This window comes from Actinosynnema sp. NPDC050801 (assembly GCF_040673975.1).
Classification (GTDB): Bacteria; Actinomycetota; Actinomycetes; order Mycobacteriales; family Pseudonocardiaceae; genus Actinosynnema.
Map to the genome: position 1 here is coordinate 1 of NZ_JBFAQZ010000027.1, position 86,257 is coordinate 86,257.

General features: G+C 72.2%; 76 protein-coding genes and 2 pseudogenes. 31 read left to right on the forward strand and 47 right to left on the reverse strand.

Annotated features, from left to right (window positions below):
• A pseudogene (locus tag AB0K14_RS35630) lies at positions 1–189 on the reverse strand (1,4-beta-xylanase); the annotation flags it as partial.
• A gap of 1,172 nt (positions 190–1,361) precedes the next feature.
• Between AB0K14_RS35630 and AB0K14_RS35635 the strand changes: the two are divergent.
• The 5 genes from AB0K14_RS35635 to AB0K14_RS35655 all read left to right on the forward strand — a co-directional run bounded on the left by AB0K14_RS35635 (position 1,362) and on the right by AB0K14_RS35655 (position 11,845).
• Positions 1,362–2,411, forward strand: coding sequence for a LacI family DNA-binding transcriptional regulator (locus AB0K14_RS35635; protein WP_360466537.1), 1,050 nt, complete (start codon positions 1,362–1,364; stop codon positions 2,409–2,411).
• Between the two features lie 119 nt (positions 2,412–2,530).
• Positions 2,531–5,428, forward strand: coding sequence for a family 43 glycosylhydrolase (locus tag AB0K14_RS35640; protein WP_360466540.1), 2,898 nt, complete (start codon positions 2,531–2,533; stop codon positions 5,426–5,428).
• 113 nt (positions 5,429–5,541) lie between these two features.
• Complete coding sequence (locus tag AB0K14_RS35645; protein ID WP_360466542.1) at positions 5,542–7,902, forward strand: family 43 glycosylhydrolase; 2,361 nt, start codon at positions 5,542–5,544, stop codon at positions 7,900–7,902.
• A gap of 136 nt (positions 7,903–8,038) precedes the next feature.
• The gene (locus AB0K14_RS35650; protein ID WP_364340013.1) at positions 8,039–10,360 is read left to right on the forward strand and encodes a beta-L-arabinofuranosidase domain-containing protein; all 2,322 of its coding nucleotides are present in this window, start codon (positions 8,039–8,041) and stop codon (positions 10,358–10,360) included.
• Positions 10,361–10,516: 156 nt separating this feature from the next.
• Positions 10,517–11,845, forward strand: coding sequence for a glycoside hydrolase family 43 protein (locus AB0K14_RS35655; protein ID WP_360457155.1), 1,329 nt, complete (start codon positions 10,517–10,519; stop codon positions 11,843–11,845).
• Between the two features lie 131 nt (positions 11,846–11,976).
• Here the strand turns inward: AB0K14_RS35655 and AB0K14_RS35660 are convergent, their stop codons facing one another.
• Positions 11,977–12,822, reverse strand: a complete 846-nt coding sequence (locus AB0K14_RS35660; RefSeq protein WP_360457179.1) for a helix-turn-helix transcriptional regulator — start codon at positions 12,820–12,822, stop codon at positions 11,977–11,979.
• A gap of 93 nt (positions 12,823–12,915) precedes the next feature.
• Here AB0K14_RS35660 and AB0K14_RS35665 point away from each other — a divergent pair, with 93 nt between their 5' ends.
• The 4 genes from AB0K14_RS35665 (at position 12,916) to AB0K14_RS35680 (ending at position 17,407) form a co-directional block, all read left to right on the forward strand.
• The gene (locus tag AB0K14_RS35665) at positions 12,916–13,632 is read left to right on the forward strand and encodes an SDR family oxidoreductase (RefSeq protein ID WP_360457152.1); all 717 of its coding nucleotides are present in this window, start codon (positions 12,916–12,918) and stop codon (positions 13,630–13,632) included.
• Positions 13,629–14,009 (forward strand): hypothetical protein, encoded by a 381-nt coding sequence (locus AB0K14_RS35670; RefSeq protein ID WP_360457149.1) that lies wholly within the window; start codon positions 13,629–13,631, stop codon positions 14,007–14,009. Before AB0K14_RS35665 ends, AB0K14_RS35670 begins: the two co-directional genes overlap by 4 nt.
• Positions 14,010–14,143: 134 nt before the next feature.
• A complete protein-coding gene (locus AB0K14_RS35675) occupies positions 14,144–16,705 on the forward strand; it encodes a DUF4118 domain-containing protein (RefSeq protein ID WP_360457145.1) in 2,562 nt (853 codons plus the stop codon).
• A gap of 189 nt (positions 16,706–16,894) precedes the next feature.
• On the forward strand, positions 16,895–17,407 hold the full coding sequence (locus tag AB0K14_RS35680; protein ID WP_360457142.1) for a hypothetical protein: 513 nt from the start codon (positions 16,895–16,897) through the stop codon (positions 17,405–17,407).
• A 30-nt stretch (positions 17,408–17,437) separates the two neighbouring features.
• Here the strand turns inward: AB0K14_RS35680 and AB0K14_RS35685 are convergent, their stop codons facing one another.
• Both AB0K14_RS35685 and AB0K14_RS35690 read right to left on the reverse strand, forming a co-directional pair.
• Complete coding sequence (locus AB0K14_RS35685; RefSeq protein WP_360457139.1) at positions 17,438–19,204, reverse strand: ABC transporter ATP-binding protein; 1,767 nt, start codon at positions 19,202–19,204, stop codon at positions 17,438–17,440.
• A 229-nt stretch (positions 19,205–19,433) separates the two neighbouring features.
• On the reverse strand, positions 19,434–19,721 hold the full coding sequence (locus AB0K14_RS35690) for a DUF3040 domain-containing protein (RefSeq protein WP_360457136.1): 288 nt from the start codon (positions 19,719–19,721) through the stop codon (positions 19,434–19,436).
• A 408-nt stretch (positions 19,722–20,129) separates the two neighbouring features.
• Here AB0K14_RS35690 and AB0K14_RS35695 point away from each other — a divergent pair, with 408 nt between their 5' ends.
• Entirely contained in the window at positions 20,130–21,572 is a 1,443-nt protein-coding gene (locus tag AB0K14_RS35695; protein WP_360457133.1) for an FAD-dependent oxidoreductase, read from the forward strand.
• A gap of 3 nt (positions 21,573–21,575) precedes the next feature.
• Here AB0K14_RS35695 and AB0K14_RS35700 read toward each other — a convergent pair whose 3' ends face one another.
• Together AB0K14_RS35700 and AB0K14_RS35705 are read right to left on the reverse strand one after the other, a co-directional pair.
• Positions 21,576–22,238: a hypothetical protein gene (locus AB0K14_RS35700; protein ID WP_360457130.1), complete on the reverse strand. Its 663-nt coding sequence runs from the start codon at positions 22,236–22,238 to the stop codon at positions 21,576–21,578.
• Entirely contained in the window at positions 22,229–23,107 is an 879-nt protein-coding gene (locus tag AB0K14_RS35705) for a helix-turn-helix domain-containing protein (RefSeq protein WP_360457127.1), read from the reverse strand. The genes AB0K14_RS35700 and AB0K14_RS35705 overlap by 10 nt, the downstream gene beginning before the upstream one ends.
• A 197-nt stretch (positions 23,108–23,304) precedes the next feature.
• On the opposite strand from AB0K14_RS35705, the gene AB0K14_RS35710 reads away from it, so the two are divergent.
• From AB0K14_RS35710 to AB0K14_RS35720, 3 genes are all read left to right on the forward strand, one after another.
• A complete protein-coding gene (locus AB0K14_RS35710; RefSeq protein ID WP_360457125.1) occupies positions 23,305–24,201 on the forward strand; it encodes an ABC transporter ATP-binding protein in 897 nt (298 codons plus the stop codon).
• On the forward strand, positions 24,198–25,046 hold the full coding sequence (locus AB0K14_RS35715) for an ABC transporter permease (RefSeq protein ID WP_360457122.1): 849 nt from the start codon (positions 24,198–24,200) through the stop codon (positions 25,044–25,046). Before AB0K14_RS35710 ends, AB0K14_RS35715 begins: the two co-directional genes overlap by 4 nt.
• 82 nt (positions 25,047–25,128) lie before the next feature.
• Complete coding sequence (locus tag AB0K14_RS35720) at positions 25,129–26,397, forward strand: TIR domain-containing protein (protein ID WP_360457119.1); 1,269 nt, start codon at positions 25,129–25,131, stop codon at positions 26,395–26,397.
• 61 nt (positions 26,398–26,458) lie between these two features.
• Here the strand turns inward: AB0K14_RS35720 and AB0K14_RS35725 are convergent, their stop codons facing one another.
• The 4 genes from AB0K14_RS35725 to AB0K14_RS35740 all read right to left on the reverse strand — a co-directional run bounded on the left by AB0K14_RS35725 (position 26,459) and on the right by AB0K14_RS35740 (position 30,936).
• Positions 26,459–27,094, reverse strand: coding sequence for a hypothetical protein (locus tag AB0K14_RS35725; RefSeq protein ID WP_360457116.1), 636 nt, complete (start codon positions 27,092–27,094; stop codon positions 26,459–26,461).
• Between the two features lie 207 nt (positions 27,095–27,301).
• On the reverse strand, positions 27,302–29,470 hold the full coding sequence (locus AB0K14_RS35730; RefSeq protein ID WP_360457113.1) for a hypothetical protein: 2,169 nt from the start codon (positions 29,468–29,470) through the stop codon (positions 27,302–27,304).
• Between the two features lie 12 nt (positions 29,471–29,482).
• Positions 29,483–29,884 (reverse strand): GtrA family protein, encoded by a 402-nt coding sequence (locus AB0K14_RS35735; protein WP_360457110.1) that lies wholly within the window; start codon positions 29,882–29,884, stop codon positions 29,483–29,485.
• Positions 29,881–30,936 carry a glycosyltransferase family 2 protein gene (locus AB0K14_RS35740; protein ID WP_360457107.1) on the reverse strand — a complete coding sequence of 352 codons (1,056 nt, stop codon included), beginning with the start codon at positions 30,934–30,936 and terminating at the stop codon, positions 29,881–29,883. The genes AB0K14_RS35735 and AB0K14_RS35740 overlap by 4 nt, the downstream gene beginning before the upstream one ends.
• Before the next feature lie 186 nt (positions 30,937–31,122).
• On the opposite strand from AB0K14_RS35740, the gene AB0K14_RS35745 reads away from it, so the two are divergent.
• Positions 31,123–32,952 (forward strand): PIG-L family deacetylase, encoded by a 1,830-nt coding sequence (locus AB0K14_RS35745; protein ID WP_364340024.1) that lies wholly within the window; start codon positions 31,123–31,125, stop codon positions 32,950–32,952.
• A 19-nt stretch (positions 32,953–32,971) separates the two neighbouring features.
• On the opposite strand, the gene AB0K14_RS35750 is transcribed toward AB0K14_RS35745, so the two are convergent.
• From AB0K14_RS35750 to AB0K14_RS35790, 9 genes are all read right to left on the reverse strand, one after another.
• Entirely contained in the window at positions 32,972–34,210 is a 1,239-nt protein-coding gene (locus AB0K14_RS35750; RefSeq protein WP_360461213.1) for a hypothetical protein, read from the reverse strand.
• A complete protein-coding gene (locus AB0K14_RS35755) occupies positions 34,207–35,004 on the reverse strand; it encodes a hypothetical protein (RefSeq protein ID WP_360461210.1) in 798 nt (265 codons plus the stop codon). The genes AB0K14_RS35750 and AB0K14_RS35755 overlap by 4 nt, the downstream gene beginning before the upstream one ends.
• Before the next feature lie 9 nt (positions 35,005–35,013).
• Positions 35,014–35,874 (reverse strand): hypothetical protein, encoded by an 861-nt coding sequence (locus tag AB0K14_RS35760; RefSeq protein ID WP_360461207.1) that lies wholly within the window; start codon positions 35,872–35,874, stop codon positions 35,014–35,016.
• 30 nt (positions 35,875–35,904) lie between these two features.
• On the reverse strand, positions 35,905–36,498 hold the full coding sequence (locus AB0K14_RS35765) for a hypothetical protein (protein ID WP_360461204.1): 594 nt from the start codon (positions 36,496–36,498) through the stop codon (positions 35,905–35,907).
• Positions 36,495–36,977 carry a hypothetical protein gene (locus AB0K14_RS35770; protein ID WP_360461201.1) on the reverse strand — a complete coding sequence of 161 codons (483 nt, stop codon included), beginning with the start codon at positions 36,975–36,977 and terminating at the stop codon, positions 36,495–36,497. Before AB0K14_RS35770 ends, AB0K14_RS35765 begins: the two co-directional genes overlap by 4 nt.
• Before the next feature lie 104 nt (positions 36,978–37,081).
• Entirely contained in the window at positions 37,082–37,870 is a 789-nt protein-coding gene (locus AB0K14_RS35775) for a CPBP family intramembrane glutamic endopeptidase (RefSeq protein ID WP_364340031.1), read from the reverse strand.
• A 71-nt stretch (positions 37,871–37,941) separates the two neighbouring features.
• Entirely contained in the window at positions 37,942–38,502 is a 561-nt protein-coding gene (locus tag AB0K14_RS35780; RefSeq protein ID WP_360461195.1) for a GNAT family N-acetyltransferase, read from the reverse strand.
• Between the two features lie 110 nt (positions 38,503–38,612).
• Positions 38,613–39,464 (reverse strand): maleylpyruvate isomerase N-terminal domain-containing protein, encoded by an 852-nt coding sequence (locus AB0K14_RS35785; protein WP_360461192.1) that lies wholly within the window; start codon positions 39,462–39,464, stop codon positions 38,613–38,615.
• Positions 39,465–39,588: 124 nt separating this feature from the next.
• Positions 39,589–40,329, reverse strand: coding sequence for a GAF and ANTAR domain-containing protein (locus tag AB0K14_RS35790; protein ID WP_364340034.1), 741 nt, complete (start codon positions 40,327–40,329; stop codon positions 39,589–39,591).
• Between the two features lie 219 nt (positions 40,330–40,548).
• On the opposite strand from AB0K14_RS35790, the gene AB0K14_RS35795 reads away from it, so the two are divergent.
• Both AB0K14_RS35795 and AB0K14_RS35800 read left to right on the forward strand, forming a co-directional pair.
• A complete protein-coding gene (locus AB0K14_RS35795) occupies positions 40,549–41,544 on the forward strand; it encodes a sigma-70 family RNA polymerase sigma factor (RefSeq protein ID WP_360461187.1) in 996 nt (331 codons plus the stop codon).
• Positions 41,545–41,634: 90 nt separating this feature from the next.
• The gene (locus AB0K14_RS35800; RefSeq protein WP_360461184.1) at positions 41,635–42,003 is read left to right on the forward strand and encodes an STAS domain-containing protein; all 369 of its coding nucleotides are present in this window, start codon (positions 41,635–41,637) and stop codon (positions 42,001–42,003) included.
• On the opposite strand, the gene AB0K14_RS35805 is transcribed toward AB0K14_RS35800, so the two are convergent.
• From AB0K14_RS35805 to AB0K14_RS35820, 4 genes are all read right to left on the reverse strand, one after another.
• On the reverse strand, positions 41,952–43,349 hold the full coding sequence (locus AB0K14_RS35805) for a DJ-1/PfpI family protein (RefSeq protein WP_360461182.1): 1,398 nt from the start codon (positions 43,347–43,349) through the stop codon (positions 41,952–41,954). The genes AB0K14_RS35800 and AB0K14_RS35805 overlap by 52 nt on opposite strands.
• Positions 43,350–43,355: 6 nt before the next feature.
• Positions 43,356–43,772, reverse strand: coding sequence for a hypothetical protein (locus AB0K14_RS35810; RefSeq protein ID WP_360461179.1), 417 nt, complete (start codon positions 43,770–43,772; stop codon positions 43,356–43,358).
• 116 nt (positions 43,773–43,888) lie between these two features.
• Positions 43,889–44,554 (reverse strand): response regulator transcription factor, encoded by a 666-nt coding sequence (locus AB0K14_RS35815; RefSeq protein ID WP_360461177.1) that lies wholly within the window; start codon positions 44,552–44,554, stop codon positions 43,889–43,891.
• Positions 44,551–45,648, reverse strand: a complete 1,098-nt coding sequence (locus AB0K14_RS35820; RefSeq protein ID WP_360461174.1) for a sensor histidine kinase — start codon at positions 45,646–45,648, stop codon at positions 44,551–44,553. Before AB0K14_RS35820 ends, AB0K14_RS35815 begins: the two co-directional genes overlap by 4 nt.
• A gap of 391 nt (positions 45,649–46,039) precedes the next feature.
• Between AB0K14_RS35820 and AB0K14_RS35825 the strand changes: the two genes are divergently transcribed.
• The 7 genes from AB0K14_RS35825 to AB0K14_RS35855 all read left to right on the forward strand — a co-directional run bounded on the left by AB0K14_RS35825 (position 46,040) and on the right by AB0K14_RS35855 (position 54,419).
• Positions 46,040–47,479 (forward strand): FG-GAP-like repeat-containing protein, encoded by a 1,440-nt coding sequence (locus tag AB0K14_RS35825; protein WP_360461171.1) that lies wholly within the window; start codon positions 46,040–46,042, stop codon positions 47,477–47,479.
• Positions 47,480–47,601: 122 nt separating this feature from the next.
• A complete protein-coding gene (locus tag AB0K14_RS35830; protein ID WP_360461168.1) occupies positions 47,602–48,039 on the forward strand; it encodes a DUF6292 family protein in 438 nt (145 codons plus the stop codon).
• Positions 48,036–48,335, forward strand: coding sequence for a hypothetical protein (locus AB0K14_RS35835; RefSeq protein WP_360461165.1), 300 nt, complete (start codon positions 48,036–48,038; stop codon positions 48,333–48,335). Before AB0K14_RS35830 ends, AB0K14_RS35835 begins: the two co-directional genes overlap by 4 nt.
• A gap of 185 nt (positions 48,336–48,520) precedes the next feature.
• Complete coding sequence (locus AB0K14_RS35840) at positions 48,521–49,615, forward strand: fatty acid desaturase (protein ID WP_360461162.1); 1,095 nt, start codon at positions 48,521–48,523, stop codon at positions 49,613–49,615.
• Positions 49,616–49,628: 13 nt separating this feature from the next.
• Positions 49,629–50,831 (forward strand): hypothetical protein, encoded by a 1,203-nt coding sequence (locus AB0K14_RS35845; RefSeq protein ID WP_360461159.1) that lies wholly within the window; start codon positions 49,629–49,631, stop codon positions 50,829–50,831.
• A gap of 71 nt (positions 50,832–50,902) precedes the next feature.
• Positions 50,903–51,826 (forward strand): patatin-like phospholipase family protein, encoded by a 924-nt coding sequence (locus tag AB0K14_RS35850; RefSeq protein WP_360461156.1) that lies wholly within the window; start codon positions 50,903–50,905, stop codon positions 51,824–51,826.
• A gap of 271 nt (positions 51,827–52,097) precedes the next feature.
• Entirely contained in the window at positions 52,098–54,419 is a 2,322-nt protein-coding gene (locus tag AB0K14_RS35855; RefSeq protein WP_360461153.1) for an Orn/Lys/Arg decarboxylase N-terminal domain-containing protein, read from the forward strand.
• A gap of 136 nt (positions 54,420–54,555) precedes the next feature.
• Here the strand turns inward: AB0K14_RS35855 and AB0K14_RS35860 are convergent, their stop codons facing one another.
• The 5 genes from AB0K14_RS35860 to AB0K14_RS35880 form a co-directional block, all read right to left on the reverse strand.
• Entirely contained in the window at positions 54,556–55,530 is a 975-nt protein-coding gene (locus AB0K14_RS35860; RefSeq protein ID WP_360461150.1) for a methanogen output domain 1-containing protein, read from the reverse strand.
• 100 nt (positions 55,531–55,630) lie between these two features.
• Positions 55,631–56,587 (reverse strand): anti-sigma factor RsbA family regulatory protein, encoded by a 957-nt coding sequence (locus tag AB0K14_RS35865; RefSeq protein WP_360461147.1) that lies wholly within the window; start codon positions 56,585–56,587, stop codon positions 55,631–55,633.
• On the reverse strand, positions 56,584–57,411 hold the full coding sequence (locus AB0K14_RS35870; protein ID WP_360461145.1) for an MEDS domain-containing protein: 828 nt from the start codon (positions 57,409–57,411) through the stop codon (positions 56,584–56,586). The genes AB0K14_RS35865 and AB0K14_RS35870 overlap by 4 nt, the downstream gene beginning before the upstream one ends.
• A 151-nt stretch (positions 57,412–57,562) precedes the next feature.
• Positions 57,563–58,192 (reverse strand): GTP cyclohydrolase I FolE, encoded by a 630-nt coding sequence (folE, locus tag AB0K14_RS35875; RefSeq protein WP_360461142.1) that lies wholly within the window; start codon positions 58,190–58,192, stop codon positions 57,563–57,565.
• Positions 58,189–58,626, reverse strand: a complete 438-nt coding sequence (locus AB0K14_RS35880; RefSeq protein ID WP_360461140.1) for a hypothetical protein — start codon at positions 58,624–58,626, stop codon at positions 58,189–58,191. The genes folE and AB0K14_RS35880 overlap by 4 nt, the downstream gene beginning before the upstream one ends.
• Before the next feature lie 78 nt (positions 58,627–58,704).
• On the opposite strand from AB0K14_RS35880, the gene AB0K14_RS35885 reads away from it, so the two are divergent.
• From AB0K14_RS35885 to AB0K14_RS35895, 3 genes are all read left to right on the forward strand, one after another.
• Entirely contained in the window at positions 58,705–59,415 is a 711-nt protein-coding gene (locus tag AB0K14_RS35885) for a helix-turn-helix domain-containing protein (RefSeq protein WP_360461138.1), read from the forward strand.
• A 312-nt stretch (positions 59,416–59,727) separates the two neighbouring features.
• The gene (locus AB0K14_RS35890) at positions 59,728–61,080 is read left to right on the forward strand and encodes a pectate lyase (protein WP_360461135.1); all 1,353 of its coding nucleotides are present in this window, start codon (positions 59,728–59,730) and stop codon (positions 61,078–61,080) included.
• Between the two features lie 117 nt (positions 61,081–61,197).
• The gene (locus AB0K14_RS35895) at positions 61,198–61,590 is read left to right on the forward strand and encodes a hypothetical protein (RefSeq protein ID WP_360461132.1); all 393 of its coding nucleotides are present in this window, start codon (positions 61,198–61,200) and stop codon (positions 61,588–61,590) included.
• Positions 61,591–61,593: 3 nt separating this feature from the next.
• Here AB0K14_RS35895 and AB0K14_RS35900 read toward each other — a convergent pair whose 3' ends face one another.
• Both AB0K14_RS35900 and AB0K14_RS35905 read right to left on the reverse strand, forming a co-directional pair.
• Positions 61,594–62,136 (reverse strand): nuclear transport factor 2 family protein, encoded by a 543-nt coding sequence (locus tag AB0K14_RS35900; protein WP_360461130.1) that lies wholly within the window; start codon positions 62,134–62,136, stop codon positions 61,594–61,596.
• Positions 62,137–62,218: 82 nt separating this feature from the next.
• Positions 62,219–62,623 carry an ATP-binding protein gene (locus AB0K14_RS35905; protein WP_360461127.1) on the reverse strand — a complete coding sequence of 135 codons (405 nt, stop codon included), beginning with the start codon at positions 62,621–62,623 and terminating at the stop codon, positions 62,219–62,221.
• Positions 62,624–62,772: 149 nt separating this feature from the next.
• Here AB0K14_RS35905 and AB0K14_RS35910 point away from each other — a divergent pair, with 149 nt between their 5' ends.
• Positions 62,773–63,117, forward strand: a complete 345-nt coding sequence (locus AB0K14_RS35910; protein ID WP_360461124.1) for a hypothetical protein — start codon at positions 62,773–62,775, stop codon at positions 63,115–63,117.
• A gap of 99 nt (positions 63,118–63,216) precedes the next feature.
• Here AB0K14_RS35910 and AB0K14_RS35915 read toward each other — a convergent pair whose 3' ends face one another.
• The 3 genes from AB0K14_RS35915 to AB0K14_RS35925 form a co-directional block, all read right to left on the reverse strand.
• A complete protein-coding gene (locus AB0K14_RS35915; RefSeq protein WP_360461121.1) occupies positions 63,217–64,365 on the reverse strand; it encodes a glutamate--cysteine ligase in 1,149 nt (382 codons plus the stop codon).
• A gap of 279 nt (positions 64,366–64,644) precedes the next feature.
• Complete coding sequence (locus AB0K14_RS35920; protein WP_360461118.1) at positions 64,645–64,908, reverse strand: hypothetical protein; 264 nt, start codon at positions 64,906–64,908, stop codon at positions 64,645–64,647.
• Positions 64,909–65,076: 168 nt separating this feature from the next.
• Positions 65,077–66,129 (reverse strand): magnesium and cobalt transport protein CorA, encoded by a 1,053-nt coding sequence (locus AB0K14_RS35925; RefSeq protein ID WP_360461115.1) that lies wholly within the window; start codon positions 66,127–66,129, stop codon positions 65,077–65,079.
• Positions 66,130–66,366: 237 nt separating this feature from the next.
• Here AB0K14_RS35925 and AB0K14_RS35930 point away from each other — a divergent pair, with 237 nt between their 5' ends.
• Positions 66,367–67,098: a hypothetical protein gene (locus tag AB0K14_RS35930; RefSeq protein WP_360461113.1), complete on the forward strand. Its 732-nt coding sequence runs from the start codon at positions 66,367–66,369 to the stop codon at positions 67,096–67,098.
• A 90-nt stretch (positions 67,099–67,188) separates the two neighbouring features.
• Here the strand turns inward: AB0K14_RS35930 and AB0K14_RS35935 are convergent, their stop codons facing one another.
• Positions 67,189–68,076 carry a DUF2268 domain-containing putative Zn-dependent protease gene (locus tag AB0K14_RS35935; protein WP_360461111.1) on the reverse strand — a complete coding sequence of 296 codons (888 nt, stop codon included), beginning with the start codon at positions 68,074–68,076 and terminating at the stop codon, positions 67,189–67,191.
• 167 nt (positions 68,077–68,243) lie between these two features.
• Entirely contained in the window at positions 68,244–69,101 is an 858-nt protein-coding gene (locus tag AB0K14_RS35940; RefSeq protein WP_360461109.1) for a LysR family transcriptional regulator, read from the reverse strand.
• Positions 69,102–69,170: 69 nt separating this feature from the next.
• On the opposite strand from AB0K14_RS35940, the gene AB0K14_RS35945 reads away from it, so the two are divergent.
• A complete protein-coding gene (locus tag AB0K14_RS35945; RefSeq protein ID WP_360461106.1) occupies positions 69,171–69,767 on the forward strand; it encodes a short chain dehydrogenase in 597 nt (198 codons plus the stop codon).
• Between the two features lie 175 nt (positions 69,768–69,942).
• On the opposite strand, the gene AB0K14_RS35950 is transcribed toward AB0K14_RS35945, so the two are convergent.
• The 8 genes from AB0K14_RS35950 to AB0K14_RS35985 form a co-directional block, all read right to left on the reverse strand.
• Entirely contained in the window at positions 69,943–71,295 is a 1,353-nt protein-coding gene (locus tag AB0K14_RS35950; RefSeq protein WP_360461103.1) for a mannitol dehydrogenase family protein, read from the reverse strand.
• The gene (locus AB0K14_RS35955; protein WP_360461100.1) at positions 71,292–72,647 is read right to left on the reverse strand and encodes an MFS transporter; all 1,356 of its coding nucleotides are present in this window, start codon (positions 72,645–72,647) and stop codon (positions 71,292–71,294) included. The genes AB0K14_RS35950 and AB0K14_RS35955 overlap by 4 nt, the downstream gene beginning before the upstream one ends.
• Positions 72,644–73,663 (reverse strand): Ldh family oxidoreductase, encoded by a 1,020-nt coding sequence (locus AB0K14_RS35960; RefSeq protein WP_360461097.1) that lies wholly within the window; start codon positions 73,661–73,663, stop codon positions 72,644–72,646. Before AB0K14_RS35960 ends, AB0K14_RS35955 begins: the two co-directional genes overlap by 4 nt.
• 91 nt (positions 73,664–73,754) lie before the next feature.
• A complete protein-coding gene (locus tag AB0K14_RS35965) occupies positions 73,755–74,501 on the reverse strand; it encodes an IclR family transcriptional regulator (RefSeq protein ID WP_360461094.1) in 747 nt (248 codons plus the stop codon).
• Positions 74,502–74,604: 103 nt separating this feature from the next.
• Complete coding sequence (locus tag AB0K14_RS35970) at positions 74,605–75,906, reverse strand: cation:proton antiporter (RefSeq protein ID WP_360461091.1); 1,302 nt, start codon at positions 75,904–75,906, stop codon at positions 74,605–74,607.
• 107 nt (positions 75,907–76,013) lie between these two features.
• Positions 76,014–76,601, reverse strand: coding sequence for a hypothetical protein (locus AB0K14_RS35975; protein WP_360461088.1), 588 nt, complete (start codon positions 76,599–76,601; stop codon positions 76,014–76,016).
• Between the two features lie 149 nt (positions 76,602–76,750).
• A complete protein-coding gene (locus tag AB0K14_RS35980) occupies positions 76,751–77,644 on the reverse strand; it encodes a peptidase (protein ID WP_360461085.1) in 894 nt (297 codons plus the stop codon).
• 117 nt (positions 77,645–77,761) lie between these two features.
• Entirely contained in the window at positions 77,762–79,690 is a 1,929-nt protein-coding gene (locus tag AB0K14_RS35985) for a DUF4062 domain-containing protein (RefSeq protein WP_360461083.1), read from the reverse strand.
• A 223-nt stretch (positions 79,691–79,913) separates the two neighbouring features.
• Here AB0K14_RS35985 and AB0K14_RS35990 point away from each other — a divergent pair, with 223 nt between their 5' ends.
• Positions 79,914–81,062 carry a serine/threonine-protein kinase gene (locus tag AB0K14_RS35990; RefSeq protein WP_360461080.1) on the forward strand — a complete coding sequence of 383 codons (1,149 nt, stop codon included), beginning with the start codon at positions 79,914–79,916 and terminating at the stop codon, positions 81,060–81,062.
• Between the two features lie 90 nt (positions 81,063–81,152).
• Positions 81,153–83,000: a protein kinase gene (locus AB0K14_RS35995; protein WP_360461077.1), complete on the forward strand. Its 1,848-nt coding sequence runs from the start codon at positions 81,153–81,155 to the stop codon at positions 82,998–83,000.
• On the opposite strand, the gene AB0K14_RS36000 is transcribed toward AB0K14_RS35995, so the two are convergent.
• The 4 genes and pseudogenes from AB0K14_RS36000 to AB0K14_RS36015 form a co-directional block, all read right to left on the reverse strand.
• Positions 82,984–84,294, reverse strand: a complete 1,311-nt coding sequence (locus tag AB0K14_RS36000) for a DUF6596 domain-containing protein (protein WP_360461220.1) — start codon at positions 84,292–84,294, stop codon at positions 82,984–82,986. The genes AB0K14_RS35995 and AB0K14_RS36000 overlap by 17 nt on opposite strands.
• Positions 84,291–84,710 carry a YciI family protein gene (locus AB0K14_RS36005; RefSeq protein ID WP_360461074.1) on the reverse strand — a complete coding sequence of 140 codons (420 nt, stop codon included), beginning with the start codon at positions 84,708–84,710 and terminating at the stop codon, positions 84,291–84,293. Before AB0K14_RS36005 ends, AB0K14_RS36000 begins: the two co-directional genes overlap by 4 nt.
• Positions 84,711–85,054: 344 nt before the next feature.
• A complete protein-coding gene (locus tag AB0K14_RS36010) occupies positions 85,055–85,978 on the reverse strand; it encodes a polysaccharide deacetylase family protein (protein ID WP_360461217.1) in 924 nt (307 codons plus the stop codon).
• Positions 85,979–86,044: 66 nt separating this feature from the next.
• Positions 86,045–86,257, reverse strand: a pseudogene (locus AB0K14_RS36015) (endo-1,4-beta-xylanase); the annotation flags it as partial.

Consider the following 86,257-nt stretch of genomic DNA (forward strand, 5'->3'; position numbering starts at 1 on the left):
CGTGACCATGTCGAACTCACGGTTGAGAATCCCGACGTAGGTGGAATCGCCGAGCTTGTTCGCGGCGACCGCGGTCCCGAAGTACCGCCCGCTCTGCTGTGCCGCGGCGGCGAGCGTGGAGGCGGCGCCACTGGCGGGTGACGCCACGAGCACCGCGGCGCCCGCGGCGGCGGCGACCAACGTCGACACGAGCGCGACTCGTGCAACTGACTTCGCTGTCAGCGTCATGTTCGGCGCTTTCTGGTTGCACCCGCGGGAGTGCGGGTGGGGGACGGGTGGGCGTCGGACCGGTCGACGGTCCGCTCGGCGCGGGTGGCCGCGAGACCTCCGTAGCCACACGCTGTTCGGTTCGAAACGTTAAGCAGTATTAACCGAAACAGTTAGGCCAATCAAGGCTCATCTCCGCCCGTCCTCACCCCTTCCATACCGGGGTTTACATGCGTGAACTGCGACGAACCGGTTAAGTGCGATCTTGAGGTTCTGCCGAAACGCCAGGTGACCGACCTGTTCCGCCGGGTCGGCTCCGGCACGATCCCCGGCCGGCGAACAGGGGTGTGTCGGGACATTGTTTCGCAAAAATTCGAAATTATATTCGCAAATTTCGGTGCCGCGATCCGGTTCTCGCGCCTGGCTGCTGATCTTTTCGGCGGTATGCACCTTGCTCTTTTCGGCGGTGACCGTCCGTGGGCGGGCTCGTCCCGGTGTCGAGGCCGAGGCGGCGGCCGAATGGTCGGCGAACCCCGTTGTGGACGAGCTCCGCGACCTCCGATGTTTACGTTCACATCCAAGGTGGCCGGTATGTGCCGAACGTTGCGCCAAACGGCCTACATCGGCAACGGAAGACCTGTTCAGTGGCCCAAAGTGGGCGGCGCAATCATGTGCAGCCCTGTTCCAGGGCTGAGTGAGCGTTCACAAAAGTCGATCTGCGATGCGTTGACGGGCCGACGAGGCCGGGGCTACATTGGCCCGAAAGTTCAGGCTCCACGACCAAAACATTCGGCCCGGGAACGGGTCGAGTCGTTCGCCGCCGCAGGCCACCCCGCCGTCGACGATGGGGACTCCGATGCGACGACCGCCGGGGCTCGGCCCCGGATGGCCGGTCGCGCGGTCCGTCCTGGCCGGACGTTGACGAACACCGAGCACCACGCCGGGACAACGCAGTCCAGGAGGTAGCCCATGTCCTCGTCGTCCAGAGCGCTTGTGGGTGCGTCGACCGCACACCGAGCCGCTCGGTGCTGCCGTGACGTCACCGCGCCGTGAACGGCCCACTTCCTGAGACACCGGCACCGGCCACGTCCTCGGTGAACCGGCGGGGCGGTGTCGGCACGGGCCGATCCGAGTCCGGTGCGCGGCAGACCCCGGTGAACCGACGACGGGTCACGATGGCCGACGTGGCCAAGGCGGCCGGCGTCTCGATCACCACAGTCTCGGTCGTCCTGTCCGGGCGGGGTCGCGACCTGCGGATCTCCGCGGACGCCGAACAACGCGTGCGCCAGGCCGTGCAGACGGTGGGCTACCGCCGCAAGGTGCTGCCCGCCGGGTCACGCACCGGCTGCACTCACACGATCGGCTTCATCGCCGACACGGTGGCGACGTCCGTGATGGCCGGGGACATGATCCGGGGTGCCGTCGACGCGGCCCGAGCGCACGGCGCCCTGCTGCTCGTCGCCGAGGCGGACGGCGACCCGGCGTCGGAGCAGGACCTGATCGACGCCATGCTCGACCGCCAGGTCGACGGGATCGTCTACGCCGCCACGCACACCAGGCGGGTTTCCGTGCCCGACCGCATCGACGCCGGTCACGCCGTGCTGCTCAACGTCCTGCCCGACGGACCGTCCCGGCTGCCCGTCGTCGTGCCCGACGAGGTCGAGGCGGGCCGGACCGCGGCACGCGCGCTGCTGGAGGCCGGCCACCGCGACGGCATCCACCTCATCGGCGCGGGCGTCGGCCCGCACGGCGCGCCACCCGGCTCCGTCGCCACCAGCGAGCGCCTCATCGGCATCCACGAGGTCCTCGACGCGGCAGGCGTGGAGATCGCCGACGGTCGCGCGTGCCGGCGGTGGTCGCCGGAGCACGGCTTCGCCGCCACCAGGGACCTGCTGGGAACCGCCCGCCCCCGCGCCCTGATCTGCTTCGACGACCGGCTCGCGTTCGGCGCCTACCACGCCCTGTCCGACGCCGGCCTCACCGTGCCGTCCGACGTCTCGGTCGTCTCGTTCGGCGACCACCCCCTGGCCGGCTGGATGCGCCCCGAACTGACCACCATCGCCCTCCCGCACCACGACCTCGGCGCGAAGGCCGTCGAAGTCCTGCTCTCCGAACACCGATTAGGGACTCCCGCGGTGCACCGCGTCCCCATGCCCCGACGCGACCGCTCCTCCATCGCGCCGCCCCGAGCGGCGGGCCGGTGATCGGCGGTATCCCCCGCCGATCACCGCCACCAGCGCCGACAAGACCGCGATCTCGTACAACCGCCTCTGGAGCTGCGATGCCCCCGACCGCCCACTCCCGCCGTCGTCCCCGGCGGCCGATGCGCGCACTGACGGCCGCCACCGTGACGGTCGTGCTGGCCACCGGCGCCGGTCTCGGTCCCACCGGTGCCACGGCCCACGCGGCCGACGAGTGGGTGCCGCGGTCGTCCCCCACGTCGACGGACAAGGGCGACGGCACCTACTCCGTTCCCCTGCTCAACTCCGACGTGCCGGACGTGAGCGTGGAGCGCGTGCCGGCGGCGGAGAACGACGAGGGCCGCGACGTCTACTACATGATCAGCACGACGATGCACCTGAGCCCGGGCGCGCCGATCATGAAGTCGTACGACCTGGTCAACTGGGAGATCGTGAACTACGTCTTCGACCGCCTGGGCGTCGGGGACGCGTTCTCGCTGCGCAACGGCCAGAACTCCTACGGCCAGGGCCAGTGGGCATCGTCGCTGCGCTACCGCGGCGGGAAGTTCTACGTCGCCTTCAACACCAACAACCTCGGCGGCTCCTACCTCTACCAGACCGACGACATCGAGAACGGCGCGTGGACGCGGCTGCCGTTGGGGCGGGCGTTCCACGACCCGTCGCTGTACTTCGACGAGCGGGACGGCGGCACGCCCTACATCTTCTACGGGTCCGGTTCGACCAGCGCGGTCAAGCTGGACGCCGGCCTGACCCGGGTGGTGGCGGAGTACCCGAACGTCCTGCGGCCGGCCGACTACCCCGGGTCCCCGTTCCTCGGCGGGCTGTTCGAGGGCGCGCAGGTGCAGTACATCGACGGGTACTACTACATCGTGATCATCACCTGGCCGCCCGGCCAGGGACGTCAGGTGGTGCTGTTCCGCTCGCCCCAGCTGCTCGGGCGCTACGCGACGGCCGACGGCGCCAACCCCTACCAGGCCCGCGGCGCGCTGAACTCCAACGGCTTCGCCCAGGGCAGCCTCGTGCCGATCGCCCGTGACGGCGGGACGGCCTGGTACGGCATGTTCTTCCGCGACTCGTTCCCGGTCGGCCGCATCCCGGCGCTCATCCCGGCCACCTGGCAGGACGGCTGGCCCACGTTCGGCGACAACGGTGTGGTGCCGGTGAACGGGGTGTTCGCCAAGCCGATCCGGCTGAGCCCGGCGCAGGAAGCGCTGGAGCGCCAGAAGGGCGTCGTCGCCTCCGACGACTTCGCCAACGACGCGCCGCACAAGGCGTACATGGACGAGCGGTGGACGATCCCGTCCCCGCCCGAGGTCGACGAGTCGCTGCTCGGCGTGGAGCTCGTGCGCAACCCCGGCTTCGAATCCGGGTCGGCGCAGCCGTGGGCGGGTCAGTACGGCGCGCGGCTGACCCTCGACGCGACCGATCCGGCCGCCGGTTCCACCGCCCTGAGGGTGGGCGACCGGACGGTCAACGGCTCGGGACCCAACCAGTCCCTGGACGGGGTGTTGCAGCGCGGCGTCACGTACGAGGTGTCGGCGAAGGTCAAGTACACCGCCGGCCCGGCCAGCGTGCGGTTCAACCTCGCCGCGGACTGGGGTGCGGGCGTCCAGGTCATGGCCTCGGGCGACGTCCCGGTCGGCCGGTGGACGACGGTCTCCGGCCGGTACACCGTCCCGAGCACGGCCGAGACCGGCAAGGTGAAGTTCGCGGTCGAGACGCCGTGGGCCGACCCGCAGCCACCGTCGTCGAGCGTCGAGTACCTGATCGACGACGTCTCGATCGTCGGGCAGCCGGTGACCACCGAGCACCCGACCGAGAAGGAGGTCACGCCCAACGGTTCCCGCCTGGGCCTGGTCTGGCAGTGGAACCACGCCCCGGACAACCGCCACTGGTCCCTGACCGACCGGGACGGCTGGCTGCGGCTCACCACCGGCAAGGTCGTCACCGGCGACTACGTCTACACCAAGCTGTCGAACCGGGCCGAGCTGACGTGGTTCGAGGAGGCCCGCAACACGCTGTCGCAGCGGACGTCCGGCCCGAAGGGCTCCGCGGAGACCAGGCTCGACTTCTCCGGGATGGAGGACGGTGACGTCGCGGGCCTCGCGATGTACAACCGCGGCTTCTCCTACGTGGCCGTGAAGCGGGTGAGCGGTCGGAACACCCTCGGGGTGGTCAACCGCGTGCAGCCCTTCCCGGCCACCTTCGACCAGGCGACGGCGGAGAGCTTCGTGCCCGGCACCGAGGTTCCGCTCGGCGACGCCACCGAGGTCCACCTCAAGGGCGACGTGGAGTTCGACGCCCCGACCGGCCAGGGCTGGACCACGTTCTACTACAGCCTGGACGGGCGCTCCTGGCACAAGCTCGGCAACCGCGTCGGCCCGCAGGCCCTCGACGGCAGCCTGGCCCACTTCATGGGTCACCGGTGGGGGTTGTTCAACTACGCCACTGAGCAGGCCGGCGGGACCGTCGACTTCGACCACTTCCTGCTCAGCGACACCCTGACCGCGGAGGGCAAGCCGCTGCGCACCGGCGACCTGGACGCCGCGATCGCCCACGCGGCCACCCTCGACGAACACCACTACCCGGCCGAGGCGTGGGCGGCGATGCGGGATGCGCTGCGCAAGGCGGAGGCCGCACGGGCGTCCGCGCCCGGTACGCAGAACCAGGTCGACGCGCCGGAGCGGGCGTTGAGCCTGGCGCTGGCCCGGCTCGGTGTGGCGAGGTTCCCGGTGGCGGTGCAGGTGTCCGCGCACACCAGGTGCACGGGGCACGGAGTGAAGCTGACCGTCGAGCTGACCAACCACGAAGCGGTGCCGGTGGACGTCTCGATCGAGACGCCGTACGGCACGAAGTCGTTCCACGACGTCAAACCGGGCAAGACCCGTTCGCACCCGTTCACGACCCGCGAACGCGCCGTGCCCGCGGGCTCGGCGACGGTCACCGCGTCGGCAACGATCGACGGCCGTCCCCGTTCCGCCGTGCTCAGAGCACCGTACGCAGCCCGGACCTGTCGCTGATCGCCGAGCGGGCCGCACGCCGCCCGGCGCGCGGCCGACCCGGCGACCCGGTACCTCGCCGCCCGTATCGCGGCGGGCGAGTGAGCTCACGCACCAAGCACAAGGAGAACCTCGTGGATCGACAACGTCCGCAGCGGTCGAGGCGGCGGAGAACGGCCGTCCTCGTCGCCGTCGGCGCCCTGGTCGCCGCCGGCCTCGCGGCCACCCCGACGGCGATGGCCGCCGGACCGAACCTCATCACCAACCCCGGCTTCGAGGACGGCCTGACCGGCTGGGCGGTCAACAGCGGGAACGCCACCGACGGCGCCACGCTGTCGCCCACGGGAGACGCCCACTCGGGCACCGGCGCGGTGCAGGTGACCAACCGCAAGACCACCGGTTCGGGCCCGGCCCAGGACCTCGCCGGCAAGGTGCAGGCCGGGAAGACCTACACCGTCACCGCCCGGGTGAAGTACGAGAACCCGGAGAGCCCGGCCACCAAGCAGTTCTTCGTGACCATGCACTACGGCGGCTCGACCTACACCAACCTGGGCACCGGGACGGTGCCGCGCGGCCAGTGGGGGCTGCTCCAGGGCACCTTCACCATCCCGGCCGGGCAGGCCGTCACCACGCCGAAGGTCTTCGTCGAGACCCCGTGGACGGCCGACCCGGCAGCCGCACCGGCGACCCACCTGATGGACTTCAAGGTCGACGACGTCACCCTGACCGAGTTCACCCCGTCGACCACCATCGAGGTCCTCGGCAAGAACCCCGGCGAGGGCAACCCGCTGATCTCCCACAAGTTCGGCGCCGACGGCAACGCCTTCGCGCACGACGGCCGGGTCTACGTCTACCTGACCAACGACACGCAGGTGTACAACCCCGGCCCCGACGGGACCTCGCCGACCAACACCTACGGCGGGATCAACACGATCACCGTGATCTCGTCCGACGACCTGGTCAACTGGACCGACCACGGCGAGATCCCGGTGGCCGGGCCGAACGGCCTGGCGAAGTACGCCACGCAGTCCTGGGCGCCCGCGGTCGAGAGCCGGGTCGTCGACGGCAAGGAGCAGTTCTTCCTCTACTTCGCCAACAACGGCGCGGCGACCGGCGTCCTGGTGGGCGACTCGCCGCTGGGCCCCTGGCGTGACGAGCGGGGCAGCCTGCTCATCACCGGCCAGACCCCCGGCGCGTCGGACGGCCGCAACTGGCTGTTCGACCCGGGCGTGTTCATCGACGACGACGGCCAGGGCTACCTCTACTTCGGCGGTGGCGGCAACGACGGCTCCAACTCCTACGAGAACACCAACCACCCGAAGTCGACCCGCGTCATCAAGCTCGGCGACGACATGATCAGCACCGAGGGCGCGGCCGAGACCATCGACGCCCCGCTGATGTTCGAGGCGGGCCACGTCTTCAAGCGCGGGGACAAGTACTACTACTCCTACTCGTCCAACTTCGGCTTCGGCGGCCCGATCGACCCGAACGGCCCGCCGACCGGCGCCATCGCCTACCTCGTGGCCGACAACCCGATGGGTCCGTGGACGCCCGAGAAGTACGCGGGGGTCATCTTCAAGAACCCGGGCGTCTACTTCGGCGCCGGTGGCAACAACCACCAGTCGGTGTTCGAGCTGAACGGCGAGCACTACTTCACCTACCACGCGCAGACGCTGAACCGCCGCATCACCGGCGGCGCGACGCAGGGGTTCCGCAGCCCGCACATCGCGAAGCTGGAGTTCAACCCCGACGGCACCATCAAGGAGGTCCTCGGCACCTTCGACGGCGTCGAGCAGATCCGCCACCTCGACCCCTACCGGGTGATCGAGGCGGAGACCATCGCCTGGCAGCAGGGACTCGCCACCAAGCGGCTCACCGCGCCGAACGACGTGCCGAACCTGGCGCTGCACGACGTCGACGACGGCGACTGGACGTCGTTGTCGTCGGTCGACTTCGGCACCGGCGCCACCGGTGTGGCGGCCCGGGTCAAGCCGCTCACGGCGGGCACGAGCGTCCAGGTGCGCCTGGACGACCGCACCGGACCGGTCGCGGCCACCATCCCGGTCGCCGGGTCGGCGGGGGAGTGGACCGAGGTCGGCGCGGAGCTCGACGGTGTCTCCGGCGTGCACGACGTGTACCTCACGTTCGTCGGACCCGACGGCCGCGACCTCCTGGAGGTCGACAGCTGGCGGTTCAGCAAGCCGTCCCTGAAGGTCGCGGGCACCGCCGACACGCGGTGCGCCGGGCCGAACGTCAAGCTCACCGTGCACGTGACCAACAACGAGTCCGTGCCGGTCGACTTCGTGGTCGAAACGCCGTACGGCACCAAGTCGTTCGACGACGTGAAGGCGGGCAAGACCCGCTTCCACCCGTTCACGACGCGGCAGTCGAGCGTCACCGCCGGCACGGTGACGGTCACCGCCACGGCGACGGTCGACGGGCACGAGGTGTCGACCCGGATCCCTGTCCCGCACGAGGCGCGCAGCTGTCGTTGACCTCCGGGTCGGGGCGGCCCCGGACCTCCGGGCCGCCCCGACCTCCGGCACGACGGCCGCTGTGCCCGCCCCCGAACCGCCCGTCCGCCGCCGGGTCCGTCCTGAGAATGACTCCGACAACGCACAGGAGCACTTCATGTCCTCTCCACTGAGTCGGCGCAGACTGTTCCAGGCCGCCGGCGTCGCCGCCGTCGCGACCGGCGCCCCGTCGCTGTTCACCGGAACCGCCTCGGCCGCGGCCGTACCCCCGGTCCGCGGCGACATCGGCGTCTCGGCCCACCCGTTCGACCTGAGCCAGGTCCGCCTCACCACGGGCCGTTGGCTGGACAACCAGAACCGGACGCTGTCCTACCTGCGGTTCGTCGACGTCAACCGGCTGCTCTACAACTTCCGCGCGAACCACCGCCTGTCCACGCAGGGTGCGGCCGCGCTGGGTGGCTGGGAGGCGCCGAACTTCCCGTTCCGCACCCACAGCCAGGGGCACTTCCTGACCGCGTGGGCGCAGGCCTGGGCGATGCTGGGCGACACCACGTCCCGTGACCGGGCGAACTACATGGTCGCGGAGTTGGCCAAGTGCCAGGCGAACAACGCGGCGGCGGGGTTCAACACCGGTTACCTGGCGGGGTTCCCGGAGTCGGACTTCGACGCGATGGAGGCGGGTTCGCCCAAGGCGGTGTCGTACTACTCGCTGCACAAGACGTTGGCGGGCCTGCTGGACGTCTGGCGGTACTTGGGCAGCACCCAGGCGCGTGACGTGCTGCTGCGGTTGGCGGGCTGGGTGGACTGGCGGACGTCGCGGTTGTCCTACAGCCAGATGCAGCGGGTGCTGGGCACGGAGTTCGGCGGCATGAACGCCGTGCTCGCCGACCTCTACCAGCAGACCGGCGACCAGCGCTGGCTCACCACCGCGCAGCGGTTCGACCACGCCTCCGTGTTCGACCCGCTGGCGGCCAACCAGGACCGGCTCAGCGGGTTGCACGCCAACACCCAGGTGCCGAAGTGGATCGGCGCGGCCCGCGAGTACAAGGCGACCGGCACCACCCGCTACCGCGACATCGCCCGCAACGCGTGGAGCATCACCGTGGGCGCGCACACGTACGTGATCGGCGGCAACAGCCAGGCCGAGCACTTCCGCGCGCCCAACGCCATCGCCGCCTACCTCAACACCGACACGGCCGAGGCGTGCAACACCTTCAACATGCTCAAGCTGACCCGCGAGCTGTGGTTGCTCGACCCGAACAACGCGGCGTACTTCGACTACTACGAGGGCGGCCTGCTCAACCACCTCATCGGTCAGCAGAACCCCGCCGACCCGCACGGCCACATCTGCTACTTCACCGGCCTGAACCCCGGCCACCGCCGCGGCAACACCGGGCCCGCCTGGGGTGGCGGCAACTGGAGCACCGACTACACCACGTTCTGGTGCTGCCAGGGCACGGGCCTGGAGACCAACACCAAGCTCGCCGACTCCATCTACTTCCACAACGGCACCACGCTCACGGTGAACCTCTACGCGCCGTCGACGCTGAACTGGTCGGAACGCGGCATCACCGTCACCCAGGCCACGACCTACCCGGCGTCGGACACCACCACCCTCACCGTGACCGGCAACGCGGGCGGGTCGTGGACCATGCGCCTGCGCATCCCCGCCTGGACGAGCGGTGCGACGATCAGCGTCAACGGCGCCGCCCAGAACGTCGCCACGACACCCGGCAGCTACGCGAGCGTCACCCGGTCCTGGACCTCGGGCGACGTGGTGACGCTGCGCCTGCCCATGCGGGTGATCACCCGGCCCGCCAACGACAACCCGAACGTCGCCGCCATCACCTACGGCCCGGTCGTCCTGGCGGGCAACTACGGCAACACGGCGCTGTCCGGGCTCCCGTCGCTCAACGTCAACTCCATCACCCGGACGAGTACCTCGGCGTTGGCGTTCACCGCGACCGCCAACGGCGCGACGGTCAACCTCGGCCCGTTCCACGACGCCCACGGCTTCAACTACACCGTCTACTGGAACACCGGCGGCGGCGGTTCGGGCAGCCACCGGTTGGTCAACGTCGGCACCGGCATGGTCCTCGGCATCAGGGACATGTCCACCTCGGACGGGGGACTGGCCGTGCAGTGGCACGACAACGGCACCGCCGACCACAACTGGCAGATGATCGCCGACGGCGCCAACGTGCGGCTGCGCAACGTGCACAGCGGCAAGGTCCTCGGCGTGGAGAACATGTCCACCGCCGACAACGCCCGCGTCCTGCAGTGGTCCGACACCGGCACCGCGGACCACAAGTGGACGCTCGTCGCCAACGGGGACGGCACGCACAAGATCCGCAACGTCAACAGCGGCAAGCTACTCGGCATCCTCAACGGCTCCACGGCCGCGGGTGCGCAGGTGGTGCAGGACTCCGACAACGGTTCGGCGGACAACCGCTGGCGCCTGGTGCCCAACGGTGCGTAGCACCGACGGCGGCACGTTCATCGACCCACGGGTACGCGGCCCGCAACGGCCGGGCCGCCGACCCGTCGTCCGTGACCAGCGCTCCTCCCGGAGGCAATCCTGATGAAATCGACGTCATCGTCCCGAAGCGCACCACGACGTGCGAGCGCCCTGCTGGTGAGCATCCTGTGCGCCCTGGCGCTCCTGCCCGCGGTCGCGAGGGCGGACAACCCGATCGTGCAACACATCTACACCGCCGACCCGGCGCCTCTCGTGCACAACGGTCGGGTGTACCTCTACACCGGGCACGACGAGGACGGCTCGACCTACTTCACGATGAAGGAGTGGCGGGTCTGGTCCTCTGACGACATGGTGAACTGGACCGACCACGGCTCCCCGATGAACCTGGCCACGTTCAGCTGGGCCAGTGCCGACGCGTGGGCCGGGCACACCATCGCCCGCAACGGCAAGTTCTACTGGTACGTGCCGGTCAAGAACCGGGCCACCGGTCGCATGGCCATCGGCGTGGCGGTGGCCGACAGCCCCACCGGACCGTTCCGGGACGCGATCGGCCGCCCGCTGGTCGAGAACGGCGAGATCGACCCCCACGCCTTCCTCGACGACAACGGCCAGGCCTACCTGTACTGGGGCAACCCGAACCTGTGGTACGTGCGGCTCAACGCCGACATGATCTCGTTCTCCGGCGGCGCCACCCAGATCCCGCTCACGACCGCCGGGTTCGGCACCCGCACCGGTCACGCCACCCGCACCACCCTCTACGAGGAAGGGCCCTGGGTCTACAAGCGCAACGGCCTGTACTACAACGTGTACGCGGCCAAGTGCTGCTCGGAGTACATCGCCTACTCCACCGCGCCCAGCCCCACGGGGCCGTGGACCTTCCGCGGCACCGTCATGCCCACCCAGGGTTCCAGCTTCACCAACCACGCCGGGATCATCGACTTCAAGGGCAGCTCCTACTTCTTCTACCACAACGGCGCCCTGCCCGGCGGCGGCGGTTACACCCGCTCGGTGGCCGTGGAGAGGTTCAGCTACAACGCCGACGGCACGATCCCGATCATCAACATGACCACGTCCGGCGCACCGCAGGCGGGCACGCTCAACCCGTACGTCCGCCAGGAGGCCGAGACCATCGCCTGGGGTTCGGGCATCGAAACCGAACGTGCGTCCGAGGGCGGGATGAACGTCGGCTGGATCGAGAACGGCGACTACATCAAGGTCAAGGGCGTGGCGTTCGGCGCGGGCGCGCGGTCGTTGAACGCGCGGGTCGCCTCCGGCACCTCCGGTGGCACGATCGAGGCCCGGCTGGACGGCCCGACCGGCACGGTGGTGGGACGCTGCGGCGTCACCGGCACCGGCGGCTGGCAGAACTGGGCCACGGTCTCCTGCCCGATCACCGGCGCGACGGGCACGCGGGACCTCTACCTCCGGTTCACCGGCGGTAGCGGCTACCTGTTCAACGTGAACTGGTGGCAGTTCGTCGCCTGACCGAGGCGGCCCGCCGCAACGGCGATGCCCTGGAAGACGCCGTCATCGTCCAGGGCATCGCCGCTCGTGGCGACCACACCGCCCGCAGTCGGCTGCCGGTCGTGCCGGCCGGGGCTGCGGCGCGGTGGAGGTCAGTAGGTGAACTGCTCCAGGCCGGTGACCCGGAGCAGGGCCAGTGCCGACGCCGAGGGCGTGCGGGGCTCGGCCGAGTAGACCAGGACGGTCTGGTCGGCCTCCGGCACCAGCAGGACGTCGCAGTCGAGCGTGAGCGGACCGAGTTCCGGGTGGTCGACGGTGGTGCTGCCGGACCGCAACCGGCCGGAGCGCGCGGCTTGCCACAGGTCGGCGAACCGCTCGCTGCCGGTGCACAGGTCGGCGACGAGACGGGCCAGGTCGGGGTCGTCCGGGTAGCGGGCCTGCGCGGTCCGCAGGCAGCCGACGCAGTCCGCGGCCGAGTCCGAGTCGGGTGACAGCGCGACGCGGCCGACGCCGGTGCCGAGGAACCGCTGCCGGATGAGGTTGCGCCGGGCGGGAGGCAGTTCGGAGAAGTCGCCGAACAGGGCGGTGGCGAGCGGGTTCCAGGCGAGCACGTCGGACTTCGCCGACAGCACGAGGGTGGGCAGGTCGGACATCCGGTCCAGCAGCCGCAGCACACCCGGCCGGACCAGGGTCGGGACGCGGCCCGCTTGCGGTGGGGCCGCGCCGGCGAGCCGGAACAGCGTGTCGCGGTCGTCATCGTCGAGCCGCAGCGCCCTGGCCAGCGCGCCGAGCACCTGGGTCGACGGCCTGGGCCCCCGGCCCTGTTCGAGCCGGATCACGTAGTCGACGCCCAGGCCCGCGAGGTGGGCGACCTCCTCGCGGCGCAACCCCGGCACCTGCCGGCGCGGACCGGCGGGCAGACCGACGTCCGCGGGTCGGACGCGTGACCGCGCGGTGCGCAGCACGGCGGCGAGTTCGGCTCTGTCCACTCCCGCCATCCTGCCGGACGGGCGGCCGTCCGGGGTGGTACCGGTGATCCCATGCGTCACCGGTCCTGGCACCCGGGTGTCGCGGGCGGCGAGGCTGTGACCATGACGATGACGATCGCCCTGGTCACCGGGGCGAACAAAGGGCTGGGACGGGAGACCGTGCGCCGGTTCGCGGCCATGGGCTGGGACGTGTTCCTCGGGGCCCGGGATGCCGACCGCGGTGGCGCGGCGGTGGCGGAACTGGCCGAGGAGGGCTTGGCCGTGCGGCTCCTCCCGCTCGACGTGACCTCCGACGAGTCGGTGGGGACGGCGGCCGACACCGTGAAGAGGGCGGTGGGCCGGCTGGACGTGCTGGTGAACAACGCGGGCGTCGGCGGCCCGGTGAGCCCGCCCGCGGACACGACGGCCGGTTCGTTGCGCGACGTGTTCGAGGTGAACGTGTTCGGCCCCGTCCGGGTGACGAACGCCTTCCTGCCACTGCTGCGCGCCGCCGACCACCCCAGGATCGTGATGGTGTCCAGCGGGATGGGGTCGTTCACCGTGGCGAACGATCCACGCTGGTTCGGGCTGGTCGCACCGCAACTGGGCTATCCGGCGTCGAAGGCGGCGCTGAACATGATCACCAGCCAGTACGCCCGCGCCCTGGAGGACATCCGGGTCAACGCGGTGGACCCCGGCCACACCGCGACCGACCTCACCGACCAGGCCGGTTCCCAGACGGTGGCCGAGGGCACCGACGCGATCGTCCGGCTGGCCGCCATCGGTCCGGACGGGCCGACCGGCGGTTTCTTCGACCGGGAGGGCACAGTCGCGTGGTGACCGGAATCCTGTTGCTCGGGCTGCACCCGAGCGCCATCGACTACAGCCGCCACCCGGGCCTCGACGAGCGGACGCTGACGGCCCGCATCGCGGCCGGCGAGGCGGCCCTGCGCGAGCAGGGGTTCGACATCGTGCCGTGCCAGATCCCCGCCGACCCGGACGAGGCGGTCCAGCAGGTCCGCGAGCGCGTCGCCGCCAACCCGGTCCGGGTCGTGATGATCGGCGCGGGCCTGCGGATGGCGCCGGAGCACACGCTGCTGTTCGAACGGCTCGTGAACCTGCTCACCGACCTCGTCCCCGGCGTCGTGCTCTGCTTCAACACCTCACCGGAGACCACCGTCGACGCGCTGCGCCGGTGGGTCGACGAACGCCGCTGACCACCGCCTCCCGCCCGACTCGGCACCGGACCGCTGTGCGTCCCCGAGTGGGGCGCGAGCCAGGGCGACGGCGGCCCGGACGGGCGGCTCCTGCGGCTGTCAGGACCGATGTGGACGAAGAGCACACTGGAGTCGTGGACGGCAAGCGCAAACGCGGAGAGCTGCGGATCTACCTCGGCGCCGCACCCGGCGTCGGCAAGACCTTCGCCGTGCTCGGAGAGGCCCACCGGCGCCGCGAACGCGGCACGGACGTCGTGATCGGGCTCGTCGAGACGCACGACCGGGAGCGGACCGCCGCCCTGGTGGACGGGCTGGAGGTCGTCCCGCGCCACGAGATCCACCACCGGGGCACGACCGTCGGCGAGATGGACGTCGACGCGGTGCTCGCACGCGCACCCGAGGTGGCGGTGGTGGACGAGCTGGCGCACACCAACGCGCCCGGCTCCCGCAACGCCAAGCGCTGGCAGGACGTCGAACAGCTGCTGGACGCGGGCATCGACGTGCTGTCCACGGTCAACGTCGAGCACCTGGAGTCGCTCAACGACGTGGTCCGGCGCATCACCGGTGTCGAACAGCGCGAGACGGTGCCCGACGAGGTGGTGCGGCGGGCCGGGCAGGTGGAACTGGTCGACATCACCCCGGAGGCCCTGCGCCGCAGGCTCGCCCACGGCAACGTCCACGCCGCCCACAAGATCGATGCGGCGCTGGGCAACTACTTCCGGGTCGGCAACCTCACCGCGTTGCGGGAGCTGGCCCTGTTGTGGGTGGCCGACCAGGTCGACGTGGCGCTCCAGCGGTACCGCACCGAGCAGCACATCACCGACACCTGGGAGGCCCGCGAACGCGTCGTCGTGGCCATCACCGGCGGTCCGGAGAGCGAGACGCTGATCCGCCGGGCCCGCCGCATCGCCGTCCGCGCGGGCGCCCAGCTGCTGGTCGTCCACGTCCTGCGCGGGGACGGGCTCGTCGGGCCGCCGCCGGACTCCATCGCGGCGCTGCGCAAGGTCACCGAGAACGTCGGTGCGACCTTCCACACCGTCGTCGGCGACGACGTGCCGACCGCCCTGCTGGAGTTCGCCCGCGGCGTCAACGCCACCCAGCTCGTCGTCGGCACCTCGCGCCGCTCGCGCCTGGCCCGCGTGCTCGACGAGGGCATCGGCGCCACCGTCGTGCAGGCGTCCGGCCCGATCGACGTGCACATGGTCACCCACGCGGAAGCCCGCCAGGGGTGGCGCCCGCGCCTCGACCGCAGCGCGCTCACCCGCTCACGCCGGCTCGTGGGCTGGGCGTTGGCGCTGCTGCTGCCCGCCGCCGTCACCGTCGCGGGCGTGCTGACCAGGGACGAGGTGTCGTTCTCCACCGACCTCATCGGGTTCTTCCTGGCCACCGTCGTGGTGGCGCTCGTCGGCGGGCTCGGCCCCTCGGTGGGCGCCGCCCTGCTGGGTGCGGGCCTGCTGAACTACTTCTTCACCGCGCCGTACTACAGCCTGGCCGTGGCGACCCCGGACAACCTGGTCACCCTGATCGTGATGCTGGTCGTGGCGGCGCTGGTCGCCCTGGTCGTGGACCGGGCGGCCAGGCTGGCGGAGCAGGGCGCGCGGGCCCGCACCGAGGCGGCCCTGCTCGCCTCCTACGCGCGCACCGTCCTGACCAGCCCACACCCGTTGGCGCGGCTGCTGGAGAAGGTGCGGGAGAACTTCGGCCTGGAGTCGGTGGCGCTGCTGGAGCGGCACGACGGCGAGTGGGAGCGCGTCGCCTTCGTCGGCCCCACGCCGTGCGACGAGCCGGACGACGCCGACGTGGACGTGCCGGTGACCGCCGACGTCCACCTCGCGCTGCGCGGCCGCACCCTCCCCGCCGGTGACCAACGAGCGCTGGAGGCCGCCGCCGGGCAGGCCCTGCTGGCGTTGCGGCAGCAGCGCATGGCCGCCGAGACCGCCGAGGCCCAGCGCCGGGCGGCGACCACCGAACTGCGCACCGCGATCCTCTCCGCCGTCGGGCACGACCTGCGCACCCCGCTCACGTCGATCAAGGCCGCCGTCGGCAGCCTGCGCGACCCGCACCTGCGGCTGTCCACCCAGGACACGGCGGACCTGCTGGAAACCGTCGAGGTCTCCGCCGACCGGCTGACCGGCCTGATCGACAACCTGCTGGACTCCTCGCGCCTGGCCACCGGTGCGGTCGCGCCGCGGCCGCACCCGGTCACCTACGACGAGGTCGTCGGCCGCGCGCTGGCCGGCATCGACGAGCGCGCGGCCGTCGCCGTGGACGTGCCGGAAGACCTGCCACCCATCGCCGCCGACGTGGGCCTGCTCGAACGGGTCGTGGCCAACGTCGTGGACAACGCCCTGCGCCACGGCAGACTCGTCCCGCGCCGCACGGTCGACGTCGACGGCGATGGCCGCATCACCACCGACGAACCCGAGGTCGCCCTGCGCGCCAGCGCCCACGGCGACCGGGTCGAGCTGCGCGTGGTCGACCACGGCCCCGGTCTGCCCAAGCACACCGCGGACACCGCTTTCGCCCCTTTCCAGCGCTTGGGCGACCGGGACAACATCCCGGGCGTCGGCCTGGGGCTGAGCGTCGCCAAGGGGTTCACCGACGCCATGGGCGGCACCATCACCGCCGAGGACACCCCCGGCGGCGGCCTGACCATCGTGCTGTCGTTCCCGATGGCCGACGCGACGGCCGTGTGATCACCACCCCGTCCGGGAAGGGCCGCTCGCGCCGGTGGCGTACCGCGAAGGTGGCGGCACCAGCGGCGTCGCGCACCGCGCCTACGCCACCGCCTCGACCCCCTTTGTGGAGCTGCCCGAAACCGGGGGATGCGTCGCCGCGTCTCACCGGCCGTGGAAACTCCGTCGCCCGCAAGACGTTCGAACGCGATGCGCCGTGCCGTGACGGGCATGGGCGCGATTGCCGCACCAGGGCTCGTCCTCGCCGCCCTCGTCCTGGTCGCCGGCTGCTCGACCGCCGTGGAGGGCTCCGGTTCGGACGCCGCGGCCGGGTCCGCGACCACGTCCGCGACCACCTCCGCCGAGGCGGAGCCGACCGCCGACGCGGAGCCGACCCGGGCCCCGATCCCGAAGCCGACCCTCGTGCAGTTGCCGACGATCGACGAGGGCGCGCCGGCCACGTACTGCGACGACCCGTTCCCCGGCGCCTTGGGCAAACCGATGCTCGCCGTCGTCGTCGAGACCCCGTCCGGCCGTCTGACCTGCGACCAAGCCGCTGCGGTCCTGTTCGACTACTACGTCGAGCGCCGTGACCCGAACCCGGGACGGCCGCCGCTGGTGATCGGCGACATGACGTGCAACCAGGTGCCCGAGCCGGCCCTGCCGCAGGTCGTGTGCGCGGACGACGACAACCTCGTCTACTCGATGTGGCCGCAGACGTGAAACCCCACCGCGGGCCCGGGTGACGAGCGGTCAGGCTGGTCGGCCCGCGTGCAGCCGGGTGTAGGCGCCACCGCGTCGGAGCAACTCCTCGTGGGAGCCGACCTCCTGGATCGCGCCGTCCCGCATGACGACGATGCGGTCGGCGTCACGGATGGTGGACAGCCGGTGGGCGACGACGAACGTGGTCCGACCTCGCACCAACCTGGCCAACGCCTGCTGCACCAACGCCTCGGAGTGGGTGTCCAGGGCGGAGGTCGCCTCGTCCAGGATCAGCAGGCGGGGGTTGCGCAGCAGGGCGCGGGCGATGACCAGGCGCTGCCGCTGGCCGCCTGACAGTCGGACGCCGCGGTCGGCCAGCGGGGCGTCGAGGCCTCCGGGCAGGCGGTCGACGAAGTCCAGGGCGTTGGCGTCGCGCAACGCCGCCCTGATCGCGGCCTCGTCGGCGTCGGGCATGCCGAAGGCGACGTTCTCCCGGACCGTGCCGTCGAACAGGATCGGCTCCTGCGGCACCACCGAGATGAAGCGCCGGTAGGTGCGCAGGTCGAGCCCGGCCAGGTCGACGCCGTCCAGGAGGATCCGACCGGCGGTGGGGCGGATGAAACCGATGAGCAGGTTGAGCACCGTGGACTTGCCCGCCCCGGAGGGGCCGACCAGCGCGATCGTCTCGCCGGGGGCCACGGACAGGGTGAAGTCCCGGACCGCCGCCGGACCGGCCTCGTCGTAGGAGTGGCCGACCGCCTGGAACTCCACCGCGCCGCGAACGCCGGTGACCTCCGCCTTGTCGTCGTTGTCCTCCAGGGCGGGAGCGCGGAGCACCTCGCCGGCCGAGCGGATCGACTCCAGGCCCTTGGACATGACCGGCGCCAGGCTCATCAGGGTGGCCAGGGACGTGGTGGAGGTGGTCAGGAAGGCGCTGAGCATCACCACGTCGCCCGCTGTGATGCCGAGGACGCCGTGGTAGGCGACCAGAGCCGACGCGGTCAGGAAGAGCACTCCCAGGATGTTGAGGAACACCCATGACAGCGAGGCGACCCGGCCGTTGAGGAGGTCCAGCCGCAGCCCCGACGCCAGGACCCGTCGCAGGGTGTCGTCCATCCGCCGCAGGGCGTGGCCCTCCAGGCCGTGCGCGCGGGTGACCGGGATCAGCCGGGTCATCTCGTTCACCCGGACGGCCAGGTGCTCCACGTCCTGGCGGAACACCTCGTTGTGGTCGCGCAGCCTCGACCGCAGGCGCAGCACCACCAGGGAGGCGAGCGGCACGATCACCAGCAGCACGGGCAGGAAGTGCGGCGCCCGGACGCCGACGACCGCCAGGCCGCCGACCAGGACCGTGATCGCGCCCAGCCCGCTGTCGGTCGTCTGCTGCACCATCTGCTCGACGGTCTCGACGTCGCGGACGACCTTCGCCTGGAGCACCCCCGCGCTGGTCCGGTTGTGGTAGCCGATGGACAGCTCCTGCAACCGGGTGCACAGGGCGGACCGCAGCCCGGTGCCCGCCCGGCGCACGCTCCCGTGCAGGAGGCGGACGTAGAGCAGGTGCAACGGGTAGTTGACGACCAGGATCAGCATGATCAGGCCGGTGGCGAGCCACATGCCGGTGAGCGGCAGGCGCAGCACCACCGTGTCCACGATGGTGGCGGTGACCAGGGGGAGCAGCCAGACCGGGCTGTGCTTGACGACGAAGACGGCCAGTGCCCCGCCCAGGCGCCGGCGGTGCGGGCGGAACAGGTGGCCGAGCGCGCGCAAGGCGTGCTCGCCGGGGTCGTGGCGCCCCAGCGGGTTGGCGGAGGAGGTCACCGAGGAGGTGCTCCCTTCATCGGCGGGTCTCGGGCACGCCACCGACCCGGCCGGCCGCCGCACCCGGTGGCGAACCGGGGCCGACTCATCCGTCCGGATGTGGAAAGCGCTTTCCGATACTCTCCGGAGAGGCTCGACCTTCGTCAAGCCTCTCCGGCTCACCGCCGATGTCGAGGACTGCCGGGTGGCGCCGGGAGGCGGCGCCGCGGGCTCGACCGCCCGGGTCTGCTCAGCGGCGTCTCCCGCGCCAGGCCCGGGTCGCCGTCAGCACGGGGAAGGCGGCGGTGACGGCGGCGCCGAGGACGATCAGGACCACCGACGGCAGGGTCACCCCGGCGATGACGACCAGCAGGCCGACCAGGTAGGTGGAGACCAGCGCCGCCGCGTGCGCCACGCGCCGCGAGGTGCGGATCCACGAGCGCTTGCGACCAAGTCGGGCGACGAAGCGGGGGTCGTCATCGGCCAGCTGCTGCTCGATCTCCGCCAGCGCGCGTTCTTCGTGGTCCTGCAGGGCCATCTCGGTGCTCGCTTTCGCTCCCGTGGTTGCGCGGTCTCGCCCCCGAGCGTGACCGAGTCGTCGCCAAAACGCTACCTGTTCGGAGCCCTTGGGCAAGGCATGAGAACGGTGCGGGCCCGTCCGAGGGGAGCCGACGTCGACGACGAGACCGGTCCCGGACCGGCCGGTCGACCACTACCGGTCCGAGCCCGTCGAGCGGTTCCAGGCCGAGCCGTGGCCCGGACGGGTGTTGACGCGTCGGGTCCGCAATTCATCGGAATAGTCACCCGACCGGACAATTCACCTCACCCCATCAGGGCGTTGGCCGCCGGTTTGTGACCGAGTACGGTCGGGTAACGGGGATGGCCACCTCCACTGCCAAGCAATTCGCGGTGCGACCGCAAAACCGGATCGGGTGAGGTGGAATCCATGGTGTTGGACGTGCTCGACCTGCTCAAGCAAGGGTTGCCGGAGAGTTCCGCGCCACGGCGGCGAATCGTCGTGGTCGGCGCCGGAATGGCCGGGTTGACCGCGGCGATGCTGTTGAAGGAAGCCGGTCACGAGGTGACGATCCTCGAAGGCCAGAACCGGTTGGGCGGTCGTATCCTGACCCACCGCGATTTCGCGGGCGACATGTACGGGGAATTCGGCGCGATGCGGTTCCCGCAGCAGCACCCGCTGGTCTCGTGGCTGATCGACGAGAAGTTCAAGCTCGCCACCAGGCCGTTCCCCATGTACGACGAGGACACGTTCGTCTACCTCCAGGGCAAGGGCGTCCGGCGGCGCGACTTCAGCGCCGACCAGTTCAGCTTCGACCTGCTGCCCGAGGAGAAGGACCGGGCGCCGCACGACCTGCTGCGGCACACCGTGCAACCGCTGGTCGACATCATGGAGCAGGAGGACGAGGCCAAGGCGTGGCACCGGCTGCTCACCGACTACGACCGGTACACGCTGCTCGGCTACCTGAAGGAACGGGGGCTGAGCGACGGCGCGCTGGCGATGCTCGGACCGCTGTTCAACCTGGAGGGCCGCTACCACTTCTCGCTGGTCGAGTGGTTCTCGCACTTCTACGAGGACGTGTTCGGCCACCTGAACTACATCGTGGACGGTGCCGACTCGCTGCCCCGGGCGTTCGAGCCGATGCTCATGGACGACATCCGGTTCGGCGCCCTGGTGCACGGGGTCGACCAGGACGACAGCGGGGTGCGCGTGCACTACCGCGCCGGGCGCCGGGCGCAGACGATCACGGCGGACGAGTGCATCGTGACGGTGCCGTTCGCCAGCCTGCGGCACATGGAGATCCAAGGGCTCGACCCGGACAAGTGGTACGCCATCCGCAACACCTACTACGGCCGCGCGCACAAGCTGTTCATGCAGTTCAGCGAACGGTGGTGGGAGACCTCCTACGGCATCACGCACGGCCTCACCGTGACCGACCTCGCGATCCGCAACATCGTCTACCCACCCGCCGGGCAGGACACCCGGTTCCGCAAGGGGGTGATGATCGCGTCGTACTGCTGGGAGCAGGACAGCATGCCGTACACGCCGCTGGCCGGTGAAGAGAGCGTGATGCAGGCGCTGGAGGACCTGGTCAAGATCCACCCGGAGGCCAGGGACACCTTCGAGTTCGGCGTCTACAAGGACTGGGCGCTCGACTGGTTCGCGTGCGGCATCGGGCCGCTGTTCCGGGCGTTCGAGATGAGCGAGACGTTCTACGAGGACGTGATCCGGCCGGTGAACCGGGTCTGGTTCGCCAACGACGCGTGCGACCGCAGGCACCGGCGGTGGGTCGAGGGCGCGCTCAAGGCGGCGGTGAAGAACGCCTTCGCGATCCACGAGGGGTTGCGCGACGAGATGCCCTGGAAGGACTGAACCTCAGCGGAGCGTGGCGGACGCCAGCGGCACCGGTGTCTGCTGACCGGACCACGTGCCGGTCAGCGCGGCACCGGTGAGCGCGGCACCGGTGAGCGCGGCACCCGTGAGCCCGGCACCGGTGTCGAGGCGCCGCCGGACCGTCAGCTCGACGGTGTCCGTCACGATGAGCGTCGGGTCGCCCTCGACCACGCGCTCGATCGCGCCCACCACGGGCACGTCCGCGTCCCCGGCGGCGCCGCCGACCAGGGCCATGTCGGGTTCGCGGCGCTCCAGGACGCCGTCGACGTCCACGAACTCCTCGGCCTGGCCGGTGTTCCCGAGGACCGCGCTCGCCAGCACCGCCGCGTACACCGGGTCACCGGGCGCGTCGTAGACCCAGCGCGTGCCCAGCACGGAGTGCTCCATGGTGCCCACCAGCCACTCCTCACCACCGGCCAGGGGCGCGTCGCGGTAGGTGAGGGGGACGTGGAGCAGCGCCCCGCCGCCGACCCGGACCACCAACGTCTCGATCCCGACCGCGCCCGCGGGGTCGTCGAAGCGGTAACCCGCCACCCGCGTCACCCCGTCGGCCGGACCCACGTGGTGCCAGTCGCGGTCGGGCAGCCAGGCGGCGAGCAGTTCGAGCTTGGTGGGGTGCACCGTGGCGCGGTGGATCAGAGCCATGCGCCCATCGTATTCGGGTGATCGTTCGCCGGGTCCGTTCGAGGTGGCTGACGCGTCACGTGGTCGGCGTCGCGCAGGGCATCGGCGACGCGGTCCGGCGACCAGCCCAGCTCGGCGGCGAGCCGGCCCGCGGCCTGCGGGGTCACCGCGCGGACCAGCGCGGCCAGCACGGTCACCACGTCGCCGGCGACCGTGGTCGGGCCACCGGACATGTCCTCGCTCAGCCGGTCGAAGAACCGGCGCATGTGGTCCATCCGGGTGCCGGCGGGTGTGCGCGCGTCCAGCACCTCGACGCCGCGCTGGGCCGTGTCCGCGAGCATCGCGTTGGTCCGGGCACTGGTCAGCCACGTCCGCAGCCACATGTCGTCGTCGATGAGGTACCGCTCCCGCCGGGCGTCGCGTTCCCGGCGGAGCAGTTCGAGCCCTTCGAGGTAGCCGACGGCCTTGGACACCGACGCCGGGCTGACCCGCAACCTGCGGACGAGGTCGGTGACGGTCAGGGCGCCGGAGTCGGTCGTGACCAGGCTCGCCAGCACCCGGGCCGCCATGCGCGGCAGGCCCGTCTGCTCCATCAGCGCGGCGAACTCCTCGGCGAACGCCAGCACCGCCCCCGGATCGCGGCCGTCCGACCCGACGGCGACCGGCGGCTCGTGCGGCGTGCCCGTCGGACGTCGGCGGGCGCGTCGCCACGCGGCCCGGTGGGCGCGTTCGGCGCGGTAGTCGCGCGCGCCGCCGTTGCGCCCGACTTCGCGGGTGACGGTCGACGTCGGCCTGCCCAGCCGCCGCGCGATCTCGGCGTACCCGAGGCCGTCGGCCAGACCCGTCGCGATGTCGCGGCGCTCCTCGTCGGTCAGCCTTCCACCCGGCACCCGCCCAGTGTGCGTTCACCGGCAGCCCAGTGCAACGACGGCGGCGAAATCATTGCTTTCACCGGCAGCATCGTTGCAACGATTACCGGCGTCCGGCCTGCTGAAAGGCTCACGCGGATGCCGAAATGATTGCTGGTCCGAGAAACGCAACGTAGCTTTCACGCCCTCCTGAAGGTCAACCGAGAAAAGGGGGAGCGATGACGGGCGATCAAGTCGTGCTCGACGTCGACGGTCTTCGCATGCGCTACGGCACCGTCGACGTCCTGCACGACGTCACCTTCCACGCCCGCCACGGCGAGGTGCTGGCACTGCTCGGCCCGAACGGCGCGGGCAAGACCACGACCATCGAGATCCTGGAGGGCTTCCGGATGCGGTCGGCGGGCCGCGTGTCGGTGCTCGGCGTCGACCCGGCGCACGCCGACGAGCGGTGGCGGGCACGCGTGGGCGTCGTCCTGCAGTCCTGGCGGGACCACGGCAAGTGGCGGGTCCGCGAGCTGCTGGCGCACCTGGGCACCTACTACTCCTGCTACGCCACCGAGCACGTCGACCGACCGTGGGACCCGGACGACCTGGTCGCGGCGGTCGGCCTGACCGCGCAGGCGGGCAAGCCGGTCCGGACGCTGTCCGGCGGGCAGCGGCGCAGGCTGGACGTCGCGGTGGGCATCGTCGGCCGTCCCGAGGTGCTGTTCCTGGACGAGCCGACCACCGGGTTCGACCCGGTCGCCCGACGCGAGTTCCACGAACTCGTGCGGGAGCTGGCCGACCGGGACTCGACCACCATCCTGCTCACCACGCACGACCTGGACGAAGCCGAGAAGCTCGCCGACCGGATCGTCATCCTCGACGGCGGCCGGATCGTCGCCGACGGCACGGCCGAGGAACTGGCGCACCGGATCGCGGGTGAGGACGAGGTCCGCTGGACCCACGCCGGGCAGCAGCACGTGCGGTCGGTCCGGGAGTCCACCAGGTTCGTGCACGACCTGTTCCGCCGCCACGGCGACGCCATCACCGACCTGGAGGTCCGCCGGGCCTCGCTGGAGGACACCTACCTGTCGCTGGTGCGCCGGGTCGAAGAGCGAGGAGCGGCCCGATGAACCCGACCACCACCGCGTTGCGGGCCGGCCGGCAGCGCGGCCTGATCGAGCTGCGGCAGTCCCTGACCAACGGCGCCGACCTGTGGAACCACGCGTTCTGGCCCGTGCTGATGCTCGTGGTCACGTTCTTCCTGCGTGACGTGTCGTTCGGGCAGACCGGGTTCTCCGTCGGCGCGCTCGCCCTGCCCAGCATCCTCGGCATGAACGCCGCGATGGCCATGGTCACCATGAGCCAGCTGCTCACCGCCGAGCGCGAGGACGGCACGTTGCTGCGCGCGAAGGCCACCCCGAACGGGATGCTGGGCTACCTGGTCGGCAAGATCGTCCACGTGGCCGGCGGCCTGGTCGTCGACCTGGCCATCTTCCTGGTCCCCGGGATCTTCCTGGTCCCCGGTCTGGTGACGGGCAGCCCGGACGCGTGGCTGACCCTGGCGTGGGTGCTGGCGCTCGGGATGCTGGCCGCCCTGCCGATCGGCGCGGTGCTCGGCTCGGTGTTCTCCAGCGCCCGCGGCCAGGGGCTGCTCATCCTGCCGATCCTGGCCATGATCGCGATCTCCGGCATCTTCTACCCGATCACGTCCCTGCCCGACTGGGTGCAGTGGGTCGCCCAGGTCTTCCCGGTCTACTGGCTCGGCCTCGGCATGCGCTCGGCGTTGCTGCCCGACGCCGCCGTGGCGGTGGAGATCGGCGAGTCGTGGCGGCACCTGGAGACCGTCGGCGTGCTCACCGGGTGGGCGGTGCTCGGCCTGGTCCTGGCACCCGTCGTGCTGCGCCGGATGGCCCGCCGGGAGTCCGGGTCGAGCGTGGCGCGGCGCCGGGAGAAGTCACTCCAGCGGATCGGGTAGCGACCGGGCGCAACGAAAGGGGGCTCGCGCACGACCAATCAGATGAGTGCCCGTCGACGTGCCCCGACCGGAGGGCGTGACCATGACCATCTTCGTCAGCTACACCCGGGCCGACGAATCCCTGGTGCGCGCCCTTCGGGACGACCTCGGCCGGATGGGGCACCAGGTCTGGCTCGACCACGAGATCCACGGCGGCGAGCTGTGGTGGCGCGAGATCATCCGGACCATCCAGGCCGCACGCGTGTTCGTGTTCGCGTTGTCGCAGGCCTCCTGGAAGTCGGTGCCCTGCCACGCGGAGTTCGACTACGCCCAGCAGCTCGGCGTGCCCGTGCTCCCGGTGCAGGTCGGCCCGCTGGACAACCTCCGCATCCCGATCATGGAACGGCAGCTGGTCGACTACCGGGAACGCAGCGCCGACGCGATCGTGTCGCTGGCGGGCGCGCTCACCGAGCTGACCGCCCGCCCGCGCGTGCTGCCGAACCCGCTGCCACCGCCGCCGAAGGTGCCGTTCGAGTACCTCTACCGGATCGCCGAGCTCCTCGGCCCCCAGCCGATCGCGCCGGACCGGCAGGAGATCATCATCGGGCAGCTGCGGCGGCACCTGAGGACGGAACGGGACGAGATCGCCCGTGCCGACATCGTCACGTTGCTGCGCGAGTTCCGCGAGCGCGGCGAGATCACCAACATGAACACGCGGGAGATCGACGAGATCCTGGCGGGCATGGAGCCGGGCGAGGGTGAAGGGCTGCCCGAGGGCGTCACCTGGCTCTCGGCCGCCGACCACTGGCAGCAGAACCCGGTGGTGATCGGTCCGCCGCCCGAGCCGGAGCACGTCCCGCCGACCGCCGAGCAACCGAAGCCCACACCGTCCAGCCCGCAACCGGCCACGGCAGAACCGTCCATTCCGGAATCGCGCACCCCAGGGCCGTCCGACGCGGCGCCCGGCCGGCAGTGGTGGCAGGGCACGGAGCAGGGGCCACGAGCGCCGCAGCCGTCCGCCGGCGAGCCGTCGCCGTCCGCGACCAAGTCGTCCGAGCCTCACCCGCCCGAGCCCCACCCGTCCGGGCCTTTGCCGTCCACGCCGGAACCACCCGTACCGCCGTCGTCGCACGGTCGTTCGTTGGCGTTCGTCGGCGCGGTCCTCGGCGCGACCGGCATCCCGTTCCTGCCGCTGGCGTTGGTCGGCGCGTCCGAAACCACCCTGATCGCCGTCCTGTTCGGGTTGGCGGTCATCGCCGGCCTGGTCCTCGGCGTGGTGGCCGTCGGGCGGCACGAGCCCCGGTCCCGCCAAGTGCTCGTGATCGCGTCGGTCGGCCTGGTCGGCGTGCTCCTCGCCCTGATGATCCCCTAGACCTTCACCCGCCACGACCTCAACGGCCGGCCATCCCCGCCGAACCAGCGGGTCTCGACCACTAGTAGGTGATGTTCCAGCCGGTCCCGTCGAACGTCGCGGTCGCCGTGGTCACGCCGGCGGGGAAGTCCAGCGGTGCCTGCGTGTCGATACCCATGGTGCTCATGATCTGGCCCGCGGTGAACGTGCCGGTGCCGACGCACAACTGAGGCGTGTAGCCGTAGCTCTGCTTGCTGCCCGGTTGGGCGGGCGAGACGAAGGTGCCGAAACCGCTGATGCCGACACCCGCGTTGCCCGCGTTCGCCGGCACGCTCGCGTCCTGGACGACCAGGAGCGTCCCGGGTGGCCCCGGGCGCGGATCGGTGAGGGCCAGTTCCCCGTTCACCATGGTCAGGGTGATCTGGTTGGACTCGTCCGGCACCGCGTCGACGACCTGGAGCGGCTCGTAGTCCTGCCCAGGTCCGAACTGGCCGAGCGCGCCGCGCACGAAGTTCAGGCTGTACGTCCAGTTGACGGCGTGCGTGTCGCCGGGCGGTAGCGGGAACGACTGCCACACCACGATGGACCCCTGCGAACCGGCCTTCGCGGCGGGGAAGATCATGACGTTCGCCCGGGAGCCGGACTCGTTGACCACGGTCAGCGCGAAGTCGGCGCCGATCGGGGGTGCGACCGGGGCATCTTGTTCCGCTGTGGACATTGCTGAGCCTCCTGTCGTGCTGTGAGGGCCGGCTGCGTCGGTCCTGGATCCCACGTTAAACCCAGGTCGACCGAGCGGGAACGGCCCTCACTCGATAGTGACGGCGCATGGCGTGGTGGGCCGCAGGAGGTGTCGGTCCGTCGTCGAACCGGCCTGGCATCACTCCAAAGAGGCGGCCGACGAACAGGAAGCCGAAAGGGTGCGGGTCTACGAGGGCGATCCGGCGTTGGACATCGCGGCGTGGCGTGGGGTTCGGCGTTGGCGCGGCACGAAGTCGACGGGCCTGCGCCGACGTCGGTGCGTGAACACGGTGTAGGCGAACGCGCTCAGCAGGCTCACCGCGGCGAGAGCGATGCCCGCGGGCAAGCCCGGTGGGACCCAGGTGAGGTGCACCTCGCCCGCCTCGACGTCGGCCGGGACGTGGACGACCAGCAGTCCGGCCGGCCCCTGGCTGGTCCTGAGGTGCACGCCGTCGAGTTCGGCGCGGTAACCGGGCCACGCCAGCCTGGCGAACACCAGGGTCCCGGTTTCTCCGCGCACCTTGGTGAACCGGACGTGCTCGTGCCGGTCGTCCGGTGACACGTCCCGGTCGACGTCGACCGTCGCGTGCGTCAGCCTGCCCTCGGGCCACTCGACCGGGCCGACGCGCCGCAGCACGAGCCGGGTGTCCGTCCGGTCCGTCAGCGCCCACCCCGCGGGAGCGGTGACGTCGGGCAGCGCGCCGCGGTGCACGACGACGGTCTCCAGTCCCATCAGGTCGGCGAGCGTGCGGCCGTCGACGTCGGTCGGGGTGAAGATCCGACGCAGGCTGTCGGGGCAGGTCGAGCCGGCGAAGTCCATGCACGTCGCGTCGGCGAAGGCGCGCAACGACATGCCGGTGTACGAGCCGACCGACGCGGTGCCGGCGACCAACCCGACGTTGCCGGGGACGACCGAGCCGACCGGGAACGTCGTACCGCCGCCGTGGACTTCGGCCCGCAGGGCGGCGACGGACCGGGGGAACGAGTGGTCCGCCACGTCCCGGTTCGCCGGGAACCACGAGGTCTGCAACGACAACGTCGCGGCCACACCGAGGACCAGCACCACGCTGACGCCACGGCCGGCCCGGGCGCGGAACACCACCAGCGCGGTGCCGGCCGCCAGCAGGCCCAGCGACACCAGGTGCCGCTGCCACTGCCACGTCCCGGCCGCGAACGTGAGGTAGGCGGACAGCACGAGCACGCCCGCCGTCACCAGCGCGCGCCGCCGGAGGTGGTCGACCCGCAGCCCCGCCGTGAGCAGCACCGCGAACAGCACCCCGACGGCGAGGAACAGGACCTGGACGTGACGCAGTGGGAAGCGGAACATCCAGGCGTTCGACGGGCCCAACGCCAGCAACAGGTACACCAGCCCGACCACGAACACGCCGACCAGTCCACGCCACCGCCCGCGCAGCACGTCCCACCGCAACCACGGCAGCAGCGGCACCACGAACCAGGCGAAGTACACGCCGGGCACGGTCAGGCGCAGGGGGTCGCTGAAGGTGCGGATCAACGGGAGGTGGCTCGGCACGCTCAGGTGCAGGAGGTCCGACAGCCTCGGCATGAGCAGCCCGTTGCTGGCGAACCCCTGACCCGCCCGGACGGTCACCGCCGAGGTACCCAGCAGCGGCAGGTACACCAGCGGCACGAGCAGCCCGACCAGCACGCCGACCACGAGCAGGCGCACCAGCACCGCCCGGTCGCGGCGCAGCCACGCCTCGACCGCCGGCGCGGCCAGCACCACGCACACGCCCAGCACGCCGTACGGGTTGCCCGACGTCACCGCGAGCGCGCCGAACAGGAACGGCCACAGTGGACTGCCGCCCGCGTCCAACCGCTTGGCCGCCCACCAGGTGAGCACCACCCACGCGAACGCCATGAGCCCCGATGCCCACGACGCGGCGTCGTAGTAGAGCGTGAACCCGCAGAACGGCAACGCGATCGCGACCGCCGCCGCCGGTCCGCGCCCCGCGCCGTACGCCCGGCACAGCAGGTACGTGCCCAGCGCCAGCAGCGCGAGGAACTCGCTCTTCACCACGAGCCCGGCGAGCGCGAGGTCGTCGAACCGCGACACCAGCACGTAGTTGGCGAGGTTGACCGGGTTCCAGATGCCGAACAACGCCTCGGCGGCGATGTTGCCGCCCATCCAGTTGTCCACTTCGAGCAGCGGCCACCGCCCACTGGTCAACCGACCGCCCAAGTGGTGCCACATGGGCAGGAACTGCGCCGCGCTGTCGTCCCACGCGTAGAACAGCCGGTTGCGCAGGAACGGGACCTGGGCGAGCAGCAGCACGGTGGCGACGACGCCGGCGGCCACCGGCAGACCGGGCGGCGGCTTGCGGACGAGTGCGGACATGTCGGTGAACCCTCAGTGCCGGACGGGTGGTGAGGCGGGCGCCGGACGTCCGATGAGGACGAGTTGCGCCACGAGGAACGTGCACGGGATCGCCGCCGCCGACGCGAGCAGCGGCGCGATCCGCTGGTCCACGTCGAGGCCGGAGACCAGCAGGTAGAGCCCGCCGGTGCTCACCGCGAGGTTGGTCGCGTTGGACAGCGGGAAGAGCAGGAACGTCCGCAGCGCGGGCCGGGTGCGGAAGGTGAAGCGGCAGTTGAGGAAGTAGGAGCCGACCATCGCCAGCCCGAAGGCGACCAGGTGCGCCGCCAGGTACGGCGTCAGGGTGCGCAGCGACAGGTAGAGGGCGTAGTAGACAGCGGTGTTGAGCACCCCGACGAGCCCGAACCGGACCAGGCGGCGGAGGCGACCGGTCACCGGGCGGTCCACTCGGCGAAGGGCTCGACCGCGACCTCGTAGCCGGGCTCGTGGGCGCGCGCGACCCCGCCGGACCGCTTCGCCCCGCCCGACTGCTTCGCCCTGCCCGGTTCGTTGTCGTCGCCGGACTCGTGGACCCCGCAGGACTCCTTGACCAGGAAGTGCGGCCGACGCTTCGTCTCGGCGTAGATGCGGCCGACGTACTCGCCGATCACCCCGAGGAACAGCAGTTGCAGACCGCCGAGGCCGAGGATGCCGCACATCACCGTGACGTAGCCCGGCACGTCGACACCGTGCCGCACCGCGTGCGCGACGACCCACCAGCCGTAGCCGAACGCCACGGTGGTGACCAGGGCGCCGAGGTAGATCCCCAGGCGCAGCGGCCGGGAGTTGAACGAGAGGACGCCGTCGATGCCGTAGTTGAGCAGCTTGCGCACGCTCCACCTGCTGTCGCCCTGCGCGCGCTCGACGTTGTCGTAGTCGATCACCGCCGTGTCGAAGCCGATCCAGGCGAACAACCCCTTGGAGAACCGGTTGTACTCGCCCAGCGACAGCAGCGCCCGCACCGCGCGCTTGCTGAGCAGGCGGAAGTCGCCCGCACCGTTGTGCAGCGTCACGTCGACGACCTTGTTGACCAGTCGGTAGTAGAGCGTGGACGCGAGTCTGCGCATCGGCCGTTCCCCGCGCCGGCTGCGGCGCGCCACGACCTGGTCGTAGCCCTGGGCCGCCAGGGCGACCATCCGCGCCAGCAGTTCGGGCGGGTGCTGGAGGTCGGCGTCCATGATCGCGGTCACGTCGCCGTCGGCGTGCCGCAGCCCGGCCAGCATCGAGGCTTCCTTGCCGAAGTTGCGGCTCAGCGCCAGGTACTTGAACCTGGGGTCGCGTGCCGCGATGCGGCGCAGCACCCCGAGCGTGCCGTCCACGCTGCCGTCGTCCACGAGGAGGACCTCGAAGTCCTCGCTCACGGTGGGCAGCACCCGCGCCAGGACCGCGTACAAGTCCTCCAGCCCGCGCTCTTCGTTGAAGCACGGCACGACCACGGAAATGCGCACGGGTCCTCATCAGGAGGGGCAACGGTGGGGGACGACGGCGACTATGGCACGGCGGACCTGCCGAACCCGCCTCCGCGGCGGGCACGACGGGGATGTCCACCCCATCGGGCGACGCCCGCGCCATTCCCCTGCTCCAGCCGATAACCTCTCGGCCCCGTCGAGACCCATCGGAACAGGGATGAGCGGATGGCACGCGCACGACCGGTCGCACTGTTCGCCGCACTCGTGCTGGCCGCGCTCGTGGCGTGCGGCGACCCGTCGGCGCCGCGGGCTTCACCCGATGTCGCGTTCCTCCACGTGGTGGCGCACCACGACGACGACCTGCTGTTCATGAACCCGGACCTGCGGTACGCGGTCGGATCGGGGCGGCGGCTGATGACGGTGTTCCTCACCGCCGGCGAGTCGGACGCGCCCGATCCGGGCGGCTACTCGGCGTCGCGGCAGGCCGGCGCCCGTGCCGCGTACGCGCGGATGGCGGGTGTGGCCGACCGGTGGCGGGCCTCGGCGGCCGCGCTGGCGGACGGCCAGGTGGTCGAGCGGTACGTCCTCGACGCCCGCCCCGACGTGCACCTGGTCTTCCTCAACCTGCCCGACGACGCGAACCCGCGGGCCAGGGGCGGCAGGCACGCGCTGATGCGGTTGTGGCACGACCAGAGCGGGTCGGCCCGGGTGGACACCATCGTGCCGACGGGCGGCCAGACCACCGGTCCGTCCGGCTACACCAGGGGTGCCCTGTTGCGGGTCCTCGTGGAGCTGATGGGGGAGTTCCGGCCCACGGTCCTGCGCACCCAGGACGGCAGCCCCGACCCCGGCCACCCGCGGTGGGGCCCCTGGCACGACCACGCCGACCACGTGGCCGGCGTGTGGTTCGCGGAAGAGGCGGCGCGGATCCACCTTGAGTCGCCCGCGGTGCCCCGGCTGGTCCAGGTCGGCTACCGCGGCTACAACACCGATCACGCGCCGGTCAACCTCGCCGCGGCCGAGCAGGAGGACAAGGTGGGGCACTTCGTGGCCTACGCGCGCCACGACGACCGGATCGGCGGCCATCCGCTGTACGACCGGTGGTCCCGCCGCATGTACTACCGCTGGCCGCGTGGCACGTCGTGGGTCGGTCGTGCGGCCGACGGCAGGCTGCACGCGTACGCGGTGGTCGGCAGGCACGTCGTGGGCTGGCGGCAGGCACGTGGTGGCTGGGACTCGCTGGGCGACCTCGAACCACCCGGCCCACTCGCGGCCGGCCTGGCCGTGGCCGCCGGTCCGGGTGGCGTCACGGTGTGCGGCCGCAGGCTCGACACGGCCGAGATCACCTGCCACGACGACGGCGGCTGGACCGCGGTCGGCAGTCCCGACCACGGCGACCCGAGGGTCGGCACACCCGCCGTGGCGGCGCGCGGTGACGGCAGGCTGGTCCTGTTCGTGCGGGACGCGACCGGCGGCATCAGCCGCGCCGAGCAGGGCGGCGACGGCGAGTGGGCCGGCTGGACCCGGTTGGGCGGGTCCGACGTGCAGGACGGGCTGAGCGCGGTGGCCACCCCGGACGGAGAGGTCGAGGTCTTCGCCCACACCACCACCGCCGTGGTGCACCGGGACGGGGCGGGTCGGGACCGGGCGTTCCCGCCGACCTCGCCGGCCGGGCCTCCGGTCGCCCTCACCGCGCCCGACGGCTCGTCGACCGTCGTGCACCTGGTCGCGGACACCGGCGAGGTCGCCGTCACGTCCGGGCGCGGCACGTGGTCGGCGCCGCGGCGGCAGGCCGGGCCGGGCGGCTCGGGCGGACTCGCGGCGGTCTTCGCCCACGGCGTCCTCACCGTCGTCGGTCGGGAGACCTCCGGCGCCGCGACCACCAACGCGAACGGGGACTGGGTCGGCATCGGCGGCACGGTCCTGGACCACCCGGCCGTCGCCGTCGACGGCGACGGCCGGGTGTGGGTGGTGGCCATCGGCCCGGACGGCCGACTCCACACCACGACCCAGGACGGGGCCGGACGGTTCACCCCGTGGCGGGCGACCCCCTGATCGCGCCCGTGGCGGCCGACTACCCCGAGCGGCTCCGCCGGGCCAGCCCGACCGCCACCGAGACCAGCGCCGCCACCGCGCCGAGCACCACGGCCGCCACCGGCCCCGCACCGGCGACGGTGACCGAACCGAGCACCACGCCGACGAGGACAGCGGCCACGAGCACGCGCGCGAGCGCGGGCCGCTTGGTCGCGGGAGCCGGCGCGGGCGCGGGCCGCGCGGCCGGGTCGACGGCGGACCACCAGTCGCCACCGCGCGACCGCGCGACGACGGGCGCGGTGATCGGCGGACGCGGCGCCGGCACGGGAACGGGCGCGGGCTGGGGCTCCACCACCGCGGGCGTGCGCTCCCACCAGGGCGCGACCCGGGGCGCGAGCAGCTCGTCCAAGCCGGTGTCGGCGACCCACCCGGGAGTGCAGCACCCGCGGAGCCGTCGGGCCACCTCGTCCACGTGCGGATCACCGATCGCGGCCAGGCGTGCCCACCCGGGCGTGTCGAACGGCGGCCGGAAGTCCTCCCGCCGCAACAGCATGTTCTCTCCGGTGTGCAGGGCGTGCCAGCCGGTGGGGTCCCGCGCCAGCGCCAGCAGCGACAGGTAGACGACCAGGCCCGGGAACGTGTCCATCCACCGACCCCACGGCCGGTGCTCCGGTTGGTAGTTGCGGTGCCCGGTCTCGCCCGGTGGCGCCGTCCCGGCGAAGCGGGCGATCCACGAGCAGTCGAAGTCGACCAGCCGCAGGTCGCCGTCCGCGCCGACGAGGACGTTGCCGTGCTGGAGGTCCCCGTGCGCGAACCCGGCCCGCTGGATCACCGCCACCAGCTCCCGCCACGACCGGGCCAGCGCGGCCAACGACGCGGTGTCCGCGCGCCCCACCAACCCGTCCACGTGCCGGTTCAACGTGTGGCCCTCCACCCACTGCATCCGCACCACGGGCCAGGTGGCGCGGTTGACCCGGATCCCGTCGTCGACCCACCTCGGCAGGGCGACCACGTCGGTCAGCCCGTGGGACGTGAAGTGCTCGTGCAGCGCGCCGTAACGCGCACCGCTGGACACGTCGTCCCGGGTGAAGAACCGCAGCGCCTGCGGCCTGCCCCCGGCCATCGCCTTGAACACCACGGCACTCGTGCCCGCGGCCGGCATGGGTATCCCGTAGAGGGGGTGCACCACGAGCTCCAGCCCGCGCAGCTCGTCCGCGACGAAGCAGTCCGGGCGCTGCACCGCCTTCGTGTACTCCTCGGGCGTCGGGTACCGGATCACAGGCACACCACCAGGTGTGCGGCCGGCGCCCGGTCGAGCCGCACCCGCATGAGGGTGACGTCGTCGTTGACCATCTCGCGCGCCGCGCGCCGGTCGGCGACGAGCCGGCGGAACCGCTCCGGGTGGTCGAGACCCGCCAACGTCGTCCACAACGCCCGGCGGTCGCGCAGGTCCGCGGCCGCGACCCACTGCGCGAACGCGTCGGTGGCCAGGTAGAGCAGGTCGCCGTCCGCGAGGTCGCCCCCGGCGAACGACGCCCGGCCGACCATGGCGGTCAGCCCGGCGGCGTCGGTCGGCAATCCGTCCGGGTTGGACCCGAACGCGTCGGGCGCGATCCGCGGGAACTGCGCGACCACGCGGTGCTCGCGGACGTGGAACAGCACCGCGTCGCCCAGCGCGACCGCCGACCACCGCGGCCGCGGTCCGGCGAGGTCGAGGAGCTCGCAGCCCAGGAACGTGGCGAACGAGCCGACGGTGGCCTGCTTGAGCCGTTGCAGGTCGGTCGCGCCCGCGAGACGCGGGTCGTCGCGCCACCGGGTCCGCACGGCCGACGCCCAGTCGTGCAGCGCGGCCGCGGTGAGATCCGGCGCGGCGCCCTCGTCCCCGACGAAGCCCGCGACCAGTTGCTGCGCCCAGCGGGCCGAGCCGAAGCCCTGCGTGGCGCCGTCCGCGACGGCGAACCGCGGGCCGCGGCCGTTCCCGTCCGCGGGTGCGGCCGCCGCGCCGTCCTCCCACTCGGCCTCGGCGTTGCCGTGCTTGACCGCGTAGAAGACGACGTGCCGGGTGTGGATCACGGCCGCCCCCTACCGCGTGCGATCGGGGACTCTGGTGCCGATCTGCAACACCCGCAGCAGGGTCGAGCGGCCGACGTTGAACGCCAGGCCGCGCGCGCCCGGTCGGACGTCGTAGCCGTCGACCGCGGCGTTGTCGATCATCGGCTGCGGCAGGGGGCTGCTCAGCGCGAACAGGTCGGGTCCGGGTGGTGGCAGGCCGCCCGGATCGGCCGGGAACACGATCTCGGTGACCTCGAAGGGGGAGAGGAACACGTTGAAGAACAACGTGGCGCCGTCGTCGGTCTCGATCGACGTCAACCGCCGCACCCAGTCCTGGAGGGTCGCCCCGTCGTACGGGCTGTCGGTCACCATGCCGTCGGTGATGTTGATGACGATCGGCGGGAAGGAGCCCGGGTGCTCGGCCGCCCAGTCGAACACGTGCCCGCCGGCGACCGCGATCGCCTGGCACATCGGCGTGCGGTGGCCGTGCACGGGGTCGACCCACACCGGCATCCGGGCGCTCACCGGCATCAGGTCGATGGACGGCTCCTCCCGCACGGCCACGGGGTGCTCGGCCAACTCCGGCAGCGGCACGAGACCACGCCCGGCCAGCACGCCGCCGAACGCCGACTCGACGCCCTCGCCCGGTTCGCCGAGGCGCGCGCCGTAGCTGAAGATCCCCACGTCGAAGTAGCGCCGCACCGGGGCGTTGACCTCGGTGGTCGCCTTGATGCACATGTCCAGCAGGATGTTGTTGACCGCCAGCGCCGCGCCGTCCGCGAGCGACGCGCCGGTGCGGCCCCAGGCGAGCTTCATCGAGTCCGAGCGGTCGAGCAGGATCACCACGCACCCCGGCTCGGACCGCGACACGGACTGCCGGTACTTCTCCACAGCGCCCCCTCTTCGTCGTCGGCCGTCACGTCATCCGGTCAGGTTGCGGCGGACGACCGTGGTCGGCCACGGCGCGTCCGCGCGCCACTCCCACCGGTTGCCGCAGTCCGGGTTGCGGCAGCGGAAGGCGTAGGTGTCGCCGTCCTCGGTCAGGTCCAGCCGGAAGTCGCCGCAGCGCGGGCACTGCGCCACCACCGCGCGGTCCACCTCGTGGGCCGCCGGCGGCACCATGTCGCGCCGGTCGGCGGGGACGGTGGTCGGGCGCGCCTCGGTCCACCAGGTCCGGCCGGTGGCCGGGGTCGGCGGCGCGGCCTGGGGCGCAGCCGGGTTGGGAGTTGTGGTCGGTGTCGACGGCGCGGCCGGGGTCGCCGCCGGGGTGGGAATCCTGGTCGGAGCCGTGGTCGGTGTCGTTGGCGGCGGCGGGGCGGGTTCGGGCGACGTGGCCGCTCGGACCCGCGGTCGTCGGTCGACGGTCAGCAGCCCGAGCGCGACGACGGCACCGAGGACCGTGCCGACCGCCACCACGGTCACCACGCGCCAGGCGCCCAAGTCCCAGAACTGCACGCCGATCAGCGCGCCGATCGCGGCGCACCCCGTGGTGAGGGCCGTGTTCCGGGTGCTCATCGGCCCACCTCCGACCAGGTCACGACCAGCTCGACCCGCCCGTCGGCGTTGACCACGTCCGGGTCGACCGACGGCCAGCACGCGAAGTCGGCGAGCTGTTCCGCGGGCTTCGGGGCCGTCCACCCCCGGGGGAGTCGCACGCAGACCGTGAGCGACTCGCCCGACTTGACGTCGTCGACCCGGCCCTCGGCGTTCACCACGAGGGTCGTCCCGCTCCCGTCCAGCAGCTTCACCTGGGCGTTCGCCAGGTCGGTGACGGGTGCCCGCCCGGTCGTGACGAGTTGGAGGTCCACCGATCGAGGGTCGACCGGTCGGGGGTCCACCGGCTGTCCGGCGGGCTCGCGCACCACGGCACCGAGCAGCACGACCGCCAGGAACGAGACCACCAGCGCGTAGACCGGTGCCAGCCGGCGGTCGCGCGGGCCGCCGGGTGCGACGGCCCGGTCCCGGGGCTCGGCGGTCCTTCCCGAGGTGTGCACTGACCCTCCGCGCGGGTTTGGGCGTGTACTCCGGGTATCGCGGAGGATCATGCGCTCGTGTCGTCGTGTCCCCCGGACGGACCAACGGCGGGGTCAGCGACCGGTCACGGCAGGGCGCCCGTGGTGGCCAGGAGGAGGGCGACGGCGGGCAGCAGGTTGTTGACCTGGTGGGCGACGATGCTCGCGAGCAGGTTGCCGGTGAGCAACCGGGCCAGGCCGATCGGGATCGACAGCACCAGCAGCAGCGGTGTGCGCAGCAGTTCCAGGTGCGCCAACGAGAACACCACGCTCGTGGCCGCGAACACGACCCAGCGGTTCCAGCCCAGGTGCTCGAACGCGCGCCACAGCACGCCCCGGAACACGACCTCCTCCGCCAGCGGCGCGACCAGCCACACGGCCAGGAACACGACCACCGCCTCCGTCGGACCCAACTCGCGCCCGGCGAACGCGTCACCGACCGCCGAGGTGGCCTCCTCCTCGCCGACCCAGGCCGCCCACAGGGCCGCCGCGGGCAGCGTCAGCGCCAACCCTCCCAGGCCCAGCGCCGTGCCGATGCCGATGTCCTTGAGGCTCCAGCGCACCGCCAACTCGCGTCGCGCACGACCGTGCCGCGGACCGCCGCCCAGCCAGGCCGTGCCGAGCACGCCCACCACCGCGCCCAACGACGTCGGCACGACCAGCAACGCGAGCAGTCGCCCGTCCTCCAGCAGCGCCGCGTCCGCCGAGCCGTAGGACAGCAGCACCAGCACCGAGATCACCAGCATCGTCAGCTGCGCGGCCAGGAACACGGCCAGCAGCAACAGCCCCGCCCGCCGTTCCCGGACAAGGCCGGGTCCGGGCGGCGGCGTGGTCACGCGGTCCTCGGGAACCGGCCCGATCCGGTCATCGCTCACAACCGTGGATAACCCGTCCGGGCGGCGTGGTCAACTCGACACCGCTGTCGGGCGGCCGATCGCCCGGGCCGTCAGATCGGGATCTCGGACGGATTCGGCTGTGCCTGACGGAAGCGCCAGCGCTGTTCGCCGTCGTCGCGGCACTCGCCGGTGGCGCGCATGCCGAGACGCCGGGCGACCGCCTCGCTGGCCAGGTGCTCGGGCGCGATGTGGGCGTGCACGTCCTGCGCGCCGCGTGCGACGAGCCACCCGACGACCGCGGCGGCGGCCTCGGTGGCGTAGCCGCGACCCTGGAACGCCACCCCGATCACCCAGGCCACCTCGGCGGTCAGCCCGTTCGCGCCTGCCGTCGTGGTCGCCTGCACGGTGCCGACGGCCGCGTCGTCGTCGTCCCGCACGACGACCCAGTTCAACCAGCCCTCACGCCCGTCGTCGGACGAGGGCCGCTCCCACCGCCGGTACCGCGCCGCGAGCTCGGTGGCGGTGGGCGGCGCGCCGCCGACGATCGCGTAGAGCGCCGGATCGCCGAGCACGACCGCCATCTCCTCGGCGTGCGCGACCCGCACGGGTTCCACCCGCAGCCGCGTCGTCCGCAGCACCGCGTCCTGCGGCCACCCTGCCGGCACCACCATCGGTCACCCCCGCCGGCGTGTCGTGACGGACGTGCCCGCCCGTCGGCTCAACGTCCCGTGCACAGTAGCCACCGCGCGGCTGCGGGCCACCGGGTTTTCCGGTCTTGGGCTCACGGTGAGCGCATGCCCCGCAGGTAGCCGACGGCGGCCCAGGGGCGTCGGCCGAAGGCGAAGAGCTTCCCGGTCGCGACGGCCCGCGCGAGCCGGGTCCGGCGGAAGACGGTGAGCATCATCGTGGCCGGATCGAACCTGACCTGCGCGTCGACCTTCCCGCCGCGGGCCGGCTCGACCCGCAACCGCCCGTTGTCGTGGGTCAGCACGACCGGGGTGGTGTGCTTCGAGCGGAACTCGATGGTGACGCGGCCACCGGTACCGCCGCCGCCCGCCAGGAGCCGGCCCGACTTCCCGCCGAGCATGGGCATGAGGAACAGGTCGAAGGTGAGGGCCGCCTCGTGGGTGGAGATGGGCCAGGGGACGTCCAGCGCGCGGGCGATGTCCAGGCCGTGGATCAGGATCTCGTTGAGCTGGTGGGCCACGTGCGCGGCCGCGGGGAGCTGGGCGCTGCCCAGCCACGGCCGCAGTTCCCGCGGGTCGACGTCCTTGGCCCGGGTCAGCAGCAGGTCGACCTCTTCGAGCAGGGTGTTCGACACCACCTCCAGCGACCGCTCGGGGAAGTGGTCCAGGGTCAGCGCGTTGAGCCGGGCGAACCCGCCCAGGCCCGACTCCTGCCAACCCCGGTCGAGTTCGGGCGCGTCGAGCGGGGACAGGTCACCGCTGATCAGGCCGGCGTTGAGGCGGGCGACGATGGCGACGTGGGCGGCGGTGTCGGCCACCGACCAGTCGCCGATCGTGCGGCGCTCCGGTGTCCGGCAGGCCAGGAGCATCCGGGTGAACCGCTCCGCGGCGGCGGCGACCGCGTCACGCGCGTCCTGCCACCGCTGGTCGGTGATCTCCAGCTCCACGAGTGGCCTCCCGTGCCGTCGACGTGACTGCACCGAAGGTAGTGAGGTAGGTGATCGCCGAACTACCGCGTGCGTGCTCTACTGCGGCTGCACGCGGTGCGTGGTCCCCCGTGGGAGCCCGGCTTCAACCGAGGCCGGCGTGGGGCGGGAGTTCGCCGGTGCGGGTGAGCCGCTCGGCGAGGTCGCGCAGCTTGGCGTTGGTCTGCTGGCTGGCGCGCACGAGCACGGCGAACGCCTGGTCGGCGGTGAGCTTGTGGCGTTCCATCAGGATGCCCTTGGCCTGGCCGATCAGGTCCCGGGTGAGCACGGCGTCGGCCAGGTGCTCGCGCTCCTGCGCGGTGGCCAGGGCCACGGCGGCGTGCCCGGCGAACAGCAGGCCCACGTGCTCGGACTCCTCGTCGAACGCGTGCGTGTCGGGGGAGTACAGGTTGAGCGCGCCGAGGTCGTCGCCCGACACGTACAGCCGGAACGACAGCATGCTCGACACGTCCAGCGCCAGCGCCCGCTTGGCGAACAGGGGCCACCGGCTCTCCACGGCCAGGTCGGGCGCGCTCACGATCTTCTGCTGGTAGAGCGCGGTGAGGCACGGTCCCTGACCGGTGTCGTACTGCGCCTGGTCCACGTCGCGCGGCACGTCGTCGGTGGTCGCGACGGTTCGGATGTCGCGCTTGCTGACGATCGTCATGATCCCGGCGTGCCAGGCGCCGGGGATCGTGCCCACGGCCGAGCGCACGATCTCGTCCAAGGTGTCCTGTGCGCTGCCCTGCCGGTGCAGCGCACGGGCGACCTCGTTCAGCCGGGCGGCCAGATCGTCACCAGTCGTGTCGTCGACCATGAGCAACCTCCACCGGTCGTGGTCCGCCAAGGCCCCTCAGCATGTCGTGTGCGCCGAGTCACGTCCACGCGGGGCCGCCTGTCGACGTGGAATACGAGCCGAAGACGTTCCGTTGAACCGGGTGTCGGCCCTGCCCGAGGTGCGCGGGGCGAAGTCGTCCGAAGCCGCGGTACCGGCGGACGGCCCCTCTGAAGTCCCAGATCCCCGCACGTCAGCCGTGCGCGGGTGCTATCCGGCAAGGAGACGCCCATGTCGTTGACGATGGACCTGCCCCGCCAGGCACGCACGACCCGTCCGACCGCGACCGTGCGCGAGGAAGCGCGTGAGGCCGACCTGGTGGGTCGCTACCTGCGTGAGCTCACGTCGACGCCCCTGCTCACCGCCGACGAGGAGGTCGTGCTGGCCAGGCGCATCGAGGCGGGCGTGTACGCCGCCGAGCTGGTGCGCCGGTCCGACGAGGGCGAAGGCCCCGAGCTCGACGCGCAGCGTCACCGTGCGCTGCGCGCCGTGGCCGAGGAAGGCCGGCGTGCGAAGGACCACATGATCCGGGCCAACCTGCGCCTGGTGGTGTCGGTGGCCAAGAAGCACTCGTTCCGCGGCCTGCCGCTGCTGGACGTGGTGCAGGAGGGCAACCTCGGCCTGATCCGCGCGGTGGAGAAGTGGGACTACCTCAAGGGCTTCAAGTTCTCCACCTACGCCGTCTGGTGGATCCGCCAGGCCATCGAACGCGGCCTGGCCGAGCAGACCCGGACCATCCGGCTCCCGATGCACGTGCACGAGGAGGTGGGCAAGCTGCGCAAGGTCGAGCAGCGGCTGCGCCTGGAGACCGACCGCGAGCCCACCGTCGAGGAGGTGGCGCGGGCGGCGAAGGTGCCCGTCGACCGGGTGGTCCAGCTGCACGCCGCGAGCCGCGCCACGCTCAGCCTGGAGACGCCGGTCGGCGACGACGGCGGCGCCTCGGTGGCCGACCTGATCGAGGACGCCGAAGCCGTGCACGCCCACGAGGCGGTCGAGCAGCAGGGCGTCGCCGAGGAACTGCGCGCCCTGGTGCGAACCCTGCCCGAGCGGCAGGCACGGATCCTCACCCAGCGCTACGGGCTGTCCGACGGGCGCGCCCGCAGCCTGCAGGAGCTGGCCGACGAGCTCGGCCTGACCCGGGAGCGCATCCGGCAGCTGGAGAAGGAGTCCATCCGGATGCTGCGCGACCCCGAGCGCAACCAGGCCCTGTTCGCCTGGGCCGGCTGACGCGCCCAGCGTTTGCGGGTTCCGTTCGCGGGTAGCAGTGTCTCGCGGGTAGCAGTGCCGGAGGCTTGGCGACCGCGAGGAGGGCCCGCCATGGACGAGCACCCGATCCACCGCACGACCACCGCCGAGCTGGACGGCGGCATCCTGCTGATCAGCGTGTCCGGCGCGATCGATGCCGCCTCGCGCCCGCCGGTCGCCGCCGAACTCGACGCCGCGTTCGACGGGCAGCCGGGCGGCGTGGTGCTGGACCTGCGCGAAGTCGACTTCATGGGTTCGACCGGCATCGCCATGCTGGTCAACGCCCACCACCGCGCCGACCGGCTGCGCATCCCGTTCGGCGTCGTCGCGGACAACCGCCCGGTGCTGCGCCCGCTGCAGATGAGCCAGGTCGACGCGGCACTCCCGCTTCACCGCACCGTGGACGAGGCGGTCACGGCGATCCGGCTCGTGTCGACCTGACGCCCCGGTGACCGCCGCCGGGCGCGCACCGACCGCGCCGCCCGGACCAGGCCGAGCGCGGCGAGCACGCCGAGGGCCGCGAGCGCGACCGGCCGGAGCGTGCGCGTCCACGGCCACGCCGGCCCGCTGAGCACGAGGTGGTCGGTCGGGTACTCCAACACCCTCGCGGTCCACGTCGCGGTGGCCACGTCGGTGGTGCGCGCGAGGTCGCGCAGCACGCCGTCGAACGGGAAGCCGGGCTCTCGGTGCGGGTAGGCCGGCGCCAGGTCGGCGTACCGGTCGGCCACCCGGCGTCGCGCGGCGTCCGCGCCCGGCACCACCAACCGGTCGAGGTCGTCCGCCGCCGTCGGGTCCGCCCTGGGCACGAAGGTCAAGCCGTGCCGCGACCGCACCGGCTCGACACCGGGCGCGACGGACCGCGTGCGCACGGCCAGCGACTGCCCGTAGGTGTCGAAGACCGATGCCAGCTCGATCTCGCCCACGCCGTCGGTGAGCAGCACCCCGATCGTGTCGCGGTCCCAGCCGAACGCGGTGTTCACGCCCACGACGGCGTCGGCGGGCCGCACCTCCGCCTGGGCCATCGAAGCGGCACCGCCCCGACGGTGGTGGCGCCAGCCGGTGGCCTGCGCCGCCTCGACCGCGGCCTGCGGCCCGACCAGCCGTTCGACCACCCGCAGCGTGCCGTCCACACCGGACAGGATGCCCGCCGTGGTGATGACGTCGCCGTCGTCCACGTACCGCGTGCCGCGCACCCAGTCCACGGCCGGGTGGTCTTCCTGGAACTCGTCGACCCGCAACCAGTGCGCGGTGGCGGCACGCCCGTCGAGCAGACCGGCGGACGCGAGCACCCCCGCCCCGTTGCACACCCCCAGCAGCAGCGACCCGCCGGCCGCCTGCCGGTCCAGCCAGTCCGTGACCGGCTTCGACGTGCTCCGGCCGACGTCGGGCATGGCGGGCACGACCACCACGTCCGGCGCGCCGCCGCCGAGCAGGTCGGCCAGCCCGGCGAAGGTCAGGTCGGGCACCAGGTCGAGGCCGCCGGTGAGCGGCACCGGGCCCGCCGACGGTGCGACCGCGTAGACGTTGAACGCGCCCGTCGTGGCCAGGACCTCGAAGGGGGCGAGGGTGTCGGACACGACGGCGCCGTGGTCACCGACCACGACGACCGCGGTCGGCTTGCCCGGATCGTGTGTCACCCGTGCGGGTGACGGTGTGGCGCCGTCGGCGCGTGGGGAGTTCAGGTCGAAGGCGGCGAGGACGGTCGGCGCGCCGACGGCGGCGGGCAGGGCGAGGGCGGCGAGCACGAACACCAGTGCGGTGCCGGTGCTCCTCAGAGCTTTGCGCACGACCGCTCAGCACCCGTACTCGTGCCGGCGGCGCAGCATCGCGCCCAGCATCGCCGGCACCATCAGCACGTGACCGGCGGTCATCAGCGCCATCGCGGACAGCACGCCGGTCCAGTGCAGCGGCAGCAGCACCAGGAAGGGCACGTACATCGCGGCCGACATCTCCGCGATGCCCGCCCAGCCGTGCCGGCGGATCCGCATCCACACCGCCATGCCCAGCGACATGTTCGTCGCCATCACCAGCACGTGCGCGGTCACCACGTCGGCCAGGCCGGGCCACGCGAGCGACCACAGCGGCTCCAGGACCACCATGCCCGCCACCATGGCGACGACCATCTCCAACGCGTGCCGGGCGAAGCGCGGCACCGGACCCTTCAGCCACGGCCGCCGACCGTTCGTGGTGGTCGTCTGCTCGGAACTCATCGCGGCTCCTCCGTTGCGGTGTGCGGTGTGCGGTGTACAACGGAGATCCTCCGACCGAGGCCGGCCGCGGTCAGGTGCCGAAGGTCATGCCGGTGGTCACGTCTCGCGGCGTGACCTCAGCAGAGCCCGAGCTCCCTGGCCCGCAGCGCCGCCTGCGTGCGGTCGCGCACCTGGAGCTTGGACAGCACGCCGGTGACGAGGTTCTTCACCGTGCCCTCGGCCAGGAACAGGCTGCCCGCGATCTCGCGGTTGCTGCGACCCTCCGCGAGCAGCCGCACGACGTCGAGCTCCCGTTCGGACAGCGGCACGGGCAGCGGCTGCCGGGCCGGTGCGGCCTCGTGCGGCAGCCGTGCCACCCTGGCCACGAGCTTCGCCGCCACCGACGGCTGCAGCACCGACTCACCGCGCCGCGCCGCGACGAGCGCCTCGACCAGCCGGGCCGACGAGACGTCCTTGAGCAGGTAGCCCACCGCGCCGGCGCGCAACGCGGCGAACACGTCCGCGTCGTCGTCGAACGTCGTCAGCGCCAGCACCCGGACACCGGGCTGCTCGACCCGCAACCGGTTGGTCGCCGCGATACCGTCCAGCACCGGCATCCGCAGGTCCATCAGCACCACCTCCGGCGCCAGTTCGCCGCACAGCCGCACGGCCTGCTCGCCGTCACCGGCCTCGCCGACCACCTCGATCTCCGGCTGGACCTCCAGCAACGTCGCCAGCGCCTCCCGGAACAGGGCCTGGTCGTCCACGATCAGCACGCGGACGGGGGAGTTCGCCGCGGTCACGCCGGTACCTCCACGGTCAGCGTCAGGCCGCGCCCGGCGGCCGAGTCGACCGACACCCGACCACCCAACCCGGCCACCCGCTCCCGGAGCCCGAGCAGGCCGAACCCGTCGTCCGGGTCGTCCGGCAACCCCCGGCCGTCGTCGCGCACCTCCAACCGGACCAGGTCGACGCTCGCGTAGTCCAGCACGACCGTCGCGGCGGTCGCGTCGGCGTGCTTGCGGACGTTGGTCAACCCCTCCTGCGCGGCCCGGAACAACGACTCCTCGACCTCCGCCCGTGCCGCGCGGGCCGCACCGTGGACCTCGACCCCGGTCGGCACACCCGCCTCGGTGACCTCGGACGCCAGCTCCCGCAACGCGTCGACCAGCGGCGCGGACCGGGGCTCGCGCAGCGCGCCGACCGAGCGGCGGACCTCTGCCAGCGCCTGCTTCGACTGGTCCTGCGCCTTGGCCAGCATCGCGTCGAGCCGGTCGGTGTCGGCCGTGCCGATCACCGCACGTGCCGCTTGCAGCAGCATCTGCACGACGGTCAGGTGGTGGCCCAGCCCGTCGTGGATGTCGCGGGCGACCCGGTTGCGCTCCTGCGTGATCGCCAGCTGTTCGGCCTGGGCGGCGTACCCGCGCAGCTGCTCGTTGGCCGCCGCGAGCGCCGCCCGGGCGCGCTGCTCCCGCACCAGCAGCTCGGTGATGACGACGGTGAAGGCGGTGACGGCCAACGTGCCCAGCCCTTCACGCAGCCCGTCCGGCCACGCCATCTCCACGTGGATCAACGGGATGACTGCGGCCACCGCGGCGGCGGCCGGCAGCGGCAGCAGCAACACGCCCTGCGCGACCAGCACCACCAGCAGCAGCACGGCCCCGACCGCCGCTCCGGACAACGCGAACAGCACGAAGCCCAACGGCAGTTGGAGGAGGACGTAGGCGACCGCGAACGCCGTGCCGCGCCGCTGCACGACCGGAAACCCGAAGATCGCGAGCGCGCCGTAGGCCAGCCCGACCAGCAGCGTCGGCACGAGCGCTTGCTCGAAGTTCGCCGACCCCAGCGGCAGCGTCAGGTACGCGACCACCGTCAGGATGCTCAACGCCCTCTGCACGCCCTCACTGTGGTGGACCCCGAACGCCATGGTCAACCGCGCGCCGGCCGGCCGGCGGTCATGACCGCGACATGACTGCGGACATGACCGACGTCGACCACTTGGCCGTGCGGTGGCGCCACACCCCCAGCGCGGCGCCACCGCACGGTGTCCGGGACGTGCGCGGAGCCACCCGACGCCATTCCCCTCCCGCGTGCCGGCGGTGTTTCCGGTGTGTGCGGAGTTGATTCACTCGATAGGGGAAAGAGGCGACGGGCCGTGCTCGCGCTGCAATCCAGTTCTACCGAATCGGGGAATTGTTTCCGCGCGTTCCACGGCCGAGGCAATCAACGGGAGACAACCCGGAACGCCGGGACAACCCGACCGAGCCGGTCGGACGAGGGGGAGACGCATGCCACGGCCGGAGAGCCCGGTTGACCCGCGGGCGGGAGCCGTGCCGCTGTTCGCCCACGACCTGCGCCTGCTGCGGGAGAAGGCCGGTGGCCCGCCGTACCGGGCGCTCGCGCGGCGCGCGCACTACGCCTCGGCCACGTTGGCGCGGGCGGCCGCGGGCCGCGAGTTGCCGAGCCTCGCCGTCACCCTGGCCTACGTGCGGGCGTGCGGGGGAGACGCGGAGGAGTGGGAGTGCCGGTGGCGGGCGGTCGCCGCGGACGTGACGCGTGAGGCGATCCCGGAACCGGACCGGCACCCCGAGTCGGACCAGCGACTGGAAGCGGGCCGGCGCCTGGAAGCGGAACGGCACCCCGAATCGGAACGGCGCCCGGAAGCGGACCGGCACCCCGAGCCGGAACGGCGCCCGAAACCGGAACGGCACCCGGGACCGGAACGGCACCCGGAACCGCTCGTGCCGGCCGAAGCGCTCCCGCTGCCGGAGGCGACCCGCCCCGCGATGCGCCGGCGGTGGCTGACCGCGTCCCTGGTCGCGGCGCTCGTGCTCGGCGGCACGACGTCGGCCGTGCTCGCCGCCGGCACCGACCCGCCGCCACCCCGGCCGGCCGCCGGGATGGCGGAGATGGTCGACGTCCACACCGCCGCCGACGGCACGATCCGGGCGTGGGTCAACACGGGCGACTTCCCGGGGTGGCCGTGGAGCGACCCCGTCGGCATGGTGCTCGGCCCGACCGACCCGGCGCTGACCCGCTTCGCCGACCTGGACGGCGACGGTTTCGACGAGCTGGTCCGGATCACCGCGGACGGGGCGGTCACCGCGTGGCGGAACGACAAGGGCTTCCCCGACCGCCCCTGGCACGTGTCGCTGGTCGTCGGCACCAGCCCGACGACCGACACCCACTTCGCCGACCTGGACGGGGACGGCCGGGACGAGATGATCACCGTCGACGGCGTGGTCCGCGCCTGGCCCAACACCGGCGGCTTCCCCGGCCGGCCGTGGGGCGACCCGGTCGACCTGGGCCACGCGCCGCCCGGGCCCACCTGGTTCGCCGACCTCGACGGCGACGCCAGGGCCGAGGTGGTCACCCTGGACGACACCGCCCACGTCCGGGCCAGGCGCAACACCGGCGCCTTCCCCGCCCCGCCGTGGAGCGCCGAGGTGGACCTGGGCCCGAACCTCGCCGACCCGACGTGCCTGCGCTTCGCCGACCTCGACGGCGACGGTTTCGACGAGCTGATCTCGATCAACACCGACGGCACCACCACGGCGTGGTGGAACAACCACTCCTTCCCCCGACCACCCGTGGCACGCCTCGGTGCTGATCGGCAAGGGCTGGGTCGGCGACCCGGTCCGGATCCACTTCGCCGACCTCACCGGCCCCGACCCGCGGCGCTGACTCCCGGCGTCGACCCCGGCACCGACCGTCGCGGAAGGAGCTGAATCGGAGCAGTACCGGTGTCGGTGTTTCACGGCTCGCCCGTTCGGGGTACCTGGTCGGGGCGTCAAACAGCCGGCGCGTCGACACTCACCCCGGTGTACCGGGTATAAGGCGGCGATGCGCGATGGAGCTGGATTTCGACGACGCGTTGATGCGGGGCCTGCGCGGTTACGTGCGGCGGGTCACCGAGGAACTGGGGCTCAGCGGCGAGTGCTCGTACGTGCAGGCCGAGCGGCCCGCGGTCGCGTACCTGGCGCTGGACGGCCGGCTGCCGGGGTTCCCGGACCGGGACGTGGCGCTGCTGTGGGAAGAGGACGGCGGGTGGTCGGCCGCGGTGGAGACGCACAGCGGCGAGGACGTCATCGTCCAAGCGCACTTCGGCCCGGACGTCCTGCCGTCGCCCGCGGCGGTCGCCCGGTGGGCCCGCGGCCTGTTCCGCGGTGAACTGGGTGTGCCGGCCCGAGCCCGAGGGCCGCGCCACACGGCCGACGACCTGGTCCGCCGCCTGGCCCCCTACACCGCCACCGTGCACGTGCCGATGCCGCGCGCGGAGCGGGTGTGACCGTGACCGCCCTGCCGCACGTCGCCGCGTCCAGCCAGTGGGTGGACGAGGACGGCATCCGGCAACCGTCCGGCGACGTGCACGCCTGGGCGCCCGGCACCAACCAGACGCTGTGCGGACAGGCCCTGAGCCGCAGCCGCCTCGGCCGGTTCCGGCACGTGCCCTGGACGGACGCCGTGTGGCTGTCCCAGACGTCCGAGCGGGGCCTGTGGCTGTGCCCCCGGTGCGTCGCCGCCACCACCCCGCGTGCCCAGCGCGACGGGCGAACGTGGACCAGGGTGCGCCCGCGCCCGTGAGCACCGGGCCGCCCACCGATTCTCACCGACGCAACCGATCGGAACATCCGTTCGTCATTGATCCTCGCATTATTTCCACCCGTCGGGAATATCTCGTTGTCGTGGCGAGAGGTATCGAAAGAGGGACGAGAACGCCACGCCCGTGGTAATCCTGTAACGGCCGACCAGGTCCGACGATGTCGGTCATGACGCGTGTGTGTCGCCTGCTCGGACGGAGGTGCGACGTGGTCGCGTACACGGACGTGCGGGCGAACGTGTTCCCGATTCGCAGTGGTGAGTTGGAGAAGCGGCTCCGCGACTTCCGCCGGCACGAACTCGGCCACCGCACCCACCCGTCCGCGTTGGCGAAGACCAAGGACCTCGCGCCCCGGCTGCTGCTGATGGCGTCCTCCTACACCGGCCTGCTCCTCGTCGACGAGCCGTGGACGTTCCTGTGCGCGGTCGGCCTGGCGCTGAGCGTCGTCTCGCTGCTCGGCTCCTGGTTCCACGACGCCGTGCACGGCAACGCCCGGCTGCCCCCGCTCCTCGTCACGACCGTCACCCGCCTCGCCTCGGCGCCGGTCGGGTTCAGCCCGCGGTGGTGGCAGTACAAGCACGTGCGGCTGCACCACCGCTACGTGAGCAACCCGGCGTTCGACCCGGACATCCAGTTCGGCCAGGTGGCGAGGGTGGTGGCGACGCAGCGGTGGCGCCCGCTGCACCGCGCCCAGCACGTGTACCTGTGGTTCCTCCTGCCGTTCGCCACGGTGAACATGCTCAAGCCGGGGGAGCTGTGGCAGCGCAACCGCTTCGCCTACTGCCGGGAACTCGCCGGAGCGCCGCCCGGCTGGGTGTTCCTGATCGACAAGTACGTCCCGTTCGCGGTGTTCTGGACGCCGCTGTTCCTGGTCCTCCCACTGCCGGACGCGGTGCTCGCACTGGCGGTGTTCCAGGTCGTGACCGGGACGCTGGTGTCCGTCGTCACGCAGGTCCAGCACAACACGGAGCTGGCCGAGGGCGACGACGACTACTCGATGAAGTGGCCGCTGTGCGAACAGCTGGTCAGGACGACCGACGTGCGGACCGCGCGGTTCGGGCCGTGGTGGTGGCTGAGCGGCGGCACCAGCTTCCACGTCGTGCACCACCTCGCGCCGTCGTTGTCGTTCCTGGAGCTGCCCGCCGTGACCCGCAGGCTCGACCGGTGCCTGGCCGAGATGGGGTTCACCCTGCCCGCCCACCCCACGCTGACCGCCGCGGTCAGGTCGCACGGTCGGCTGCTGCGGCAGCTGTCGACCCCTTGAGGACGCCGAACCCATGACGCAGACCGAGCAGCCGAAGACCGCGACGCCCGCGCCCGCGGAGGTGCCGGACATCCAACCGTTCCTCATCGACCCGTTGATCCTCAGCAGGCTGCGCCGCCGCAACGTCAAGCCCCTGGCGTTCTCGCTGCTGGTCGCGGTCGTCACCCTGGTGGCCGCGTCGTGGGCGGCGATGGTCTCCGGGATGTTCTTCACCACCGCCGGCCCACCGTTGTGGCAGGACTTGCTCCTGTTCGTCTTCCGGGACTCCGACCCGACGGGCACGAGGGCGGTGCCCTACCTGCGCGACTACCCGTCGCTCGTCCTCACCGTCACGATCGTGGTCTCGCTCGGCCTGGTATACGACCTCTACACGGGTGCTTCGGCACTGCACTCGGACATGGCGAAGGCCGGGTGCGTGAGCTACACCCCGGCCGGCAAGTCGGCGCTGATCGAGGCGGTCACCGACATGAACCGCAGGTTCGAGCGGCACGGGCGGTTCGCGCCGCTGACCCTGTTGGCGGCGTTCGGTTTCACCCTCGGCGTCAACCTCCTGCTGGGGTCGAAGCTCTTCGAGTTCCTCGTCCCCGGCGGCGTCTACACCGAGTGGTGGGCGAGCCTGACGCCGTTGCGGCCGGGCGGTGTCGTCTGGGTCGTCTTCGGCACGCTCGGGGTGTACGCGGTCTACGCGGAGTCGGTGCTGGGGTTGGCCTACGTCAGGTTCCTGCGCAGGTGCCGCGACGACTACCGCTTCAAGGCCAACATGGTGAACCCCGACGGGTTCTACGGCTGGTCCAGCCTCCGGCAGATCGTGTCGAACCTCGAAGCGGGCGTGGTCTGCACGTTGTTGAGCGTGTGGGCCATGTCGTTCTTCGTGCAGCCCGCGATCGGCAGCGTCGCCGCGGCACTGGTCATCGTCGTCTTCGCGGGCATCGTGATCTACGTCTTCGTCCAGGTGAACCTGAACTTCCGCAGGCAGGTGCGCCACGACAAGCTGGAGCAGCGGCGGGAGATCGCGGACACGATCTCCGGTGGCGTGGCGGACGGTTCGGAGGCGAGCCTGCTGCGCGTGCTGGTCGCCTACCGACGGCTCGAACTGGTCGAGCGGGTCCCGTCCACACCGATCCGGCAGAAGTGGTTGGTGGCGGGTGCCTTGTCGATCCTCGGGCCGTTGTCCGCGATCGTCGTGCAGCTGATCAAGTACTTCACGTCCACCTGAGAGTGAAGCACTCCTCGGATCGCGGGGACAGGCGTTCTCGTGTCGTTAGGGTTGTCGCAGAGGAGGAAGTCATGGTTTCGGTGGTGATCCAGGGCGGCGCGATGCGGTCGATCTACTGCCTCGGCGCGGTGCGCGCGCTGGTGGACAGCGGCTTGGCCAACCGGGTCACCTCGATCCACTCCGCGAGCGCCGGGTGCGTGTCGGCGGCGGTGCTGGCCAGCCACATCGCCGACGAGCAGGCACCCGCCGTCGCGGAGACGGGGCAGCGCCTGGTGGACGTGCTGGCGAACCGGAGGTTCATCAACCCCTCGCGGCTGCGCCGGATCGTCGACGTCGACTACCTGGTCACCACGATGCGCGAGCTGACCCCGATCTCGGTCGAGTCGCTCGGCAGCCGCGGTCTCGTCTTCGAGGTCGGCCTGACCGAAGCGGAGACCGCTCGCGCGCACTACATCGACATCGCGCAGGTGGCGACCGACGAGGACCTGGTGCAGGCACTGCGCGCCACGATGGCGATCCCGGCCCTGTACCCGCCGAAGGTGCTGATCGGTGGCAGGCGGTACGTGGACGGGGGTATCGCCGACCCGCTGCCGCTGCTGCGCGCCCTCGTGCGCGCGCCGAAGGTCGTCGTGGCGATCAGCAGCGTGCCCGAGCGCCGGCTCGCCCGCACCCTCCAGGGCCGTGAGGCGAGGATGATCCAGCACTTCCCGGGCATCCCGGCCACCATCAAGCACCTCATGCTGACGCTGAACCCGTTGGCGGACGCGGTGGACCGCATCGTCTCGCACGGCTCGATCGGCGGCATCCGCGTCATCCGGATCAGCCCGACGGACCCGGCTCTGGTCGGCAGTCGGCTGGAAGTGGACCCGGGGCGGCTGCGGAAGCTGGAGGAGCTCGGTTACACCGACGGGCTCGCGTCGCTGGCCACGATCGGGGAGGTCGACGGCGACGGCGTGCTGACCGCGGGCACCGACGTCACGGGAGTGGACGGCTGATCGGTCGTCCTGCGCCGGACGCGTCATCCCGGTGCCGGAGGTCGATCCGCGCTCGGGTCTGTTGCCCGGCCGGGTGAGGTGAACTCGGGTTTCGCTACCCGATGGTGTGACGTCGACCGGTGGCGTGGTGGGTTGCTCGCTCGACCGAGAGAAGCGGTTCTTCCACCGTCGAGTGGGCCTGCGCCACGGACCGGTGATTGAACCGCCAAGCCCGCGTGCCGCTCCTACGCTCGGGTGGTACCCGGTGCGGCGCCTTTAGGAGCTGATCCTCGTGACCCGGTCCACCATCCTCATCGCCGCGGAGAAGCCTGCGGAGGACAACACCGTGCCGGCGGCCAAGGTCGAGCAGGTGTGCGCGCACCTGCGCGAGTGCGGGCACGAGGTGATGGTCGTGCACTCCACCGCCGACGCCGCCTCGGCGATCACCTCGCAGGCCGACCTCGCCGCCGCCATCGTGAGCTGGGAGCTGGCCGGCGGCGCGGTCCAGCCCGCCGACACCGGTCCGGCGATCCCCGGCGGGGTGCTGCGGATGCTGCTGGACCGGTTCTCCTCCCGGCTCCCGGTGTTCCTGCTGACCACCGGCGACTACAGCGACGAGACGCCGCTGTGGGTGTCCGAGGTCATCAACGGCTGGATCTGGCTGCTGGAGGACACCCCGGACTTCATCGCGGGCCGGGTCGACTTCGCCGCGCGCCAGTACCTCGACCACATCCTGCCGCCGTTCTTCCGCGAGCTGCGCCGGTTCGACGACACGCACCCGTACTCGTGGCACACCCCGGCCCACGCGGGCGGCATCGCGTTCCTCAAGTCCCCGGTCGGGCGGGCGTTCTTCGACTACTACGGCGAGCGCCTGTTCCGCACCGACATCTCGGTGTCGGTGGGCGAGCTCGGCTCGCTGTTCGAGCACACCGGCCCGGTCGGCGAGGCCGAGCGCAACGCCGCCCGGATCTTCGGCGCCGACGAGACCTACTTCGTGCTGCACGGCACGTCGTCCTCGAACCGCATGATCATCCACAGCGCGGTGGCCAACGACGAGATCACCCTGCTGGACCGCAACTGCCACAAGGCGATCAACCACGGCGTCACGCTCGCCGGCGGGCGCCCGGTCTACCTCGTGCCGACCCGCAACGGCTACGGCATCACCGGCCCCATCCCGCCGGAGCGGCTGACCGCCGACGCCGTGCGCGAGCAGGTCCGGCGCACGCCGATCGCGGCGGACGCGGCGAGCCCGGACCCGGCGTACGCGGTCATCACGAACTCCACCTACGACGGGCTCTGCTACGACACCGTCCGGGTGAACGAACTGCTGGGCGCCTCGACCAGGGTGCTGCACTTCGACGAGGCGTGGTTCGCCTACGGCCGGTTCAACCCGCTCTACGCGCGCCGCTACGGCATGGCGGTCGACGGCGACGGGCTGCCGGAGTCCCACCGCCCCACCGTGTTCGCCACCCACTCCTCGCACAAGCTGCTGGCCGCGTTGTCCCAGTCGGCGATGGTGCACGTGAAGTCCGGCGGCAAGGCCCCGTTCGACCGGACCCGGTTCAACGAGACCTACATGATGCACGGCACCACGTCACCGCTGTACCCGATGATCGCCTCCTGCGACGTCGCGGCGGGCATGATGGACGGCCCGGCGGGCCGGTGGCTGACCACCGAGGCGATCACCGAGGCGGTCCGGTTCCGGCAGGCGATGATCCGGCTCGGCCGGCGGTTGGCCGACGCCGACGACCGGCCGCCGTGGTTCTTCGGCGTCTGGCAGCCGCGCGAGGTCACCGACCCGGCCACCGGCGAGCGGATCGCGTTCGAGCACGCGCCGCTGGACCTGCTGCGCACGGACCCGGGCTGCTGGTCGTTGGAGCCGGACGCCGCGTGGCACGGCTTCCCCGACCTCGAACCCGGCTTCTGCCTGCTCGACCCGGTGAAGGTGACGATCACCTGCCCCGGCGTGGACGCGCTCGGCGACGTGTCGGCGTTCGGCATCCCGGCCCGGGTGATCACCGCGTACCTGGAGACGCGGCGGATCGTGGTGGAGAAGACCGACGTCTACACGTTCCTCGTGCTGTTCTCGATGGGCATCACGAAGGGCAAGTGGGGCACGTTGCTCGACGCGCTGACCGACTTCAAGCAGCTGCACGACGACAACGCGCCGCTGAGCGAAGTGCTGCCGGACCTGGTGAAGGCGCACCCGGAGCGGTACGGGCGGGTGACGTTGCCGCAGCTGTGCGAGGAGATGCACCACAGCCTGGCCGAGAGCAAGATCGTGCAGCTGCTCAACGAGGCGTTCACCAGCCCGACGCCGCCCACGGCCGTGCTCACGCCGGCGGAGGCCTACCAGTGCTTCATCCGCGGCCGGACCGAACTGGTCGGGCTGTCCGACCTGGCCGACCGCGTGGTGGCCACCCAGGTCACCACCACCCCGCCGGGCATCCCGGTGCTGGTGCCCGGCGAGCGGGTCGGCTCGCCCGACGGCCCGCTGCCCCGGTACCTGCGCGTGCTGGAGGCGTTCGACCGGTCGTTCCCCGGGTTCGCCAGCGAGACCCACGGCGTGCACCACGAGGGCGGCAGGTACTGGATCTCCTGCGTGGTCGAGTAGCGGCGCACGGGTGGCGCGAGGCGGGAGGTCGGCATGCCTCAGGGCGGCGGGCGGGTGGGGTTCCTCGGCGGTCGGACGGGGTGCCTGACCGCGATCGTGCTGTCGATCCTGGTGTCGGTGCTGCTGACCGTGCTGCTCAACGCCCTGCTGTGAGCGGGCCGGGCCGATCCGGCGTGGCGGTGAAGTGGTGGGCACGGGTCGCGGTGGCGGCCGCGGCGCCCAGGTGGATCACCACCCGGCAGCCGGGGTCGCCCAGCGCGATGCGCTCTTCGAGCGTGACGGCGGCGCGGCCGGTGTTGCGCGCGGCGATGCCGCCGAACACCGAGGTGGTCATGCGGCACAGCGACGGCGAGTGCCGCACCTCCGGCCCGAACGGGCAGTGGCCGTTGACCAGCACGATCCGCTCGTCGGTCACGTCGACCACGCGGAAGCTACCGCCGATGGCCGCCTTGAGCCGGACCACGCAGTCGGCGATCTGCTCCGCCGACAGCGACGTCGCGGTGAGCTCGGTGGCCTGCCGGAACTCCAGTTCCACCTGACCGCCGATGTCGACGGCGACCTGGGCGATGGCGCGTTGCGCGGCCTCGGGCCCCTGCTGCTCCTCGACGGCGTTGGCGAGCTGCACGACCAGCGCGCGCAGGAAGCTCTCCCGGCCGAACCCGCCCGCCGGCACGGCTTCGGACAGGTGCGGCAAGGGGTTGACGGTGTGCCTGGGCGGGGTGACGGGTTCGACCTGCCGGGTGACCGGCAGCACCGCCTCGACGGTCTTGCCGACCCGGCGGGCGGCGACGGTGAACTCGGGGGCCAGCTGGGAGATCAGCCACAGCCCGCGCCCGCGGGGTTGCGCGGGGTCGGGGACGTGGTGGGGGAGGTCGAAGGTGGCGCCCATGTCGCGCACGGCCAGCACCGGGTTGGCCCCGGGCCACTCCAGCGACACCCAGACCGGGCCGTCGCTGTGGTCGATGGCGTTGGCCACCATCTCCTCGGCGATCAGCTCGGCGTCGGCCAGCTGGTCGGGCGCGGCGTCGGAGTGGCGGTCCAGGTAGGCCCGGATGTCCCGCCGCAGCGCGGACGGCACCCTCCGGTCGTTTCTGTCCAGGAACCAGTCCACAGCCGCACGTTCTTCCGGGTCGGCGGCCGCGGGGCGCGGGCCGCACGGGATGAAGGGTATTCCTCTCGCGCCGGCGTGTCAGCGGACACGCGGCCGACGATCAAGGGAGGCGCAGGAGCGCGCGCACCGTGGTGCCGTCCGGGCCGGTGTGCACGCGCACCAGGTCGGCGAGGTCGTTGACGAGCAACAGCCCCAGCCCGGACGCCAGACCGGCCTCCGGTGGTCTGCGCCCGGCCAGCGGGTCGGTCAGCCGGCCGCCGTCGCGGACCTCGCACACCACGTGGCCGTCCTCGGACCAGACGGCGAGCCGGCACGGGCCGGAGGTGTGCACGAGGCCGTTGGCGACCAGTTCGCCCGCGATGAGTTCGAGGTCGGCCAGTCGTTGCCCGGTCAGCCCGGACGCGCGGGCGCGCTCGGCGGCGAACCGGCGCGCCCGCGAGACCTCGGCGGGCCCGCCGACCGGGAACACGCGGTCGTCGGCGTAGTCGGGCAGCGGCGTGTTGTAGCGGGACACGACGCTGTCCGGGGCGTAGTGGTCGCTGGTGTAGCGCCGGTCGCCCTCCCAGACCACCGGGTGGGTCTGCCTGGCGTCCGCGATCGCCGTGGCGTCCAGCGCCGACGTGTCGTAGGGGCACAGGATGGTGACGTCCCGGCCGGTGAACGCGGCGTTGATCAGCGCTTCGTGCTGTGCGCACGCGGGGTACTCGGTGCCCGAGCGGCTCGCCCAGATCGGCTCGCCGATGATGCGCACGTGGCCGCCGGTGCGCGCGTCGGCGAACTTGCGCAGCACCCGGGGGATGATCCGACCGGGGTTGCGGCCCTCCTGGGCCATGTCGAGCATCGTCACGTGCCGGGCGCGGGCGCCCAACGCGTCGCGGAGCAGGTCGAGGCGCTTGCCGGGCACCGCCACCGCGACGGGCTGCCCCTGGTCGAGGCCGTCGGTGATGAACGGGACCAGGGCCGCCAGGTACTCCGGGTCGGAGCGGTAGAACAAGGCCGGGTGGACGAACAGCGGGTCCGGTTCGGTGCCGGTGGTGGTGTGCGTCGGGGCGCTCATGCGACGTCCTCCACCCGGACGTCGGACAGGTCGAGCAGCGTCGCGATGCGCGCCGCGCCGGGGAACGCGGTGCGCAGCACCAGCGTGGTGGAGCGGCTGCGGGCGTACGCGTCGAGGCTGATCAGCCCGCGGTGGTCGATGAACGTCAGATCGGCGCCGTCGAGCACGAGCCGCCCGTCCCGCGAGTCCGGCCGGATCCCGTCCAGCACCTCCACCAGCACGTGCCGGTTGAACATGTCGACCTCCCCGCTGAGCTCGGCGCTGTGGCCGGGCAGGGCCGAGGCGTGCAGCCGGAAGCCCACCCCCGGCATGTTGGTGCTGGGGTGCACGCTGGCCAACTGCTCCAGCGCCTGCTCGCTGAGCCGGGTCCGGTCGTAGGCGCACAGCGCGGTGAACGGGTGATCGGCCATGTACTGGTCGACCAGGTGCTCGTACTGCAGGAACGCGGTCAACTGGGCCTGGCTGCGCACCATCGGCGTGGCCTCCGCGGCCACCCGCAGCCCCTGGTACCCGGCTGTCAGCGCCTGCTCGGTGGCCGTCGCGTAGGCGCGGACCTGGTGCTCGGGGTCGATGACACCGCCGGGCTGGATCGCCTCCAGCGAGGTGACCCGCGCCGCGCCCGTGGCCAGTGCCGCCTCGATCCCGTCGACCCGGCGGACCGCCTCGGTCAGCGCGTCGCCGTGCGTCGAGCCGACGAAGAGGACCTGCTGGCCCCGCGCCAGCCCGTCGACGAGGAACTCGGCCACCCGCAGCCCGACGTCCGCCCGGTCGTCGTACGACCAGCAGACGTGGTCGTGACGGCCCAGGTCCCGCGTGTGCTGCACTATCCCCGACCTGCGCATACAGAAACCAACTTAGAGGTGCGGCCGAGGCGTGACAGCGCGATCACGCCGGCGGCGGGTCTACACGACGTCGTACTTTGCCCGGCAGTGGCAATGTACCGGGGCACGTGCCGTGCCGGCGACGGTGGTCCGCCTATCCGTGGACACCGGCCAGCGCGAAGAACTCCTGCCGTGACCGGGCGTCCTCCCGCAGCACGCCCTGCAAGGCCGAGGTCACCGTGCGGGAGCCGGGAGCGCGCACGCCGCGCAGCGACATGCACAGGTGCTCGGCCTCGACCACGACGCCGACGCCCCGCGGCGCGAGGTGTCGTTGCGGCCAGTCGGCCACCTGCTTGGTCAGCCGCTCCTGCACCTGGAGGTCGCGCGCGAACAGCTCGACCACCCGGGCGAGCTTCGACAGGCCGAGGATGCGCCCGCCGGGCAGGTAGCCGACGTGGGCCACGCCCTGGAACGGCAGCAGGTGGTGCTCGCACAGCGACTGCACCGGGATGCCGCGGGCGAGCACCAGCTCGTCGTAGTCCTCGTCGTTCGGGAACGTCGTCAGGTCGAACTCGCGCGGCGTGAGCATCTCGGCGTACGCGTGCGCGACCCGCCTCGGTGTGTCGGCCAGGTGTTCCGACGCCGGGTCCCGGCCCAGGGCGACCAGCAGATCGGCGACCGCCCGTTGCGCGGCCTCCAGGTCCATCCCGTCCCGGCCGTGAACCACCTGCAACCGCCGGGGTGCGGTCGGGCCGCGCAACGGCCGCGGCGCGGGCTCGGTCATGCCGCCCCTCCGCGGTGGCCGGGCGCGTGCCGCACGGCCAGGCGGGCCAGCGCCACCGCGGCCACGAGCAGGCCGAAGTCCCGCAGCGCGACGTCGTGGTGGTCGGGGATGGTCAGCAGGTTGACGATGATCCCCGCCAGCCAGGCCGCGACCAGCAGCCCGCCGAACCTGGGCGCGACCGCCACCGCGACGCCCGCCAGGACCTCCACCACGCCCACCGCGTACATGGCCTGCTGCGCGGTGCCCGGCACGATCCCGTCCACCCAGGGCGCGAGGTACCGCGGCCAGTCGGTGAGCAGGCCGGCGAACTTGTCCAGCCCGAACAGCACGGGCGCGACGGTGAACACCGTCCGCAGCAGCAGGAACGCCTGGTGGGCGGGGTCGGAACGCAGCACTCGACCCGTCGGGTCGACGCCGGACACCTCGGTGGCCATGACATCCTCCTTCTAAAGACAACTTCGGCTAACCTTAGAACCGTCCGCCCTATTTCGTCAACGGAAGTGGTTTTTAGAATGGCCGAGCAGGACCAGCCGCCGGTGTCGCCCGTGTCCGCCGTCGCGGCCCTCGACGAGCCGACCCGCCGTCGGCTGTACGACTTCGTGGTGCGCCGCCCCGCGCCGGTGAGCCGGGACGAGGCCGCCGAAGCCGTGTCGGTGCCGCGCACCACGGCCGCGTTCCACCTCGACCGACTGGTCGCCGAAGGGCTGCTGGAAGTCGTCCACGAGCGCCGCACCGGCCGGACCGGTCCCGGCGCCGGGCGGCCGTCGAAGCTGTACCGCCGTGCCGCGGCGCAGATCTCGGTCTCGCTGCCCGATCGCCGCTACGAGCTCGCGGGGCTGCTCCTGGCCGACGTCCTGGCCGAGGTCGAGACCTCCGGTGAGCCGCCGCGCGCCGTGCTCCACCGACGTGCCCGCGACCTCGGCCGGGATCTCGGTGAGGACGCCCGCGCCGCGCGCGACGGCGAGGAGGGGCGACTCGCCGCGCTGCGCGCGCTGGAGAGCTTCGGGTTCGAGCCGCGCGCGTCCGACGACCTGGGGGACGCCGAGATCGTCCTCGGCAACTGCCCGTTCCACAGCCTGGCCCGCCGGCACACCGAACTCGTGTGCGGGATGAACCTCTGCCTGCTCGACGGATTGCTCGACGGGCTCGCCGGCACCGGGTTGGCCGCACACCTCGACCCCGCACCCGGTCGGTGCTGCGTCCGACTCGCGCCGACCGACTGACATCGCGTTCGGCGGGGAAACCGCGCCGATGCCGACAATGGGTTTTCGGGCGACATTTGTTCACAAGTGTGACCGCGATCGGCCGATGTTGTTCACGAATATGACCGGTGATCGGCGGCCGAGCCGTTGACCTCGACGTTCGACGGAATCCGATCACCGGCGGCCGGCCTGCTCGAAAACCGTCGTTGACCAGTGGCTCGCCCGCCATCTAGCATTCGGCGGGAAAGCGGTTTCCCGCTGTGTCCTGCATTCTTATCCGGGTGTCGAAGAGAGCCGATCCCGGCATCCGGTAAGTGAGAAGTGGAGTTTGTCATGAGCACATCGGATCAAAGTCGATCCGGGCGGCACGCACCGCCACGCCGCACGAGGTGGCGCACGGGCCTGGCGGCCGCGGCGGCGGCGACGGCGTTGGTCGGCACCTTCACCGCGTGGTCCGCGGTCACGCCCGCGCAGGCCGCGGTCGGCGCCGGGACCTACACGGTGAAGAACGCGGGCAGCGGGCAGTGCCTGGTCGTGCCGGGCGCGAGCACGTCGAGCGGCGTGCAGCTCCAGCAGGCGTCGTGCGCCACCGACGACAGCCAGCGGTGGGCGCTGACCGCGGTCAGCGGCGGGTACCGGATCACCTCCGTCGCGACCGGCCTGTGCGTCGGCGTCCGGGACGCCTCCACCTCGGCGGGCAAGGTGATCGAGCAGGAGTCGTGCACCGGTGGCGCCAGTCAGACCTGGGCGCTGACCGCGAGCGGCAGCGACTACCGGGTGGTCAACGCCAACGGCGGCAAGTGCATGAACACCAAGGACAACTCCACCGCCGCCGGCGCGCCCGTGCAGACCAACTCCTGCGACGGCGTGGCCACCAAGCAGTGGACGTTCACGCCGACGAGCGGCGGACCGACCTCGACGTCGACCTCCACGTCGACCTCGACCTCGACGTCCACCTCGACGTCGACCACCACCCGGACCACGACGACCACGTCGCAGCCGGGTGGCGGCGACGGCAGTGGCCCGTGGCCGAGCGACACCGGCAGCGTGCACCAGACCACGACGCGCAACGTGGGCACGTACTTCAACGGCGGGATGAAGCGGCACTACGGGATCGGCGACGGTGGTCAGGGCGAGAGCCAGGACCCGATGTTCGTGGTGGCCAACGGCGGCACGATCGAGAACGTGATCCTGGATTCACCGGCCGGTGACGGCATCCACTGCGAGGGTTCCTGCACGATCCGCAACGTGTGGTGGAACGACGTGGGCGAGGACGCGGCGACGTTCCGGTCCTCCAGCTCCTCGGCGACCTACCTGGTCGACGGCGGCGGCGCGAGGTCGGCGTCGGACAAGGTGTTCCAGCACAACGGCGCGGGCACGCTGACCATCCGCAACTTCCAGGTCAACGGCGCCGGCAAGCTCTACCGGGCCTGCGGCAACTGCGCGACCTCCTACCAGCGGCACGTGGTCATGGACGGCGTCACGGCGCGGTCGACGAGCGTGCTGGCCGGCATCAACACCAACTGGGGCGACACGGCCCGCTTCTCCCGGATCACGGTCTACGGCAGCACCACGATCTGCGAGAAGTACCAGGGCGTGCCCAAGGGCTCGGAGCCGAAGAAGATCGGTGAGGGCGCGGACGGCAAGAACTGCTTCTACTCGTCCTCGGACATCACCCAGCGCTAGTCGCGGCGATGGGACACGGGTCGGGGCCGCGGCGCGAAGTCGCGGTCCCGACCCGCGCGTTCGGTTACCGTGTGGAACGACCGGGCGTGGCGTGACCAGGGGCAAGGGGCAACAGCGGTGACCAGCTGGATCGACGTGATCAACTATGTCCGGACGCGGTACGAGGTCATGGAGGAGACCGACAGCTGGCTGCGCTTCCGGCTGGACACGGGGGAGGGCCGGACCCAGCAGGTCTCCGTGCACCACGTGCCGGAGTCGGACGGCGTGGCCTGGGTCGAGATCTCCTCGGCCGTCGGCCGGGCCGACGAGATCGACCTGAGGCGCCTGCTGGAGCTCGCGGGCACCTCGGCCGTCGGCGCCGCCGCGGTGGTGGACGGCGTCGCCCTGCTCAAGCACACCGTGCCGTTGGAGGACCTGAGCGTCCGGGAGGAGTTCGCGCGCCCGTTGATGCTGCTCGTCACCGCCGCGGACGAGTTCGAGCACGAGTTGACGCGAGGCGACCGGTTCTGACCCTCACGCCGGTAGGCCGATGACGGTCCGGTCGCCGGACTCCCAGACGGGCGTCATCGTGACCGCGTCGATCCGCCAGCCGCGGCCGGTGCGGACGAGGCGGTAGTCGTAGCGGCCGCCCAGCGCGTACAGCCGGCCTCCGACCAGCGGGCCGTCCCGGTGCGTGGCCTGGAAGTCGGCGGTGACCCTGGCCCGCGCGCCCTCGACGTGCGCGGTCTGGTTGCCCAGCAGGTGTTGGGTGGCCGACAGGTGCCCGAGGTCCGCCCGCCAGCCCGCCACCAGGTCGGCCGCGGCGACGGTGGACGGCGCACCGCCGACCAGGCCGGTGTAGTCGACCCGCACCTCGTCGGCGAACACCTCGCGCAGCGACTCCCACTGCTTCAGGTCGAACCGCACGGCCATCTGCACGGTCACCGCGACGGGATCCCGGTCGACCGCCGCCTCCGCGAACGCCGGACCGCTCGCCACCACCGAGCCCGCGGTCACACCGGCCCCGACCAGCAGGGTGCGGCGGGTCAGTCGATCGGGTGTCGGTTTCTCGCCCATGGTCAGCGATCGTGGCGTGACCGGCGGTCCGCCGTCCAAGACCCGGCCCCATAACCGGGGCGCATGGACCCGGGTCGGCCGGTCACGACAGCGGCAGTTCCGCCCACACGGTCTTGGTCTCGGTGCCGAGGTAGGTGCCCCAACGGCGGCACGACAGGTTGTCCACCATGAGCAACCCGCGGCCGCGGAACGCGCCCAGGCGTGACGTCCCGGCCACCGGCAGGCGGTCGGGGCTGCCGTCGTCCACCTCGATCCGCAGTGACCGCTGGTCGTGCGACCGCCGCACGCGCAGGCGTCGTGGCCCGCGGGCGTGGTCGTAGGCGTTGGACACCAGTTCCGTGCAGACGAGCATGAGGTCCTGCAGGAGGTCTTCGGCCAGGTCGGCGAGGACGGTGGCCAACCACTGCCGGATCTGCGCGAGCGGTGGCACCGGCATGCTCAGGTCGACGCTGATTCTCGCGGCCAGCGCGTTCTCCGACAGAGTCATCGCCACCCCCAGGCGCTACAGCCGCCCTGCTTGGTCAAAACGGCCTCGGCACAGCGGGGTACCCGGCGATCCGCGCCCGCACACCTCGCGTTGCGCGCCTGCGGGTGAGCACATGCCGTGTCACGCATCGTGATTTACTCTGACTGATCGTGAGCGAGGAGACGGTTCCGGTGGACGACCCGATCGCGGTGCTGCGCACCGCGGTCGACGCGGCGGTGCGGTCCGTGCTGCGCCTCGACCCCCACCACGCCGACGCCCGGCAGGAGATCAACCGGGTGCTCGCCGAGTTCACCGCCACAGTCGCACCGGTGTGGGACCGCTTGCCCGCGTTGGCCGAGCTGACGCCGAACGGCCCGGTGTCGGCCACGCTGGGGTTCATGCGCGACGCCGAGGGCCAGGCCGCCGCCGGTGACGTCCAGGCGGCCCGGGTGTTCCTGCTCGCCGGCCGCACCGCGCTGTTCCGCCTCGCCCGCAGCGCACCGGAGGGCGGTTGACGGCCGGCGCGACCGGCCGGCGGGGTCCGGCCGGCGCGGTTCGGACCGGCGCGGTTCGGACCGGCGCGGTTCGGACCGGCGCGGTTCGGACCGGCGCGGTCACGCCGTCCGTTGGAACGGTCCGCCGGTCCACGACTCGGAGCCGGACTGGGTGTCGCTCGCCAGCCGGTCCAGGACGTCGGACATCCGGCCCGCGCGGGCGAAGGCGCGCCGCTGCCGGTCGGCACCGCCGCCGCCGGCGTCCAGGGAGGACAGCAGCGCGCGGACCAGGTCCAGCTCGGCGGCACCGAGTTGGTCGCCCACGCGGTGCAGGAGCCGGTCGAGCAGCAGGCGCGCGGGCACGAGACGTCCGGACAGCACGTCCAGCGACTGGCCGGTGAGGCCGTCCCTCGCCGCCCGCCAGGTGGCGGCGCGCAGCACTTCGGCGGGCACGGGCGAGGCGCGCAGGCCGCGGTGCAGGTCGGCCAACGCCGTGCGGACGAGCGCGCGCACCAGGGCGGCCAGCAGCACCGCCTCGTCCACAGTGGCCGCGACGTCGGCGACCCGGACCTCGACCGTCGGCAGGTGCGCGGACGGCCGGACGTCCCAGTAGATCATCCGCCGGTCCCGGATGGCGCCGGAGGCGAGCAGCACGTCGCAGGTGGACTCGTAGTGCGCCAGCGATTCGAAGTACGGCGGCGGCCCGGCCGTGGGCCAGCGCGACCAGACGACCGAGCGCCAGCTGGCGTAACCGGTGTCGCGGCCGTCGGCGAAGGGGGAGTTGGCGGTCACCGTGCCGAGCACCGGCAACCACGGCCGCACGTGGTTGCACACCTGCACGGCCGTCTCCGGGTCCGGCACGGCGACGTGCACGTGGCAACCGCAGATGGACTGCTCGGCGGCCAGCAGTCGGTAGTCCTCGGTGAGCCCCCGGTAGCGGTCCCCGCCGCTGGTCGGCAGCTCCGGCCCGCCCACCGGCGGCGATCCGACCGCGAGCAGCCGGTGACCGAGGCGGTGCGCGGTCTCGACGGCCACCAGGCGGAGCCCGTGCAGCTGGCGGCGCACGTCCGCCAGGTCGTGGCACACCGGTGTCCTGGTCTCGACCTGGGCGGTGGTCAGCTCGACGTCGAGGTCGACGCCGAACCGCCGCTTGGCCGACTCGACCACCTCGGCGCCGCGCGGCACGGGTCGGCCGGTCCGGGCGTCGACGAGCAGGAACTCCTCCTCGACCCCGAGCGTCGGGGCCGGCGCACCCACCAGTTCTCCCATCGCGGCCTCCTGTGGCGGTCCGGCCCCAGGGGCTCCTGAGTACCCGGAACCCGGCCGGCCAACCCGTCCTCAGTGGACACCGCTTGATGGTCCGATCAGGTGAACCGCCGTCGGATCGCTCAAGCCGGCGGTCCGGACTGCCGAAGGGAAGGTAAGCGAGCGCCGGTACCCACGACGGGGGCCGGCGTTCTTGCATGTCGGCCACGCGATCCGCCGGGGCAACCCAGCGTCGACACGTTCGGTTTCGCCTGGTCGGCCGCGACCGGGCGGTGCCCGCTCCTAGTGGCCGCGGGCGGACATGACCAGCAGCATCAGCGAGAGCAGGAGCTGGAGCGCGGCGACGCAGGTGCCGGTGACCGCGGTCCAGTCCAGGCGGTACTCGGTCTTGGTGGTCATCGACCGGACGCCGCAGGCCATCGCGCCCACGGCGAGCACCGTGCCGCCGGCCGGGATCGGCCAGCTGAGCAGGGCCAGGCACAGCGAGACCGGTCCGAGCCAGGCGTCCTTGCCGGGGCGGTCCTTGGCGGGGAGCTGCCGCATCATGCCGTCCATGGTGCCCTGAGCCCGGATCTTCAGGGCGCCCCGCCGCCACCGCCGGGCGCCGCACCCATGCCGAGGGAGATCTGGATCACGATCAGGGCCAACCAACCGACCAGGAACAGGACCACCCAGAACATCGGTCTGTTCAGCACGACGGGCCTCCAGCGTTCATCACAACCACCGGTTGCTCTTGAACAGCCGGTACAGGACCAGGCAGACGGTCAAGGTCACCGACAGCACCAGCGGGTAACCGTACTGCCAGCGCAGTTCCGGCATGTGGTCGAAGTTCATGCCGTACACGCCGACCACCATGGTCGGCACCGCGATGATCGCCACCCACGCGGACATCTTGCGCATGTCGTTGTTCTGCTGCAACGACACCTTCGCCAGGGTCGCGTCGAGCAGGGTGGTGAGCACCTCGTCGAACGCGACGACCTGCTCCGCCGCGGCGGTGAGGTGGTCGTCGACGTTGCGGAAGTAGGACCGCACCGCCTCGGGCACCAGCGGGTCGCAGGAGCCGCTGCTGAGCTTGCGCAGCGGCGTCGCCAACGGCATCACGGCCCGCCGCAGCTCCATGATCTCCCGCTTGACCAGGTACATCTGCTCGACGCCGAGCTCGCTGCGCGGTGCGAAGACCGCGGCCTCGACCAGGTCGATGTCACCCTGGAACGCCTCGATCACCTGCCGGTAGCCGTCCACCACGCGGTCGGCGATCTCGTGCAGCACCATGGCGGGCCCGGCGGCCAGCAACGGCGGGTCCGCCTCCAGCTGGCGGCGCACGTCGCCCAACCCGGAGTCGTGGCCGTGCCGGACCGTGACCACGTAGTCGCGGCCCAGGAACACCATGATCTCGCCGGACTCCACGATCTCGTTCGCGGTCGTCGGCGACTCGTGCTCGACGAAGCGCAGGGTCTTGAGCACCACGAACAGGTGGTCCTCGTAGCGGTCGAGCTTGGGGCGCTGGTGGGCGTGCACCGCGTCCTCGACGGCCAGTTCGTGCAGCCCGAACGCCTCGGCGACGTCGCGGATGCGCTCCTCGTCGGGCTCGAACAGACCCACCCAGACGAACCCGACCCCGCGGTCGCGCACCTCGGCCGCGGCGTCGGCGGGCGACCGGTCGCCGGGCAGCCGCGCCCCGTCGACGTAGACCGCGCACGCCACCACGGCGTCCCGGTTGACGTCCGCGACCGAGCCGGGGACGTGTTCGGCGGCAGGGGTCACCATGCGGGTGATCCTGCCGCACGGCCGACACGCGTCGCACCGGTCCCGGTGGGGTGCGACTTCGGTCCCTTGCGGACCGCAGCCATCCATGTGGGTGGTTTCGGGCCGTGGTGGCTGAGCGTGGGCGTTAAGTTGCCCACTGTGAAACGATTCGCGTGGGTTGTCGCGTTAGCTCTGGTGGCGGGATTGTCGGTGCCCTCCCCGGCGATGGCGGTGGGACGGTCGCCGGGGGAGTGCGCCGTGAGCCTGGACTGCACGGCGGCCGAGCTGGACCGGATGGGCATGGGGGAGCGGTTGGAGTTCCTGCGCCTGGTGCAGAGCGGTCCGGCGGCCGGGTTGGGCGCCGCGGACCGGTGGCGCAACATCGAGGGCGTCCTGTCCTTCTTCCGCGATCGCGGGCTGGGCGCGCCCGGGACGTGGGTCTCGCACGTCGACGCGGCGATCCTGGAAGGCATCGAACGCGGTGTCGCGATCGCGCTCGGCCGGTCGACCGACGGCTTCGGCAACCCGGGTTCGGTGCGGTGGGCGGACTACCTGACCCGGTTGCACCGCGGTGAGCTGACCGTCCGCAACGTCCACGACCGGGCGTGGAGCGAGGCCGAGCAGGCGTCGACCGAGCACGGTGTCGCGGTGGCCGAGCAGCGGTTCGGGCTGCGGCCGACCGCGGTGGAGCGCCGGTTCTTCCTGTTCTCGGAGTTCTACCGGTGGGTGCTGCGCAACCGCCCGGTGGTGCTCGACCTGCTGCTCGTCCACGGCGTGCTGCTGAACCCGGTGCTGGTCGTGCGGCGGGTGCCGTTCCTGGACTGGTTCACCGACGTGCGCGAGTCGACGCCGTCCCACAAGGGATCGGAGATGGCCTACGCCTACGCGCAGCTCGACCCGGTGCACGGGGCGTTCAGCACCGTGGAGCTGGTGCTCGCCTACATCCCGGAGCTCTTCGAGGAGTTCCAGGTCGCGCACCCCCGCGGCTGACCTGACCTGACCTGATCAGGTCTGACCGCACCGGACCTGACCGCACCTGGCCGGGCCGGACCTGATCGGGCCCGGCCCGGCCAGGTCCGACTACCGGACCCGGTCGAGCGCGGTCGCGATCACCTCTGCGCTGTCCACCAGCAACGCCTCCGCCGCGGTGCGTCCCGTCGCGGCCAGGTAGGCGTCGACGAGCCGGTTGCCCGCGGCGTAGCCCGCCCCGGTCGGCAGCCCGACCGGGGTCGCGCCGTACCGGACGGCGGCCTCGTCACCGTGCACCCACGCGGTGAAGTTCCGCATCCCGGTCACGTCCAGGCCGGAGACGACCTTGGCGAACACCGCGTCGTCGTGCAGGTGCGGCACGCCGATGCGGGCGTACCCGAGCTCGTCGCCGTGCAGCTGCCGGGCGAACGCGTCCGCCAGCCCCTCGGACACCACGTGCTCGCCCACCGTCACCGTCTCCGGATCCCACCTGACGGCGTCGGGACCGTAGCGGAGGTTGTGGTTGAGCTCGTGCACCGCCGTCGCCTCCAGCCGCGCCAGGTTCTCCGGGTAGGGCCAGAAGTTCAGGAACACGTACCCGGACACGCTGCCGTTCCCCGTCATGCCCAGGTTCGGGCCCATGAAGTGCGCGTCACCGGGATCACCGAGGACGACGAGCACGGTGATGTCCGGCACGGTGATGTCCGGGGTCGCGGCGAGCTGCACGGCGAGGGCGTCGTCGAGCGCGCGCTTGATCCGGGTCCACGCGTCGGCGTCGTGCAACGCATCCAAGGCCTCCAGGCACCGCTCCTCGTCCCGGTCGAGCGGGAACCCCGAGCCCATCCGGTGCATCGCGACCAGGTCGACCTCGCCCGGGAAGTACCGGTACATGCCCGCGGCGGGTGCCAGCACGGCCTCCAGGAGCGCCGGGCGGTCGGCGCGCGGCGACCGGAGGATCTCGCGCATGGCGGGGTAGGTGTCGAGGACCGTGATCGTCATGCCGGCCGACGTTAACCCTTCCAGCGGCTGGAACTTCAAGTCGTGCGCGAGGGGGAGCTGTCCCGCACGCGAGACGGGAGCGAACCGCTTCCGGGCGTGGTGATCGCCGTCGGTCACGGCCCTTGCTCCACCAGGTCACTTGGTGCTCAGGGTTCGGGCGAAGCGGATCACCGTCGGACGAGCAGGTCCCGGGCGTGGTCGCGGAAGGCCGCGGTGGCCGGGTGGGTCGCCGTCCGCGGCCAGACCATCCGCACCGCCACGGGGGCGACGTCGGTGATCGGCAGGTAGCGGACGCCGGGATGGGGGTGGGTGTGCGCGGTCGCCTCCGCGGTGACGCCGACCGCGTCACCGGTGGCGATGGCGGTGAGCCAGTCGTCGGTGTTGGCGACGTCGAGCGTGTCGGGGCGGCGCCCGGTGGGCCACAGCGCGACGCTGGAGCTGCACGCGGTGGCGCAGAACGCGACCGGACGGTCGGCGAGATCGCCCAACCGAACGCTCGCGACCTGCGCGAACGGGTGATCCTCCGGCACGGCGGCCACGCGGGGTTCGCGGTAGAGGTCGAAGGCCTCCAGCCCGCTGTCGGGCATCGGCGGTGAGCGCACGAACGCCACGTCGACCTCGCCGCGGCGCAGCGCGGGTTCGGGGTCGTCCAGCCGGTGCGCCCGCACCTCCACGTCCGGCCGAGCCAGCCGCCAGGCGCGCAGCAACGGCACCGTGTGACGGCCGAGCGCGGCCCAGGCGAACCCGACGCGCAGCGCCCGCGACCCGGCGGTGACCTCGGCCAACGCGTCGTCCACCTGGTTGAGGATGCGGTTGGCGTGCTCCAGCAGCCGGGTGCCCGCCTCGGTCAGCGCCAGGCTGCGGGTCGTGCGCTCGACCAGGCGCGTGCCGAGCCTGCTCTCCAGCTGCTCCAGGGTGCGGGAGAGCGCGGGCTGGCTGACGTGCAGCACGGCTGCGGCCGCGGTGATGGTGCCCTCGTTGCCGATCGCGGCCAGGGCGCGCAGGTGGCGCAGCTCCACATTCATCACCGACAAGCATAAGTGCTGCGCAAACGGCATTTCACGCGGACGTCCGGTGGCCATAGCGTGGCGGGCATGAAGATTGTTCTCATCGGCGCGGGCGGCAAGCTCGGCGCGGCCGTCCACACCGCGCTGACCGGACGCGGGCACGAGGTCGTCACGGTCGGGCGCTCCGGCGGCGACCTGCGCCACGACATCGCGGACCCGGAGCAGACGGCCCGGATGTACGAGCGGGTCGGCCCGGTCGACGCGGTCGTGAGCGCGGCGGGCGACGTGCCGTGGAAGAGGATCACCGAGATGAGCCCGCAGGACTACCAGGACGCGTTCCGCGGGAAGGTGCTGAGCCAGGTCGAACTCGTCCGCCAGGGCATCCCGCTGGTGGCGGAACGGGGATCGTTCACGCTGATCACGGGCGTGCTGGCGCGTGAGCCGGTGCCGACCGGCAGCGCGGCGTCGATGGCCAACGGCGCGGTGGAGTCGTTCGTGCGGGCGGCGGCCATCGAGATCGCCCCGCAGCGCATCAACGCGGTCAGCCCGACCGTGTTCACCGAGAGCCTCGCGGACTACGGCGACTTCTTCCCCGGCATGGAGCCGGTCGACCTGGCCAAGGTCGCCCAGGCCTACATCCGCTCGGTCGAAGGCGCGCAGACCGGACAGGTCTACTCGCTGTAGCACCGGGCCGGAGCCCGGCGCGTGGTCGCCCGCGCCGGGCTCGACGGTGTCGACCCGCACCTTCGGCGCGAGGGCGGTGTCGACCCGCAACTTCGGCGCGAAGACGACGGCGCGGCCGTGCGGTCACCGGGTGACGGGCACGGCCCGTCACCCGGTGACCGCGGTACAGGTCCGTTCAGCTCTTCCCGATGTTGCGCAGGGTCGCCACCACCCCGTCCTCGTCGATCCGGCGCACCGAGTCCGCCAGCAGCGCGCGGAACACGCGCGACTCGCGCAGTGGCAGGGGCAGCGTGAGCGCGGGGAAGCCCTGCTGGTGCAGGAAACCCGCGACCGCCAGGCAGATCAGGCGCGGTTCGACACCCGTGATCAGCAGGTCCACCGCCGGGTCGAGCAGGCGCTGCGGCAGCTTGCGCGCCGCGTCGCGGGCGATCTGGTCGAGCCGGTGGGTGATCCGCGGGTTGGCCAGCCGGGTCAGCAGGGCCTCGACCTCCGCGTCGTCCGGGCCCGTGCCGAAGCGGCCCAGCGAGGGACCGGTCTCGGTGCGCAACAGGAGTTCGGCGTACCGCGCGAACTCGGGGCGCCCCAGGGCGTCGGCGGTGCTCGTGAGGCCGGCGAGCAGGCCGAGGTGGGCGAGCGCCGAGTGGGTGCCGTTGACCAGGCGCAGCTTCGCGGCCTGGTGCGGCGCGATGTCGGGCACCAGTTGCGCGCCCACCGCGTCCCAGGCGGGCCGCCCGGCCACGAAGTCGTCCTCCACCACCCACCGGCGGTGCGGCTCGCCGACGACCGCGGCGCGGTCCTCCAGGCCCAGCACCTCGGCCACGCGCGCGAGGTCGGCGTCGGTGGTGGCGGGCACGATCTGGTCCACCACGCTGGACGGGAACCGCACGTGCTCGTCCACCCAGTCCACGAGGTCGTGCTCGCCCCGGTGGGCGCAGAACTCGCGCACCAGGCGGCCGAGCAGGCGGCCGTTGTCGGGCAGGTTGTCGCAGGAGACGACGGTCAGCCCCGGGTGCCCGCGCTCGCGGCGCAGGCGCAGGCCGCCGACCAGCTGCCCGACCGGCGTGCGCGGCGGCCCGCCGGCGAGGTCGGCCGCCACGTCCGGGTCGTCGGCGCGCAACCGCCCGGTGGCCGGGTCGTGCCGGTACCCGGCCTCGGTGACGGTCAGCGTCACCACGCGGGTGTCCGGCTCGGACAGCACGGTCGCCAGCCGCTCGGCCTGCTGGACGGCCAGCAGCACCTCCCGCACGCTGCCGACCACGCGCAGCCGGTCGCCCGCGGCGCTGCGCTCGGTGACGGTGAACAGGTGGTCCTGCTCGACCAGCGCGTCGCACAGCCGCCCGTTGCGCTGCGCCACCGCGCAGATGCCCCACGCACCGGGCTCGACCCGCAAGGCCTCCTGCGTCAGCACCGCCTGGTGTGCCCGGTGGAACGCGCCGAGTCCGATGTGGACGATGCCGACCGCCGCGCTCGGCAGGTCGGCGGCCAACCACCCGGGCAGCCGGTCCGCCGACAGGCGGGGGCGGCTCACCGCGGCGCCACCCCGGCCACGTCGGCGGCCGCGATGTCGACGTCCTTGCCCTCCGCCGACAGTAGGAACGCCACGAACGACACGGCCGCGGTGCCGATCATCCACAGCGCCACCGGCCAGCCCTCCCCGCCCGCACGGGCCACCAGCGCGGCCGCCACCAGCGGTGAGAACCCGGCCAGCGCCGCGCCGATCTCGCGGGACGCGGCGAACCCGGTGTAGCGGACCCGCGCGCCGAACAGCTCGGCGTAGAAGGCGGGCTGCACGGCGATCATCGGTGCCAGGCCGAACGCGGTCGCCACGACCAGCGCCACCCAGATCAGCACCGGCTCCCGCGTGTCGAGCAGCAGGACGAACGGGAACGCGAACGCTGCGGTGAACACCACGCTGAACAGGTTGAGCGGACGCCGCCCGATCCGGTCGGACAACGCGCCGTACACCGGTTGCAGCACGATCACCACCACGCCGAACGCCACCACGCCGGTGAGGCCCACCCAACGCGGCAACGCCAGGTTCTTGGTGATGTAGGCGAGGCTGTAGGTGGCGTAGATGTAGACGATCGCGGTGTCGCAGACGTGCGCGCCGATGCCGATCCCGAAGTTGCGCGGGTAGCGGCGCAGCGCGTCGAGCACGGGCAGCTTCACGGCGGTCCGCTGCTCGGCCATGCGCTGGAACACCGGCGACTCGTCCACCCGCAACCGCACGTACAACGCCACGGCGATCAGCACGAAGCTGAACAGGAACGGGATGCGCCACGCCCAGTCCAGCACCACCTGCCGGGGCAGCAGTTCCACCAGCAGGAACACCACCGTGCCCGACAGCAGGCCGAGCTGGACACCGGTCTGCGCGAAGGAGGTGAAGAAGCCCCGCCTGCGCGGCGGCGCGTGCTCGGCCAGCAGCGTGGACGCGCCACCGAACTCCGCGCCCGCGCCGAGGCCCTGGCACATCCGCAGCACGGTCAGCAGGATCGGCGCGGCGACGCCGATCGAGTCGTAGGTCGGCAGCAGGCCGATCAGCCCGGTCGAGACACCCATGACCAGGGTGGTGAGCACCAGAGTGGACCGGCGGCCGATGCGGTCGCCGAGGTGGCCGAACAGGAAACCGCCCAGGGGTCGGACCGCGAAGCCGACGCCGAAGGTGGCGAAACCGACGATCGCGCCCGTCGCCGGGTCCTCGGTGACGAAGAACAGCTCGTTGAACACCAGGGTCACGGCGAAGCCGTAGATGAAGAAGTCGTACCACTCCAACGCGGTGCCCACCACGGACGCGCCCACGACGCGGCGCAGCCGCTTCCCGCCGGTGGGTCCGTGCCCCGCGCGGTGTTCGGCCGCGGTGCCCTCGGCGGCTCCGGTCATGTCCTTCCCTCCTTCGGGTCGAGCAGGCCGTGCAACTCGCGCCAGGTCTCCTCGGGCATCGGGATGCCGTCGCGCAGGCGGGCGCGGCGGGTGCGCGCCTCCGGCTCGCCCGGCACCAGCACCTCGCGGCTCCCCTCGGCGGGCGGGGTGCGGGTCAGCTCGCGGCAGAACAGCTCGGCCTGCTCGCGGAACCGCTCGACCGGGGTGAGCGCGCCGATGTCCACGGCCATCAGCACGGTGCCGAACCCGCCGCCGTAGCCGGGGAGGCTGCCGATGCCCATGCCGGTGAGCAGGCCGCCGACCACCTCGATCAGCACGCTGAGGCCGTAGCCCTTGTGCCCGCCGAACGGCAGCAGCGCCCCGCCCGCGTAGAAGTCGTCGGGGTCGGTGCTCGGTCGGCCCCGCTGGTCCAGCACCAGGCCCTCGGGCACGTGCTCACCGCGGTCGCGGGCCACCGCCAGCTTGCCCTCGGCGACGCCCGAGGTGGCCCAGTCGACCACGATCGGCGGTCGTCCCGACGCCCGCGGCGCGGCCCAGGCGAGCGGGTTGGTGCCCAGCCGTCGCGCTCGGCCGCCGTGCGGTGCGACGGTGGCGTCGGCGTTGCCGAACGCGAGCGCGACCAGGTCGTGCTCGGCCAGGAAGCCGACGTACTCGCCCAACCTGCCGACGTGGTTGCAGTCCTGGATCACCGCGACGCCGCTGCCGTGCGTGCGGGTCAGCGCGCGCAGCTCGTGGCTCGCGACCCCGGCCGCGATCCGACCCAGGGCGCGGTTGCCGCGGACCACGACCGTGCCGGGGCGCGGGTGGTCGACCCCGGGACGGGCGCGGGGGTCGATCCGGCCGTCCCGGATGCGGGCGACGTAGTCGAGCAGCCGGCGCACGCCGTGCGAGTCGTGGCCGGTCAGGTTCGACTCGACCAGCGATCCCGCGACGGTCTTGGCGTCCACGAGGGTCGTCCCGGCGTCGAGCAGGATGCGGACCGCGAGCTTCACGAGCCGGCTCGACGTCACCTTCATCTGTTCCGTCTGACGGAATGGCGTTCCATCCACGTCCTCCACCATGACATGGTTCGCCCGCTTTGTGAAGCGAGTCACAGGGTGGTCCGGTTCAGTGCGCGCCGAGTGCGCGTGACATCTCGGCGGCCGCGCGCACCACCAGTTCCGGCAGGTCGCGGGGCGCCTCGGCGAGGTCGACCAGCGCCGCCGCCGACACCCCGCCGACCACCTCGCCGCCGTGGTCGAACACGGCCGCGCCGATCGCGCGCACCCCGGCCTCGTTCTCCTCGTGGTCCTCGGCGTAACCGCGCTCGCGGACGACGGCCAACTCGGCCAGCAGGGCGTCCTGGTCGGTGATCGTGCGCCCGGTGCGGGCGGGCAGGCCCGTGCGTCGGACGAGCGCCCGGACCTCGTCGTCGGCCAGGGCGGCCAGGATCGCCTTGCCGATGGACGTGCAGTGCAGGCGCAGGCTCATGCCGACGCGCGAGGCCAGGTGGTAGGGCCGCGCGCCTTCCAGCTTGGCCACGTACACCGCCTCGTCGCCGGACAGCAACGCGAGGTGGACCGTCCACCCGGTCCGCTCCTGGAGGTCGCGCAGCGTGGGGCGGAGGTGCTCGGCGACGTCGAGGCGCTGGAGGAACCGGCCGGCCAGGCTGAGGATGCGCGGGCCGCCGAGGTAGCCGCCGCGGCCGTCGGCGCGGGCGAAACCCCGCCGGACGAGGGTCTGGAGGATCCGGTGGACGGTCGGCTTGGGCAGGCCGGAGGCGTCGGCGATGTCGGCGATGCGCGAGTGGTCGGCCAGCGCCTCCAGGACGCTGAGCGTCTTCTCGGCCGCGGACAGCGGGGCGTCGCCACTCATGGGCCTCAATGTAGGCCAGGTTCGATCATCACCACCCGCGGAACCGGCCCCGACGCGCGCGGTGCGAACCTGGTCCGGGCAGGGAGCGCGTGAGCGGACCTGGTCAGACCGGGGTCTGCGGTGCCTGGTCCGGATCGCCGTGCCGGTCGCGCGCCGCGCGCACCCGCAGGCGGTCCAGCAGGGTGATGGCCGGCGTCGCGGTGGTCCCGTGGAGCAGGATCGAGCCGATCACCACCAGGCCGACCACCCGCCAGATCGCGTCCGGGTCGGCGAACTGCCCGTGCTGCAGCGCGTACGCGACGTAGAACAGCGATCCCACACCCCGCACGCCGAAGAACGAGATGACGGCCCGCTCACGCGGCCCCGTCTTGCCGCGCGCCAACCCGAGCAGCCCGGTCGCCGGTCGCACCACGAGCAGCACCACCAACGCCACCAGCACCTCGCGCCACCCGGTGCCCGCCAGCAGGCCGGTGACGGCCGCGCCGCCGAGCAGGAAGATGATCAGCACCGTGAGCATGCGCTCGACCTGCTCGACGTACTGGTGCAGCACGCGGTGGTAGCCGTGCGACCGCTCGCCCGCCCTGATGGTGCAGGCGCACACGAAGACCGCGACGAAGCCGTACCCCTGGGCCAGCTCGGTGAGGCCGTAGGCCAGGAAGGTGGCGGCGAGCGCGACGAAACCCTCGGCGTGCTCGGCCAGGCGGAACTTCTCCGACGGCGCGTCGAAGAACAGCTTGCGCAACGCCCACCCGGTGACCAACCCGACCAGGACGCCGCACACCAGCCGCCACACCAGGTCCACCGCGAACCACTGCGGCAGCCAGGCGTCCGGCGCCGCGCCGACGATGCCGATGGCCACGGCGGCGTAGGTGAAGGGGAACGCCAGCCCGTCGTTGAGCCCGGCCTCGGAGGTCAGCGCGAACCGGGCCTCGTCCTCGCCCGCGCGGGGGTCGTCCGGGTTCGCCGCGGGCTCGGCCACCTGCACCTCGTTGGCCAGCACGGGGTCCGTGGGCGCCAGCGCCGCCGCCAGCAGCACGCAGGACGCCAGGCCCCAGCCCAGCGCGCCCCAGCCGAGCAGTCCGACGGCGAGCATGGACAGGGGCATCGTGATGCCCAGCAGCCGCCAGGTCGTGGACCAGCGGCGCAGGCCGACCGGCCGGTTGAGCGCCAGACCGGCGCCCATCAGGGAGATGATCACGCACAGCTCGGTGAGGTGCACCGTGATCCCGCCGTACCGGACCGGATCGGGGTCGGGCAGCGGGTCGACGGCGGTGAACGCGACCGCACCGGCCGCCAGGAACACCATCGGCAGCGAGATCGGCGCCCTGCGCAGGATGCGGGGCAACAGCGCGGCCAGGAGGGTCGCGACGCCGATGCCCGCGTAGACCACGGGACCCGGACCCACCAGGCGAGCTCCTCTCCGTCCGCGGGCCGAACCGGAGTTCGGCTGCGGCTAGGAGCCAGATACCCCCATCGGTCGGCGCTAACCCCTCGGCGGCCCCGTGACCACTCCTAGCGCGACTGGAGGGCGTCCACCGCGACGGCCTGGGCGATCACCACGCGGCGGTCGACGTAGGGGTCGGCGATCTGGATCAGGTAGTGGTCACGCACCCAGGTCTTCTTGTCCACGCTGAACACCGGCACGCCGTCGCGGACGAAGTCGAAGTGGTAGCGGAACGGGAACGGGATGTTGTTGACGAACGGCAGGAAGCCCCACAGGCGGCGCAGGATCGCGATGCCCGCGTTGCGCTCGCTGCCGGTGGCCGTCGGCGCGCCCTGCTGGTCGAGGTGCCAGGTGGAGTTGGTCAGCGACTTGCCGAAGTCCTTGCGGAACCGCCCGATGGGCTGCCCGTTGCCGTCGGTCACGTCGTAACCGCTGCCGAGGTCGATCACCTTGCGCGCGCGGAAGCCGGCGAGCACCTGGTTCTTGCCGGCGTCGGTGTAGATGGTCACCTGTTCCTTGAAGGCCATCCGCTTCTGCTCGACGAAGGCCACGAGCTGACCCGGCTCACCGCCGTTGTCGGCGAAGACCTCGTAGCGGTTCACCATCAAGGTGACCTTCTGGTGCATGTGCAGCACGTTCGTCGCTTGCGTGAGCATCGTCGTCCCCCTGGGTCCGGTGGGACCGCAGTGTCCCACCCGATCGGGTGAAGATCACCACTGGGACCACCCGCTGTCGGGCCGGACCACGACGTCGGCGGCAGGCCGGGGCGCGGGGTGCGCCCGACCTGCCGCCGCGGCCTGGTCGATCAGGCGGCCTGCGCCCTGGTGTAGAGGTTCTGGGCGTCGGCGCCGAAGTACGGGCCGAACATCCAGTTCGGGAACAGGTTGATCTTGTAGCTGTTCACGGAGTTGATCGTGCCGGTGCCGGTGGCCTCGGAGAACGCCCGGAACCACGGGCCGCCGCTGGAGCCGCCGGTCATGTTGCACGTCATGCCGATGCCGTTGCTGAGGAAGGCGTTGAACGTCCGCCCGCTGCAGTAGATGAGCTTCGTGCCGTCGTACGGCGCGGCCGCGGGGTAGCCGAAGGCGTAGGTGTTGTCGGCGCGCGGCAGGTTGAACGCGATGCCCTGCGCTCCGACGACGTCGGTGAGGGAGCGGCCGTTCAGCTGGCCGACGACGATGGCGCCGATGTCGTAGTTGATGTCCTCACTGGCGTCCCACTGCGGGGTGGCCAGGGTGGAACGGGCGTTCCACGTGCCGTAGGGGGCGTTCCCGTTGTCGTAGGCCGGCACGAACGCCACGTTGGTGTGGTACGCGCCGTCGAGCTTGACGCAGTGGCCGGCCGTGATGACCGTGCTCTTGTTCGCGCTGGTGACGGCGTTGCCGCTGCACGAGGCGTTGCGGCCCTGGTAGGTGAAGAACACGCGACCGGCGGTCGCCACGACGGCGCCGCCGCCGGTCCACGCGCTGCCGCCGTTGGGGAAGGCCATCGGCGCGATGGTGGTGGGCTCGCCGGTCGGGACGGTGGCGCGCGGTGCGAAGGGCGAGGCGGTGCGGATGTCCAGTGGAACGGCGGCGCGCATCCGGTCCGGTGTCCAGTAGGTTCCGGGTGCGTCCGCCTGTGCCGCCGGGGCGACGGTGATCAGCGACAACGCCAACGCGCTCGCCAGGGTGAGCAGTCTTGTCACAGCACGGTTCATGATCTTCCACCTTTCGTGGGTCGATCAATGGCAGGGGACCGTGAGGTGAAAGTTACTCAGCGCAACGCCCGACCGTTTCCGGCGAACGGGTGAGAAATCTTCGCGTCCGCCGGCCCCTCAGCCTCGTCCGGCGTGCGACACGACCCGGGCCACGGTTTCGGCGCCGTCGATCATCCTGGTCGCCATGAGTTTCCCGGTGGACGCCCTGGTGGCCGTGCCGGGTACCGGGTGCCGGTCCAGCAGGTCGCGCAGACCGGTGGCGAACTCGGCCGTGGACGGCCGTCGGTCGGGGTCGAAGCTCAACGACCGCTCGATCAACTGGCGCCACGCACTCAGACCCGCCCCGGTCAGGCCGTCGGCGACGTACAGCGACGGGCTGTGGAAGAGGTCGACCTCGCCGGGCATGGTCGTGCCGCGGGGCGTCCGGTACTTGCGCACCTCGCCGACGATCTCCCCGCCGAGGACCTGCACCGCCATCACCGCCAGCGGGTAGACATCGGCGGCGGGGTGGACCTGCTCACCCCGGACCTGCTCGGGCGCCGACCAGTCCGGGGTCCACCCCGGCGCCGGGATGCCAGCCTCCACGTCGAACGAGTCGATCAACGTGACGCCGGACTTCAGCAGCAGCACGTTGTCCGGCTTGATGTCGCCGTGCACGACACCGTGCGAGTGCAGCCGGTGCACCTCGTCGGCGACGTCGGCGAGCGTCGCCATCAGCGACATCCGGTCCGTGCGCAGGGCCGTGCTCGCGTCGAGGCTGCCGTCCGAGCGGGTGATGCGCTTGTGCAGTCGGTCGACCAGGAACAGCTCAGCCTCGTCCACGGGGCACTCGTCGACACCGTCCAGCACCAGGCGGGTGTTCGGCAGCGACCCGATGACGCTCTCGCACCAGAACGGCCGCCACTCGACCACGTGGCTCCCGCTCCGGCCGACCGAGTGGGTCGTGCCGGTCTCCGGGTCGACTGCCAGGAAGCGGTTCCGCCCGCCGGTGGACTGCAGGGCGGGGCCGATCGAGCGGCTCAACCGCTGCACGGTGCCCCGGTACAAGGTGCCCCGGTGGGGCTGGATGGTGGTGCGGGGCCACTCGTCGGTCCCCAGGAAGCGGCCGTGGGCCGCGAGGAAGCGCACCGAGTTCCGCTGGAGGGGCGCCACCGCGCTCCTCGGCTCCGACTGGGAACCGTCGAGGAACCCCGACAGCACCGAGGTGAACGGGCCGGTCAGGGTGAACGGGGTGACGTAGAGAGGCCGCTGCTCACCGTCCCGCATGCGCACGAGGTGCAGGTCGCGCGCCGCCCACGTCCTGGTGGCGTGCTCGGTCAGCGACTCGCGGAACGACTCCAGCAGGTCGTCCGGTGCGGTTCCGTCGGGTGCGGACACCGCGTCGCGGAGGTACTGGAACGGCTTGTACAGGTCACGGCTGCGGAACACCTCCAGCACCAGCGGCAGGTCGTCCTCGGCCGTGCCGACGGACACCAGCACGTCCGGGTCGACGGTCAGCCGTGACGGCGTGGACACCGGTCGGACGGTGCCCGCGAACCTCGGCCCCCGCTCGACGCCCGACGTGCGGGACAGCAGGTGCGCGAGGGACTGGGTCACCTGGAAGGCGAGTTCCTGCGGCGTCCGGAAGTGCTTGCGGGTCACCTGCGCCTCGACGCGCGACTTGAACCGCCGCAGCCGTTCCGCGGCCTCCCACTCGATGTCGTGGGGCGGCCAGGGCAACTGCTCGTCCACGAAGAACGCCAGCACGGGCACGCCCGCGTCGCGTGCGGCCCGGTACTCCAGTTCGACCACGCTGTGCTCGCCGCCGTCGGGCACGCTGCCGTAGCGGTGGGCCAGGAGCAGGATGAACACGTCCGACTGCCGCACCCGGTCCACCGAGTGGAGCGCGGTGTCCCGACCGTCCGCGGGCCACGTCCGCATGTCGTCGGCCTGCAGGTCCAAGCCCCTGATCGCCTCGCTGACCGCCTGCCGGTAGTCCAAGAGGTCGCCGTAGGTGGAGGAGATGAAGACGCGCGAGGGCGGCACGGCGGCGATTGTCGCACGCACGATCGACTCCGACCCCGGAGTTGCCCGCTCTGCGCCTCTCGCCGGGATGTCGGCGGCGAAGCGCGTTTCCCGCCGGCCCGACCACGGTGGAACGGTCGACCTGGTGGAACGCGGCCTGGCGAACCGGCGGCCGGCCGTCCGCACCCTCCGGGCGGCCACGGGTTTGTGGTCGGTGGGGACGGGGCACCTCATGGTGTCCGGAGCCCCGACCGGAGGGTGTGGCGTGTCGCTTCCTGTCAGTGACGAGCTGTTGGCCGGCCGGTACGAGCTGGCCGGGACGCTGGGTGTCGGCGGGATGGCCGAGGTGCGGCACGGGTGGGACACCGTGTTGCAGCGGGCCGTCGCGGTGAAGCTGTTCCATCCCACCGCGGACGTCGACGCGGGCCGGCGCTTCGACAACGAGGCGCGCACGCTGGCCCGGCTGTCGCATCCCGGACTGGTCTCCGTGTACGACGCGGGGAGCAGCGGCGGCACCGCGTTCGTGGTCCTGCGGTTGGTCGAGGGAGGCACGTTGCGCGCCCGGATCGCGGACGGGCCGCTGTCGGTGGCGGAGGTGCGGGCGTTGGGCGCGCGGTTGGCCGACGCGTTGGCCTACGTGCACGACCAGGACGTGGTGCACCGGGACGTGAAGCCGTCCAACATCCTGCTCGACGGCGACGGGACGCCCTACCTGGCCGACTTCGGGCTGGCGCACCTGGGCGGCAGCACCCGGTTCACCCGCACCGACCAGCTGGTGGGCACGGCGGCCTACCTGTCGCCGGAACAGGTCCGCGGCCGCGAGATCGGCCCGCCCTCCGACGTCTACTCGCTCGGGTTGGTGCTGCTGGAGTGCCTGACCGGTCGCCGTGAGTACCACGGCGGTGACGTCGAGTCCGCGGTCGCCCGGCTGCACCGGCCGCCGACCGTGCCGGACGACCTCCCCGCCGACCTGGTGCGCCTGCTGTCGTTGATGACCTCCCTGTCGGTCCGCCGCCGACCGACCGCCCGCGACTGCGCCCACGTGCTGCGGACCGGTGAGCTGCCCGTCGACGAGGACGAGCCGACCCTCGTCGCCGTGCCGCGTCCGCGCCGGGAACCGCCGGTGAAGGCGCTCGTCGCCTCGGCCGCCGGGCTGGTGGGCGCGCTCGGGATCGCCTGGGCGGTGTCGTCCGGTTCCGCCCCGGCCGCGTCCGACCAGAACCCCACGCCGGCCGTCGTCCAGGGCACGTCCGCGACGTCGACGCCGAGCCCTTCCGTGCAGGCCGCGACCAGCGCGGCGACCACGACCGCCGCGGTCGTCGCGGAGGAGCAGGCGGCGGGCAACGAGAGACCGGCGCCCGGCCCGGCCAAGTCCGGGAAGGGGAAGGACAAGGCGGGCAAGGGCAAACCCTGAGCCGGCCGCCACCGGTCCGCGCGCTCGTGGAACCCTGTGGCCTTGATCCGCGTCGGTCCTGCAGTGGTGGCGTGGCGGACCGGGGGAGTCATGGCGGAGGCGTTCGGGCCTTATCGTGTCGGTGAGCTGGTGGGGCGCGGGGGCATGGGCGAGGTGCACCGGGCCTACGACACGGCGCACGACCGCCTGGTGGCGTTGAAGCGGCTCTCCGCCGTGCACAACGACGACGAGGACTTCCGCGCCCGGTTCCGGCGTGAGTCGCGGATCGCGGCACGGTTGCGTGAACCCCACGTCATCCCGATCCACGCCTTCGGTGAGATCGACGGCCGGCTCTACCTGGACATGCGGCTGGTGGAGGGGCGGGACCTGGCGGCGGTCGTCGAGGAGGGTCCGCTGGACCCGGCGCGGGCCGTGCGGATCATCGCCCAGGTCGCCGGGGCGCTCGACGCCGCGCACGCGGACGACCTGGTGCACCGGGACGTGAAGCCGTCGAACATCCTGGTCACCCCGGACGACTTCGTGTACCTGGTGGACTTCGGCATCGCGCGCAGCCTGCTGCCCGCCGGGACGCACCTGACCGCGTCCGGCGCGGTGATCGGGACCCTGGACTACATGGCGCCCGAGCGGTTCGGGGACGGGCACGTGGACGGCCGCGCGGACGTCTACGCCCTGGCCTGCGTGCTCCACGCGTGCGTCACCGGCAACCGCCCGTTCGAGGCGGACAGCGCCGCGGCCCTGCTCTGGGCGCACATCCAGCAGCCACCGCCCGCCGCCTCGGCGGCCAACCCCACCGTGCCGCGCGAGTTGGACGACGTGATCCGGCGCGGGATGGCCAAGGACCCGGCCCGACGCTTCCCGACCGCCGGGGCACTGGCGACCGCCGCGGCACAGGCGCTGACCGCCGCATCCTCCCCACCCGCGCCCGCGCCGCCGGCCCGCCCGCTGGCGGCACCCGCCTCGAACCCGGCAACCGGCTCGAACCCGATAGCCGGCTCGAACCCGGCAACCGGCCGGAGCCGCGCGGTCGATCCGCTGCCGGCGGTCGGTCAGCAGCTGGGGGTCGGCCCAGGTCCCGGAAGCCATCCGAATCCCGCGATCGGTCCCGCGCCCGTGCCCACGCCGGCCCGGACGGTCAACCCGGCGCCTCTGATCACCTCGGCTCCCGCGGCCAACCCGCGCTCGATGGCAGGTCCCCCGGCTCCCGCCAAGGCGTCGCCCGGTCGCAAGGCTCCGGTCGCGCCGATCGCCGCCGGGGCGGTGGCGGTGGTGCTCGTGGCGGTGGTGCTGGTCTGGTCGATGGACCTGCTGGGCAAGGGCCTGCTCTCGGGCTCGGCCACCGGGACCACGTCCACCGGGACGCCGAGCACGACCTCGCCCACCACCTCGACGTCCCCGACCACATCGACCTCTTCGAGCACGAGCACGAGCACGACCACGACCGCCGCCGTCGACGAGCAAGCCACCGTCCTGCTCGGACGGCTGCCGCAGGTCTACCGGGGCAACCCGACCTGCGCGCCGACCCCGTCGAGCGGCGCGGGTGTCGTGGCCACGGTCACGTGCACCAAGGCGAACCAGGAGCACTTCCGCTTCCCGCCCCCGGACCAGGCCGTGTTCCACCTGTTCACCGACCGGGCGGCGCAGGACGCGCACTTCCTGGCCGTGGTCGGGGCCAACGGGATCCCGAGGGACGACCAGTACGGCGGCTGCCGCCCCCTGACCCGGCCCGCGCACTACGCCTTGTACTACCGCAGCGTCAGCGGTCCGGTGCCCGGCGAGTACACGACCTGCTTCGTCGCCGACAACGTCGGCCAGCTGTGGTGGGTCGACACGGGCACGTCGACCACGGGCCTGCTGCGGTCGTCGTCGGCGCTCGACCCGGACCGGCTCGACCAGCTCGGCTACTGGTGGAACACGATGATCCTCACCCGGATGTCCTGAGGTCGGCGAGCTTGCGCGCCAGCACGGCCCGTTCACGCTCGTTGCCGCACAACCGCACGGCGTGCTCCAGCTCGGTGCGCGCCTCCTCGGCCCGTCCCAACCGGACGAGCAGCTCCCCGCGCACGCTGGGCAGCAGGTAAGAGTTCGCGAACGCGTCCGAACCCGCCAGCCCGTCCACGATCACCAGCGCCGCGGCCGGCCCGCGGGCCATCGACACCGCCACGGCCCGGTTGAGGTCGACCACCGGCGACGGCGCGAGCCGCCCGAGCGCCTCGTAGAGCAGCACGATGCGCTCCCAGTCCGTCTCCCGCACCGATGGCGCGACCGCGTGGCACTCGGCGATGGCGGCCTGCAGCCCGTAGGCGCCCAGACCGCGGCCGACCTTCTCGGCCCGGGCCAGCGCCGCACGCCCCCGGCGGATCGCGGCCAGGTCCCACCGGCGGCGGTCCTGGTGCTCCAGCAGCACGGGCTCGCCGTCCGGCCCGGTGCGGGCGGGGAAGCGCGCCGCCGTCAGTTCGAGCAACGCCAGCAGGCCGTGCACCTCGGGCTGGTCAGGCACCAGCCGGGCCAGCACGCGGGCGAGGCGCTGCGCCTCGCCCGCGAGGTCGAACCGGATCAGGTCGTCACCGGAGCTGGCCGTCGATCCCTCGGTGAAGATCACGTAGATCACGTTCAGCACCGAACCGAGCCGCGTGGTCCGCTCCTCGGCCGTCGGCACGGCGAACGGCACCCGGGCCGCGCCGAGCGTCTTCTTCGCCCGCGTGATCCGTGCCTGCGCGGTCGCCGTCGGCACCAGGCACGCCTTCGCGATCTCGTCGCTGGTCAGACCGCCGACCACGCGCAGCGTCAACGCCACCCTCGCCTCCCGCGACAGCACGGGGTGGCAGGAGACGAACATCAGCGCCAGCACGTCGTCGTCGATCCGGTCCGGGTCCCACAGCACGTCGCCGCCGTCCCGCGCGGGGTCGGCGGGTCCGCCGCCCGAGACGGCGCCGCCCTCGCCCAGCTCGTGCGCCAGGGCGGCGTACCTCTCGTCCAGGGCGGAACGCCGGCGGAACGCGTCGATCGCGCGCCGCCTGCCGACGGTGAGCAACCACGCCGCGGGGTTGCGGGGCACGCCGTCGCGCGGCCAGGTGACGAGCGCCTCGGCCAGCGCCTCCTGCGCCAGGTCCTCGGCCAGCGCGAAGTCGCCGGTGTAGCGCGCGAGCGCACCGACGATCCGCGCCGACTCGATCCGCCAGACGGCGGCGACGGCCCCGCGACCGGTGGGATCGGTCCGGGTCGACCCGCTCAGAGCTGCCCGGTCGCTTCCCGCCACGCCCGCTCCTTCTGGATCCACTCGTTGTCCTGCGGGAACTCGTCGATCGTGGTGACCCGGCGGATCTCGGTCTTGAAGCCGGGGCCGCTGATCGGGGACCGCCTGGCCCACTCGACGGCCTCCTCCTTCGACGCCACGTTCAGGATGTAGAACCCGTTGAACAGCTCCTTGGTCTCGCCGTACGGGCCGTCGGTGACCACCGGCGGCTCGGAGGAGTAGTCCACCACCACGCCCTCGGCGGCGTCGTCGAGCCCTTCCGCGGCGACCAGCACGCCGGCCCGGATCAGCTCCTCGTTGTACTTCCCGATCGTCTCCAGCATCTCGTCGAAGTCGATCTCCCCCATGCTCGCGAAGGCCTCGTCGCTGGCGCGCATGATCAGCATGTACTTCATCGGTTCGTCTCCCTGGCGTGGTCCGGGCCCCTCTCGGGCCCCTCTCGCCCCTAGGTCGAACGGGCCGAGCCGTGGATCGACAAGCCCGCCGAACTTTTTTCCGCGAGAGCGCGGGCAGCCTACTTCGGGGAGGTCGTGGGCGCGCCCGGGTGGCGCCGCCGCCAATCCCGAGCGCGCCACTCGGCTGCGGTACGCCCTGCGTGCGAGTGGTGAGCGGACAAGGTGCGGGTCCACGTGCGCGCCCGGACCTGAGCAGGATTCGTCGCGACCGACGGCCGGGCGAACTCACGGGAAAGCCCGCCGGTGTGCCCCTCACCTCGCTGTGAGGGGCACACCGGCGCGCGTCACGGGGTCCGGCAGGAGACCGTCGGTGCGGCCCACTGGCCGTTGGCCATCACGGTGAAGCCGAACGTGGTGCTCGCACCAGCGGCGAGGTTGCCGTTGCCGCTGGGCTTCATGGTCATCACGGTGCCGCTGGAGTCCCAGCTCGGCGTGCCGCTCCAGGTCGACGACACCCGCTGCGGCGAGGTGACCGTGACGGTGGCGGTCCAGCTGGTGATCGCGGACGAACCGGCCCTGATCGTCACCTCGCCGTTGAACCGGTCACCCCACTGCTGGCTCGTGCGGTAGCTCGCGGTGCAGGCGCCGGTGCCCGGCTGGGACGTGGTGGTCGTGGTCGTCGGACCGGTGGTCGGCGGGGTGTCCGTCGGTGCGACCGCCCGACCGGTCGACGGCGAGATCATGCCCGCGCACAAGCCGCGGCTCGCCAGGTTGGCGGCGATCTGCGGCACGGCGTTGATCGTCGTCTGGTAGCCGTCGTGCATCAGGATCACGCCGCCGTTCTGCAGCGTCGACGCGGCCTGCACGATCTGGGCGGTGCTCGCGCCGTTCCAGTCCTGGGAGTCGACGTTCCACAGCACCTCGGTGAGGCCGAACTGCGCCTCGACCGCCTTCAGCGTGCTGTTCGTCTCGCCGTAGGGCGGGCGGAACAGCTTGGGCGCGACGCCCGTCGCCGACTGGATGGCCTGCTGGGTCTGCGAGATCTCCGACTGCATCTGGGCCTGGCTCAGCTGCGTCATGTGCGGGTGCGACCAGCTGTGGTTCTCCACCCACATGCCGGCGTCGCGCTGGCTGCGCGCGAGCGCCTGGTTGGCGGTGACCTTGTTGCCCTGGTTGAAGAACGTGGCCCGCAGGCCTGCCGACCGCAGGGCGTTGAGCAGCGTGGTGGTCGTGCCCGCGATCGGGCCGTCGTCGTAGGTCAGGGCCACGTAACCGTTGGCGCAGTTGGCGTTGTTCGGCGGGGTGGTCGTCGTGGTGGTGGGGCCGGTGGTGGGTGCGGCGTTGAGGGCGTTGAGGGTGGAGGTGTAGGCGGGCTTCTTGTTGCCGGAGCCGTCGAAGAGGAGTGGGGTGCCGGAGGCGCGCCACGAGTCGCTGTCGCGGATGCCCCAGACGGTGATGCCGGTGCAGCGGGTGACGGCGAGGCAGGCTTGGACGACGCCCTGGTATTGCTGGGCCTGGGTCGAGCCGGATCCTTCGATGTCCAACTC

Excerpts from the sequence above, each read along its gene's own strand:
- AB0K14_RS35795 (WP_360461187.1), top strand. The coding sequence starts at position 40,549 with ATGTCGTTGACGATGGACCTGCCCCGCCAGGCACGCACGACCCGTCCG.
- AB0K14_RS35720 (WP_360457119.1), top strand. The coding sequence starts at position 25,129 with ATGACCATCTTCGTCAGCTACACCCGGGCCGACGAATCCCTGGTGCGC.
- AB0K14_RS35960 (WP_360461097.1), bottom strand. The coding sequence starts at position 73,663 with ATGAAGGTGACGTCGAGCCGGCTCGTGAAGCTCGCGGTCCGCATCCTG.
- AB0K14_RS35845 (WP_360461159.1), top strand. The coding sequence starts at position 49,629 with ATGACGCAGACCGAGCAGCCGAAGACCGCGACGCCCGCGCCCGCGGAG.
- AB0K14_RS35780 (WP_360461195.1), bottom strand. The coding sequence starts at position 38,502 with ATGGTGGTGCCGGCAGGGTGGCCGCAGGACGCGGTGCTGCGGACGACG.
- AB0K14_RS35830 (WP_360461168.1), top strand. The coding sequence starts at position 47,602 with ATGGAGCTGGATTTCGACGACGCGTTGATGCGGGGCCTGCGCGGTTAC.
- AB0K14_RS35900 (WP_360461130.1), bottom strand. The coding sequence starts at position 62,136 with ATGGGCGAGAAACCGACACCCGATCGACTGACCCGCCGCACCCTGCTG.
- folE (WP_360461142.1), bottom strand. The coding sequence starts at position 58,192 with ATGACCGAGCCCGCGCCGCGGCCGTTGCGCGGCCCGACCGCACCCCGG.
- AB0K14_RS35690 (WP_360457136.1), bottom strand. The coding sequence starts at position 19,721 with ATGGCCCTGCAGGACCACGAAGAACGCGCGCTGGCGGAGATCGAGCAG.
- AB0K14_RS35695 (WP_360457133.1), top strand. The coding sequence starts at position 20,130 with ATGGTGTTGGACGTGCTCGACCTGCTCAAGCAAGGGTTGCCGGAGAGT.
- AB0K14_RS35975 (WP_360461088.1), bottom strand. The coding sequence starts at position 76,601 with ATGCTCACGCAAGCGACGAACGTGCTGCACATGCACCAGAAGGTCACC.
- AB0K14_RS35940 (WP_360461109.1), bottom strand. The coding sequence starts at position 69,101 with ATGAATGTGGAGCTGCGCCACCTGCGCGCCCTGGCCGCGATCGGCAAC.
- AB0K14_RS35865 (WP_360461147.1), bottom strand. The coding sequence starts at position 56,587 with ATGAGCGCCCCGACGCACACCACCACCGGCACCGAACCGGACCCGCTG.
- AB0K14_RS35925 (WP_360461115.1), bottom strand. The coding sequence starts at position 66,129 with ATGGTGACCCCTGCCGCCGAACACGTCCCCGGCTCGGTCGCGGACGTC.
- AB0K14_RS36005 (WP_360461074.1), bottom strand. The coding sequence starts at position 84,710 with ATGAAGTACATGCTGATCATGCGCGCCAGCGACGAGGCCTTCGCGAGC.
- AB0K14_RS35935 (WP_360461111.1), bottom strand. The coding sequence starts at position 68,076 with ATGACGATCACGGTCCTCGACACCTACCCCGCCATGCGCGAGATCCTC.
- AB0K14_RS35880 (WP_360461140.1), bottom strand. The coding sequence starts at position 58,626 with ATGGCCACCGAGGTGTCCGGCGTCGACCCGACGGGTCGAGTGCTGCGT.
- AB0K14_RS35920 (WP_360461118.1), bottom strand. The coding sequence starts at position 64,908 with ATGATGCGGCAGCTCCCCGCCAAGGACCGCCCCGGCAAGGACGCCTGG.
- AB0K14_RS35725 (WP_360457116.1), bottom strand. The coding sequence starts at position 27,094 with ATGTCCACAGCGGAACAAGATGCCCCGGTCGCACCCCCGATCGGCGCC.
- AB0K14_RS35715 (WP_360457122.1), top strand. The coding sequence starts at position 24,198 with ATGAACCCGACCACCACCGCGTTGCGGGCCGGCCGGCAGCGCGGCCTG.
- AB0K14_RS35700 (WP_360457130.1), bottom strand. The coding sequence starts at position 22,238 with ATGGCTCTGATCCACCGCGCCACGGTGCACCCCACCAAGCTCGAACTG.
- AB0K14_RS35850 (WP_360461156.1), top strand. The coding sequence starts at position 50,903 with ATGGTTTCGGTGGTGATCCAGGGCGGCGCGATGCGGTCGATCTACTGC.
- AB0K14_RS35915 (WP_360461121.1), bottom strand. The coding sequence starts at position 64,365 with ATGGGAGAACTGGTGGGTGCGCCGGCCCCGACGCTCGGGGTCGAGGAG.
- AB0K14_RS35825 (WP_360461171.1), top strand. The coding sequence starts at position 46,040 with ATGCCACGGCCGGAGAGCCCGGTTGACCCGCGGGCGGGAGCCGTGCCG.
- AB0K14_RS35810 (WP_360461179.1), bottom strand. The coding sequence starts at position 43,772 with ATGAGTTCCGAGCAGACGACCACCACGAACGGTCGGCGGCCGTGGCTG.
- AB0K14_RS35965 (WP_360461094.1), bottom strand. The coding sequence starts at position 74,501 with ATGAGTGGCGACGCCCCGCTGTCCGCGGCCGAGAAGACGCTCAGCGTC.
- AB0K14_RS35945 (WP_360461106.1), top strand. The coding sequence starts at position 69,171 with ATGAAGATTGTTCTCATCGGCGCGGGCGGCAAGCTCGGCGCGGCCGTC.
- AB0K14_RS35800 (WP_360461184.1), top strand. The coding sequence starts at position 41,635 with ATGGACGAGCACCCGATCCACCGCACGACCACCGCCGAGCTGGACGGC.
- AB0K14_RS35955 (WP_360461100.1), bottom strand. The coding sequence starts at position 72,647 with ATGACCGGAGCCGCCGAGGGCACCGCGGCCGAACACCGCGCGGGGCAC.
- AB0K14_RS35765 (WP_360461204.1), bottom strand. The coding sequence starts at position 36,498 with ATGAGCACCCGGAACACGGCCCTCACCACGGGGTGCGCCGCGATCGGC.
- AB0K14_RS35905 (WP_360461127.1), bottom strand. The coding sequence starts at position 62,623 with ATGACTCTGTCGGAGAACGCGCTGGCCGCGAGAATCAGCGTCGACCTG.
- AB0K14_RS35995 (WP_360461077.1), top strand. The coding sequence starts at position 81,153 with ATGGCGGAGGCGTTCGGGCCTTATCGTGTCGGTGAGCTGGTGGGGCGC.
- AB0K14_RS35980 (WP_360461085.1), bottom strand. The coding sequence starts at position 77,644 with ATGAACCGTGCTGTGACAAGACTGCTCACCCTGGCGAGCGCGTTGGCG.
- AB0K14_RS35680 (WP_360457142.1), top strand. The coding sequence starts at position 16,895 with ATGCGCCGTGCCGTGACGGGCATGGGCGCGATTGCCGCACCAGGGCTC.
- AB0K14_RS35650 (WP_364340013.1), top strand. The coding sequence starts at position 8,039 with ATGTCCTCTCCACTGAGTCGGCGCAGACTGTTCCAGGCCGCCGGCGTC.
- AB0K14_RS35730 (WP_360457113.1), bottom strand. The coding sequence starts at position 29,470 with ATGTCCGCACTCGTCCGCAAGCCGCCGCCCGGTCTGCCGGTGGCCGCC.
- AB0K14_RS35840 (WP_360461162.1), top strand. The coding sequence starts at position 48,521 with ATGACGCGTGTGTGTCGCCTGCTCGGACGGAGGTGCGACGTGGTCGCG.
- AB0K14_RS35885 (WP_360461138.1), top strand. The coding sequence starts at position 58,705 with ATGGCCGAGCAGGACCAGCCGCCGGTGTCGCCCGTGTCCGCCGTCGCG.
- AB0K14_RS35710 (WP_360457125.1), top strand. The coding sequence starts at position 23,305 with ATGACGGGCGATCAAGTCGTGCTCGACGTCGACGGTCTTCGCATGCGC.
- AB0K14_RS35745 (WP_364340024.1), top strand. The coding sequence starts at position 31,123 with ATGGCACGCGCACGACCGGTCGCACTGTTCGCCGCACTCGTGCTGGCC.
- AB0K14_RS35660 (WP_360457179.1), bottom strand. The coding sequence starts at position 12,822 with ATGGCGGGAGTGGACAGAGCCGAACTCGCCGCCGTGCTGCGCACCGCG.
- AB0K14_RS35665 (WP_360457152.1), top strand. The coding sequence starts at position 12,916 with ATGACGATGACGATCGCCCTGGTCACCGGGGCGAACAAAGGGCTGGGA.
- AB0K14_RS35890 (WP_360461135.1), top strand. The coding sequence starts at position 59,728 with ATGAGCACATCGGATCAAAGTCGATCCGGGCGGCACGCACCGCCACGC.
- AB0K14_RS35640 (WP_360466540.1), top strand. The coding sequence starts at position 2,531 with ATGCGCGCACTGACGGCCGCCACCGTGACGGTCGTGCTGGCCACCGGC.